The organism is Haloarcula sebkhae, from assembly GCF_014647415.1.
GTDB classification, from domain to species: Archaea; Halobacteriota; Halobacteria; order Halobacteriales; family Haloarculaceae; genus Haloarcula; species Haloarcula sebkhae.
The window spans coordinates 54102-162447 of record NZ_BMPD01000002.1 but is presented as its reverse complement, the minus strand read 5'-3'; the positions used below and the strand labels follow the sequence as shown (position 1 = coordinate 162447).

General features: G+C 62.9%; 121 protein-coding genes and 2 tRNA genes (2 of these 123 only partly in view). 60 read left to right on the top strand and 63 right to left on the bottom strand.

Features of this window, described 5'->3' with window-relative positions:
- The 4 genes in view from IEY38_RS06810 to IEY38_RS06795 are tightly spaced (at most 36 nt apart) and all read left to right on the top strand, a layout consistent with a single transcriptional unit that may run on beyond the window.
- Positions 1 to 11 carry the final stretch of a prephenate dehydrogenase/arogenate dehydrogenase family protein gene (locus IEY38_RS06810; RefSeq protein ID WP_188976442.1) on the top strand. It extends 724 nt beyond the left edge of the window, so 11 of the gene's 735 nt are visible here — the last part of the coding sequence; its start codon lies beyond the left edge, outside the window; the stop codon is at positions 9 to 11.
- Entirely contained in the window at positions 8 to 1516 is a 1509-nt protein-coding gene (locus tag IEY38_RS06805; protein WP_188976440.1) for a small ribosomal subunit Rsm22 family protein, read from the top strand. Before IEY38_RS06810 ends, IEY38_RS06805 begins: the two co-directional genes overlap by 4 nt.
- Positions 1517 to 1552: 36 nt before the next feature.
- The gene (gene surE / locus IEY38_RS06800; RefSeq protein ID WP_188976438.1) at positions 1553 to 2374 is read left to right on the top strand and encodes a 5'/3'-nucleotidase SurE; all 822 of its coding nucleotides are present in this window, start codon (positions 1553 to 1555) and stop codon (positions 2372 to 2374) included.
- Positions 2375 to 2381: 7 nt separating this feature from the next.
- Positions 2382 to 3305 carry a DMT family transporter gene (locus IEY38_RS06795; RefSeq protein WP_188977334.1) on the top strand — a complete coding sequence of 308 codons (924 nt, stop codon included), beginning with the start codon at positions 2382 to 2384 and terminating at the stop codon, positions 3303 to 3305.
- Here the strand turns inward: IEY38_RS06795 and IEY38_RS06790 are convergent, their stop codons facing one another.
- A complete protein-coding gene (locus IEY38_RS06790) occupies positions 3306 to 4565 on the bottom strand; it encodes an alanyl-tRNA editing protein (protein WP_188976436.1) in 1260 nt (419 codons plus the stop codon).
- Between the two features lie 233 nt (positions 4566 to 4798).
- Between IEY38_RS06790 and IEY38_RS21625 the strand changes: the two genes are divergently transcribed.
- A complete protein-coding gene (locus IEY38_RS21625) occupies positions 4799 to 4927 on the top strand; it encodes a hypothetical protein (RefSeq protein WP_268238754.1) in 129 nt (42 codons plus the stop codon).
- A 390-nt stretch (positions 4928 to 5317) separates the two neighbouring features.
- On the opposite strand, the gene IEY38_RS06785 is transcribed toward IEY38_RS21625, so the two are convergent.
- The 4 genes from IEY38_RS06785 to IEY38_RS06770 all read right to left on the bottom strand — a co-directional run bounded on the left by IEY38_RS06785 (position 5318) and on the right by IEY38_RS06770 (position 7389).
- On the bottom strand, positions 5318 to 5716 hold the full coding sequence (locus tag IEY38_RS06785) for a hypothetical protein (RefSeq protein ID WP_188977332.1): 399 nt from the start codon (positions 5714 to 5716) through the stop codon (positions 5318 to 5320).
- Positions 5717 to 5778: 62 nt separating this feature from the next.
- On the bottom strand, positions 5779 to 6591 hold the full coding sequence (locus IEY38_RS06780) for an HD domain-containing protein (protein ID WP_188976434.1): 813 nt from the start codon (positions 6589 to 6591) through the stop codon (positions 5779 to 5781).
- Positions 6592 to 6637: 46 nt separating this feature from the next.
- Positions 6638 to 7105, bottom strand: a complete 468-nt coding sequence (locus tag IEY38_RS06775; protein ID WP_188976432.1) for a peroxiredoxin — start codon at positions 7103 to 7105, stop codon at positions 6638 to 6640.
- A 59-nt stretch (positions 7106 to 7164) separates the two neighbouring features.
- The gene (locus IEY38_RS06770) at positions 7165 to 7389 is read right to left on the bottom strand and encodes a hypothetical protein (protein WP_229775236.1); all 225 of its coding nucleotides are present in this window, start codon (positions 7387 to 7389) and stop codon (positions 7165 to 7167) included.
- A gap of 586 nt (positions 7390 to 7975) precedes the next feature.
- Here IEY38_RS06770 and IEY38_RS06765 point away from each other — a divergent pair.
- From IEY38_RS06765 to IEY38_RS06755, 3 genes are all read left to right on the top strand, one after another.
- The gene (locus tag IEY38_RS06765; RefSeq protein ID WP_170098536.1) at positions 7976 to 8215 is read left to right on the top strand and encodes a twin-arginine translocase TatA/TatE family subunit; all 240 of its coding nucleotides are present in this window, start codon (positions 7976 to 7978) and stop codon (positions 8213 to 8215) included.
- A 77-nt stretch (positions 8216 to 8292) separates the two neighbouring features.
- Positions 8293 to 8366 (top strand) — tRNA-Arg (locus IEY38_RS06760).
- A 375-nt stretch (positions 8367 to 8741) separates the two neighbouring features.
- Positions 8742 to 10373, top strand: coding sequence for a GMC family oxidoreductase (locus IEY38_RS06755; protein WP_188976428.1), 1632 nt, complete (start codon positions 8742 to 8744; stop codon positions 10371 to 10373).
- Here IEY38_RS06755 and IEY38_RS06750 read toward each other — a convergent pair.
- The 3 genes from IEY38_RS06750 to IEY38_RS06740 all read right to left on the bottom strand — a co-directional run bounded on the left by IEY38_RS06750 (position 10370) and on the right by IEY38_RS06740 (position 12233).
- The gene (locus tag IEY38_RS06750) at positions 10370 to 10948 is read right to left on the bottom strand and encodes a metal-dependent hydrolase (RefSeq protein WP_188976426.1); all 579 of its coding nucleotides are present in this window, start codon (positions 10946 to 10948) and stop codon (positions 10370 to 10372) included. The two genes, IEY38_RS06755 and IEY38_RS06750, sit on opposite strands and share 4 nt — an antisense overlap.
- Positions 10949 to 11033: 85 nt before the next feature.
- Positions 11034 to 11486: a hypothetical protein gene (locus tag IEY38_RS06745; protein ID WP_005535107.1), complete on the bottom strand. Its 453-nt coding sequence runs from the start codon at positions 11484 to 11486 to the stop codon at positions 11034 to 11036.
- A gap of 48 nt (positions 11487 to 11534) precedes the next feature.
- Complete coding sequence (locus IEY38_RS06740; protein ID WP_188976424.1) at positions 11535 to 12233, bottom strand: chemotaxis protein CheC; 699 nt, start codon at positions 12231 to 12233, stop codon at positions 11535 to 11537.
- Between the two features lie 258 nt (positions 12234 to 12491).
- Between IEY38_RS06740 and hisC the strand changes: the two genes are divergently transcribed.
- The 4 genes from hisC to IEY38_RS06720 are packed head-to-tail and all read left to right on the top strand — an operon-like array spanning position 12492 to position 15257.
- Positions 12492 to 13574 (top strand): histidinol-phosphate transaminase, encoded by a 1083-nt coding sequence (hisC, locus tag IEY38_RS06735; RefSeq protein ID WP_188976422.1) that lies wholly within the window; start codon positions 12492 to 12494, stop codon positions 13572 to 13574.
- Complete coding sequence (locus tag IEY38_RS06730) at positions 13571 to 14080, top strand: adenylate kinase family protein (protein WP_188976420.1); 510 nt, start codon at positions 13571 to 13573, stop codon at positions 14078 to 14080. Before hisC ends, IEY38_RS06730 begins: the two co-directional genes overlap by 4 nt.
- Entirely contained in the window at positions 14077 to 14685 is a 609-nt protein-coding gene (locus IEY38_RS06725; RefSeq protein ID WP_188976418.1) for a CDP-alcohol phosphatidyltransferase family protein, read from the top strand. The genes IEY38_RS06730 and IEY38_RS06725 overlap by 4 nt, the downstream gene beginning before the upstream one ends.
- A 41-nt stretch (positions 14686 to 14726) precedes the next feature.
- Entirely contained in the window at positions 14727 to 15257 is a 531-nt protein-coding gene (locus tag IEY38_RS06720) for a multiprotein bridging factor aMBF1 (protein WP_170098004.1), read from the top strand.
- On the opposite strand, the gene IEY38_RS06715 is transcribed toward IEY38_RS06720, so the two are convergent.
- Positions 15258 to 15863, bottom strand: a complete 606-nt coding sequence (locus tag IEY38_RS06715; RefSeq protein WP_188976416.1) for a response regulator transcription factor — start codon at positions 15861 to 15863, stop codon at positions 15258 to 15260.
- Positions 15864 to 15961: 98 nt separating this feature from the next.
- Here IEY38_RS06715 and tpiA point away from each other — a divergent pair, with 98 nt between their 5' ends.
- Positions 15962 to 16609: a triose-phosphate isomerase gene (gene tpiA, locus IEY38_RS06710; protein ID WP_005535122.1), complete on the top strand. Its 648-nt coding sequence runs from the start codon at positions 15962 to 15964 to the stop codon at positions 16607 to 16609.
- A 26-nt stretch (positions 16610 to 16635) separates the two neighbouring features.
- Here tpiA and IEY38_RS06705 read toward each other — a convergent pair whose 3' ends face one another.
- Together IEY38_RS06705 and bluB are read right to left on the bottom strand one after the other, a co-directional pair.
- Entirely contained in the window at positions 16636 to 18540 is a 1905-nt protein-coding gene (locus IEY38_RS06705) for a helicase HerA domain-containing protein (RefSeq protein WP_188976414.1), read from the bottom strand.
- 171 nt (positions 18541 to 18711) lie between these two features.
- Positions 18712 to 19383 carry a 5,6-dimethylbenzimidazole synthase gene (bluB, locus tag IEY38_RS06700; RefSeq protein ID WP_188976412.1) on the bottom strand — a complete coding sequence of 224 codons (672 nt, stop codon included), beginning with the start codon at positions 19381 to 19383 and terminating at the stop codon, positions 18712 to 18714.
- 169 nt (positions 19384 to 19552) lie between these two features.
- Here bluB and IEY38_RS06695 point away from each other — a divergent pair, with 169 nt between their 5' ends.
- Positions 19553 to 19900, top strand: coding sequence for a hypothetical protein (locus tag IEY38_RS06695; protein WP_170098537.1), 348 nt, complete (start codon positions 19553 to 19555; stop codon positions 19898 to 19900).
- A 6-nt stretch (positions 19901 to 19906) separates the two neighbouring features.
- On the opposite strand, the gene dinB is transcribed toward IEY38_RS06695, so the two are convergent.
- Positions 19907 to 21268 (bottom strand): DNA polymerase IV, encoded by a 1362-nt coding sequence (gene dinB / locus IEY38_RS06690; RefSeq protein ID WP_188976410.1) that lies wholly within the window; start codon positions 21266 to 21268, stop codon positions 19907 to 19909.
- Between the two features lie 401 nt (positions 21269 to 21669).
- On the opposite strand from dinB, the gene IEY38_RS06685 reads away from it, so the two are divergent.
- Entirely contained in the window at positions 21670 to 21984 is a 315-nt protein-coding gene (locus IEY38_RS06685) for a hypothetical protein (protein ID WP_188976408.1), read from the top strand.
- A gap of 205 nt (positions 21985 to 22189) precedes the next feature.
- On the opposite strand, the gene IEY38_RS06680 is transcribed toward IEY38_RS06685, so the two are convergent.
- From IEY38_RS06680 to IEY38_RS06670, 3 genes are all read right to left on the bottom strand, one after another.
- Positions 22190 to 22260, bottom strand: a tRNA-Gly gene (locus IEY38_RS06680).
- Between the two features lie 139 nt (positions 22261 to 22399).
- Positions 22400 to 23089 (bottom strand): class I SAM-dependent methyltransferase, encoded by a 690-nt coding sequence (locus IEY38_RS06675; RefSeq protein ID WP_188976406.1) that lies wholly within the window; start codon positions 23087 to 23089, stop codon positions 22400 to 22402.
- Positions 23090 to 23101: 12 nt separating this feature from the next.
- The gene (locus IEY38_RS06670; protein WP_188976404.1) at positions 23102 to 24142 is read right to left on the bottom strand and encodes a tyrosine--tRNA ligase; all 1041 of its coding nucleotides are present in this window, start codon (positions 24140 to 24142) and stop codon (positions 23102 to 23104) included.
- 104 nt (positions 24143 to 24246) lie between these two features.
- Here IEY38_RS06670 and IEY38_RS06665 point away from each other — a divergent pair, with 104 nt between their 5' ends.
- The 4 genes from IEY38_RS06665 (at position 24247) to IEY38_RS06650 (ending at position 28547) form a co-directional block, all read left to right on the top strand.
- Positions 24247 to 26475 carry an AAA domain-containing protein gene (locus IEY38_RS06665; RefSeq protein WP_188976402.1) on the top strand — a complete coding sequence of 743 codons (2229 nt, stop codon included), beginning with the start codon at positions 24247 to 24249 and terminating at the stop codon, positions 26473 to 26475.
- Between the two features lie 58 nt (positions 26476 to 26533).
- Positions 26534 to 26968: a hypothetical protein gene (locus tag IEY38_RS06660; RefSeq protein WP_188976400.1), complete on the top strand. Its 435-nt coding sequence runs from the start codon at positions 26534 to 26536 to the stop codon at positions 26966 to 26968.
- 69 nt (positions 26969 to 27037) lie between these two features.
- Complete coding sequence (asd, locus tag IEY38_RS06655) at positions 27038 to 28075, top strand: aspartate-semialdehyde dehydrogenase (RefSeq protein ID WP_188976398.1); 1038 nt, start codon at positions 27038 to 27040, stop codon at positions 28073 to 28075.
- A 91-nt stretch (positions 28076 to 28166) separates the two neighbouring features.
- Positions 28167 to 28547, top strand: a complete 381-nt coding sequence (locus tag IEY38_RS06650; RefSeq protein ID WP_188976396.1) for a hypothetical protein — start codon at positions 28167 to 28169, stop codon at positions 28545 to 28547.
- Here the strand turns inward: IEY38_RS06650 and IEY38_RS06645 are convergent, their stop codons facing one another.
- Positions 28548 to 29501: a D-2-hydroxyacid dehydrogenase gene (locus IEY38_RS06645; RefSeq protein WP_188976394.1), complete on the bottom strand. Its 954-nt coding sequence runs from the start codon at positions 29499 to 29501 to the stop codon at positions 28548 to 28550.
- 215 nt (positions 29502 to 29716) lie between these two features.
- Between IEY38_RS06645 and IEY38_RS06640 the strand changes: the two genes are divergently transcribed.
- The 5 genes from IEY38_RS06640 (at position 29717) to IEY38_RS06620 (ending at position 37031) form a co-directional block, all read left to right on the top strand.
- On the top strand, positions 29717 to 30238 hold the full coding sequence (locus tag IEY38_RS06640; protein WP_188976392.1) for a response regulator transcription factor: 522 nt from the start codon (positions 29717 to 29719) through the stop codon (positions 30236 to 30238).
- Positions 30239 to 30332: 94 nt separating this feature from the next.
- Positions 30333 to 31691 carry an NAD(P)/FAD-dependent oxidoreductase gene (locus IEY38_RS06635; protein WP_188976390.1) on the top strand — a complete coding sequence of 453 codons (1359 nt, stop codon included), beginning with the start codon at positions 30333 to 30335 and terminating at the stop codon, positions 31689 to 31691.
- A 577-nt stretch (positions 31692 to 32268) separates the two neighbouring features.
- Positions 32269 to 33717: an APC family permease gene (locus IEY38_RS06630; protein WP_229775234.1), complete on the top strand. Its 1449-nt coding sequence runs from the start codon at positions 32269 to 32271 to the stop codon at positions 33715 to 33717.
- Positions 33718 to 34163: 446 nt separating this feature from the next.
- Entirely contained in the window at positions 34164 to 35396 is a 1233-nt protein-coding gene (locus IEY38_RS06625) for a permease (protein WP_188976386.1), read from the top strand.
- A 507-nt stretch (positions 35397 to 35903) separates the two neighbouring features.
- Entirely contained in the window at positions 35904 to 37031 is a 1128-nt protein-coding gene (locus tag IEY38_RS06620) for a hypothetical protein (RefSeq protein WP_188976384.1), read from the top strand.
- Positions 37032 to 37289: 258 nt separating this feature from the next.
- Here IEY38_RS06620 and IEY38_RS06615 read toward each other — a convergent pair whose 3' ends face one another.
- The 3 genes from IEY38_RS06615 to IEY38_RS06605 form a co-directional block, all read right to left on the bottom strand.
- Positions 37290 to 38939, bottom strand: coding sequence for a PAS domain S-box protein (locus tag IEY38_RS06615; protein WP_188976382.1), 1650 nt, complete (start codon positions 38937 to 38939; stop codon positions 37290 to 37292).
- Positions 38940 to 39202: 263 nt separating this feature from the next.
- Positions 39203 to 40075, bottom strand: coding sequence for a CPBP family intramembrane glutamic endopeptidase (locus tag IEY38_RS06610; RefSeq protein ID WP_188976380.1), 873 nt, complete (start codon positions 40073 to 40075; stop codon positions 39203 to 39205).
- A gap of 66 nt (positions 40076 to 40141) precedes the next feature.
- Positions 40142 to 40690 (bottom strand): DUF1684 domain-containing protein, encoded by a 549-nt coding sequence (locus IEY38_RS06605; protein WP_188976378.1) that lies wholly within the window; start codon positions 40688 to 40690, stop codon positions 40142 to 40144.
- Positions 40691 to 40817: 127 nt separating this feature from the next.
- On the opposite strand from IEY38_RS06605, the gene IEY38_RS06600 reads away from it, so the two are divergent.
- Complete coding sequence (locus IEY38_RS06600) at positions 40818 to 41477, top strand: J domain-containing protein (protein WP_188976376.1); 660 nt, start codon at positions 40818 to 40820, stop codon at positions 41475 to 41477.
- A gap of 74 nt (positions 41478 to 41551) precedes the next feature.
- Here IEY38_RS06600 and IEY38_RS06595 read toward each other — a convergent pair whose 3' ends face one another.
- Together IEY38_RS06595 and IEY38_RS06590 are read right to left on the bottom strand one after the other, a co-directional pair.
- The gene (locus tag IEY38_RS06595) at positions 41552 to 42406 is read right to left on the bottom strand and encodes a UbiA family prenyltransferase (RefSeq protein WP_188976375.1); all 855 of its coding nucleotides are present in this window, start codon (positions 42404 to 42406) and stop codon (positions 41552 to 41554) included.
- Between the two features lie 52 nt (positions 42407 to 42458).
- A complete protein-coding gene (locus IEY38_RS06590; RefSeq protein WP_188976373.1) occupies positions 42459 to 42830 on the bottom strand; it encodes a hypothetical protein in 372 nt (123 codons plus the stop codon).
- Between the two features lie 106 nt (positions 42831 to 42936).
- On the opposite strand from IEY38_RS06590, the gene IEY38_RS06585 reads away from it, so the two are divergent.
- Positions 42937 to 43332, top strand: coding sequence for an OsmC family protein (locus IEY38_RS06585; protein ID WP_188976371.1), 396 nt, complete (start codon positions 42937 to 42939; stop codon positions 43330 to 43332).
- 55 nt (positions 43333 to 43387) lie between these two features.
- Here the strand turns inward: IEY38_RS06585 and IEY38_RS06580 are convergent, their stop codons facing one another.
- Entirely contained in the window at positions 43388 to 44671 is a 1284-nt protein-coding gene (locus IEY38_RS06580; RefSeq protein ID WP_188976369.1) for an FIST signal transduction protein, read from the bottom strand.
- 176 nt (positions 44672 to 44847) lie between these two features.
- Between IEY38_RS06580 and IEY38_RS06575 the strand changes: the two genes are divergently transcribed.
- Positions 44848 to 45297, top strand: a complete 450-nt coding sequence (locus IEY38_RS06575) for a DUF5799 family protein (RefSeq protein WP_188976367.1) — start codon at positions 44848 to 44850, stop codon at positions 45295 to 45297.
- Here IEY38_RS06575 and IEY38_RS06570 read toward each other — a convergent pair.
- Positions 45294 to 45443 carry a DUF7557 family protein gene (locus IEY38_RS06570; RefSeq protein ID WP_188851454.1) on the bottom strand — a complete coding sequence of 50 codons (150 nt, stop codon included), beginning with the start codon at positions 45441 to 45443 and terminating at the stop codon, positions 45294 to 45296. The two genes, IEY38_RS06575 and IEY38_RS06570, sit on opposite strands and share 4 nt — an antisense overlap.
- Before the next feature lie 119 nt (positions 45444 to 45562).
- Between IEY38_RS06570 and IEY38_RS06565 the strand changes: the two genes are divergently transcribed.
- Positions 45563 to 46345 (top strand): class I fructose-bisphosphate aldolase, encoded by a 783-nt coding sequence (locus IEY38_RS06565; protein ID WP_004962592.1) that lies wholly within the window; start codon positions 45563 to 45565, stop codon positions 46343 to 46345.
- Between the two features lie 3 nt (positions 46346 to 46348).
- A complete protein-coding gene (locus IEY38_RS06560; RefSeq protein ID WP_188976365.1) occupies positions 46349 to 47476 on the top strand; it encodes a hypothetical protein in 1128 nt (375 codons plus the stop codon).
- 36 nt (positions 47477 to 47512) lie between these two features.
- Here IEY38_RS06560 and pfkB read toward each other — a convergent pair whose 3' ends face one another.
- The 5 genes from pfkB to IEY38_RS06535 form a co-directional block, all read right to left on the bottom strand.
- Positions 47513 to 48421 (bottom strand): 1-phosphofructokinase, encoded by a 909-nt coding sequence (gene pfkB / locus IEY38_RS06555; RefSeq protein ID WP_188976363.1) that lies wholly within the window; start codon positions 48419 to 48421, stop codon positions 47513 to 47515.
- Positions 48418 to 49179, bottom strand: a complete 762-nt coding sequence (gene glpR / locus IEY38_RS06550) for an HTH-type transcriptional regulator GlpR (RefSeq protein ID WP_188976361.1) — start codon at positions 49177 to 49179, stop codon at positions 48418 to 48420. The genes pfkB and glpR overlap by 4 nt, the downstream gene beginning before the upstream one ends.
- Before the next feature lie 88 nt (positions 49180 to 49267).
- A complete protein-coding gene (locus IEY38_RS06545) occupies positions 49268 to 50251 on the bottom strand; it encodes an isocitrate/isopropylmalate dehydrogenase family protein (protein WP_188976359.1) in 984 nt (327 codons plus the stop codon).
- Between the two features lie 87 nt (positions 50252 to 50338).
- Positions 50339 to 50563, bottom strand: a complete 225-nt coding sequence (locus tag IEY38_RS06540; RefSeq protein WP_154021044.1) for a hypothetical protein — start codon at positions 50561 to 50563, stop codon at positions 50339 to 50341.
- A 124-nt stretch (positions 50564 to 50687) separates the two neighbouring features.
- A complete protein-coding gene (locus IEY38_RS06535; RefSeq protein ID WP_188976357.1) occupies positions 50688 to 51428 on the bottom strand; it encodes an HFX_2341 family transcriptional regulator domain-containing protein in 741 nt (246 codons plus the stop codon).
- 235 nt (positions 51429 to 51663) lie between these two features.
- On the opposite strand from IEY38_RS06535, the gene IEY38_RS06530 reads away from it, so the two are divergent.
- Positions 51664 to 52584 (top strand): ATP-grasp domain-containing protein, encoded by a 921-nt coding sequence (locus IEY38_RS06530; protein ID WP_188976355.1) that lies wholly within the window; start codon positions 51664 to 51666, stop codon positions 52582 to 52584.
- Between the two features lie 534 nt (positions 52585 to 53118).
- On the opposite strand, the gene leuD is transcribed toward IEY38_RS06530, so the two are convergent.
- The 7 genes from leuD to IEY38_RS06495 all read right to left on the bottom strand — a co-directional run bounded on the left by leuD (position 53119) and on the right by IEY38_RS06495 (position 60416).
- Positions 53119 to 53763, bottom strand: coding sequence for a 3-isopropylmalate dehydratase small subunit (leuD, locus tag IEY38_RS06525; protein WP_188976353.1), 645 nt, complete (start codon positions 53761 to 53763; stop codon positions 53119 to 53121).
- Positions 53760 to 55181, bottom strand: a complete 1422-nt coding sequence (gene leuC / locus IEY38_RS06520; protein ID WP_188976351.1) for a 3-isopropylmalate dehydratase large subunit — start codon at positions 55179 to 55181, stop codon at positions 53760 to 53762. Before leuC ends, leuD begins: the two co-directional genes overlap by 4 nt.
- Positions 55178 to 55450, bottom strand: a complete 273-nt coding sequence (locus tag IEY38_RS06515) for a hypothetical protein (RefSeq protein ID WP_188976349.1) — start codon at positions 55448 to 55450, stop codon at positions 55178 to 55180. Before IEY38_RS06515 ends, leuC begins: the two co-directional genes overlap by 4 nt.
- Positions 55443 to 56474 carry a ketol-acid reductoisomerase gene (gene ilvC, locus IEY38_RS06510; RefSeq protein WP_121577564.1) on the bottom strand — a complete coding sequence of 344 codons (1032 nt, stop codon included), beginning with the start codon at positions 56472 to 56474 and terminating at the stop codon, positions 55443 to 55445. Before ilvC ends, IEY38_RS06515 begins: the two co-directional genes overlap by 8 nt.
- A complete protein-coding gene (ilvN, locus tag IEY38_RS06505; RefSeq protein ID WP_005535182.1) occupies positions 56467 to 57054 on the bottom strand; it encodes an acetolactate synthase small subunit in 588 nt (195 codons plus the stop codon). Before ilvN ends, ilvC begins: the two co-directional genes overlap by 8 nt.
- Before the next feature lie 14 nt (positions 57055 to 57068).
- Positions 57069 to 58826: a biosynthetic-type acetolactate synthase large subunit gene (ilvB, locus tag IEY38_RS06500; protein ID WP_188976347.1), complete on the bottom strand. Its 1758-nt coding sequence runs from the start codon at positions 58824 to 58826 to the stop codon at positions 57069 to 57071.
- A gap of 345 nt (positions 58827 to 59171) precedes the next feature.
- Positions 59172 to 60416: a LeuA family protein gene (locus tag IEY38_RS06495; RefSeq protein ID WP_004593274.1), complete on the bottom strand. Its 1245-nt coding sequence runs from the start codon at positions 60414 to 60416 to the stop codon at positions 59172 to 59174.
- A gap of 134 nt (positions 60417 to 60550) precedes the next feature.
- Between IEY38_RS06495 and IEY38_RS06490 the strand changes: the two genes are divergently transcribed.
- A complete protein-coding gene (locus IEY38_RS06490) occupies positions 60551 to 60853 on the top strand; it encodes a DUF5779 family protein (RefSeq protein WP_188976345.1) in 303 nt (100 codons plus the stop codon).
- A gap of 115 nt (positions 60854 to 60968) precedes the next feature.
- Here IEY38_RS06490 and IEY38_RS06485 read toward each other — a convergent pair whose 3' ends face one another.
- Positions 60969 to 61247, bottom strand: coding sequence for a hypothetical protein (locus IEY38_RS06485; protein ID WP_188976343.1), 279 nt, complete (start codon positions 61245 to 61247; stop codon positions 60969 to 60971).
- 119 nt (positions 61248 to 61366) lie between these two features.
- Positions 61367 to 62053 carry a VOC family protein gene (locus IEY38_RS06480; protein ID WP_188976341.1) on the bottom strand — a complete coding sequence of 229 codons (687 nt, stop codon included), beginning with the start codon at positions 62051 to 62053 and terminating at the stop codon, positions 61367 to 61369.
- Between the two features lie 121 nt (positions 62054 to 62174).
- On the opposite strand from IEY38_RS06480, the gene IEY38_RS06475 reads away from it, so the two are divergent.
- Both IEY38_RS06475 and IEY38_RS06470 read left to right on the top strand, forming a co-directional pair.
- The gene (locus IEY38_RS06475; RefSeq protein WP_390182277.1) at positions 62175 to 62855 is read left to right on the top strand and encodes a hypothetical protein; all 681 of its coding nucleotides are present in this window, start codon (positions 62175 to 62177) and stop codon (positions 62853 to 62855) included.
- Positions 62856 to 62902: 47 nt separating this feature from the next.
- Positions 62903 to 63313: a hypothetical protein gene (locus IEY38_RS06470; protein WP_188976339.1), complete on the top strand. Its 411-nt coding sequence runs from the start codon at positions 62903 to 62905 to the stop codon at positions 63311 to 63313.
- A gap of 8 nt (positions 63314 to 63321) precedes the next feature.
- On the opposite strand, the gene IEY38_RS06465 is transcribed toward IEY38_RS06470, so the two are convergent.
- From IEY38_RS06465 to IEY38_RS06455, 3 genes are all read right to left on the bottom strand, one after another.
- Positions 63322 to 63531, bottom strand: coding sequence for a ribbon-helix-helix domain-containing protein (locus IEY38_RS06465; protein ID WP_004593281.1), 210 nt, complete (start codon positions 63529 to 63531; stop codon positions 63322 to 63324).
- A gap of 44 nt (positions 63532 to 63575) precedes the next feature.
- A complete protein-coding gene (locus tag IEY38_RS06460) occupies positions 63576 to 63746 on the bottom strand; it encodes a hypothetical protein (RefSeq protein WP_188976337.1) in 171 nt (56 codons plus the stop codon).
- 246 nt (positions 63747 to 63992) lie between these two features.
- A complete protein-coding gene (locus IEY38_RS06455) occupies positions 63993 to 65168 on the bottom strand; it encodes a M24 family metallopeptidase (RefSeq protein WP_188976335.1) in 1176 nt (391 codons plus the stop codon).
- Between the two features lie 134 nt (positions 65169 to 65302).
- Here IEY38_RS06455 and crtD point away from each other — a divergent pair, with 134 nt between their 5' ends.
- The 7 genes from crtD (at position 65303) to IEY38_RS06420 (ending at position 71470) form a co-directional block, all read left to right on the top strand.
- A complete protein-coding gene (crtD, locus tag IEY38_RS06450; RefSeq protein WP_188976333.1) occupies positions 65303 to 66790 on the top strand; it encodes a carotenoid 3,4-desaturase in 1488 nt (495 codons plus the stop codon).
- A gap of 3 nt (positions 66791 to 66793) precedes the next feature.
- A complete protein-coding gene (locus IEY38_RS06445) occupies positions 66794 to 67678 on the top strand; it encodes a prenyltransferase (RefSeq protein WP_188976331.1) in 885 nt (294 codons plus the stop codon).
- The gene (gene cruF, locus IEY38_RS06440; RefSeq protein ID WP_188976329.1) at positions 67671 to 68552 is read left to right on the top strand and encodes a bisanhydrobacterioruberin hydratase; all 882 of its coding nucleotides are present in this window, start codon (positions 67671 to 67673) and stop codon (positions 68550 to 68552) included. The genes IEY38_RS06445 and cruF overlap by 8 nt, the downstream gene beginning before the upstream one ends.
- 85 nt (positions 68553 to 68637) lie before the next feature.
- Positions 68638 to 69474: an RAD55 family ATPase gene (locus tag IEY38_RS06435; RefSeq protein WP_188976327.1), complete on the top strand. Its 837-nt coding sequence runs from the start codon at positions 68638 to 68640 to the stop codon at positions 69472 to 69474.
- Positions 69475 to 69607: 133 nt separating this feature from the next.
- Positions 69608 to 70480 carry a hypothetical protein gene (locus tag IEY38_RS06430; RefSeq protein WP_188976325.1) on the top strand — a complete coding sequence of 291 codons (873 nt, stop codon included), beginning with the start codon at positions 69608 to 69610 and terminating at the stop codon, positions 70478 to 70480.
- Positions 70473 to 71114 carry a hypothetical protein gene (locus tag IEY38_RS06425; RefSeq protein ID WP_188976323.1) on the top strand — a complete coding sequence of 214 codons (642 nt, stop codon included), beginning with the start codon at positions 70473 to 70475 and terminating at the stop codon, positions 71112 to 71114. The genes IEY38_RS06430 and IEY38_RS06425 overlap by 8 nt, the downstream gene beginning before the upstream one ends.
- Before the next feature lie 32 nt (positions 71115 to 71146).
- A complete protein-coding gene (locus IEY38_RS06420) occupies positions 71147 to 71470 on the top strand; it encodes a transcription factor S (RefSeq protein WP_004593290.1) in 324 nt (107 codons plus the stop codon).
- Here the strand turns inward: IEY38_RS06420 and IEY38_RS06415 are convergent.
- Positions 71467 to 72246 (bottom strand): winged helix-turn-helix domain-containing protein, encoded by a 780-nt coding sequence (locus tag IEY38_RS06415; protein WP_188977328.1) that lies wholly within the window; start codon positions 72244 to 72246, stop codon positions 71467 to 71469. The two genes, IEY38_RS06420 and IEY38_RS06415, sit on opposite strands and share 4 nt — an antisense overlap.
- Before the next feature lie 304 nt (positions 72247 to 72550).
- On the opposite strand from IEY38_RS06415, the gene IEY38_RS06410 reads away from it, so the two are divergent.
- Complete coding sequence (locus IEY38_RS06410; protein WP_188976321.1) at positions 72551 to 73378, top strand: hypothetical protein; 828 nt, start codon at positions 72551 to 72553, stop codon at positions 73376 to 73378.
- 76 nt (positions 73379 to 73454) lie between these two features.
- Here the strand turns inward: IEY38_RS06410 and IEY38_RS06405 are convergent, their stop codons facing one another.
- Entirely contained in the window at positions 73455 to 73727 is a 273-nt protein-coding gene (locus IEY38_RS06405; protein ID WP_188976319.1) for a DUF7553 family protein, read from the bottom strand.
- A gap of 180 nt (positions 73728 to 73907) precedes the next feature.
- Here IEY38_RS06405 and IEY38_RS06400 point away from each other — a divergent pair, with 180 nt between their 5' ends.
- The 3 genes from IEY38_RS06400 to IEY38_RS06390 all read left to right on the top strand — a co-directional run bounded on the left by IEY38_RS06400 (position 73908) and on the right by IEY38_RS06390 (position 76677).
- Entirely contained in the window at positions 73908 to 75218 is a 1311-nt protein-coding gene (locus tag IEY38_RS06400) for a phosphoribosylamine--glycine ligase (RefSeq protein WP_188976317.1), read from the top strand.
- 90 nt (positions 75219 to 75308) lie between these two features.
- Positions 75309 to 75560, top strand: a complete 252-nt coding sequence (locus IEY38_RS06395; RefSeq protein WP_188976315.1) for a DUF7127 family protein — start codon at positions 75309 to 75311, stop codon at positions 75558 to 75560.
- Positions 75561 to 75666: 106 nt separating this feature from the next.
- On the top strand, positions 75667 to 76677 hold the full coding sequence (locus IEY38_RS06390; RefSeq protein ID WP_188976312.1) for a DUF368 domain-containing protein: 1011 nt from the start codon (positions 75667 to 75669) through the stop codon (positions 76675 to 76677).
- Positions 76678 to 76682: 5 nt separating this feature from the next.
- Here IEY38_RS06390 and IEY38_RS06385 read toward each other — a convergent pair whose 3' ends face one another.
- A complete protein-coding gene (locus IEY38_RS06385; RefSeq protein ID WP_188976311.1) occupies positions 76683 to 77786 on the bottom strand; it encodes an NADH:flavin oxidoreductase/NADH oxidase in 1104 nt (367 codons plus the stop codon).
- A 98-nt stretch (positions 77787 to 77884) separates the two neighbouring features.
- Positions 77885 to 78850: a beta-ribofuranosylaminobenzene 5'-phosphate synthase family protein gene (locus IEY38_RS06380; RefSeq protein WP_188976309.1), complete on the bottom strand. Its 966-nt coding sequence runs from the start codon at positions 78848 to 78850 to the stop codon at positions 77885 to 77887.
- Between the two features lie 121 nt (positions 78851 to 78971).
- On the opposite strand from IEY38_RS06380, the gene ilvD reads away from it, so the two are divergent.
- The gene (ilvD, locus tag IEY38_RS06375; protein ID WP_188976307.1) at positions 78972 to 80699 is read left to right on the top strand and encodes a dihydroxy-acid dehydratase; all 1728 of its coding nucleotides are present in this window, start codon (positions 78972 to 78974) and stop codon (positions 80697 to 80699) included.
- A 102-nt stretch (positions 80700 to 80801) separates the two neighbouring features.
- Here ilvD and IEY38_RS06370 read toward each other — a convergent pair whose 3' ends face one another.
- Complete coding sequence (locus tag IEY38_RS06370) at positions 80802 to 81044, bottom strand: hypothetical protein (RefSeq protein ID WP_005535231.1); 243 nt, start codon at positions 81042 to 81044, stop codon at positions 80802 to 80804.
- A gap of 326 nt (positions 81045 to 81370) precedes the next feature.
- Here IEY38_RS06370 and IEY38_RS06365 point away from each other — a divergent pair, with 326 nt between their 5' ends.
- Positions 81371 to 82723: an ATP-binding protein gene (locus tag IEY38_RS06365; protein WP_188976306.1), complete on the top strand. Its 1353-nt coding sequence runs from the start codon at positions 81371 to 81373 to the stop codon at positions 82721 to 82723.
- On the opposite strand, the gene IEY38_RS06360 is transcribed toward IEY38_RS06365, so the two are convergent.
- From IEY38_RS06360 to IEY38_RS06350, 3 genes are all read right to left on the bottom strand, one after another.
- Positions 82720 to 83439 (bottom strand): metal-dependent hydrolase, encoded by a 720-nt coding sequence (locus IEY38_RS06360; RefSeq protein WP_188976304.1) that lies wholly within the window; start codon positions 83437 to 83439, stop codon positions 82720 to 82722. The genes IEY38_RS06365 and IEY38_RS06360 overlap by 4 nt on opposite strands.
- Before the next feature lie 74 nt (positions 83440 to 83513).
- Positions 83514 to 86102 (bottom strand): heavy metal translocating P-type ATPase, encoded by a 2589-nt coding sequence (locus IEY38_RS06355; protein WP_188976302.1) that lies wholly within the window; start codon positions 86100 to 86102, stop codon positions 83514 to 83516.
- 138 nt (positions 86103 to 86240) lie between these two features.
- On the bottom strand, positions 86241 to 86504 hold the full coding sequence (locus IEY38_RS06350) for a hypothetical protein (protein WP_170098065.1): 264 nt from the start codon (positions 86502 to 86504) through the stop codon (positions 86241 to 86243).
- Between the two features lie 146 nt (positions 86505 to 86650).
- Here IEY38_RS06350 and IEY38_RS06345 point away from each other — a divergent pair, with 146 nt between their 5' ends.
- Positions 86651 to 87736, top strand: a complete 1086-nt coding sequence (locus IEY38_RS06345) for a S1C family serine protease (protein ID WP_188976300.1) — start codon at positions 86651 to 86653, stop codon at positions 87734 to 87736.
- Positions 87737 to 87764: 28 nt separating this feature from the next.
- On the opposite strand, the gene IEY38_RS06340 is transcribed toward IEY38_RS06345, so the two are convergent.
- From IEY38_RS06340 to IEY38_RS06325, 4 genes are all read right to left on the bottom strand, one after another.
- Positions 87765 to 88196 carry a hypothetical protein gene (locus tag IEY38_RS06340; RefSeq protein ID WP_188976298.1) on the bottom strand — a complete coding sequence of 144 codons (432 nt, stop codon included), beginning with the start codon at positions 88194 to 88196 and terminating at the stop codon, positions 87765 to 87767.
- 102 nt (positions 88197 to 88298) lie between these two features.
- On the bottom strand, positions 88299 to 89231 hold the full coding sequence (locus IEY38_RS06335) for a hypothetical protein (RefSeq protein WP_188976296.1): 933 nt from the start codon (positions 89229 to 89231) through the stop codon (positions 88299 to 88301).
- Positions 89228 to 90406 (bottom strand): DNA primase small subunit PriS, encoded by a 1179-nt coding sequence (gene priS, locus IEY38_RS06330; RefSeq protein WP_188976294.1) that lies wholly within the window; start codon positions 90404 to 90406, stop codon positions 89228 to 89230. Before priS ends, IEY38_RS06335 begins: the two co-directional genes overlap by 4 nt.
- Positions 90407 to 90445: 39 nt before the next feature.
- Positions 90446 to 90925: a GNAT family N-acetyltransferase gene (locus IEY38_RS06325; RefSeq protein ID WP_170098070.1), complete on the bottom strand. Its 480-nt coding sequence runs from the start codon at positions 90923 to 90925 to the stop codon at positions 90446 to 90448.
- Positions 90926 to 91045: 120 nt separating this feature from the next.
- On the opposite strand from IEY38_RS06325, the gene IEY38_RS06320 reads away from it, so the two are divergent.
- Positions 91046 to 92140: a DoxX family protein gene (locus IEY38_RS06320; RefSeq protein WP_188976292.1), complete on the top strand. Its 1095-nt coding sequence runs from the start codon at positions 91046 to 91048 to the stop codon at positions 92138 to 92140.
- Positions 92141 to 92153: 13 nt separating this feature from the next.
- On the opposite strand, the gene IEY38_RS06315 is transcribed toward IEY38_RS06320, so the two are convergent.
- The gene (locus IEY38_RS06315; RefSeq protein ID WP_188976291.1) at positions 92154 to 92585 is read right to left on the bottom strand and encodes a type IV pilin; all 432 of its coding nucleotides are present in this window, start codon (positions 92583 to 92585) and stop codon (positions 92154 to 92156) included.
- Between the two features lie 90 nt (positions 92586 to 92675).
- Here IEY38_RS06315 and IEY38_RS06310 point away from each other — a divergent pair, with 90 nt between their 5' ends.
- On the top strand, positions 92676 to 93527 hold the full coding sequence (locus IEY38_RS06310) for a translation initiation factor eIF-2B (protein ID WP_188976288.1): 852 nt from the start codon (positions 92676 to 92678) through the stop codon (positions 93525 to 93527).
- 106 nt (positions 93528 to 93633) lie between these two features.
- A complete protein-coding gene (locus tag IEY38_RS06305) occupies positions 93634 to 93855 on the top strand; it encodes a hypothetical protein (protein WP_188976286.1) in 222 nt (73 codons plus the stop codon).
- A 9-nt stretch (positions 93856 to 93864) separates the two neighbouring features.
- On the opposite strand, the gene IEY38_RS06300 is transcribed toward IEY38_RS06305, so the two are convergent.
- Both IEY38_RS06300 and IEY38_RS06295 read right to left on the bottom strand, forming a co-directional pair.
- The gene (locus IEY38_RS06300) at positions 93865 to 94059 is read right to left on the bottom strand and encodes a hypothetical protein (RefSeq protein ID WP_005535251.1); all 195 of its coding nucleotides are present in this window, start codon (positions 94057 to 94059) and stop codon (positions 93865 to 93867) included.
- 125 nt (positions 94060 to 94184) lie between these two features.
- Entirely contained in the window at positions 94185 to 94919 is a 735-nt protein-coding gene (locus tag IEY38_RS06295; protein ID WP_188976284.1) for a proteasome assembly chaperone family protein, read from the bottom strand.
- Between the two features lie 77 nt (positions 94920 to 94996).
- Here IEY38_RS06295 and IEY38_RS06290 point away from each other — a divergent pair, with 77 nt between their 5' ends.
- Entirely contained in the window at positions 94997 to 96046 is a 1050-nt protein-coding gene (locus IEY38_RS06290) for a mechanosensitive ion channel family protein (RefSeq protein WP_188976282.1), read from the top strand.
- Here the strand turns inward: IEY38_RS06290 and IEY38_RS06285 are convergent.
- Together IEY38_RS06285 and IEY38_RS06280 are read right to left on the bottom strand one after the other, a co-directional pair.
- Entirely contained in the window at positions 96016 to 96462 is a 447-nt protein-coding gene (locus tag IEY38_RS06285) for a universal stress protein (RefSeq protein ID WP_188976280.1), read from the bottom strand. The two genes, IEY38_RS06290 and IEY38_RS06285, sit on opposite strands and share 31 nt — an antisense overlap.
- Positions 96463 to 96494: 32 nt before the next feature.
- Positions 96495 to 97853 carry a bifunctional metallophosphatase/5'-nucleotidase gene (locus IEY38_RS06280; RefSeq protein ID WP_188976278.1) on the bottom strand — a complete coding sequence of 453 codons (1359 nt, stop codon included), beginning with the start codon at positions 97851 to 97853 and terminating at the stop codon, positions 96495 to 96497.
- A 72-nt stretch (positions 97854 to 97925) separates the two neighbouring features.
- On the opposite strand from IEY38_RS06280, the gene IEY38_RS06275 reads away from it, so the two are divergent.
- From IEY38_RS06275 to IEY38_RS06245, 7 genes are all read left to right on the top strand, one after another.
- Positions 97926 to 98165, top strand: a complete 240-nt coding sequence (locus IEY38_RS06275; RefSeq protein WP_188976276.1) for a DUF5816 domain-containing protein — start codon at positions 97926 to 97928, stop codon at positions 98163 to 98165.
- A gap of 114 nt (positions 98166 to 98279) precedes the next feature.
- Positions 98280 to 98612, top strand: a complete 333-nt coding sequence (locus IEY38_RS06270; protein ID WP_005535264.1) for a DUF7116 family protein — start codon at positions 98280 to 98282, stop codon at positions 98610 to 98612.
- 24 nt (positions 98613 to 98636) lie between these two features.
- Positions 98637 to 99170, top strand: a complete 534-nt coding sequence (locus tag IEY38_RS06265) for a mechanosensitive ion channel domain-containing protein (protein WP_188976274.1) — start codon at positions 98637 to 98639, stop codon at positions 99168 to 99170.
- Positions 99171 to 99236: 66 nt separating this feature from the next.
- On the top strand, positions 99237 to 100151 hold the full coding sequence (locus IEY38_RS06260; protein WP_188976272.1) for a metal-dependent hydrolase: 915 nt from the start codon (positions 99237 to 99239) through the stop codon (positions 100149 to 100151).
- 54 nt (positions 100152 to 100205) lie between these two features.
- On the top strand, positions 100206 to 100826 hold the full coding sequence (locus tag IEY38_RS06255; RefSeq protein WP_188976270.1) for a hypothetical protein: 621 nt from the start codon (positions 100206 to 100208) through the stop codon (positions 100824 to 100826).
- Entirely contained in the window at positions 100823 to 101482 is a 660-nt protein-coding gene (locus IEY38_RS06250; RefSeq protein ID WP_188976268.1) for a hypothetical protein, read from the top strand. The genes IEY38_RS06255 and IEY38_RS06250 overlap by 4 nt, the downstream gene beginning before the upstream one ends.
- Positions 101483 to 101529: 47 nt before the next feature.
- Entirely contained in the window at positions 101530 to 101730 is a 201-nt protein-coding gene (locus IEY38_RS06245; protein ID WP_188977326.1) for a dodecin, read from the top strand.
- Here IEY38_RS06245 and IEY38_RS06240 read toward each other — a convergent pair whose 3' ends face one another.
- Both IEY38_RS06240 and hisD read right to left on the bottom strand, forming a co-directional pair.
- Entirely contained in the window at positions 101731 to 102105 is a 375-nt protein-coding gene (locus IEY38_RS06240; RefSeq protein WP_170098084.1) for a HesB/IscA family protein, read from the bottom strand.
- A gap of 99 nt (positions 102106 to 102204) precedes the next feature.
- Positions 102205 to 103476 carry a histidinol dehydrogenase gene (gene hisD / locus IEY38_RS06235; RefSeq protein ID WP_188976266.1) on the bottom strand — a complete coding sequence of 424 codons (1272 nt, stop codon included), beginning with the start codon at positions 103474 to 103476 and terminating at the stop codon, positions 102205 to 102207.
- 211 nt (positions 103477 to 103687) lie between these two features.
- On the opposite strand from hisD, the gene IEY38_RS06230 reads away from it, so the two are divergent.
- The gene (locus IEY38_RS06230) at positions 103688 to 104614 is read left to right on the top strand and encodes a hypothetical protein (protein ID WP_188976264.1); all 927 of its coding nucleotides are present in this window, start codon (positions 103688 to 103690) and stop codon (positions 104612 to 104614) included.
- A 38-nt stretch (positions 104615 to 104652) separates the two neighbouring features.
- Here IEY38_RS06230 and IEY38_RS06225 read toward each other — a convergent pair whose 3' ends face one another.
- The 3 genes from IEY38_RS06225 to IEY38_RS06215 are packed head-to-tail and all read right to left on the bottom strand — an operon-like array spanning position 104653 to position 107137.
- On the bottom strand, positions 104653 to 105834 hold the full coding sequence (locus tag IEY38_RS06225) for a redox-regulated ATPase YchF (RefSeq protein ID WP_188976262.1): 1182 nt from the start codon (positions 105832 to 105834) through the stop codon (positions 104653 to 104655).
- A gap of 47 nt (positions 105835 to 105881) precedes the next feature.
- A complete protein-coding gene (locus IEY38_RS06220) occupies positions 105882 to 106991 on the bottom strand; it encodes a Gfo/Idh/MocA family protein (protein WP_188976261.1) in 1110 nt (369 codons plus the stop codon).
- Positions 106988 to 107137, bottom strand: coding sequence for a hypothetical protein (locus IEY38_RS06215; protein WP_188976259.1), 150 nt, complete (start codon positions 107135 to 107137; stop codon positions 106988 to 106990). Before IEY38_RS06215 ends, IEY38_RS06220 begins: the two co-directional genes overlap by 4 nt.
- A 102-nt stretch (positions 107138 to 107239) precedes the next feature.
- Between IEY38_RS06215 and IEY38_RS06210 the strand changes: the two genes are divergently transcribed.
- Positions 107240 to 107620 carry a CBS domain-containing protein gene (locus tag IEY38_RS06210; RefSeq protein ID WP_170098089.1) on the top strand — a complete coding sequence of 127 codons (381 nt, stop codon included), beginning with the start codon at positions 107240 to 107242 and terminating at the stop codon, positions 107618 to 107620.
- 33 nt (positions 107621 to 107653) lie between these two features.
- On the opposite strand, the gene IEY38_RS06205 is transcribed toward IEY38_RS06210, so the two are convergent.
- Positions 107654 to 108346, bottom strand: the 3' portion of a protein-coding gene (locus IEY38_RS06205) for a TIGR00266 family protein (RefSeq protein WP_188976257.1). 21 nt of this gene lie beyond the right edge of the window; only the last 693 of its 714 coding nucleotides appear in the window; its start codon lies off the right edge, out of view; it ends in the stop codon at positions 107654 to 107656.

Sequence of the window (108346 nt, the reverse complement as noted above, 5' to 3'; positions counted from 1 at the left end):
AACTCTCATGAACCAGAACACACGCCAGCAGATACGCGACAACGCCCAGTACCTCCGGAACGTCCGGCCGCTGGACCCAGAGGAGCTACACGAATACGTCGAGGGCCAGCCCCACCCCGCCGTCGTCAAGCAGGTGCTCCGGGAGGAAGCGTTCGATCTGGGCATCGTCGAACAGGACGACGGGACCTTCGTTCCGGCACCTGAGGGGCGACTGTCGGTGAACTTCGACGGCGTCGAGCGGTTCCCCGACCGCTACGAACAGCAGGTCATCGACCTGTTGACAGAGTGGGGCGGGCTGGAGTGGCACAGCGGCGACAGCGGTGACGAACTCAGGGAGCGCATCCGCGACATCAAGGAGCGGTACCTGCAGGGACAGGCCGTCGAATACGACGAACTGACGGCGCTTGGCTACGCCGTCTACCACTTGCCGGACTACTACGCAGTGGCGAAATACGTCCTCGCGGACCTCGCCGCTGACGGCCTGCTTCCGTCACAGCTTCGAGTGCTGGACGTGGGGGCCGGCGTCGGTGGCCCGGCGCTCGCCCTGCGCGACCTGCTCCCGGACGACGCCCTGCTTGACTACCACGCCGTCGAGCCGAGCGCCGCCGCGGATGTACTGGAGAGCTTACTGGAAGACAGCGGCCAGAACGTCCGCTGGGAGATCCACCGGTCACTCGCCGAGGAGTTCGACCCGTCGTCGCCGCTTGTCGGCGACGACAGCGGGGGTGGGGCCGGCAACGACAGCGGTGGGGCTGGTGGTAGCGACAGCAGTGGCGGTGCCGATGGCAGCGACACCGACGCAGAGGGCTACGACCTCATCATCTTCGGCAACGTCCTCAGCGAACTCGACGACGCGGCGGCGACCCTCTACCGGTACGTCAAGGCGCTTGCCGACGACGGAACGTTGCTGGCGTTGGCTCCGGCTGACCGGAACACAGCCATACAGCTCCGGACTGTTGAGCGCGAGGTGGCCGACGGCGGCCCAGCGACGGTGTACGGGCCGACGGTGCGGCTCTGGCCCCACCAGTCCCCGGACAGCGAGTCGTGGTCCTTCGACCGGAAACCTGACATCGAGGTGCCGACCATGCAACAGCGCCTCGACGACCCCAACGGCGGGACAGGCGAGTTCGTCAACACGGACGTGCAGTTCGCCTACAGCGTTCTTCGAACCGACGGCAAGCGAAAGCACGATGTGACGCCTGACCGGGGCATCCACGCGCCGATGGCCGACGCCGAGAACTACGTCACCGACCGGGTGAACTTCCTCGGGGTCAAGCTCAGCCACGACCTCGCCGAACGGGAGGGTGCAAATCCGCTGTATCTGCTGGGGGACGGGAGCCAGAAAGTCGACCACTTCGCCGTCCTCACCGAGGCGTCGATACTGAACGAGGACCTCCGGAAAGCCGACTATGGCGACCTGCTGTCCTTCGAGAACGCGCTGGTCCTGTGGAACGACGACGAGGAGGCGTACAACGTCGTCGTCGACGGCGAGACGGTCGTCGATCGAGCGCGCTAGCGGTGGGCTTTTCTCAGGGACGGCCCGACAAAGCGTATGGACGAGCCGACGATTCTGCTGACGAACGACGACGGCATCGAGAGCGCCGGCCTCCGGGCGGTGTACGACGGTCTCTCGACAGTCGGCGATGTGACTGCGGTCGCCCCGGCAGAGGACCAGAGCGCGGTCGGTCGGGCTATTTCACACGAAGTGACCGTCCACGAGCACGAACTTGGCTACGCTGTCGAAGGGACTCCTTCGGACTGCGTCGTGGCGGGGCTGGAAGCGCTTGTCACCGACACTGACCTCGTCGTCGCGGGCTGTAACCGCGGGGCGAACCTCGGCGCGTACGTTCTCGGCCGCTCGGGGACCGTCAGCGCCGCCGTCGAAGCCACCTTCTTCGACGTGCCGGCGATGGCCGTCTCGATGTACATCCCGGTCCGCGAGGACGCCGCGTTCTCCGACATCGAGGCCAACGGCGATAGCTACCGCGAGGCAGCGAAGGCGACGACCTACCTCGCCGACCACGCCGTCGACGCCGGCGTGTTCGAACAGTGTGACTACCTGAACATCAACGCCCCTGTCGCCGAATGGGGCGACGCACAGATGACGGTCACACGACCGTCTCACCTCTACGAGATGGACGCCGTACAGGATGGCGACGCCGTGACCCTACACGATCGTATCTGGGAGCACATGGCAGACGGCGACATCCCCGACCCCGAGGGGACGGACCGCCGCGCCGTCGTCGACGGCAAGGTCAGCGTCTCGCCGTTGACCGCACCGCACACGACGGAACACCACGAGGCGCTAGACGCTATCGCGGAGACGTACGAACCGGGCGACGATGAAGCGGCCAACGACGAGGCGGCCGACTGAGCGGACGATGCGGTTCCGCAACGCCATCCTCTTCGTCGCGCTCGCAGTCGCCTGGGGCAGCGCCTTCACCGCGATCAAGGCCGGGCTGGAGTACTTCCCGCCGATCCTGTTTGCAGCCCTCCGGTACGACCTCGCCGGGCTGTTGATGCTTGGCTACGCGGTGTACGCTACCGACCAGTGGGTCCCGAAGGGCCGGACCGACTGGATAGTTGTGGGTATTAGTGGCACACTCATGATCGCTGCGTACCACATCTTCCTGTTCGTCGGCGAGCAGGGAACAACCAGTGCCGCCGCTGCTATCGTCGTGAGCCTCTCGCCGATTCTCACGACCGGATTCGCGCGTGCGTTCCTCCCGGACGAGCGTCTCACGACGCTGGGAATCGTCGGTCTGCTCGTCGGGTTCGTCGGTGTCGGCGTCCTCAGCAACCCCGACCCGGGGAACCTGCTCGACCCCCGAACCGTCTCGCTGGTTCTGGTGTTCCTCGCGGCCACGTCGTTCGCCCTCGGGAGCGTGCTGACCCGTCGGTTCGACGACAACCTAGAGATAGAAACGATGGAGGCGTGGTCGATGCTGCTCGGTGCGGTACTCATGCACGGTATCAGCTTCGGGGCCGCCGAATCGATGGCCGACGTTCAGTGGACTGCTGAAGCCGTGCTGGCTCTGCTGTATCTGGTTGTCGTCGCCAGCGCCCTTGGCTTCCTCATCTACTTCGACCTGCTGGAGCGGCTCGGACCCATCGAGATCAATCTCGTCTCCTACGCCGCGCCGGTCGTCGCCGCCGCCACCGGACTGCTGTTTCTCGGCGAGACGCCGACGGTTTACACGGGTGTCGGATTCACCTGTATTCTCATCGGTTTCGGGCTGTTGAAGCGGGACGCCCTGCGAAACGAGGTTGCACGGTTCAACGGGACGCCGAACCGAGGAGACTGATCAGTCGCCGCTGTCTGCCGTCGCTGGCCCGTCCCGGAGGAATGCGACGATAGCATCCCCATCAGCGCCGAGTCCACCACCCTGTGCGACCGTCGGTCGTCCGCCGCCGCCGCCACCGAACTCTGTGGTCACCTGATCGACCACTTCGCCGGCATCGACGCCGCCAGTCGTCGCGACGCCGAGATACTGCCCATCGGCGTCGACCAGCGCGGCCACGTCGATATCGTCGTCGACGGCGGACTCCGCCCGGTCAGCGAGCGCGTTCGTGTCGAGACCCGTCACGGTACCGACGAGCCACCGCTGCCCGTCCGCTTCGATGGCGTCGTCACGCAGGTCAGCGAGACGGGAATCGACCAGACGCTCTTGGAGGGTCGATACGGTGCCCCGGAGGTCGTCGCGCTCCGACTGGAGTCCGTCGACAGCATCCGGGAGTTCAGTAACGTTCGTATCCAGCGACTGGGCGGCAGCCATCGCCCGCTCGTGCTCGGTCGCGCGCTGGCGGATCGCTCGCGGACCGACGGCGAACTCGACGCGAGTTAGACCCTCGCCGGGGTTGGACCGACCGAGCACGGTCACTGGCCCGATCTCCCGCGTGTTCCCGACGTGTGTCCCACCACAGGCTGCCACGTCCCAGTCCTCGATGGTGACGACACGGACTGTCTCACCCTCGATTCCCTCTTCGGTCTTCGTGTTGAACGCGATATCGTCGCGGTCCAGTGCCTCGTCACGCGGAATTTCTTCCCAGGTCACGTCGTATGATTCCCAGACCGCGCGGTTAGTCAGCCGCTCAAGTTCGGTGAGTGTCTCGTCGTCGATTTCGGTCGTCGTTTCGAAATCTACACGCACCTTCCCGGAGATAGCCGGTCCGAATTCGTCGCCACCGGCATCGTCCGGGATTGTCGCGCTGATGTCGAACCCGCCATAGCCGAGATCCGACAGCAGCCGGCGACCAGCGCCATAGAGGACGTGACTGGCCGTGTGGGCACGCATGCAGTACGTCCGGAACGCCGTGTCAATCTGGCCTTCGACTGTCTCGCCCGGATCGAACGCCGGCGGCTCGGCCAGTTCGTGGACGATATCGCCGTTTCGGTGCTGGACGTCGACGACCTCGACACCTCCGAGAGTGCCCCGGTCTGCCGGCTGACCACCGCCTTCAGCGTAGAAGTACGTCTCCGCTAGCACGACGGCGGTCGAATCGATACGGTCGACGGTCGACGTGAACGTCGTCACAGTGGGCTCGGCCGCGGCTGTTCCCGTCATCGGGCGTGGCTACGTCGGCGTGCACAAAAACGTCTGGGCGGCCCGGAACAGACGAGTGTCGGGACTGCGCGGCCGACAGGAGCGAGGTCTTCGTGCGTCCGAGTCAGTAGGGGCGGTGTAGGGGGTTACCGACGCCGGTGTCACGGTTATCCGAGGTATAATCCACTTGTGTCACTGTATCCGTTCCCGATACAGTGCTACTAATTAAGTACGGATAGTGACGCTTACATTTCATGCTCGGGGGTAGGGTCCAATCGATACTGCTCTGGCTGGTGGTGGTCTGGCTGTTCGCAGTTGGGCTGTTTCTGGCACTTCTGTGCGCGTCCGGGGAGCGGGACCGCGGTGAGCAGGCCCGCGCGTAACTGTCGTGACTGGCGGCCCGGATGGCGTGATAGCGATGTCTGACGCCCGGCTGACGACCCATCGGAATCGGCCCTCTGTCTTGCGGTTTTCACTTTCACCGTGAATTACCCGATTATATACGGCCTGGCTCCCTGTCTGGCAATATGATCGAGCGATTACGCCGTGTCGTGGGGACTCAACAGCGGTCACATCTGGAGTGTCGACGCTGTGGAACCACTATCGAAACGGATAGCTCGACCTGCCCAGTGTGTGGCTCCGGTGACATCGCGCAGTACGAGCTCTGACCGCGGTCTCGGCCGGTCGTTCTGCTGGTTTCCGTTCTCCAAACACCGCCAGAAGGATCTGGAAACCGTTCGTTCAGCGACGAAAGAACAGGCCAGCAGCGGCACTTACTGCTCGACAGATTCCCACACGTCGGACGAAATCTTCGCCTCGGAGTTGTCCGGATGTGTCATAGTGAGTTGGTCTCCAGTTTCGACTGCGATGAGGTCGACAGTGTTGCTCTCCGCGTGATTCCGCGTTGGGTATGTAAATGGTCGTGACCGCGTCGGAAGATCGCTGATCGACGGACACTCCGGCGGCGCAACGACATCGTCAGCGAACCTATCCGTGTGAATCGTCGACTGTGGTTTGTCTCGACCACGTCTATCAAGCCACTCAACACACCTCTCCCCAAACGAAATGGTCTCAATGGCTGAGCGCACGCGGTACCTGACCCGGTCCAGAAGCGAGGGCGACGGCACGTCACCGTCGTCCGTCTTGCCCCGGGCACCCCGTGGCTCATCCATGGGTGTGAGACTCATGGGCATAGCTAGGGAAGCACGGTACAAAACCGTTGTGTCGCTCCTGCTTAGAGTTCGATTCGTTCGACGATCTGGTTACCGTCCTCTCGAGTGTTGAGCGCAACGATACGGACGTGTTCTTCCAGTCCAGAGTGCTTGAGTTTGGCTTTTAGAAGATTATCGACCTGATAGACGCCGGCCGCGTTGTTCATCGCGATTTCGACGAGGACAGGATAGTCGTCGCCTGGGCTCAGCGTCACCGTCTCGATGGCCTGGCTAGAAACGGTGTCGATACCGCGCCCGCCGCGCTTGTACGGAATGCGAGAACGGCCACGCTCCATGTCCAGCGCGTCGGCGACGCGAACGACGCCGGCTTCCAGCGTCAGCGGGTTTTCCTCGGTGTGGTGACAGAGAATCGCGTGTAACACCTCGCCTTTTATTTGAACTGCTTGTCGAACGTCGTAGAACTCGTCGAGCAGGTCGTCAAGGATGTCGGCCGCAAGCGGGATCGAATAGTACGGGTGTGAATCGCGGTGGACGACGTGCCCGATGTCGTGCAACGTCGTCGCGAGTGCGATGATGACAGCCTCGTCAGCCTCGTCGAGGCCGTGGTCGGCCGCACCGTTGAACTCGACGCCCCCCTGTTTGAGGAGATCGTACAGGCACAGCGCTCGGTTCCGAACGATACCGATGTGTTTCGCGCCGTGGTCGTTGTACTGTTTGCGCGCGACGGGGTTGATGTTCTGAGCTTCGAGATACGCCTGGATCTCCTCGTCAGCCGTGATGATGTCGAGAACTGCGTTCAGTCGCTCGTCCGGGAACGCATGGTCCGCCTCGGGGTCGTAGATACGGCCGCTGGTATCGTCGCTATCAACGCTCATACCACAACCCAGACGACCCACCGCGAAAAATCCCCCACCGGCGCGATCAGGTGGCGGCGTCGATAACCTCGTCGTAGTCCGGTTCGACGCCAGGGTCGTCACTGACCCAGGCGTACGTGACTTCTTGATTTTCGTCGACAACGAAGACAGCTCGCTTTGCTACGTTCGGAACGCCGAGTGCCTCGAAGTCCATCGAAATGTCGTAGGCATCGACGATCTCCCGCCCGGAGTCGCTGACGAGGTCGAACTCAAGTCCCAGTTCGTCCCGGAACGCGTTCTGTGAAAACGGTGTGTCGATGCTGACACCGTACAACGTCGCCCCTGCCTCGGTGAGTTCGTCGAGTCGGTCCTGAAACGAGTTCATCTCGTGACTGCAAACGCTGGTGAATGCGCCCGGGAAGAACGCGAGCACGACAGGCCCGTCGTCGAGCGCCTCGGACAGCGTTATTTCGTCAACGTCGCCATTTGCGATCGGTGCCGTGAAATCGGGTGCAGTGTCTCCGACTGATACCATACTGCCGAGTTGACCCAGGCGAGTAAAACCCTTTCCGACCTGACCGAGTCCGGGCGTGCTCAGAACTGTGCAAACTTCGCCGTGACCTCATCGATCCACTCCGGCAGGTCGCGGTCCGCAAGTGTCCCGTCAGCGTCACGGGTCGTGACGATATCAGCGATTTCGCCCTCACGCGTGATATCGAGTCGCCACACCCCGTCAGCCTCGATATCGACTCGAACGACGTCCTCCCCGACGGGCTTGATCGGTCGGATCGTTACCTCTTCTCCGCTCCTGACTTCCATTGTGTGACTATCGGCCGTCATCTGGTATCTTTGAGCGCCCGACAGTAGTTATATCTCCGGGCGGAGAGTGTGCCCGTCCTGCGCGATGGTTGGTGAGCAGTGGCTTAACAAGAATATAACAAATTGACACGAGCGTGTAGCCGGTACTGCGGGTGCGAACCCGCACGCAGGCAGACCATGTATGCCGGACATGGCCACGGAAATCGTGTCACCTGAACAGCCCCAGCTATCGACACAGTCCCGTGGACATGCTGCGGTCTACCCATCGACGTGCCAACCCAAGCCAGCGACACCGTGAAGTCAGAGATCCAGTGCCTCGTGTTGCCGCTTCCGAGCCACACCCATTGCCCACGCCCCCTGTGTCAGGCCTCGCCGTCGGTTCCCGGCGAGGCCGTTTCGACAGACAAAGTGGCCACGGCTCCGTTATGACTACCGTTCGGTCTGCTTCCCACGCCAGCCAGTACTGGAGAGTCGGTCTCGACGGCAGCGACTCGTCTGCCAAGCCGTCCTGAGCAAAAAGGTTATAATAGCAACCACGTAACCTTCGGATACAATGTTAGGGACATCCGGAGTACTGTTCCCGGGGATGCCCGGGACGACGGAGATGATGGTCATCCTCCTCATCGCCGTCCTGCTGTTCGGCGCGAACAAGATTCCAAAACTAGCGCGGTCGACTGGCGAAGCCATGGGCGAGTTCCAGAAGGGGCGCGAAGAAGTCGAACAGGAACTCGAAGAAATGCGTGATGGCGGCGCTGCAGAAGGAGCCGACGCGTCCACCGTGGACTCGTCCGAATCGACCGAGACGGCGACAGAAACCGAGACGTAATCTCGACCACTTCTCCGTTTTCAGCTGGCGATAGTGATAACGAAAGGATTTTTCACCGCTCAATCGACCACCCGGTAGGGCGTGTGGCCTAGTGGACCAGGGCGAGGGGTTCCTAACCCCTAGAACGCGGGTTCGAATCCCGCCACGCCCGTTTTCCGGCGAACGACAGTGAGCCGTGAAAACGCACGGAGATTCGAAGCACGGAACGAGGGAGCGAAGCGAGCGAAGTTCAGGCGGTTCGAATCCCGCCACGCCCGCTTCGTGGTTTCTCGCGTCCGCTCGAAACACACTCGCGGCCGTGGCGTAGTTCGCAAACGCGCCGCGTTTGCTCACTCCCGCCACGCCCGTTCTGCGACGAGCGAACTAGACGGAGTTCAAACCCTACAAGTCGCGCGCAGCGGCGCGAACACGTCTGCCCATACTGTCGTGCCGACACGGCCTATGATGGCTGGGAGGCGACGTAGTCGCCGTACACGGCACCTGAGATGCCAACGTATAAGTTTAGGCTTGCCTAACTCCTGCTGAAATGGATCGGGAGCCGTCCGAGCGGGCGGATGTCTGTGTCGTCGGGGCGGGGCCGGCAGGGGCACTCATCGCGAGCCAACTCGCCAGCGACGGACAGGAGGTGGTCGTGCTGGAGGCCGGGCCACGGTTCGACAGGTCGAAACGAGAGCAGCAGATGGAGGCGGCGATCCGACCCGGCGACCACGGTTCCGTCTGGGAGATGGGCGGCGACCGCGATGCGTTCAGTGCGAGCGGCGAGCGGTACTACCCGTTGAACATCTCACGGGTCAAAGGCGTCGGCGGGTCAACGCTGCACTGGCAGGGGATGGTGATGCGGCTGCACCCCTCGGATTTCGACGGCAGCCACGACACCGACGACCCAGCGTGGCCGATCAACTACGAGGACCTGCGGCCGTACTACGCCGACGCCGAGCGGGCGCTCGGGGTCGCCGGTGACGCGGACAACCCCTTCGCACCACCGCGGGACGGTGCGTATCCGTTGCCCGGATTCCCGCCGTCGTACAGCGACTCGTTGTTCGCCGAGGCCTGTGAGCGACTGGGCATCACGATGCACTCCGTTCCTAACGCTCGCAACTCCGAACCGTACGATGGACGGGGGTCGTGTGTGGGCTATGGGACCTGCCAGCCGGTCTGTCCCTCCGGCGCGAAATACGACGCCAGCGTCCACATCGAGGACGCCGAAGCCGAGGGAGCCAGAGTCATCGACCGCGCACCGGTTCAGCACCTCGTCACTGACGGCGACGGGCGTGTCGAGGCGGCCGTCTACGCGACGCCAGATGGGACCGAACACCGCCAGACGGCCCGCGAGTTCGTCATCGCGGCGGGCGGCGTCGAGACGCCGCGACTCCTGCTCCTGTCAGCGAGCGACGACCATCCGGACGGGCTGGCGAACAGTTCGGGGCTGGTCGGCCACTACTTCATGGACCACCTGTTCGCCGGGACGGGCGGGACGCTCGACCGGGAAACGCGACAGAACCACGTCGGCTTTCTCACGAGCGAGTGTCACCAGTTCTACGACGACCCCGGGCAGGCAGTCGAGCACGTCTCGGACGGCGAGACGGTCGTTGGGGCCACCGACGAGGCGCTGTCGCCGCTGAAACTGGAGTTCCTGAACTACGCCGGTCCGTCGCCGGTCGAACTCGCGCTCTCCGGCGAGGAGTGGGGCGATACGCTGCTGTCGAGCCTCCGCGAGAGCTACGGCACCAGCATCGCGATGGGCGGACTGGTCGGCCAGCCGCCGCGAAAGGAGAACCGTGTGACGCTGGACACGTCAACGACGGACGATCACGGGAACCCGGTGCCGGACATCCAGTGGTCGTGGGGCGACCGACTGGAGCGGTCGCTCTCGCGGGCGAACGAGATACAGCACGCCGTGCTGTCGGAGCTGGGGGTCGACATCTCGTGGACGGTTGGGCCGGCCGACACCGGGCCGGCATACCACCACATGGGTACGACGCGGATGGGAACGGATTCCGAAAAGAGCGTAGTCAACCCACAGTTGCAGACCCACGACGTGGCGAACCTCTCGATTGCGTCCTCGTCGGTGTTCGTCACTGCCGGGTCGATGAACCCGACGTTGACCATCGCTGCGCTCGCACTGAAGTGCGCGGACCACGTCTCCGAGCGGCTTTAGTCCGCAGACTCGGTGAACACTGCTTTGCTCCGACGAGTGACTGCCCGGAAGCCGGGCGCGCCGTGGGCGAGCCACACGGCGACAGCAAGGCCGAACAACCCGAACTGAAACAGGACGTACGGCTCGAACGAGAATGAGGCGAACTGCGCGATGAAGGACGTGTCGTTGGCGTATGGCGGCGGTGGCTGGAGCGGCCAGACGAGAAAGCGCAACCACTGGAGCTGTGTCAGGTCACCGCCGAGTACCCCGGCCACCGCTGTCGGGCTCATGTCAGTCAAGATGTGCACGAATGCACCGACTGTGAACGCTGTCGAGAGGTCCGTTCGGCGATATCGGACGGCGAGTCGATGCAAGACCACGGCGAGGACGAGGAGGGTGAACACCGAATGGGCAAGCGACCGCCCGGACGGCAGAACGCCGAACGTCCAGGCGAACGGTTTGTCGATCAGGTCCGGGAACTGCGACCCCACCGCCAGCGCAGTCAACGTGGCTGCTGTCTGGCGACGGGTCGGGTCAATCCGGGTGAACACAACGAAGACGAGGTAGGCGACGGCGAGATGTCCCCACGGCCACATTGAGTTTCGATATGCCGGATGATGATTTGTATCTGCTGATACAGGTATGGCGTGAGGAGTAAGCGGTAACTGATATCTCGGCCGTTCAGTACAGGCCGAGAATCGCGCCGGCGTCGAGCAAGAGGAGAATTGACACAAGAGACGCCCCCAGCAGGAACGGGCGTGCGTTCCGAGCTGGTTCGCGTACCTTCTGCTGGTCGAAGCCGTCGCTGAGCTTCGACGCGCCGACCTCGACGAGGCCGGCCAGAGTGAACCACAGGACGATCATCGTGATGACGAGGTGGCCGCGACCAGTCCCCGTCAGCGACTCGGCGGTGTAGCGGGTCGCTGCCAGATGCCCACCCGTCAGAAACAGGAGCGTTGCACTCGCCCGTGACACCGTCTTGAGCTTCCCGGTAATCGCTGACAGCGGTCCCGGCGAGGAGTCGCCGTTCATCGCCGTCGGGAGTACGGCGTAGGTCATGAACAACACGGTTCCAGCCCACAGCGCGGCGAATATCAGGTGCACCCCGAAGACAGCCGCGTTTACGACACTCATATGCGGCGGTTGGACGCGACCCCCTTCAACGTCGTGGGTTCGGTACAGTTACTCCGAAGAATCAAAGGCATCGAGGGCGTCCGCATCACCCGACATATCGAGCTCTGTGACCGCGTCGGTGTCGGCAGAGATGTGCGTCTCGCGGTCGGTGTCGTAGTCCAGTTGGTCGATAAGGTGGACGAACGAGCCGGGGTCGGGGATGAGGAAGATGCGGAGCGAGAACGCGACATCGCTCTCCTTGATGTCGACGAGCGAGTCGAGCACGATAGTCAGCGAGTCCCGTCGGACATGCGAGAGCGCCTTGTCGGCGATCTCGGTCGCGTCGTCCTGGACCACCGTCGGCGTCCCCATGTTGATGGTCGCGTTCAGCGTGTTCGCGATGCCGTCGATGAAGCCCGATGTGAGGATGTTACACATCTCCTGCAGTGCGGATTCGTGGAGCTGTGTGAACCCATCGTCAACGCTGGAGCCGGTCATCAGCTCCGCAATCTCCGCGGCCGTCTCCGTCTCGAACGTCATCAGGAAGACGCCGTAGGGCGGCTCTGTCAGCCGGACACGAGCGCTGTAGATATTCCCGCCGCCCATTTCCGTGGCGATATCCTCCGGTTGGACGAACGAGAGACTCTTGATCTCGACGGCGGCGTCGACGCCGGCCAGCGTCGCCAGCGAATCGGCGACCTGCTCGGCCCCGTCCTGAATGAGCCGCGTAATGAGCGTGAGTTTCCGAATATCGATGAGAAGCGGCATTGCAGGCTAACAGGGCCTATGGTGTGTTACCGTTTTCGGTGGCTATGGCTGTCGGCGACTAGACAGTGGTTCACCGTAACGCTCATTACCACTGACTGACAGGGATTCGGTGGGGAGCGTGCCATTCCGTGCCTTACCCGTCATCGACGGGTTTCTCACGGGAAGCCGCCAGCGGATTTCTGTGCGAAACTGGCTGGGGGAGCTACGGCCACGCCCGATGTGAGCACGCTTAAGCCGCCCCGTCCGTTTTGCACAGCCATGGAACCACGGGACCTCTCCGCTCACACTGTCTATCGGGCAGGTCGCGGTATCGAGGAGGTCGCCCGGGAACTCGGTCTCGACCCGGACGACATGGTGAAGCTGGCGTCGAACGAGAACATGTACGGGCCGAGCCCGGACGCCGTCGAGGCGATTCGCGGGTCGGCCGAACGGATGCACTCCTATCCGAAGGCCTCCCACGCCGACCTCGTCGACGAACTGGCGGACATGTGGGACGTAACACCGGAACAGGTGTGGCTGAGCAACGGCGGGGACGGCGCGCTGGACTGCCTCGCCCGGGCGATGCTCGACCCCGGTCAGGAGGTACTCGTCCCGTCGCCGGGCTTCGCGTATTACGCGATGAGTGCCCGCTATCACCACGGCGAGGTCAACGAGTACACGCTCTCGAAGGCTGACGACTTCGCTCAGACCGCCGACACCGTCCTGAAAGATTACGACGGCGAGCGCATCGTCTACCTCACCAGCCCACACAACCCGACCGGGGCGGAGTTCACGACCGATGCAGTCCGGACTATCGCTGAAGAAACCGACGAGCAGACGCTGGTCCTCGTCGACGAGGCTTACGGTGAGTTCACCGAAATGCCGAGCAAGCGGCCGTTGCTGGACGACCGCGACGACGTTGCGCTCCTGCGGACGTTCTCGAAGGCGTACGGGCTCGCGGGGATTCGACTCGGCTACGCTGTCGTTCCCGAGGACTGGGCCGACGCCTACGCCCGCATCAACACGCCGTTCTCGGCCAGCGAACTCGCCTGCCGTGCCGGGCTGGCGGCGCTCGACGACGATGAACACGTCGAGCGCTCCGTCGAAACCGCTTCGTGGGCTCGGGAGTACCTCTCCGAGGAACTCGACGCGCCGACCTGGGACAGCGCGGGGAACTTCATCCTCGCAGAGGTCGGCGATGCGTCAGCCATCGCGGATGCCGCCCAGGAGCGCGGCGTCATCATCCGCGACTGTTCCTCGTTCGGACTCCCCGAATGCATCCGTATCACCTGCGGGACGCGCGAGGACACGGAACGCGCCGTCTCGGTACTGAACGAAGTCATCGAGGTGGTCGAGCCGTGAGAGTCGCCGTGACCGGGACGCCGGGGACGGGCAAGACCACAGCAGTGGAACACCTCGATACAGGCCTCGACACGCTCCACCTCAACGACGTGATCAAGAACGAGGATGGGTTCTCGACGGGCATCGACGAGGACCGCGGGAGCCTCGTTGCCGACCTCGACAGGCTGTCCGAGTGGCTCGACGGCCGTGACGACGTGCTGTTCGAATCCCACCTCGCGCATCACTTCGACGCCGACCGGGTAATTGTGCTGCGAGCCCACCCTGAAACCATCGTTGAGCGGCTTCGGGAGCGCGGCGACGACGATTCGAAGGCCTACGAGAACGCGGAGTCGGAAGCGCTCGATGTCATCCTCGGGGAAGCCGTCGAAGAGCACGGCATGGAGTCAGTGTACGAGATCGAGACGACGGACCGGGATCCCGACGAAGTGGCACGGGAGATTCAAGCCGTCGTGGACGGCGAGCGGGAGCCGAGTGCAGGGAGTGTCTCCTACATCGACTGGCTATGACGCTCGACAAGTTCCGCCCGCTGGCCGACCGCGCGCTCGGGCCGTTCGTCAGCGCCGCCAAGGTAGCCGGCCTCTCACCGAATGGCGTCAGCGTCATCGCGTTCCTGCTGGCCCTCGCTGCGGGCGGGGTGTACGCCGTCGCGGCGCAGGACCCCCTGCTGTATCTCGGCGGTGCCGTCCTCGTCTTTCTGAACGGCTGGCTCGACCTCGTAGACGGGGCGCTCGCGCGGGAGCTGAACGTTGCGTCGTCGGGCGGTGATCTGCTGGACCACGTACTGGACCGCTACGCCGACATCGGCATTATCGTGGGCCTCGCCGCGGGCGTGAGCCAGTGGGAACTGGGCATCGCCGCGGTCACCGGCGTCCTGATGACCTCCTATCTCGGGACGCAAGCACAGGCGGTCGGCCTCGACCGCGTGTACGGCGGCCTGCTCGGCCGCGCCGACCGACTCGCGCTCGTCGGTGTCGTCACGGGCGTCACGGCGTTCGTCCCGAACGCACTGGCCGGACTGACGCTGGTCGGCTGGCTGCTGGTAGTGTTCGCCGTCGTCGGGCACGTTACCGCCGCCCAGCGGTTCTATCACGCGATGGCCGCGCTGGAGTAGCCAGCGCACCATTTATACCGCGCCCCGTCCAAGCCGTCGGTATGGTTCAGTGCGAGATGTGCGGAACGGAGGTTTCGTCTCCGAACCGCGTCAAAATCGAGGGAGCCGAACTCGACGTCTGTGACGAGTGTACCGACTTCGGCACGGAGGTCAAGACGGAGGAGACGTCGTCCACGTCGACGAAGTACTCGACGTCGTCCTCCTCGTCATCGTCGTCGAGTTCGTCGTCCTCGTCGAGTTCCTCGGGTGGTGGCGGGTCCAGTGGCCGCCGTCGGGATATGTTCGACGAGATGGACGAGATCGCACAGGATTACCACGACCGAATCCGCAAGGGTCGGGAATCCCAGGGTCTCAGCCAGGAGGAACTCGCCAAGCAACTCAACGAGAAGGCGAGCCTGATCCGGAAGCTCGAACAGGGCAACTCACTGCCTAGTGACGACGTCCAGAAGAAACTCGAAAGCGCGCTTGAGATCTCCCTGAGCGCTGGCGGCAGCGCCGACGAGACGGAGTGGTCGGGCGGTAGCAGCGACGGCGAGTACACGCTCGGCGACGTCGTGAAGCGAAAGGACTAGCTACAGTTGGAGGTCGCCTTTCTCGACGTCGAGTTCGTCGGCGAGTGACTCGACGTTCGATGAGATGGTTTCGATCTCATCTTGAAGGGCTTGGTAGCGCTCACTGTCCTGCAGTTCCCGGTCGGTCTTTTCCACGCGGAGGACGTTGCGCTTGAGCTTTTTCGATGTGAGTGTTCGGAGCCGATCGTTGTACTCTCGGATCTTGTACAGTCGGTCGACGACCTCCTGAAGGTCGTCGCGAGTGACAGGTTTGACAAGGTAGTCGTCGACGCGCATTTCGATGATGTCAAAGTCCGGGTCGATGGCGGTAACCATCGCGACACGGCATCGAAGGCCTTTCTCCTCGATCTGTGCGAGCACTTCGTTGCCGGAGACGACTGGCATCCGGCGGTCGAGTAGCACCACGTCGATGTCGGGCGACAGCAGTTCCAAGCCTTCCTCGCCGCTGTAGGCCGTCTGGACGTGATACTGGTCGGATAAATAATCGGTGTACAGGTCGGCCAGATGTTGCTCGTCTTCAACTATCAGAACGGTCGGTGTGTCGTCATCCCCTGCTGTCACGGCTTGTCTCGTTTCTTCTCTCGGCTGAAGCGTAATAATTGTCATCCCCGAGCGCCGGACCGAGATGGATCGACGGCACAGTGATAGGGCCGCCAAACGGCGGCTTCGCAACCTATTTCCCCACAGCAGCCGGTGCGTTTCGTATGTTCGTCCTTGTCAATCTGAAGGCGTACCCGTGTGATCCAGTGGAAGTAGCGACCGCCGCTGCTGACGTGAGTGATGATTCCGGCGTTCGTGTCGCTGTCGCGCCACAGGCCGCACAGATCAGCGCTGTGGCGGAGACCGGTGTCGAGACGTGGGCCCAGCACGTCAGCGCCGTCGAACACGGCAGCCATACCGGCAGTACCCTTGCCGAAGCCGCGGCGGACGCCGGTGCCGTCGGCACACTGCTGAACCACTCCGAGAACCGACTCAAGCTCGCGGACATCGACGGCGCGCTCGACGCCGCCGACCGCGCAGACCTCGAAACCATCGTCTGTGCGAACAATCCCGCACAGATCGGTGCGGCCGCCGCGCTCGACCCCGACGGCGTCGCCGTCGAGCCGCCGGAACTCATCGGGACCGGCACGCCCGTCAGCAAAGCCGACCCGGACATCGTGACCGGCGCGGTCGACGCCGCCGCTCGCGTCAACGGCGACGTGGACGTGCTCTGTGGGGCCGGCATCTCGACCGGCGAGGACCTCGTTTCGGCGAGCGATCTCGGCGCGAGCGGCGTCCTGCTGGCCAGCGGCGTTGCGAAGGCTGACGACCCGCGCGCAGCGCTCGAAGACCTCGTCGAACCGCTGCTGTAAAATCGCCGGTATCGCGGTACGAGTTTTTACTCGCTGTCCCCGTCCAGAAATGCCGATTCGAGTCGGGAGACAACTGACTCGACCTCGTCGTCGTCGAGTCGGCGGTTGCTCTCCTCCTGAACCAGCGCCGCCAGCCGCGTGTCGTACTTTCCACGGCCGACGTGTTCGACCAGCCCGCGGAGCCGGAGCTCCCTGTTTCGCGCATAGGCCCCCGTCCGATCGCCGGAGCCACCGGCCGAGAAATGGGCGTTCAGCGGCGTCCCGGGACCCTGTTCGCGGTAGTACGCGAGCATTCGGCGGGTCTTTCGGTCCAGCTCCTCGATGTCGGCTCGAAGGTCGGCGTAGACAGCAGGGTCGTCAGCATCGGACGACGGCTCGTCCTCGGCGGCCCCAGTTGCCTCGTCCGACTGCTCAGCTTCGACGGCCTCGGCGATAGCCGCTCTTAGGGCTTTGTCATCAGCCGCAGCAGTGTCTGTCTCAGCCTGGCCGTTGGCTGGCACGGCTGCCGCACTGTTGTCTGGGCTGGCCCTGTTCGTCGCCACAGCACCGTTCTCAGCGTGACCGTTCGACGCCGGTTCGGCGTCCGCACTGCTGGTATCTGACTCAGGTTCAACGTCCGGGCTGCTGCCGTTCGCGTCTGCGCTGCCACTGGCGCTCCCGCCGTTCATCGCAGCCCCGTCCTCGGCAAAGGCGCTGAACGCGTCACCGAACCCGCCGCCGGACGTGGCGTCAGCGGTCTCGTCCGATTCCGGAGGCTGCTCGTCGGGACCGTCAGTGTCCGCCTCACTGTCGTCATCTGCCTCGCCATCCGACGTGGATTGCTCGGCGAACCGTTCACGCTGGCGGCGCATCTTCTCCTGTTCTGTCCGACCGGGGTTGTAGTCCTCGGTCTGATCCAGCATCGCTTCGGTGAACTGCTCGGCCATCCGCGAGAGGTCCCGGGCGTCCTGCAGTTCCGCCTCCAGTTCCGCGATGCGGGAGTTTTTCTTGTCCAGTTCCTCGCGGAGTTCCTTGATGCGGTCCTCCGTCTCCTGCTGTTCGTCGCTGATGGTCTCCAGTTCAGAGACGAGGTCGTCGCTGACGGACTTGAGCTCCGGACGCTCGAAGTCGTCGAGGCCCGGCGTCGCACCTGCGTCGAAGGTCTGCTTGCGGTGGAACTGGACCCGGCTCACCTGCTCGGCCCAGTCGTTCATCATGAACGCCTCGCCGTCGTCCAGGTCTTCGACGGCGTCGGCGTACTTGTTGTCGAGGATGCGACCGACCACTTTCGTGTCGTTGTTCCAGGTCAGGCGATGCCAGACCAGCCAGTCGCACTGGGTGATGTAGTCTTTCTTCACGTCGGCTGGGCGCTGACTGATGCCGACGATGCCCAGCCCGTGTTTCCGGCCGCGTTTCCCGATCTTGATGAGCATCTTCCCGACCTCGCCCATCGACCCCTTCTCCGGCATCCACTCGTGGCACTCCTCGACGAGCATCAGGAAGGGCTGTTTCTGCTTTTTCGCCTTCGCGAACAGTTGCTTGGCGACCTCGGTCAGTAGCGTCTCTGCTTCCTCCTCGTCGAGGAACGACGAGATATCCAGAATGATAGGGACGTTCTGCTCCAGCGCCAGCGACGCGATCTTGCCGGCGTGGTCGTCCGTGACCTGAATGTCACACTCCTCGTCACCGCCGACGTGGAGGATCTCGTACTCCTCTTTCAGGCCGTAGTACTCGCCATCGATGTCGACGATAAGCAGGCCGAACCCGTTGTCCAGCAGTTTCTCGGCGATAACGCTCGCCGTGTTCGACTTCCCGGACCCGCTCTTGCCAGTGATGAACCCCCGGCCAGTCAGCAGTTCCACCACCGGGAGATTGACAGTTTCTCCCGGTTCCCCGGTCCCACCCGGCCCCGCGCTCGTCGTCGCGACAGTTATCTGTTCGGTCTCTGCCATGCGTTTCTGTCACGAATGAGGCGTGCAGGCCCCATAACTCTCCGTCAGACGCCCATCAGCTGTGGAACAGGTCTGGGCACAGGGCGAACTCGTTCAAAACCGCTTCGAGATCTCGGTCGCTCGGGGTTCAAGTTCTTGTGTGCTATCAGCGGGGCTTCGATTCTGACTCCGTTATGACTGCGGTTCGGGTGTCCGACTGGGGTCCCACTCGTCGTAGTGGACCAGTTCCGTTCTGTCGATGCGACTACGCCAGCCTTCTCGTTGCAGTACCGGTTCAGCAGGGAAGCCGTCTTCCGGGTAGCCGACACAGAGGTAGGCCACAGGCTGAACGTGGTGTGGAATGTTCAACACCTCACGGAGTTCGTGGGGGTACAGGAACGAGACCCAGCCGACACCGATACCCTCGGCACGGGCAGCGAGCCAGAGGTTTTGGACGGCAAGGCACGTCGAATAAACGTCCATCCGCTGCATCGTGTTTCGGCCGAGAACGTGTGGTGCATCACGAGTGGGGTCACAGGTAACACAGATATTCACTGGTGCATCGGTTATTCCCTCCAGTTTCAATTGGCCGAAATCTGATTTGCGCGGCTCCTCGTAGCCTTCGCGTGCGGCGGCTATCGCCCGTTCGGCAATCGCTGCGACCGCTGATTTCGTCTGCTCGTCCGCTATCACGACGAAATCCCACGGTTGCGAGAACCCGACGCTGGGTGCGTTGTGGGCGGCATCTAAGATCCGCCCCAGCACTTCCTCGGGAACTGGGTCGCCGACAAATCGTCTGATATCCCGTCGCGAGTAGATGGACTTGTAGACTGCCTCCCGGTCACGGGGTCCAAACTCAACCATATCTTCCCTGACAAACGACAGTTGTAAACCGGTTGTGCTGACCAACGTGGTCTCAGGTACAGCGAGATGCGAACACGGAACAGATAGCGAGTGTTGCCAGCCAGTCTGAGACGGGGTAACGGCTATTGTAGTGGGGTTCTTTGACATACTTGTTCGGCTGGGGCTGGCCATGGACAGGTACGAGACGTTCGTCGAGGACGGAACGGTGTACGTCGGGAGTGACGACGGCCCGCTCGAAGTGGCCCCGCTGGAGGACATCGTCGCGGCCGCCGGCGGGCCGGCCTGGACAATCACCTACTCCGAGGCTGAGAAGGAACGGTACGCCGGGATGGACACCAGTGACGAGGGGCTGGTGGTTGACGTGGTCGATATGTTGCACGCCATGACCCACAGCCAGCGGTTCGTCGACACGCTGGCCGCGCATCCGACAGAAGTCCCGGCCGACGACACTATTTCGCCACGAGCCGGCCTGTTCGTCGGGAAACTGCTGGAGAATCTGGAACACGGTGTCGCCTGAGCGGCCCTAGAAATCCGCGAGCGTCGTCTGACCGGGCGGGAGTGAAACCTGAGCCTCACTGGCGTCCGTTCCCTCGCCCTCCGTGTCCTCGGCAGCCTCGCTGCCCCCGTCGTTCTCACCGAACGTTCCGAGTCTCACCTGTCCGTCCCCGTCCTGTTCTTTAGCCGTCTCTGAGCTGTTGTCGGCGACGGAGCTATCGCTCTTCTCTTCGGTTCCGGAGTCACTGCCGAACCCGTCCAGATTAGCTTGTTCGCCGGCAGAGAAGTCCAGGTTCGAGACGCGAACCCCGACCTTCCGAACCGGATCATCGGCGAACTCGCCGAGCAGGTCCAGCGCGATGCGTCTGACCAGTTCGGGTTCCTCGACCGGACCGGGGAGCGACCGGGCACGCGTGTTCACGTCGAAGGGCGGCGTCACGACCTTGATGCCGATAGTCTGGTAGCGCGCACCCTTTCGCTGTGCGCGGTCAGCGACAGCGTCGGCGAGGGTGCGAACCTGCCGACACTTGGTCTCCATATCGGTCGTCGCGTCAGTGAACGCGGATTCCCGCGAGAGACTCTTGGGGTCGCCTTTCGGCGTTACCGAGCGCTCGTCCTCGCCGCGGGCGTAGCGGCGTATCTCGCGGCCGCGCTCGCCGAAGCGCTCGGCCAGCAGTTCCGGATCGGCGGCCGCCAGATCGCCCGCAGTCCCGACGTCTAGAGAGTCGAGTTCCCTGGCGGTGACCGGGCCGACGCCGTGGACGTCCTCGACGGGCAGATCGGCGAAGAAGTCCCGGACGGTACCCGGTTCAACGATGACCAGCCCGTCCGGCTTGTCGCGGTCGCTGGCCACCTTCGCGGCGCTCATCGTCGGCGCGACACCGACGCTCGCGACCACGCCGACCGCTGACTCGATTGTGTCTTTCAAATCTCTTGCCCACGACTCGACAGTCTCCCATGAGACCCGCTCAGTTACATCCAGATACGCCTCGTCGATACTCACCTCGCGGACGACGTCCGCTTCTGTATGGAGGATGTCCCGGACATCCGCGGCGACGGACTCGTAGAAGTCCATGTCCACCGGGCGGTAGAAGCCGGCGTCTTCAACATCGAGGTCCGGGTCCTCGACGGCCTCGACCTTCCGTGGGAGCCGTTCCAGTGCTTCGGAGATAGCCATCGCCGACTCGACACCGTACGCCCGGGCCTCGTAGCTCGCTGTCGCGACGGCCCCGTGGGTCGCGCCGTTCTCGTAGCCCATCCCCACGACGAGTGGCTCGCCGCTGAGTGCCGGTTCCCGACGCTGTTCGCAGGCGGCGTAGAAACAGTCCATGTCGACGTGCGCCACTATCTGCTCGGGGCCGCTGGTCCCAGGAAGCCGCCCAGCATCCATACCCGACGCTACGTGTACTGGCAGAAAACCCCACCGGCCCTCGTCGGCCCTATCAGGACAACGTACGGACTGCTGTATCGGAAACACCTCGAAAAACTGGAGCAGGGAAAGTGGTGGGGGTGGGGGTGGGGGTGAGGTGTCAGCTGCTCCGTCTGCCGTTGGTTTCAAAGCGATACGTGACCGGTGGAGTGGCCAGTCTCCACCGGCGATGATCGTCCGCCGATGCCAATCCCGGATGGTACGACGGTCGTTCCCGCCGGGAGCGTAGGAAGCTCCATGTTAACAAAAGTCATGGCAATACTTCAATGTTGGCCGACGTTATGTTTGTCTCACACTTTGAGAGCTCCCTGACCGCATCCCGCTCGAAACGCTTTCAATCCTCTCCCCACGACTGCGACGTAATGACCGAACTGACGGACTCACTGCCCGACAGACCGCTTTCGACGAGCGAGATCTCGGCCCTCGAAGCCCAGCACGACGACTACGGGTTTGCGCCGGTCGGGTTCTTCCCCGACCTCGACGCGGTGGCCGCGTTCGTCGTTATCATCAACGGCGACCGTGGCTACAGTCTCGGCTACGACCGCAACGGCGACGGTTGGGTCGTCGTCGAGTCCTTCGAGGACGGCGAGGACTTCGCCGGCGTCACTGACCGCCTGCAAGAGTGGATGGGTGATGACTGGGAGGAGTTTGAAGCGGCTGCCGTCGAATCGGAGTGAGAGTGTCGACAGCTACGGAATCGGACAGAGGTGCGCCCAGCGAAAGTCAAACACGGGGTGGCGCATCGGCTGATCGTCACTATCTGTCGGAACGGACAGCGACCGGGATTTGAACTCGACTGCAAATCCTCGCTACCGCTCGGATTTCCGTAGTTCAAATCCCTCTGTACAGCATTTGCTGCTCGCGGTTGTGCTCGCAGCGAAATGCGGCGACCGGGATTTGAACCCGGGCCATGAGCTTGGAAGGCTCAGGTCCTACCACTAGACCACCGCCGCTCACTCACTACGTTCGTTCGCGGCGTCGTTCGCAAATCCGTCGGATTTGCTCACCACCGCCGCTTGCTCGTGCGGACACAGGCTCGGCAGACTGTGTTCCGCCCGAGTGCGAACGTATACCCTCATAGATGGAAGGCAATTAAGTGCGTTTCCCTTCTGGCTCGACAACCCCGTAACAGTTGCCGCTTGACAGTTCCATCGAGACGAGCCGGAGGTCGCTGTCGGCGACATCGCGCTCGAATTCGGCCGGCGTATAGATGTGATAGAACCGCGGGACCGTCTCGCCGCCGGGGAGCGTCCAGTCGACGGTCGTGTCGAAGCCCGCGTCCGCGTCGGTGTCAGCGTCGAAGCGGTCGTGGGCCGTACTCCACGCGCTGACGAGCGCCCGAGCGCCCGGCGCGAGCACGCGAGCCAGTTCATTCAGGCTGGCGCGGCGGGCGGACCGCGACGGGAGGTGGTGCAGCGTCGCGACGTACACCGCGAGGTCGACGGACCCGGCTGTGAGCGGGAGGCGGGTCGCGTCGCCCTGCAGCAGCGCGACGCTGTCGCCGACGCGGTCGGTCGCGGCTTGCAGGAGCGCGCGGCTGGCGTCGAGGCCGACCACAGTGTCAGCGACCGCTGCGAGCAGTTCCGCGTGGCGGCCGTTACCACAGCCGACGTCAAGTGCCGTCTCAACGCCGCCAGCGTCGTCGACGAACGATTCGACCTCCGGCCAGGCGTACTCGCGGGTCTTCGAGAAGTGGTCGCCGATGTCTTCGTACGTCCGGCGGACGGCAGCCCGGGAGCGATCCGGTTCGTCACTCTCGGCGCTCTGGTCGGGGGACGGCATCGGTCGACGGCGTTACTCCGCGCCGTACTTCTCGGGGTATGCCTCGGCGAGTAGCTCGTCCTCGTCGCTCAGTCGCTCCCGAACCGGGTCGATCACGTCCGAGATCGCGCTGGCGGCCGAGGGCTTCAGGTCAGCGGGGTGGAGTTCGCCGCTGACGAAGTCCGATTCGACCTCGTCGTAGCTCTCGTAGGTGAGGTCGCCGCCGTACTCCTCCGGGCGCTCGACGACGAACGAATCGCCGCGAACGTCCAGCACCGGGAAGACGAGGTGTTCGAGGTACTCCAGCACGCCGTTCTCCTCGACCTCGCCGGCTGGGCAGTACGCCTGATTGATCTTCTCGTCGACCTCGTCGGGGCTGTCTGTGAGGTTGACCTTCGACGCCTCGTCGGAAGCGCTCATCTTGCCACCCGAGAGGCCCGACAGCAGCGGGGCGAACAGACAGATCGGCGACTCGCCACCGTGGTCCGGCAGAATCTCGCGCGAGAGCATGTAGATGCCGCGCTGGTCGACACCGCCGTAGGCGATGTCAGCATCGAGTGCCTTCACGTCCAGCGTCTGCATCAGCGGGTAGATGAGCCCGCCGAGGTTCGGACTCTCAGATTCGCGGACGACCTCGCTGGCCGCGCGCTGCGTTCGCGAGATGGTCGTCTCGGCGGCCATCCGGTACATTTCCAGCGTGTACTCCTCGTCGAGCTGGAAGTCGGTCCCGCGGACGAAGGTCACATCTTCGGGGTCCGCGCCAGCCGCTTCAATCATGCCCTCGATGGCCGTCTCGTAGTAGGCCGAGCGGGCATCCAGCAGGTCGAAGGGCGACTTGTTGTCGTCGAGGTGGGCGTGCAGGTCCGCGATGAGGACTGTCACGTCGACGCCGGCCCGCAGGAAGTCCGCGAGCTTTCGCATCGTCGTGAAGTGCCCGATGTGCATCTCGCCGGTCGGCGCGTAGCCGATGTACGCCGACGGGTCGCCGTCCTCGAACAGCGTCCGCAGTTCGTCCTCGGTGACGACCTCTGTCGTGTGTCGCGTCACCAGATCGAGTCGCTCGGCGGTATCCATACCGATGTGTGGCCGGTCCGGCGATTAAAACGTTCCTGTCCGGTGTGACGGGCTGTCGGGGTGGGCCGTACTGTTTTACGACAGCAGGGCGCAGTCGGGGGTAGATGTCGCTCCTGTTCGACCACGTCATCGGGTCCTTTGACCTCGACGACGCGTCGCTGTGTGTCCCCGACGACGACGCTCTCGACGATCGCGGCGATGTCGTCCCCGCACGCCCTGTCGCCGAGTTCGCGGCCCATCACGACGAACTCGCCCACCCCGAGGAAGACTGGGTCTGTATCCCGTTGCACGAACCGGACTCGGCGCGAGTTACCGACGAATTCGTCGCCTTTACCGATCACTCGCTCCACGGCGAGATATTCGTTTTTGAACGCGACGGCGAGCGGGACTTCGTCGATGCGGACGGGTTCGGAGCCACGAGGCTGGCCAACCGGATCCGATTCTGGCACTCCGACTACGTCCCGGAGACGTACCCGCCCTCCTACGACTCGCCGATAGACGACAGCGAATCGCCCCGAAACCCGATCCCGTCGGATGAACTGCTCGACGGCTTGCGTTCCCACGTTGAGCAAGAACGTGAGGCGACTCGCCAACAGAACCGGGAGCGCGCCGAGCGGCGCTCACCTGACGAGGTGTACGAGGCCGGTGGCGATGCGGTCCCCGAACTCCACACCCGTGGCCGAGACGACGGTGCCTATCGGTTCCGCGTCGACCCGCCCGCCGATGTCGCCGCCAGACAGGACGGTGACTGGGCGTTTGTCGTCGAATCCGTGTTCGGCATCCACGAGGGGAACGAGGTGCTGATTCACGCCGACAGGGAGAGCGGACGTGAAGACGACCCGTTCCCGGTCCCGGCGACGGTCGAGCGCATCCGCGGACGGTCGGTCTGGCTCGCGGTGGACTGGGCCGATATCGACGGGGCGACGACGCTCGAAAGCGCACTCACTGACGGTGACGCCACCTACGGGCTCATGGCATTGCTAAATCCCGTTCCGTTCGACCGCGAACGAGAGGCGATCGAGTCGCTAACTGACCACCGTTTCCGGGACGTGCTTGCCGGCGACCGGCCCATAACGTTCTCGAACGGGGCAGCTGCCCGGAGCGACCAGTTCGACGCGGAACTGAATCAGGAGCAGCAACTGGCCGTCGAGCACGCACTGCTGGCCGACGACCTGTTCTGTATTCACGGCCCGCCGGGGACCGGGAAGACGCGGACGCTGGTCGAAATCGTCCGCCGGGCTGCACAGGCCGGTGAGGACGTGTTGGTGTGTGCGGACTCGAATCAGGCGGTCGACAATCTCGTGGCAGGGTCGTCGACGAGCGACGTGGCCGACCCGCAGTCACTGCACGCCTACGGCCAGCGCGGCGACGGCGACTACACCCTCGACCGCGTGAACGCGAGCCAGTCAGCAAACGAGGTCGTCCGGCGCGCCTACAGCGACGTACCCGGACGAGCCGACGTTGTCGCGGTGACGAACAACAGCGCCGCCACGCTCGCCCGGGAGTTCGACTTGGTGGTGCTCGACGAAGCGACCCAATCAACCTGCGCGGCGTCGTGTATCCCGCTAGTCCGGGCCGACCGCGCCGTGCTGGCCGGAGACCACCGACAGCTGCCGCCCTACAGCGCCAGCGACGAACCGCCAGAATCGAGCTACGGCCACTCGCTGTTCGAACATCTCTACGCCGACGGCGGCGTCTACGACGGCGTCGGCCTCCAGCTACAGACCCAGTACCGAATGCACCGTGACATCGCGTACTTCCCGAACCGGCGGTTCTACGACCGGACGCTACGGAACGGGCGGGCGGTCGACCCATTAGCCGACCGGCCGGCGATAGAGGGGTACAACGTCGGTGGGCGAGTCGAGACCGTCGGGCACTCCAAGTCCAATCCCACCGAAGCCCGCCTCGTCGCCCATCTCATTCAGGACCTGCTGTCGGACGTGCCCGCTGAGGAGATCGGCGTCATCACTCCGTACAGCGCGCAGGTGTCGAAGATCCGGGAGATTCTCGCCGAGCGTACTGACGCCGCTGACGGCGTCACCGTCGACACTATCGACTCGTTTCAGGGCGGCGAACGGACGGCGATCGTCCTGTCGCTCGTCCGGAGCAACGCCGAGGGGAACGTCGGGTTTCTTGGGCGACCGGTCGACGGCCCTCGTCGGTTGAACGTCGCGCTCACGCGAGCGAAGCGATACTGCGCCGTCATCGCTGACTGGCACACGCTCCGCTACGACGCCGACGGGAAGTGTACGGACCTTTACAGCGATTTTTACCAGTTCGTCTCGAACACCGACCGCCTGAACGACGTGGACCCCGAGTTCATTCCGGTGTAGCCGGCCAGCGACCGTCCGACTGCGATGGGTCCAAATACGTCCGACCCAACTGTCTCACATGTACACGGGGAAGACGGAGAAGGCCTGCTGTCTGTGCGGGAATCCCGACACTGCGACCCGTCTCGATCTACCGCCGCGGGCGGTCCCGCTACTCAAGCACGCAGACCCGATCGCCTGGCAGGACATCGTCGGTGAGGTGTCCATCTACTTCTGTGACTCGGACTGGGAGACGGTTCGAGATCTCGTGTTAGAAACCGGGATGAGTCCTCTATCCAGATGTAACGCCGCCCGTGCCTCCTTCGATCTCCGGGAGGACTTCGAGGCGCTGCTGAACGACATCCGGGACAAGCCGGACCACACGGAGATCGAGGCGGAGATGCGCGCAAAGGCCGAGGAGACGCTGGCGAATCACGACGACCCCTACGTCGAAGAGCGGGACCTCGTGGAGGCCCGTGTCATCGAGTGGGTGTTCGAGGATACCGAGGACGAGTAATCCTACGAGGGCAGCGGTACCGCTTTCGTATCCAAACTGTTTTGACCACCCGTAGCCGTGTGTCAAGCGATGACTGTACGCGTAGGTGTGCTCGGTGCGACTGGCGCAGTCGGGCAGCGACTTATTCAACTGCTCGATCCCCACCCCGAGTTCGAGATCGCAGCACTGACAGCCAGCGACGCGAGCGCTGGCGAGACATACAAGGACGCCGCCAAGTGGCGCGTCAATTCCCCGATTCCCGAAGATGTGGCTGGGTTAGAAGTCCGCGCCACCGACCCGGATTCGGTTCCCGACGACGTCGATCTCATCTTCTCCTCGCTCCCGTCGAGCGTCGGCGCGGAGGTCGAACCGGAGTTCTGTGAGGCCGGCTACACAGTCTCTTCGAACTCCTCGAACGGCCGGATGGACGAGGACGTTCCCCTCATCATTCCCGAGGTCAACGCCGATCACGTCGACCTTCTCGAAGTCCAGCGCGACGAGCGCGGCTGGGACGGCGCACTCCTGAAGAACCCGAACTGTTCGACGATCACGATGGTCCCGCCGCTGGCCGCCCTCGACCGCGAGTTCGACCTGGCCGACGTGCGCGTCTCGACCCTGCAGGCCGTCTCCGGCGCGGGCTACTCCGGCGTCACGTCGATGGAGATCATCGACAACGCCATCCCGCACATCGGCGGTGAAGAGCAGAAGATGGAGACCGAATCGCGCAAGCTGCTGGGCTCGTTCGACGGTGCGGAGGTCCACCTCAACGAGATGGACGTGGCCGCCTCCTGTAACCGCATCCCGACGCTCGACGGCCACCTCGAAAACGTCTGGGCCGACACGGCCGAGGACATCTCCACGGCCGACGCCGAGGCCGCGATGGAGGCAGTTACCGGTATCGACCTGCCGTCTTCGCCAGAGAAGCTCATCACGGTGTTTGAGGAACCCGACCGTCCACAGCCACGACTCGACCGCAACGTCGAGGACGGCATGGGCGTCGCAGTCGGTGGGTTCCGCGAAACGAACGACGGCGTCCAGTTCAACTGTCTGGCGCACAACACGATGCGCGGTGCCGCCGGTGCGAGCGTGCTGAACGGCGAACTGCTGAACAAACGCGGCTATCTGTAACGGTCGGTCTCGCCGAGTGCGGTTTTTGGAAATTGACCGAGGTCAAGTCGCTAAGCAGACATTTTTCACAATCAGTATCGACTGCGTACACATGGTCTCCCGCGATACGAAGCTTCAGATTGGGCTGGTGAGCGTAGTTATAATCGTTTCAGTGCTCCGCCCATTCGTATTTCCGCTCGGACGGCTTGGGTCGGTCGCGTTTTTTGCAGGTGCGAACTTTGTCATATTGGGTGGCGCACATCTGTACCTAGCTCTTGTGGGAGATAGTGAGACAATTTCAGTTGCGGCCCGCTGGCGGTACATCGGAGTTGCAGCGATGGTAGCTGTGGCCTCCTTCCTGCGAGTAGTCGCCGGACGGACTAGCGTCGGGAGCGTTACGCTCAATCAACTACTCGGCAGCGTGCTCGCTGTGACAGTGGTATCCTATCTGGTGTACGAAGCCCGCGCTGGCTATCTCGCCAGCCGACAGTGACTAGAGCTCGATCTGGTTCCTGAGCCCGTCCCACTCGCCGGTTCGCTCGGCCCGCCGGACGTTTTCCGCCACGATGTCGGCCAGCCGTTCGTAGTAGCTGGGTGTGTGGCCGGCGTTATGTGGCGTAATGAGGACGTTCTCGAAGTCCCATAGCGGGTGGTCGCCGGGCAGCGGTTCGGGGTCGGTCACATCCAGGGCCGCACCGCCGATATGATTGCGCTGGAGCGCACTGACCAGCGCGTCGGTATCGACAACTGGGCCACGGGCGACGTTGGTAAGTACCGCCTCGGGGTGCATCGTCCGGAACACTTCCTCGTCAATAAGGTGGCGCGTCTCGTCGGTGAGCGGGCAGGCGAGTCCGATGTACTCTGTGTCGGCGACCGCCTCGTGAATCTCGTCGAAGCCGTACACCTCGTCGGTCGGCCCGCCCTTCTCCGGCGAGTGGCGGACGCCGACGGTCTCCACGTCGAATCCCTGAACGCGGTCGACGATGGCCTCGCCGATCTCGCCCAAGCCGACGATGCAGACACGGCTACCGGCGAAGTCGTCAGTGTGGAACGACTGCCAGACGCGATCGCGCTGGTGGCGGCGAGCGGTGAAGAAGCCCCGAGCGAAGGCGAGCCACGAGCCGACGACGTTCTCGGCGACGTTCGGGCCGTGGACGCCGGAGGCCGTCGTGAGCGCGATGTCGCGGTCCGCAAGGTCCGAGAGCGGGAGATGGTCGTATCCAGCGTATGTCCCTGCAAACAACTGCAGCGAATCGGCAGCATCGACCAACTCCGGTGAGAGGTCATTGCCGGTCAGGACTGTCGCGTCCTCGATCAAGTCCCGCTCGGCCCCAGGCGTTTCAGCGACGGCGATGTCCCACTCCGGTAGTCGGTCCCGGAGCGCTGCCGCGTACTGGTCGACCGGCATTCCGTGAACGGCGTATCGGGTCACGACGATATCGGCCATTGAACCCCTCCTGTGGCGTGCGGAGCCATACCGGCTGTTCCACGCGGGGGCCTCAAAACGGTGCCGGCAGTCCGTCGATCGCACGCCGAAATAGTATTCGTTTAGCAATCATTAGAGAACGGGCGAAATACCAGCATGAATTAGTAAAATTTGTAGTAATAGTTCGGCGATATCTTAGAATATTTGTAGGATGACCGGCGTAGGATTTCGAAGGAATGGGGAGACCGACTAGCGTTGCGGTGATCGATGACGATAAGAACTATAGACAACTCTACAGACTTTGGCTTCCGGAAGAGTACGATGTTATAGAGGCCGGTGACGGCCGTACGGGGTTACAGCGGATTGATGACTCGGTCGATGCGGTACTGCTGGATCGCCAGATGCCGGAACTGAGCGGCGAAACGGTCGCCGAAAGGCTCCAGCAGCGGTCAGTTACTCCTGCGGTCGTTATGATCAGTAGCGTCAAGCCGGACGTGGATATTCTGGATATTCCGGTCGATTCGTATCTCAGAAAGCCCGCTGACCGGGATACCCTGTTGTCGGTGCTCTCGACAGTTCGTGCCCGATGCGAGTACGAGACGCAACGTCGGGAACTCCTGGGACTTGCCGACCGCCGAGCAACGGTTGCCGACGCTGTACGAGCCACAGTGCTTGCGGAGAGCGACGCGTACCAGCGAGCCGTCGAACAGCTAGAACAACACGACGTGTCACTCACCGACGCGGTGTCCGAACCGTAGCGCGCAGCGCGTTCCAGTTCAGACACAAGGGCGTCAGAGCGCGAATCCGATGCAAGACAATAGGTTTTAGCGGGCGCGGGACGCCGTAGCGGGTATGGAACACGTAGACGTCGCCATTGTGGGTGGTGGCCCGGCCGGGTCGTCGGCGGCCGAGGCTGCAGCCGACCACGGGGCCGACGCCGTCCTCCTGGAAAAAGGGGTCCCCAGAGCCGACCGCGAGGGGACGGGGCCGGACTCGACGGACGCCGCTGGGCTGCTCGATTACTGGTTCGACATTATGGGTATTCCGCGGTCGGAGTTCCCCGAGGACGTGGTGCTGAGCGAACTCGACGGGGCGAAGTTCTACGGCCCCTCGACGGAGATGACGCTCACGGAGACCGGTATCAGTTCCAGCACTGACGACTTCGGTATCACGTTCCACCGGGCGCGGTTCGACGACTGGCTTCGCGAACGAGCGACGGACGCGGGCGCGGACTACTGCGTCGGCGTCAGCGTCACCGGCGTCGACACCGATCTCCGGAGTTCACCGCGACACACCGTTCGGCTGGCCAACGGCGAGGACATCGCCGCCGAGTACGTGATCCTTGCCGACGGCCCACAGCGGACTATCACCGGCGGCACGCTCGACCAGTTCCTCCCGGCCGGGCAGACGATGGCCGACATCATGCCCTCGAACGAGGTCAACCACATCGCCTATCAGGAGCACCGGCGGATGCCCGAGGAACTGTTCACACCGGAGTTCATCGAGTTCTGGTGGGGTATCATGCCCGGCCACACGGCGTACCCGTGGATTTTCCCGAACGACAATTCCGTCGCGCGCATCGGCCTCACGATGCCCATCGGGCTGGACATCGACGCGTACGACCGCAGCGAGTGGGACCTCCTCAGAGCGAACGACGACAGCATCCCGCAGGGCCGGCAGTACATCGAGCGGTTGCTCGAACGGGAGTTTCAGGCGTACGATCTCGACGACTTCCCGCTCGTCGAGGAGCGCGGGAAATCGAAAGGGACGGAGACGTATCCCATCTCCTCGACCCAGCCAATAGAGTCGCCGGTGGGTGCCGGCATCGCTGTGGCCGGTGGCGCAATGGGGACCACCTCGGCGTTCCACGAGGGCGGCGACCACGTCGCCGTTCGCACCGGGAAAATCGCCGGCCGCCTCGCCGCGAACGACCGCCTCGAACGGTACAACGACGCCTGGCACGACGCCATCGGCGACGAAATCCTCCGTAACGTCACCTTCGCAGATATGGTTCGGGACTGGCGGCCCACCGACTGGGACCGGGCCTTTAGAACTGCCAACGACTTGATGGACGCCCGTGGAATCAAAGCCGATGCGGCGCTCCGTGGCGGCTACAACGGCATCAAGATGGTTCTGGCTTACAAATGGGGGAAGTTCTCCTCTCGCAACGGCAAGTACGTCCAGCTGCGCGAGGACGACTACGCTGTCTGAACGTCACCCTTAGGTGTGCCACCGGCGAAGTACGGATGCGTGCCTTTAATCCCCGGCTGAGACCCGTCACCGGGACGATGACGATCCGGAGAACCCGGGCACGCGACATGACCGCGGTTCACACCGCATCTGGTCGTCTTCCGACGACCCGCCAGACGGTTGCACCGTCTGGGCGATCGGTGATTACGCTGTAATCACCCGCGCTCGCGGCTGACGCCGCTCGCGCATTTGGTCGCTATTCAACGACCCGCCCGGCACGAGGGTTTGCCGGCTGACGTGGCACACCGCCGAGGATGATGCCGGACGTTAGTGTTCCGGGCGTACATTTCGAGTATGCTACTGAAGCCATTTGTAAATAAGATATGTAGCTATATTGCCATATTCTGTCGAGGCAGGTATACCCCACTGAGCCCCATCCCCGTCGTTTTCTCGGGAGAACAGTCGATGATGGCGAGGCTGGAAGAGTGATACTACTCTGTCATCAGTTGGCGACCCTCCCGAGGCGATTCCCAACGCCATGCAATACCCTACAGGCTTTTATTCCGATGCCAATAACTGTCAATCAGGAAGGGGTACCGTGACTCAATCTGAGGAAACACGGCGGTCGGGGGGTGCCGTTGAAGAGCGACTGGAAAGGAATATCGGCCTCCTCGGGGCTACCTCGATCGGGGTTGGGACAATGATCGCGGGCGGGATCTTCGTGCTCTCGGGGCTGGCTGTCGCCACCGTCGGTGCAGCCGCCGCAGTCTCATTCGGGTTAGCGGCGCTTGTGGCATCGTTCACGGCACTCTCCTACGCCGAGTTTGCGACCATCTATACTGTCGACGGTGGCGGCTACGCCTACGTCGCCGAGGTGTTCGACTCTGACTTGTCGTATCTGGTGGGGTGGCTGATGATCCTCGGTTACCCCGCAAGTGCGGCCTTCTACCTCGCGAGTTTCACCGACTGGTTCGCGCGGTTCATCTGGCCCGCACTGGCACTCCCGGCTGCCTTACCCTTCTGGATTCCAGGTGTGGTCGTCCTCAGCGTGCTCGTAGCTATCAACCTCGCCGGTGCCAAGGAGAGTGGCAAGTTCCAGATCGTCGTCACTGGCCTCAAGGTGGCGCTGATCGCTCTGTTCCTGTTTGGCGGCATTCGAGCGTTCCAGGCCGACGTAGTTGCCACCTCGCTCTCGACTCACGCCACGCAGTTCGGGGATGTCGCGCTTACATCAGCGCTCGTGTTCATCACCTTCTTCGGCTTTGAGGCGATCGCCACCAACGAAGGCGAGATCGAGTCGCCTGAGCGAACCGTTCCACGGGCTATTTTCCTGAGTATCGGGCTCGTAACCCTACTGTACGTGCTGGTGGTGCTGGTCGTTGTCGTGGCGATCAACGACGGAGCGTTTCTCGCGTTTCTCGTCGAGCGCACGGGGCTAGCCTCTCAGGAGGCCGCCACATCGTTCATAGCCGAACACGGTGAAGTGGCGATGGCAAGGGCCGCACAGTTTTACCTCGGTCCGGCCGGGTTCTACATCTTCGTCGGCGGTGCACTGCTGTCGATGCTCTCTGCGGCCAACGCGACGGTGCTGGCGGGGTCTCGAGTGAAGCTGGCGATGGCCGAGCGCGACCACCTCCCCGAGTCGATCGAGCAAATCGATGAACGAACGGGAAGTCCGACCGTCGCGGTAGCCGTAACCGGCGGACTGGGTCTCCTGTTTTTCCTCGTGTTCGGCGTCATCTTCGCGGCACCACCCGGTGAAACTGCTCCGGAGAGTAGCCTCGTTCTCGGGCTGGAGTCACTGGCGCATTTCGCGGATTTCATGCTTCTCGGGGGGCTGGCGTTCGTCAACGTCGCGCTAATCCAGTCGCGCCGAAAGTATCCCGACCGCAAGCGGCGCTTCCGCGTTCCCGGTGTTCCTTGGGTGCCGCTTCTAGGGGCCGCGTCGACGCTCGTACTCTTAGCGAGTCTAGAACACGTGAGCATCGTACTTGGGGTCGGTGCCGTTGTCGTCGGAGTCGTCTTCTGGTTCGCCGTCCTTGATTAGCCGCGAAAGCGCTACCATACTTTCTCAGTGACTTCAGGTTCCCCGCCGACGGGGATCTATCAACCCAGTTACCTCCGTCAGAGAAATTTACCCATCAGCTATCAGACTCAACCCACTGCTGCAGACATTTGCTATATTCAGTATGTCATTTCTGTCATTCGCTGCAGGTATCCAGAAATGAAGGTTCCCGGGAGCAGTGACATTTGTCAGCTCTGAATGCTCGTGCTGGGTACAGAGCTCATACCCCCTAATGGCCGCATCATTGGTTTGAATATCTTGGTAGATACCGGAACACCACTAACATACAAAATTTGAATCCGACTCTATACTGGATTTCTTAAGCACAAGAGCATTGAACGTGGTGACTGTATTATATATTAGAATGATTGGTGAGAACGGAGAGTGCGATTGGTGGTCGCCAACTCCTACTCAGAGGTGGTCACGAAATGGTGACAGAGACCTTCGTTGAGGGCTTGCGCCTCGCTGGGGAGATGTTCTGGGAAACGTGGTGGGCGCTCGTCCTGGGATTTACCATCGCCGGTGCCGTCGAAACGTTCGTCAGTGAGGAGAAGATGTCTGCTGTCCTCGGGGGGAACGGCTGGCGTGAACTCGGTCTCGGGACGGTCTTCGGGGCGGCGTCCTCGTCGTGTTCGTTTGGCGCGGTTGCGACGACCAAATCGCTGTTCAAGAAAGGCGCATCACCTGTTGCTAGTCTGGCTGCCTTTCAGTTCGCCTCGACGAACCTCGTGATCGAATTGGGCCTTGTCATGTGGATTCTGCTGGGTTGGCAGTTCGTACTGGCCGACTATGTGGCCGGCCTGCTCCTCATCGGACTTCTCGCGGTGACGGTCAAGTATGTTGTCCCAGAAGCGTGGTTCACGGCTGCGCGCGAGCATCTTCGATCCTCGGAGGGCGTGCGTGATCCGTCGTGTGGCATGGAAGTCGACCCGACGAGTGACGACATCGTCACACTGGAGACCGGTGGCGGGACCGAATACTTCTGCTCGGAATCGTGCAAACAGGCCTACCAAGAGCAGCAACGTCAGGAAGACGCGACGTGGCGTGATCGGCTGCTGACTCGTGATGGTTGGCGGCTCGCCTCGAAGAACGCGCTCGGTGAGTGGGGGATGCTCTGGAAAGATATCGTCGCGGGCTTTCTCATCGCCGGACTGATCGGCGCGTTCGTTCCCCGTGAGTGGTGGACGACCCTGTTCGGCCTCGGTGCAGAGGGGACGCTGGGTTGGGTTCTTGCCAGTGCAATAATCGGGGTCGTCATCGGCGTGGTAACGTTCGTCTGCTCGGTCGGGAACGTTCCGTTCGCGGTCATTCTCTGGAATAACGGCATCGCCTTCGGCGGTGTGATGAGCTTCATCTTCGCGGACCTCATCGTCCCGACCATCGACGACGCCTACCGCCGCTACTACGGTCTACGGATGGCTGCTGTCCTGTTCGTCTCGATTTTCATCACTGCCGTTATCTCAGGCGTCGTCATTCACTATCTCTGGGGCGGGCTGGGTCTCATCCCACCGCAGGGCGAAGCCGGCGGGACCGCACCTGCTGGCTATACACTGTACCTCAACACTGTGTTCACACTGCTGTTCCTCGGGCAGGTCTACGTCGGTCACTGGACGACAGGGGGTGACGAGAAACCCGGTGAACACGAGATGCAAGCGGGATAACGAGATAGCGACACAAGGGGAGATGCTAGTGCCCTGCTGAATAGAACCCCTGTGTTCAGCAAGCTGTTCTTGACAGAACGTGAATATACTGACACGCACGACGATACCTGTCTGCTCGTACTGACTAATCCGATACCACAACTGTGACGCTACCCACCAACCCGTCACGTTCACTCTCGACTATCGGTTACCCGCGTAGCGTGACGATGTTGGTCTACACGCTGGATGATGGCTTTGAGCGGGGGGAACTGTTTGGAACGGCGCAGAAACGACCGGTCAGTCTACGTGCGAGCAGTTCACGCGTGACTGGTCGGAGCGTGGAACGGACATTCGATACTCCACCAGGGTGACACCCTGAATCTCAGCCGATGTGATGCCTGCAAGACCGAACTACCTGTACTCGTGCCAACTTTTCCTTGACTTCCAAGGGCAATTACCCGGTTGGGTCGCTAAATATCCAATTTGACCGTCCCGGAGAGACTTACTTCTCCATGCAGAGGACTTCGTATGGACCGACGTACGTACCTCGCCACCGCTGTTGGACTCGGGTCTGGTAGTCTCACCGGGTGTAGCAGCTACTTTGAGGGGGAAAATGAGACTGCAACTAACGACTCGCTGAGAGACACACCGACGGCCGATTCGTCGGGTACAGAAACGCCGGTCCCGCGGAACAGGCTTTCGGCTGGCTCGCATACGGTTACGCTTACCAATCCAAGAGTCCGTGCGTCGATACGGGACGCAGGAGTTCACGTTGATGTCTTCGCCGAGCGAGGCAGTCAGTTCCTCGTGCTTGATGTCGAGACAGATGTTACCAGAGTGAAACAGTTCCCAGTAAGAGTCGTCGCGGACGGCGAGCCGATAACCGACCGACTGTCTCTTGTCGGGCGTCCGGATACGAAGACCACAGGGGCCATCGGATTTCCCCTTCCAGTTTCAGAATACGAGGGTGTCGCGGTTGTGCTCGAAGCAGACGGCGAATCCGCTCGCTGGCGGGTTCCGGATGCCGTTGTCGAACTACTCGCGCGCGCTCCAGAGTTCGTCGTTGGCGATATCGAGGCACCCAGCAGCGTCCGATCCGGAGAGTCGTTCACTGCTTCTTTTGCTGTCACCAACGACGGGAGTCGCGACGCACGGTTCCTCGCAGAGTTCGGACACACGCTCCTGTCCGATACCGGTGAGGTCGAGGTCGCAGTTCCGGTGGGCGAGCGCCGGACACACACCAGCACCATCGAACCCTACTACGAGACTAATGTTGCGGAAATCCCGATGATACTCGATTGGGGCATCGACACTCACCGCACGACTGTAGCCGTCGAACGCGAAACATCGACGGCCGACCTCCCACCCCTTTCGGATGCCCTGCATATCGAATCAAGTCACCCGATTGATGGAACGATGGTCAACCTCGGTGTTGGTGGGATGGCCCGAAACACCAGTACTGCACTGCTCACAAACTGTATCATCGTAGCTTCCGGAGATGTCGGTGACCGACGGTACAGCGGTATCACACGCCGTGACCGACTCGGCCCGGACCAGATCTGGGAGTGGGAGGTAGCCTTCGGCGACGAGGCCGACGCACAGCGTGCGCCTGTCAGAAATATCGAGATCGAAGCCCGAGCGGAATCATCCAGTTGATAATCACTCGGGATGTATCGACTGAGCCACCCGTTGATGAATCGCCACGGAACCTAGGAAATCTTACACGGAGTCCGGAAGTAGGAATATTATGGGTCTGAGGCCCTTAGAAGCGAATAACATAGTCACCGAGCCTACTAGTAGTTTCTCGCCCGGTCGTGTTCCGGGCGACATTCTACTGTTATATCGGAAACGCAGGTGCGACGCCGGGAATGTCGGAAACGGCCCTGCGAGCCGGATACACAGAACTCAACGGTATTAGGATTGTAACGGCCACTGGATCTGTCCATCACGTCGGCTCAGTTCGTATTTGAGCCAGCGGGTGAGTAGTTCGACGAAGGCCTGTTCGTCCTGTCTAAACTGGCCCGACCGGGGGTCACGGGCAACGAAACAGACCGTCCCGAACAGCTCACCGTCGAGTTCGATTTTCGCACCGAGGTAACAGCCGATACCGTACCGCTGGTATGCGGGGTCGTCATCCAGCCCCTGCTGCTCGGCATTATAGATTGAGAGCATGCCGTCGGATTCGATAGTTCGTCGACAGTAGGTCTCGGAGAGCGATGTGATGTCGCCGGGGGCAGTGAGAGACGGGTCGCCACTGGTAGCGATTATTTCATGTGTTCCTGCCTTGGGATCGATTGCGACGAGATGGCCCTGATCGACGCCGAGATACTCGACACCGAGCGCCAGTACGTCGACTAACCGCTGTTCGAACCGGCGCTTCGTATCGTTCGTGACCTCGTAGAGTTTCTCGCGGTAGCGTTCGGCCGTCGCCTGTCGTCGCTCCCGTTCGATCTGCTCTGTGATGTCCTTGATCACGTTCGCAAAGCCGCGGATGTCGCCGTTTTCTCGAAGCACTGTGACGGTCACATCTGCCCAGAACGTGCTCCCGTCCTTCCGAACACGGAGCCCGCGGTCGGTGGCTTTGCCGCACTCCCCGGCTTCTCGCAGCAGTTCCTCGGGAATGCCGTCGGCCACCTGTTTCCCTGTGTGAAACGTCGAGAAATGCTCGCCGAGGATATCAGATTCCTCGTACTGCGTGATCTGTTTCGCACCGGCGTTCCACGACTGGATGCGGCCGTCGGGGTCGAGCAGGAACATCGCGTAATTCTCGACTGCATCGACAAGTAGCCGGAACCGCTCGCGCTCGTGTCGCAGTTGCTTGTCGAGTTCTTCGCGGTCAGTCCGGTCACGAACCACGCAGACGGAGCCGTCATTTTCGATACTCGCGACGGTGTGTTCGCCGATGAACTGTGTCCCGTCGGCGCGTTCGAGCAGTGTCTCGCCCGTCCATGTCCCGTTTTCGTTCACAGCCGGGAGGATTTCATCATCGACCGTTTTGAGGCTCTCTGCCGAGTGGATTTTCTGCCAGTGTTCGCCCAGAAGCTCGTCGCGCTCATAGCCGAACGTGGCCGCGTAGGCATCGTTCAAATAGGTGAACCGACCCTCGTTGTCCAGTGTGCTGATGCCGTCCCAGGCCGCGTTCATTGCGCGGTGCCCACGCATAGCCTCGAGTTCGTCTCTACGGGCTTCGACCGCGTTTTGCACCCTGTTCGCTAGCACCGCATACTGGGACGTTCCCGGTTCCTTCTGGATGTAGTCCGTGACACCTGCGGAGATTGCTTCGGCCGCGATCTCTTCGCTACCCTTCCCGGTGTAGAGGATGAACGGAAACTTCGGTGCGTCCTCGCGAATCCGTTCGAGGAACTCCAGCCCGTTCATTCCAGGCATATCGTAGTCGCTGATAATACAGTCGTACGTGTCCTGCGGGCGGTCCGCAATGACCTCATCGGCCCGCTTCGCAGTATCGACGCTGAATGAATCTATGGTCCGCTCGAGATATGCCGCAGTTAGATCGGCAAAGTCCGGTTCGTCATCGACATGTAAGACGCGCACTGAACCAACCATCTGTTTAGATATTGTGCAAAAACCGTAATAAGACGTTTGTCATTTCAAAGTATTAGCATCAAGGTATCGCCTGTCACTGGGTAAAAATTCGGGTGATTGATCGAGTGCTAGTTCGGAGAGAAAGGATATCTAGGGTAGGAAAATCGCCTTTTAGAGGTGCAAATAGAATATAACTATTACCTTCCCCTGGGTGTACAGGCCGAGGAACAAATAACATTATTTACAAACCTTCTACACTACGAGCCTGCTTGGGCAGGGCCTGGTCAGAACCAGTTGCTACTGAGGACGCCCGTGGCGGACGAGAGTTCACCACTGAATTTTACGGTGACGTACAGGCCAGTAAACAGCGTGGCGTTGTACGCGCCGTGGATGAGTGACGGGACGACGATGTTGTCCGTGTACTCGTAGGTTGCGCCGAGGATGAGCGATGGAATGAGGAGGGCGCACACCCCGACAAGTTTCCCCGTGACCGACCCACCGCTGAGGGCGGGGTAGTGAATGCCAGCGAAGATGACACTCGCGATGGTGACGCCCGAAATCGGGCCGAAGTAGTCCCGAATGCGGCCCTGAACGACGCCGCGGAACAGCAGTTCCTCACCCGGGCCGATGAGGAGGAAAGAAGCAGGAATCAACAGGAGGAGGACTTCGGGGTTTTCCATTCCGATCTCAGCCGCCTGATTAGTTGCCGTTTCTATTCCGAACCGCGAGACAAGCCTCCTGATGATGGAAGCTACCACCACGAGCCCGCCCATCGCGCTGGCGTAGCCCAGCACGACGATGCCGACCTCACGGAGACTTGGCACAGAAATGCCGATAGTGAACGTTCCGGTGTCTGGCGGATAAGAGATGAATTTTCGGAGCTTCGATCTGATCACCGGCCTGAGTTTGATGTACGTGTATGCGATGATCGGTAAGCCGATTCCCTGAACCGTTATCAGACCAAGTACCAGTCTCTGTACTACCGTTATTTGTACTCCTACGCCGAGTGACAGAAAAAAAGCGGTGACGAGGAAGAGGACCGTTCCGAATCCGAGTCCTATCACGCCCAGCAAGAGCGCCGAGAAAAGCGTAAACACGTACTGGAAGGCCTGTAGAGCCATGTGAAGGACTGGGTATTCGCGGGAACCAGTTGCCATACAGTGCGTTAGTCGTGGCGATGTGTAAACAATTCGTTCGGTACCGTGACTGCCGGCAACTGCGTCTCAATCGGTTCGTTCGCCGGTCGTCACCGAAGTTTCGAGCCAGTTCGACTCCGGCGGGAGCGGACAGGAGAAGGTATCGCTGTAGGCACAGAACGGCGAGTACGCGAGGTTGAAATCCAGCGTAATCTCGTCGCCGTCACTCAGATCGCGGTCAGGTTCCAGCTCCATGTATCGGCCGCCATCGTAGCTCTGTTGGCCGGTCGTCTTGTCACGGAACGGAACAAACAGCGTCCGCGACTCGTCGGCGGCCTGTCGGAACGCGTGGAGTTCGCGGGACTCGCCGTCGAGGTCGAACGACAGCGTCGCGACGTGGAGATAGCGCACCGTTCGGTCATCGCTCGTCTCTAGATCGACCGACTCCGGTGTCTCGTGGATCGTAACTGTCGCTTCGACCCGATAGTCGGGGTCCGGATCGAAGTAGCTGAGTCCGTCGAAATCATCGCGTTCCTCGGGCGGAATCGGGGATTGGCGGTGTTCCGCGAAGAAGCGGTCTTTCTCGTCCCGGTTGGCCTCCAACTGCGCTGCCCAGTCTTCGGTGTCGTCGTCCATACAGAAACGGTGGTGACCACGCAGTTTCAGTCCGGCGACTCGGCGACAGACGAGCGATATCGTGACGTGAGAGAGTGGATACCTTATTATACACCTAGTCCAACTGAATAAATACACAGGGGTGTGTATGGAAACGACGTTCTACGGTATTCTGGGGGTGGACCCAGATGCCACCGAAGAGACGATAGTCCGCGCCTACCGGGAGCAGACAAAAGCGCATCACCCGGACGTGAGTGACGACCCTTCCGCAGAAGAACGGTTCAAGCGCCTCACACAGGCGAAGAACGTGCTCACGGACGAGGCCGAGCGAGCGCGATACGACCGGCTCGGCCACGACGCATACGTCAACAGGCACGTCGACGGAGGCGCGGACGGAGGCACAGCCACGGGCGGTGTCAGTGACATCGCACAGCAGTACGTCGACCAGCGGGCCGATGCAGAGACGACTGGCGAGGCAACGGCGAACGCGACACAGCGGCCCACCCAGACCCGCGGGGGAAGCACGGGCTACGGGACTGCCGCGGAGTACTACCAGCCCGGCCAACGAGTCCGGCCGACGCAGTCGTCGGGAGTCGAGACGCTGTTCGGTTCACTGCGACGTGTCGGCCCGTGGCTGTTCGTCCATCTGGCATTACTGGTCTGTACGATCATCGCCGCCGTACTGCTCGCAGTCGGTGGCCTCTCGGGGAACCTCTCGCCCGTCGTTGCCGGTGTCATGGCAGTCTCGATGCTGACAATCTCACTGGTCGTCTCAGCGACCCACGTCCTCACACACATTTCAGGCTGACCGACGAGGGGTGGTTCGAGCGATGGGAGTTTCGAGCAGCCGGCGGACGACCAACTGGCAGCACAGCCCCAGCCTCACGCTAGTGGCCGAAACCAGACAGCGGTAACGAGGACGGCCAGCAGGAGATACGACCCACGAATCAGCAGCATCGTCGCGGTTTCGGGGTCGCCTCGCTGGGCGATAGCCGCGACCGCCCCGAAGACGACAGCAGCCGCCGCAGCACTCGGCGGGATGCCGGGCAATGCCACGGACAGCCCGACGATTCCGAGAAGACCCGCTCCGAACAGGCCAAGGGCGAGTCGCCGAGCGCGCTGGTGGCCCAGTACGACGGCGACGGTGCGTTTCTGTATCGACCGGTCGTAGTCGTAGTCCTGTTCGTCGTCGATGATCTTGATGCCGGTCAGCAACAGGAGGAACACGGCCGCGAGACCGACAGCACGCGGCGTCAGCGTCGTAACCTGAGCGTAGTAGCCACCCAGCAGCGCCAGCGCGATACCCGCCGGGTAGCCCATCGTCGCGCCGACGGGGTTCATATCCAGTTGTGGCGCGTGGGTATAGCCGATGACCCAGGTCGGCAGCGTCAGCAGCGCCGCGTCGGGACCGACCAGCAGCCAGATGGCTGCCGTACAGAGCGCGAAGCCGACGCCAGCACCGACCAGTGCGATACGACAGCCGGAGTCAGTGAGGGGATGATCGTCGTCCTCGCCGCGGACGTGGAAATCGACGTAGCCGTCCTTGACGTGGGCCGTGTAGACGGCGAAGAACATCGCGCCCGCGTGGAGCGCTGCCAACGGTGGCCAGAACCCGCCGGAGAGCAACCCCCCGAACAGCGAGGTCGCAAGCGGTGGCAGCATGAACACCGGATGAACCTGCGAGGCCAGGGCACTCACGGTCGCGAACGGACCGGTCTCGTGTCGGGCGACTGCCATACGAACCCAAGGCACGGCTACGGCAAAAATCCCCATCCGCGTTGTTTCGGTACTACCGCCAGTTCGACCGGTCCAGCACGAACCCCGAGATGTGCGAGGCTAATTCTCTGGCAGCCTGTTCGGTACCCGCGTGGAGTTCGCCGGACACCGGGCCGGCCTCGCCGCCGACGCCCTCCGTCTCCGAGATCGGGTCCGTCGTCGTCGGATACGGTCGGCGGGACCGAACGCGGTCCCGGAGCGCCTGAACGGTGGCGTCAGAGAGTTCGTAGGACAGATGCTGGAGGTCGTACCGAACGATGAACCCCCGCGTCGCGTCTCTGACAGCGAGGACCGGGTGACCCCGATCCCGACAGCGCTCCCAGATCTCACGCTGGTGGTCCCGCGTGGCGTACACCGGCACGTTCGACGGTGCGAGGTGTTCCATTGCCTGTTCATACGGGTTGGAGGTGTATTACCTTTCGGCAGTGCCCCGCTGACAGAAACGCCACGCAGGAAACGTTTAGGGGGAGGGCTGTGTCCACAGGAGTGCTATGGCAGATATCGAAGTCGAGAGCACATGCGAGGAAGGATACACAGTAGAGAGCATCATCAACGGCGAATGGGAGCTCATCGTCGACGCGCTGAGCGAGAACGGCCCGTCGCCGAATGAGGTGCTGGCCGCCGACTACGCCTCCTGTTACATTCCGGCGCTACGCGTCGCCGCAGACAAGTACGGCCACGAGGACATCGGCAGCGTCGACGTCGAAGTCGCCGCGGATCTCGATGAGGACGACGACCTAGAGCACATCGATTTCCACGTCGAGGTCGAGGAATCGCTTGCGGACGAAGAGCAGGACATCGTCGAACTCGCCGAGGACATCTGTCACGTCCACTCGGCGCTGCAGGACGAGCTACACGCTCAAATCTCCATCGAGTCCGGCGTCTGAGTGGGCAGGAACGGGGGGTGACGTTTATTTTTCGCTGGTAGCAGGCCTGTAGTCGTCACTCCGGAAACAGCAGAATGACTGAGGACGTGTTGTGATAGCCCGTGTAATCCTCGTCAGCCGAGCAGACTTCGCCGTAGGTTTCGAAGCCGGCGAAGGGCGCATCGATAGCGCTGTGAATCGTGTCGACAGCGTCGTCGAAGTCGTCGCCGAGAATCATTGCACGGCAGGCGCAGTCGTAGACGAACCCGCCCGCGACGCTTCCGCCGCGGAGTTCATTGACAGCGTTGTTGGCGGCGTTCCGGACCGCATACACCTGGTCGGATTTATTGCTATGTGTCACCACCACTTCCGTTCCTTCGGAGACGGCGACGGCGAAATCCAGCGGTCCTTCGGTGTCGGTCGTGTGGCCCGGCCATCGGATGTTGTATCCCGTCGTCGAGATGAGTTTGCTCTCGATGAAGGTCTTGATTCGGGAGGCGAGTCCGTCGGCATCGGCTTCCGGTTCCGACTCGATACCGAGTTCGTAACGGCCGAGCAACATGACGAGATCTTCCGATCCCGCCTCCAGTTCGTCGACGTCGATATCGTATGTCTCCATCGCGTCCTCCCGAATCGCGTCCCGCCAGGCCTCGAACGCGGGTCTGCCGTCGAGTTCGTACACGGTACTTCCCTCTGCCCGGGTTACTGTCATCGCCTCGGAGATCGGTTCGTGGCCGTGGTTGACTGTCACCGGGAGCGGGTCCTCTGCAGCGATGAGCGCGAGGACGACAGCGTCCGTCTCGACGCGGTCGTTCCGGAAGACGTGAGTCTGCTCCAACTGGAGATCGTCACCCGCGGACCCGCCGACGACCGGCGTCTCCTCGTCGTCCAGATACTGCTCGGTGAGTCGAGTGACCTTGTTTCCGATTCCAGCCATACCGTCGTGAAGGTTGATGATCGTCCGATGCGGATACCCGTCGACAGCGGGGTCCCCGCTTGCGGGGAGGTCGTGAACGGCTTCGAACAGACAGCGCTCGGGATCAGCGCTGAGTTCGGTCGAGAGGCTGGAGAAGAACCGCATCGAGTCCGACGAAACGACGCCGACTGTGACAGTTCCGTTCCCCGAACCGGATTCGGTGAACTCTCCGGAGGACGAACAGCCCACGATTTCGGTATCTGACCCAACAACACTCCGAGCACCCCACAGTACCGCATCGTAATCGTACGTTGGAGAGCAGAAAATCTGACAGAAGTCTGGTTCGCTTGCCGAGATATCGGCCATGGCTTCCCGTATGGCGTCCATCGCTGCGGCATCTCCCGAGTCCCCCGTCGCCTGCCCTGTCCCAAACTCAGTAGTCATCGAGATGCAAGTATATCGTGAGCTAACTTAACATATTGGAACCGTTTTGGAGACACTAAAACGTAGCGGTCGCGGCAGCCGGTGGCGTGACAGTCAGCCCAGAAACGGTACGTTTTACTGTAGAACACCGCACGGAGCGGGAAACGCTCATACCGCCGGCCCGCAAATACCAGTCCATGAGCGATTCAGACTGGACCGACCGCATCGCCGGCGAACGGATGGCGGTCGACCAGCGGTTCAACGAACAGGTCAAGGCATCATCGTTCTCCAGCCAGCAGTGGGGGCTGGTAATGACTGCCGTCGAGTTCGAGATCGAGAACCCGGGTGACCCGGACGCCGCTCGGATCGTCGCCGATACGTCGAAGCTCTCTAGCGTCATGCCAGAGATGGAACGGGTCGCCAATCAGGGGCCGATGGGCGGTCCCGGGGGCGAACAGTCCGGAAGCTCGGGCGGCGGCCTCCTCTCGGGCGTCAAGGACGCGCTTGGGCTCGGTGGGTCCGGTGGCGGGAACAAACAACAGGAGGAAGAGGCGGCACGGCTCGCACAGGAGTACGCTGAGCAACTCCAGGAGAAACTGGTATCGAACGGGCGCTGGAAGTCCGTCTGCGAGCAGGCACAGGGTTAGTACTCGTCGCCGCTGTGGAACAGTGTCAGCTCCTCGGCCTCGTAGATGTTGATGAGTTCCGTCACGACGTCGTCGTACGACTCGTCCTCGACGCGGAGGTCGTCGAGGCGTTCTACTGTCTCAGCATCCAGTTCCACAGATGGCATGTCTGAACCTTTCATTGGAACACACTTAATTCCCGCCCTCGATCAAAAACGAACGCGAACAGTAGTAACAAATCAGAACCGAAAACTGTTAATGGTCGTTCTCGGTAGAAACACGACACATGCGACCACTGGGAGACTCACCGCTCGTACGGAACGACAAGACGCTGGTGCTAGCACACGACCACGGGCTGGAACACGGTCCCAAGCAGTTCAGCGGCGTCGAGGAGCGCCTCGACCCGCGTGAGGTGTTCGAGATGGCGACCCACGACGCCGTGACGGCGCTGGCTGTCGGGAAAGGGCTCGCCGAAACGTACTATCCGAGCTACGAAGACGACGTGAACCTGCTGGCGAAGCTCAACGGCGGTTCGGACCTCTGGATGGGCGATCCGTACTCGCCCCAGAACTGGTCGGTCGACTACGCCGCCGAACTCGGTGCCGACGCCATCGGCTACACCGTCTACCCGGGCGTCAACCGCGAGACCGACATGTTCGAGGACTTCCGCCCGGTGCAGGAGAACGCCCGCGACCACGACCTGCCGATTGCAATGTGGTCGTACCCACGCGGACAGGCCATCAAGGAGCACCGCAGTCCGTCGACGATTGCCTACGCGGCCCGCATCGGGCTGGAACTCGGGGCTGACTTCACGAAGGTGAAGTACCCGCGCGACAAGGAAGCGATGGCACACGCCGTCCGCTCGGCCGCTGACAACCGCGTCCTGCTCTCCGGCGGGTCGAAGACGTCCGACCGTGACTTCCTCGAACTCGTCGAAGACTGCATGGACGTCGGTGTCGCCGGCCTCGCCGTCGGCCGCAACGTCTGGCAGCGCGACGACCCCTACGACATCCTCGACAAGCTCGAAGGCGTCATCTTCGAGGACGCCACGGCAGACGACGTCCTGTAGGCCATGGACGACGAGACGCGCCGAGCCGTCGCTGCAGCGGACGAGGCGTTGCCCGCCAGCGACGCGCTTCCCGACGCTATCGACACCGGCTCGGTCGTGTTCGGCTTCGACGGCTACCTCGACCGCGTCCGGGAAGTCGTCGCTGACCGCATCGACCCCGAGAGCCACGAGCGCCTCGCCACGCTGGAAGGGTTTGGCGACCGTATCGACCGCTCCGTCGCCGCCGACAGCTCCCTCTCCTTCGAGTGGCTCCAGCAGGGCAGCCGAACCGGGGGTCACACCAGCCACCTCGCACGGGCCTTCGGCGGCTGGTCGTTCGACCCCGTGATGGTCGGGATGTACGGCGACCCGGTCCACGACGCCTTCGAGACGGAGTTTGGCGACTACGAACTCCACTCGCTGGGCGAACCCGGTGTCACCGACGCCGTCGAGTTTGACGACGGGAAGCTCATGCTCACGGAAATCGGCGACACGATGGCGCTCGACTGGGCCGAACTCGACGCGACTTTCGGCCACGACCGACTGGCCGAAAAGCTCGACGGCGCACGCCTGTTAGGAACCGGTTACTGGTCAGAGACGCCGGATCTGCCGACCATATTCGACGGCCTCCGTGACCTGTGGGGCGACATCGCCGACCCGCCCGAGACCGTGCTGGTCGACCCCGGCGACGTGCGAAAGCTCGACGCCGACCGCCTGCGCGCCGGTCGGAAGGCTATCGGCCGCCTGGACGAGGTGACGGATGTAGTGGTCACCGCGAACCGCGCCGAGACGGGCGTTCTCGCGGACGCTTACGCCGGCGACGGCGAGCGCTCGTTTGCCGAGGACGCCGAGGCGGTGTTCGCGGCGCTGGAACCGACCTGGTTCGTCGGTCACGGCGTCGAGCGTTCGGTCATCGTCACTGCGGACGGCACCGACAGCGTGGCTGTCCCCGCAGTCTCGGACCCGGAACTGACGACCAGTTCCGGCGACCACTTCAACGCCGGACTGGGGCTGGCTCGCATCGCCGGCCTCCCTCCCGCCGCCGCCGTGGTCGTCGGCAACGCCGTTGCCGGCTACTTCGTTCGGACTGCGGACCAGCCGTCGCTGGCCGACGTGCGCGCGTTTGTCGACGACTACCTGGAAAAGTTCTGAGTTGCTGTCTCCGCTTTCTACGACGCTTTTTGCCCGCTACAGCCGCCGCACCGTCACGCCATCACGGAGCGAGTCGATGTCATCTAGGTCTGGAACGGCCGTGCCGGCCCGCTGGACGACCTGTGCGGAGACGGCCACGCCGGTCCGGAGCGCCGTCTCGTCGTCCGCGCCGGCCTCCCAGGCGCTCAGGACGCCCGAGAGGAGCGCGTCGCCGGCCCCGACGGTGTCGACGACATCGATGTCGAGCGCTTCGGCGTACAGTCGGCCCGCGTCGCCGACGAGGACCGCGCCATCCGCGCCGAGGGAGGCCAGTACGCGGTCGAAACCACGATCCCGGAACACGTCGGCCGCGTCCGCACACCCCTCGACAGTTGACACATCGGCCCCGGTCGCGTCACCGAGTTCGGCGCGGTTCGGCTTACAGAGGCCGTACTGGGCATCGAGTTCCCGAAGGACGTCCCCGCCGGTGTCGACGATCGTCTCCCAGTCGCCACCGGTCGCGATGCGGTCGATGGCATCAGGGGTCAGCCCCGGCGGTAGGCTCCCACCGACGAGTACGCGGTCGGGGGACTGCGCTCGTACCTGTTCGAGCAGTGAGTCGACGACCGACTCGTCGACGGCTGGTCCGGCTTGGTTCAGCTTGTATTCCTCCGCGGCTGCGATGGCGGTGGTGTTGAGCCGGGTCGTTCCGTCCACATCGACGAAGGCCGTCTCAACGCCGTCGTCCTGCAGCGTCTCTCTGATGAACGAGCCGGTGAACCCACCCAGCAGCCCCGTCGCGACGCAGGGCCGGTCCATCGCGGTGAGCAACTGGGCGGCGTTGATGCCTTTCCCGCCGGCGTCGAACTGTGCCTCGTCGGCCCGCATCACACGATCGGGAGCCATCCGCTCGTCGAACTGGATCGTCTGGTCGACCGCGGGGTTGTAGGTGACGGTGACGGTCATGTGCTGACCTCCTCGACGGTCACGTCGGCGTCCGCGAGTGCCGTAGCGAGCGCCCCTGACGGGCTGGCGTCAGTGACCAGCAGGTCGACCTGCTCCAGATCGGCAAAGCTGACGAAACTCCGGTCGCCGAACTTCGACGCGTCGGCGACCAGCACGACTCGGCGGGCGCGCTCGACCATCATTTCCTTGACGGCCGCCTCGTCTTCATTTGGCGTCGACAGCCCGGCGGCACTGTCGAGAGCGTTCGTCCCCAGAAACAGCAGATCGAAGTTCATTCGTCCGATGGCTCGCTCGGCCATCGGGCCGACAAGCGCCCGGGTCCGCGGTCGGAGACTCCCGCCGGTGAGCTTCGCATCGACGTCTCGCTCGGCCACTTCAGTGGCGAGTTCCGGCATATTCGTTGCCGCGACGTAGTCAGTGTCCGGAATCGCGCGAGCGACTTCCATCGTTGTCGAGCCCGCATCGAAGCAGACCACATGGCCCTCACGGACTTCCTGTGCAGCCCGCTCGCCGATGGCCTGTTTCTCCGTGTAGTGGTCAACCTCGCGCTGGCCGTACGGTCGTTCTGTCCCGGCGGAGGACGCCGGTACTGCACCGCCGTGGGACCGCTTGATGCGGCCTTGCGACTCCAAGTCTCGGAGGTCACGGCGTATCGTCGCCTTCGAGAACTCGAGTTCCGCGGCCAGCTCCGACACTGAACAGCCGTCTCGCTCTGTCACCAACTGGACGATAGTGCGCTTTCGCTCGGCCGGGAGCATTCTCTCGGCTGTGATTGTTTCGCTTCGGTTTTACCTCTTTCTATTGGGCCGTGCTTGTTTCTGCCCAGATAGAACGCGAGAAAACTGTCTACAGTTCCTCGATAACCGCGGCGGTCACGTCCTCAGTGGATGCGTCGCCGCCCAGATCCGGCGTTCGAGGCCCGGAGTCGAGTACGGACTCGACAGCTGTTCGAACTGCATCGCCCTGTTCGTCGTAGCCGAGGTGGTCGAGCAACATCGCTGCGGAGAGTATCATCGCCGAGGGGTTGGCGATGCCCTCGCCGGCGATGTCCGGGGCGGAGCCGTGGACCGGCTCGAACAGCGCGTTCTCCTCGCCAATGTTGGCCGACGGCAGCAGACCGAGGCCGCCGACGAGGCCCGCGGCGAGATCCGACAGCATATCGCCGGCGAGGTTCGGACAGATAACGACGCCGTAGTCCTGTGGGTTCATGACCAGATGCATCGCAAGCGCGTCCATGAGCGCCGTGTCGTAGGACGCGTCGCGGTCCTCGCCGACCGCCGACGCCGCATCGAGGAACAGTCCGTCGGTGGTACGCATGACGTTAGCCTTGTGAGCGATGGTCACGTCGTCGTAGCCGTTCTGCTTCGCGTAGCTGAACCCGTATTCGGCGATCTTCTCAGATGCGTCTTCGGTGATGACCCGCGTGCAGGTGGTGACACCGTCGGAAATCTCGCTCTCGATGCCCTTGTAGACGCCCTCGGTGTTCTCCCGGATGAACACGATGTCCGTGTCGGGCTGGACGGCGTCGAGTCCCGGATACGAGCGGGCCGGGCGGACGTTGGCGAAGGAACCGACAACTTGCCGGAGTGGCAAGATGACATCGGCCGCCGTCTCACCGGCTGCGCCGAACAGCGTCGCATCGGCATCAGCCGCCAGTTCGCGTGTCTCCTCCGGGAGCGCTTCGCCGGTTTCCGCCTTCACCGCGTCGCCGGCCTCACCCTCGACGAAATCGAAGTCGACGGCGTCGATGGCCTCAAGTACCTCGACCGCGGCGGGTGTGACCTCCTGTCCGATTCCATCGCCGGGAATAACGGCTATCTCGTGTGTCATAGCGGGAGGCACGTAGCCGGCTGGTGAAAGTGGTTCGGTTCGCTGGTTCCATGGGCTACTCGGGAGGTATCGGGGTCCGGCAAGCGGTTATTGCTGGAGCCGACTCGGGTCCAAGGCAGCGCCATGCTCGTACAGTGCGTCAGCGGTGGACCGTCCCGACCCGGCGAGCCGGAGGACGGCTCCGGGTCGAGACAGGGATGGCAGTGCGGTGGCACGGCTCCCCAGCGAGCGCATCGAACTGGTGGAGGGCCGAAGCGACGGGAACAGCGCGTCGCCGGGGACCGTGCGCACCCGAGTATTGTGGTGGTTCATATGTATTTACTACCTCAACACTATCAATACTATAGGCACTACAGATGGTAATTTTACTATCTATACTATCTGTCTATCGAGTATTGCCGCCGCCGAAGTAGTGACAGCGAGACTGAGACCCGTTTCAGAGTTTGTGTCGGAAGGCGTGGAGGACGTTCTCGCCGGTTTCAGTCAGTTCGATCTGTTTCGTCCGACCGACATCCTTGACATCGATGTAGCCGTCTTCGACCAGCGGGTCGACGATGTTGGCGTTCAACAGCGCGAACTTCGCCTTCTCGTTTGCCGGGTCTGCGTCGTCGATGAACGAAAGACCAGCGTCCTCGGCGAACCCGATGAGGTCCGACTTCTTCGCGGTGTAGGTATCCGTGTTCGTCCGCTTGAGATAGTCCAACACCGCGACTTGGTCGCGGGATATCGCCTCGATGGGGTAGGAAGGGAGGACCTCCGCACGCTCCATCCCGCGGGTGAGTGGCTCCACAGAGACAGATGGGACGTGTTCCTCGGGATGGACGTAGTATGCCGTCGCCGCCGTCGCCATACAGGCGATAGCGCTCCCGATAGCCGCCACCTTCGGCCCGCTGGAGACATTGACGCGCACGATGTCTTCCGGGTGATCGGCGGTCAGCGTCGTGACCTCGGCCAGCACGTCGTAGAGGTCGTGTAAATCCGATCGATGTAGCTCGACGCTGACGCCGTTAGCGTCCAGTTCCTCGACGAGTGCCTGCTGGTACGGCGTCAACCGTGACGGCTCCAGCGTCGCTGTGAGGAGGTACACGTCGTCGGCGTTGTGCTGGTGAATCGGTTCGGCAATCCGGTCACGCTCGTGCCCCAGCGGCGCGATGTGTATCTCGCGGATCTGGTCCATGCAGGAAGAACGCAACCGGCTCTCGTATTGCTTTTTACATCCCTAATAGGATTGATCTGTTGAATAGCGACCCCTGAGCTACCGTGGAACGCCCCCAGTCTTGAGACCACCAGCGCCAGCTACTAACAAGCCGATTCAAATTCCAACCATCTCGACCAACGCCGCTATTCAACAGAGCAGTGTCAACAACCTCCCACCGAAGAGCGTTAGTATTTTTATTGTATATTATGTTTCGATGACATACTTGTCATCGGCCAGGATCGGTATTGTCACCGGTGAGACAGCTCCCGACTTGACCGAGGATGGGCAAGCGTTACAAACGGAGTTACGCAATCGCGGCCTCTTGACGGAGCCAGTTCTCTGGACGGGTTCGACGGTAGAGTGGGACAGCTTCGATGCAGTGCTCGTCCGATCCTGCTGGGAGTACCACACCCAACTGGATGCCTTCCAGAACTGGCTGGATCGTATCGAGAACGCGGATGTCGTACTGTTGAATTCAGCCGACACAATCAGATGGAACCACCACAAGTTCTATCTCCGCGATCTCGAACAGAGAGGTGTCTCGATTCTCCCGACGGCGTGGATTGAACGGTCCACCGAAATCGATCTCAGGACGGTGCTAGAAGACAACGGCTGGCAAGAGGTTGCGGTAAAACCCGCTGTCGGCACCAGCTCGGCCGGTATCTGGAGGACCTCTCTCGACGAAGCTCGAAACCACCAGCAGCGATTCGAGGACCTAGTTTCAAGTAGCGACGTTCTCGTTCAGCAGTTCGCCCCCGAAATCGACAACGGCGAACGGTCGCTGGTCTTCTTCGAAGGTAGTTTCAGCCATGCCACTAGACAGCTTCCAGCTGCAGACGATTTCCGCGCTCACCCCAATTACGGCGGAAGCTCAGAACCGTACGAGCCACCGCGTGAGATAGTGGAGCAGGCCGCAGCCGTCCTTGAAGCTGCAGGAAAGGAACTAGGAATTAGCCCAATTAATTTCCCGTACGCCCGGGTGGATGGTATCGAACGAGGGAGCGAATTCCTGCTGATGGAACTCGAACTCATCGAGCCGTACCTGAGTCTTGATGCCGGCAACAATGCCGTCACTGCGTTTGCAGATGCCATTGAAGCAAATCTATCTCGGCATGCGACCGCGCGCCAAGACTAATCGTAGCTCTCCACGAACCGACGACTGATTACTCGCTCTCAATATTGGACGCCACCCACTTGAATAAACATATCCGGTACAGAAGTAAATATACGGAGACGTATTAAGAAGGAGCAAGCTATTGGACGTCGATCTGCTGATACTTGTAGTATACTATATACGTAACCTGAGATGAGAAGATAGCGATTAACAGCCAACTAGTATTACCTGATGGTGGCTCAAGAACTTCTACGATGAGTGCCGAGAGGATAATTACCCCTGCAATTGTCCAACAGTCGACAATGTTACCGACAACGCCAGTATTAGACACATTACGCGATAGTGTGGAATAAGTGTTATTTTTTGCTAGTCCAGAGACAAACCAGAATCGCTAACGAGCGGTTCGGTGGAACGGTCTAACGTGTGGATGCTTCGATAGCTTTCAGGACTGAACTACGTAGATTCATGACTGCTGTTAAACTGCAACAACAAGCGGTCCGCTCGCGCTCACGGCTCTGCCGTTCGCGCAAATCGAGGTCACGAAGTGACCTCGCGTCAATCGTCCGCTTCGATATCCGACCGCGTCTGATCGAGGTACGGCAACTGCGAGGCCGTCTCCTCGATAGCATTCTTGTTTGCCTTCATCAGCGCTGTCGTGTCCCAGTTGCCCTCGACGAGGGCCTCGCGCTGGGCGCAGTCGACGCTGACGTTGATCTCGTTGTCGCCGTAGGTGACTGTTTCCGCCCGCACGTCGACTTCGATCTCGCCGTCGGGGTTGTCGTCCACCCACTGCTGGAGCGCGTTGATCGTCTCGTGGTCGGCAGTGACCGTCGGGATGCCGAGCGCCAGACAGTTCCCAGCGAAAATCTCGGCGAAGCCCTCGCCGATGATAGCGTCGATGCCCCAGCGCATCAGGGCCTGTGGTGCGTGTTCGCGGGAGGAGCCACAGCCGAAGTTGTTGTTGACGACCATCACGTTCGAGTCCTGGAACTGCTCTTCGTTGAATGGATGGTCCTTCTCGTTGTCCTCGTCGTCGAACCGCAGGTCGAAGAAGGCGAACTCGCCCAGCCCGTCGAAGGTGACGACCTTCATGAACCGCGCGGGGATGATCTGGTCCGTGTCGATGTCGTTCCCGCGGATCGGGATACCAGACCCTTCGACGTAGTCGACTTCGGGGATGTCCTCCGTGGCGTCGCTCATGCCAGGGTCACCTCCTTCAGGTCGCGCACGTCGGAGACTTCGCCGGTGATCGCCGCGGCGGCCACCATCCGGGGGTTCATCAGGACGGTCCGGCCGTCCTTGCTGCCCTGTCGGCCGACGAAGTTCCGGTTGGAGGAGGAGGCACAGGCCTCATCGCCTTCCAGTTGGTCCTCGTTCATACCCAGACACATCGAACAGCCGGCGTTGCGCCATTCGAAGCCGGCCTCCTCGAAGATGTCTTTCAGGCCTTCCTCCTCGGCGGCACGCTGGACGCGCTGGCTGCCGGGGACGACGAACGCCCGCACGTCGTCGTCGACCTGGCGACCCTTGACGATACGGGCCGCGCGGCGGAGGTCGGGCAGTCGAGCGTTGGTACAGGAGCCAAGGAAGGCCACGTCGATGTCGTATCCTTCCATGGTATCGCCGGGCTCGACGCGCATGTGCTTCTGGGCGCGCCGGGCGGTGTCGACCTTGTCGTCGGCCAGATCCTCGGGCTCCGGAATCGGGTCGTCGATGCCGATGCCCTGGCCGGGTGTGGTCCCCCACGTGACGACGGGGTCCAGCTCGCTGGCGTCGATTTCGACGACGTCGTCGTACTCGGCGTCCTCGTCCGAACGGATCGACTCCCAGTACGGCTTGAGTTCCTCGAATTTCTCGGGGTTCTCCTGAAAGTAGTCCGTCTGTTCGAGCCACTCGTAGGTGGTCTCGTCGGGGTTGACATACCCTGCGCGAGCGCCGCCCTCGATAGACATGTTACAGATGGACATCCGGCCTTCCATGTCGAGGTTCTCGATGGTCTCGCCGGCGTACTCGTAGACGTAGCCGACGCCGCCCTCGGTCCCGAGCCGGCGAATGATTTCGAGGATGATGTCCTTGGCCTCGACGCCCTCGTCGAGTTCGCCGGTGACCTCGATCTTGCGGACCTTCTGTTTCTCCATCGCGATGGTCTGGGTCGCCAGTACGTCGCGGATCTGGCTCGTTCCGATACCGAACGCGAGCGCGCCGAACGCGCCGTGGGTCGAAGTGTGGCTGTCGCCACAGACGATGGTCTTGCCGGGCTGGGTGATGCCCTGCTCCGGGCCGATGACGTGGACGATACCCTGATCGCCCGTCGTCGGGTCCGAGAACTGAATGCCGGCATCGCGAACGTTCTCTTCGAGTTCCGCCATCATCGTCTCGGCCGCGTCGTCGCTGTAGGGCCGGTCCTGATTGGCGGTCGGCACGATGTGGTCGACCGTCGCGTGAGTCAGATCAGGGCGTGCGACTTCGAGGCCGCGCTCTTTGAGCATCCCGAACGCCTGCGGACTGGTAACCTCGTGGATGAGGTGCAGTCCGACGAACAGCTGGTCCTGGCCGTTCGGCAGCGTCGTGACTTTGTGCTGGTCCCATACCTTGTCGTACAGCGTTCCCTTGCTCATACTGTCTCGTCCCGTCCTTCAGTTCCGCGCTCGTATGCGCGAGTGACACCCTCGTCGGGTGCTTCGTGGTCGATGTCTTCCATCTTCTCGTCAGTCTCCTCCTCGTCCTCCGCATCGCGTTCACCGCCGTCAGCGGCTACAACTGGGCCGCGGCGAAACACCGCGCCGAAGGTCCCGTTCGTCTCGGGGTGGGTGTGCTGGATGCTCCCCATCGTTGTGCGTGAGTCGCTCTGTTCGCCGTCCGTTGGATTCGTGCGTTCGTTAGTCATCTGCTGGAGCTTCTGTCTTCTCTGCGTCGGCGTCCTCACCCCACGCGAACAGTTCGCGCAGGTTCTCGCCGACGGCTTCGATCTGGTGGTTCTGTTCGGCGTCGCGGTACTGCTTGTAGGCGGGCCGGTTGGCCTGGTTCTCGTTGATCCACTCGCGAGCGAACTCGCCGTTCTGGACCTCTTCGAGGATCTTCTCCATGCCCTCGCGGTCGATGACCTCTTCGCCGCGGGTCAGGCCACCGTACTCGGCGGTGTCGGAGACGGAGTTCCACATCCCCATGTGGCCGCCCTCGTACATCAGGTCGACAATCAGCTTGAGTTCGTTCAGACACTCGAAGTAGGCCATCTCCGGCGCGTAGCCGGCGTCAACCAGCGTCTCGAAGCCGGCCTTGACCATCTCAGTGACGCCGCCACAGAGGACGGCCTGCTCGCCGAAGAGGTCCGTCTCGACCTCTTCCTGGAAGGAGGTCTCGATGACGCCGGCGCGGGTGCAGCCGATGCCCTTCGCGTAGGCCAGCGACTCTTCTTTGGCGTTGCCGGTTGCGTCCTGATACACCGCGATGAGGCCAGGTGTCCCCTCGCCGCGCTCGTAGGTCCGGCGCACGAGGTGGCCGGGCGACTTCGGCGCGACCATCGTCACGTCGACATCTTCCGGCGGCTCGATCTGGCCGTAGTGAATGTTGAAGCCGTGGGCGAACTGGAGCGTGTCGCCGGCGTCCAGTTCGTCCTCGATGGCTTCGTAGACGGCCGGCTGAATCGTGTCGGGGACGAGCATCACGACGCGGTCCGCCTCGCCGGCGGCCACGTCTGGCGTCTCGACACGGAGACCCGCGTCCTCGGCGTCGGCCCACGACGAGGAGTCCTCGCGGAGGCCGACGATTACGTCGACACCGGACTCGTGAAGGTTCAGCGCGTGGGCGTGGCCCTGCGACCCGTAGCCCAGTACGGCTACGGTCTCGTCGTCAATAGTCGATACGTCAGCGTCCTCGTCGTAATAGACTGTTGTGGTAAGTTCGTCAGACATCTTTCTCTAGTGTTTTCGGGCCGCGTTCCAGTGCGGCGGCCCCGGTTCGCACGATTTCCTGCACATCGAACTGCTTGAACGCCTCGATGGCGGCGTCGATCTTCTGCTTGCTACCCGTGATTTCGACGGTGACTGAATCGGTCGATGCGTCGACGGCCTGCCCGTCGTACATATCAGCGACAGCGTTGACGTCGTCGGGCTTCTCGCCGCTGACTTTTACCAGCGCGAGCTCCCGACGGACGGCCTCGCCTTCGAGTTCCCTGACCGAGACGACGGGCACGAGCTTCCGAAGTTGCTTTTTCGCCTGGTCGATCCCCGGTTCCGGCTCCTCGATGAGGATCGTCATCCGGGCTGTGTCGTCGTCGACTGTCGGCCCGACGGTCAGACTTTCGATGTTGAACTGGCGTCGGCTGAACAGCGCCGACACCTCCGAAAGCACGCCCGGCCGGTGTTTGACCAGGGCAGACAGCACTGCCTGTCGCGGTTCGTGGGTCACTTCGGCCTCGGGGTCGACGCGGATTCCCTGCGTGTTGCGTCGGCCCTTCGGGCGCATCCGTTCGTCCGGCGCGGGGCCTGGCATTCCTCCAGTCATTGTTAGATCATGTCCAGATGGTCTTCGTTGAGCGCGAACAGGCCGTTGTCACCGCCGCTGGGGACCATCGGGAAGACGTTCTCCCCGGGGTCGATGTGGGCATCGATGACGCTCAGGCCGTCGTACTCGCGTGCTTCCTGTATCGTCTCCTCGACGTTGTCGTAGGATTCGAGCGTGAACCCGCGTGCGCCGAAGGCCTCGGCGAGTTTGTCGAACTGCGGGATCCACGGGTACTCGGAGGCCATCCGGCGGCCTTCGTAGAAGCCATCCTGCCACTGGCGGACCATCCCGACCGCCTCGTTGTTCAGGACGACGTAGGTGATGTCCAGTTGCTCGCGCACCGCAACGGAGAGGCCCTGGACGGTCATCAGGAACGAGCCGTCGCCGTCGAAGCAGACGACTTCCTGGTCCGGCGCGGCGAGTTTCGCGCCGATGGCGGCGGGCACGCCGTAGCCCATCGTCCCGAGACCGTGGGACGACACCCACGTCCGGGGCTCGGTGTACTCCCAGAACTGGGAGGCCCACATCTGGTGCTGGCCGACGCCGGTACAGACGATGGTGTCGTCCGGCGTCATCTCCGAGAACTGCTCGACGACGTACTGCGGCTTCAGCGGCTCGTCGTCGGGCGTGTCGTAGTCCATCGGGTACTCGTCTTTCCAGGTCTGGCACTGGTCGCGCCACTCGTCGGCGTCCGGCGAACGCGGCATCGCGTCGAACAGCTGCCGGAGCACCTCCCGGGCGTCCCCGATGAGCGGGTAGTCAGCGTAGACGTTCTTGCTGATTTCGGCCGGGTCGATGTCGATGTGGATGACCTCCGCATCGGGTGCGAAGGAGTCGACGCCGCCGGTCAGGCGGTCGTCGAAGCGCGTCCCGATAGCCAGCATGCAGTCGGTGTTGCTAATCGCCATGTTGGCGTAGCCGGTGCCGTGCATCCCGGCCCACTCAAGCGAGAGTTCGTGGTCCTCGGGGAAGCTCCCAATGCCGGGCATCGTCGTGATGACCGGAATCTCGTACTCCTTCGCGAATTCCCGGAGCGCGTTTGAGGCGTCTGCCTTGATGACGCCGCCGCCCGAGAGGATGACCGGGCGGTCGGCTTCGGCTAGGGCCTCTGCGGCTTCCTGAACGTTTTCGTCGTCTGCTTCCTCAGGCACCTCGTAGGTCTCCGGCGTCTCGGGAGCGCCGGGTTCGACCTCGGTGTCGCCCTGCGTCACGTCCTTCGGCAGGTCGACCAGCGTCGGTCCCTGCCGGCCGGCGTCAGCGAGCGCGAACGCTTCGCTGACGTCGTCGCCGACGGTGTCTGAGTCGGCGGCGAAGTAGCTCTCCTTCGTGATCGGCTGGGTGATACCGACCGTGTCGGTCTCCTGGAACGCGTCGTTGCCGACGAACTCCGTCGGGACCTGGCCGGTCAGCGCGATGACTGGGTCGGAGTCCATGTTGGCGTCGGCGATGCCGGTCACGAGGTTCGTCGCGCCGGGGCCGGACGTAGCAAAACAGACGCCGGGGTCGCCGGTGACGACGCCGTACGCGTCCGCCGCGTGTGAGGCCCCCTGTTCGTGGGCCATCGTGACGTGGTTGATATCGGAGTCGTACAGCGCGTCGTAGACGGGCATGATCGCGCCGCCCTGAACGCCGAAGACGTAGTCGGTCCCGGCGTTTTCAAGCGCTCGGATGACCGACTGCGCGCCCGTCGTAACGGGCTCCTGTTCGGCTTCTGGCTCTGTTTCGTCCTCTTCTTTGGGGACGGATGCGCGTTCGCTCATCGTGTCTTCCCTCCATCTGTTCGTGTTCGGGGTCGATACCGCGGTGATGTGTGTGCTGCGTGCATGACTGATGACTCTGTGGTGGTATGACGAATCGATTCGGCCGGTGGTGAAAAGGTAAAGAGAGGGGCTATAGTGCCCCTACAATACGCACGCCGAGAATAGCGGTCGCGGTGCTGGCGGGTGGTCGAACCTGATGTCCAGCAGCCGCGGTCATCACACCCGAATGCAGTTCGTCCCGAATAATAAACGTTCTGTGATAGTTGTTGGCGGGCAGCAGCTCGACACCGGGTACTCACCGGTGGCTGCTCACTCGTAGTGACGGCCGGAAGCGAGGTCATCGGCCTACGCCCGGACCTCCTCGCTCTCCTCGGTCACGCCGATCTCCTCGGCGAACCGTTCAAGCACCGACATGGTGACTTGCTCCTCCGCGCCGTACTCCTTGACGCGGCGAGTCACTTCGCGGACCTCCGCCTCGCTCGGGTCGTATCCGGCGTCGACGAGCCGTTCCCGGACTGAGTGAGCCCCGGTGTGCTTGCCGAGCACGAGTTCGCGCGTGGCGCCGACCATCTCGGGGGTCATGACGCCCGGCTCAAACGTGTCGGAGTTCTCGATGACACCGGCGGCGTGGATGCCGCTCTCGTGGGAGAAGGCGTTGCGCCCGACGACGGGCTTGTTCGCCGGTACCCCGATGTCGGACTTCTCCTCGACGATCCGTGACAGCTCCGTGATGCGGGTGGTGTCGATTCCGGTGTCGACGTCGTAGAGCGACTCCAGCGCCATCACGACCTCTTCGTAGGCCGCGTTCCCGGCGCGTTCGCCGATGCCGTTGACCGACACCTGCGCCTGGCTGGCTCCAGCCTCGAAGCCGGAGATAGCGTTGGCCGACGCCAGCCCGAAGTCGTCGTGCGTGTGCACGTCGATGTAGGCGTCGGTGCAGTCGTCGACGATCTCGATGAGGTCGTAGAACCGCCGCGGCGTGGCGACCCCACACGTGTCCGGAATGTTGATCCAGTCCGCCCCCGCCGCGGACGTAGCCTCGATGACTTCGACGAGGAAGTCCTCGTCAGTCCTCGTGGCGTCCATCGGCGAGAACATGCATTCGACGCCCGCATCTTTGATCATCTCGACACAGTCGACGGCAGTGTCGAGTGCCTCTTGACGGGTCGCGTGCATGGAGTCCTGCAACTGTACGTCCGACGTCGAGACGAAGGTGTGGACCATGTCCACACCTGAATCCAAGGCCGCCTCGATGTCTTTCTCGACCACACGCGCCAGTCCGCAGGTCGTCACTCGCGTGGACTCGGCGATGTCGCGCACTGCCTCGAACTCCGCATCGGAGTTGACGGGGAACCCGGCCTCGATGACGTGGGTGCCCATCTCGTCGAGCAGCGCGGCTATCTCGCGTTTGTCCTCGTAGTTGAACGACGTACGTGGTGACTGCTCACCATCGCGCAGCGTGGTGTCGAAAATCCGTGCGTCTGTAATCTCAGACGTGGAATCCAGTGTGCCCTGGAAGAACTCGATCCGCCGGAGATTCCGACGTGCCCTCGTTGTTGGACATAAGCACCCGTAACTGGATGCTTCCACTATTTATACTTGTTCATAAGGCGGTGGTACGTGCACATGGCACACGGCCATGAGCCCAGTATTGCGGGCAGCGCGACTGCCGCGCGTCAGACAGGTGGGGAGGATTTTTGCTTCATCCGCGCGTGTGTGTGTCCATGAGTGATTTCGAGGGCCTTGACCTGCAGGCCGTGGAGGACCAGATGGACGAGGACCGTGACGGGGCCGGCAGCAACCGCGTCGTGCTTGGTGTCCTCGACGGGTCGGAGCCACCCGAACAGTGGATCACCACTATCGAGAACGGGTCAGTACTGGTTCTCAACGTCGAGGGCGACCTGAACGAACTCGCCGCCGGATTCGCTCGACCGGTCCGGGAGGCCGGCGGCGAACTGATGCACTTCCGTGGGTTCCTGATTGTAACGCCGCCGGGTGTCAGCATCGACTCTGAGCGGCTGGATTGAGCGGCAAAACAGGCTGCATCCACTGAGCGGTCATCTCAGGGCCATACATTTCTGTGGGATCTCCGCCGAAACCGCGGGCGTAGCGATTTCAGCCGGCGACATATAGCAAGACTGCTCACGGCGAGAGCAGTCGCTGCAACAGTCCGTGCCACACGCGAATGCCGTGGTTCCACGCCTGCCAGTAGGTGTCGAAGAACTGGGGTGAACCACTGTCAGTGTGGCGCGGTCGAGTCGTGATCTGGGTATGGCACTCCGGGCACCGGTAGTGCGTGCTACCGCGCCGTTGGACCACGAGCCAGTCACCGTCGTACCTGCCTTGGTGCCCACAGTCCGGACAGAACAGCGTCGCCTTCGCAGGGACACCGTTCTCAGTCCGGGAGTCAGTCGGGGACATCCTCGACTCGAACGTGGCTCTCGATACGAAAAGAACCTACCTATGAAGGGCCTATACGGCTACTAGTACAGGGGGAGGTCATTATATCCTCTCCGGGTGGCACGGAGAACGGTGGCCGCTTACGCAGAAACCAGCGTCAGGTAGTGGCCGTCCGGATCCCGGATTCGCACGCCCTCGTCGACGGAGGTGACCGAGAGGGCGTCGTCAGCGACCTCCCTGGCCGTCGATTTCGGGTCGTCGGCGACGACGCCGAAGTCCACGTGGACGCCGCCGCGGGCGTCGGCAATGCCGAGCCGTGGTGACCACAGTTCCAGATCGAGGTCGCCGGTCGACAGCCTGACCCGGCCTTCGTCGCGGCCGTCGTCAACTAGTTCGAACCCAAGGGTAGTGTAGAACTCCACTGCCGAGGAGAGGTCCTCGACTTCGAGGACGAGTTCGAACAGGCTCGTGACGCCAGTGCCGTCGACCGCCCGCTCACCGAGTTCCACACAGTTACCCTGCGGATCGTAAAAATACAGCGAGCGCACATCCCCGAAAGAGTGTTCGACCAAGTCGAAGCGCTCGTCCAGTCGGTCGTACCAGTCGTCGTACTCCCGCTCGGGAATCGTGAGCGCATAGTGTGTGTGGAGGCCACCGCGCGGAACCGTCCCCGGCGCGCGGAGTCTGATCTCTGTGTCGCCGGCCGCGAGCACAGCCTCGTCTGGCCCCTCTGAAAGTACGTCGAGTTCCAGAAAGGCCTCGTAGAACGCCGTCGCACGGTCGGGATACTTCACCTCTAGCGTGAGCCACGCGGGCGATGAGAGCATATCGGCGCTTCGACCGCCACCGACAAAGCCGCTGTGGACGCCGTTTCGAGGGCGAAACAACCCCAGCACGCGTGTTTCCCGTTCTCGACCATTTATTCCCGTCAGGCTCGTACGGAAGCGTATGCCAATGAAAGGTCAGGACGAAGCGACGGAGTGGCTGGAGACGAATCGCTGGGAGCGCGGCGTGAGCTACATTCCGTACCCCGACGAAATGATGGTCCGGGCGAGCCACGTCCTCAAGACGGAGGCCGGCGTGTTCGTCGTCGACCCGATAGACGTCGACGGTATCGACGACCTGTTTGCCGAGTTCGGCGAGGTCGCCGGTGTCATCATCCTGCTGGATCGGCACAAACGCGACAGCGCCGCCGTTGCGAACCGACACGACGCGTCGGTGTATATCCCCGACTGGATGTCAGGTGTGGAAGAAGATATCGATGCACCGGTCGAACGCATACACCAGCAACTGCCGGGCACGGACTACGGCGTTCACAAGATTATCAACAACGGATTCTGGCAAGAAGCCGCGCTGTATGGCGACGAAGATGACACGCTAGTTGTCCCCGAGGCGGTCGGGGCGGCGGACTACTTCCTCGCGGGCGACGAACGCCTCGGCGTCCATCCGATGTTGCGTCTGTTCCCGCCCAAGAAGCTCAGCCGCCTCAATCCCGAGCGAGTCTTAGTCGGACACGGCGAGGGCGTGATGGAAGACGCCGCCGAGGCCATTGCCTACGCGCTTCGCGGGTCTCGTGGTCGGACGCCGGGGCTGTACGCGAAGAACCTCAAGTCGCTCGTGCTCGGCTAAATCGGGTCAAACGACGCCGTTTTACCCGGGCCGTGCGAATGTATGGCGTGGTCTACGTCACACGCGGACTCGTCGAAACGCTGTTACGGCTCGCCAGCGAGGCCGAACCTGATGACGTGACGATTTCGCTGGCCGTCACGCCTGCAGAGGAGCTTCCTGATGCGGATCTACCGGACGAGACGCCGGTATTCACTGATTTTTATCTCCCGTCAGCGGGGGCCTCAGTGAATGCAGTGTTTGGCGTCGATCTGGGGACGCCGGCCGGCCAGACGCAGGGCCGGTTCGTCTCCCATCCCGACGGATACATGGGAGTCAGCAAGACTGATGACCTGCACGAGGTGGTCTTCGTCGGCATTCCGCCGTGGGATATCGACGCCTTCGGGGCCTTCGATAGAGCCGGACAGGTTCAGGAGGTCACGGTTCTCGATATCGAGCCGCCCGAGAAGTATCCGCAGTAGCGACCCAACTACTCCAGATAGCCCAGGTCCCGCAACTGGTCAGTGATATCCTGAAACTGCGCTTCGGTTAGTTCTCCTTCCCGCTGGTGTTCGACGACGATACTCCGGAGCAGGAACCGAACGAGGTCGGACGTACTGGAGAAACTTGTTCCTTCGATTGTCTCTTCGACGCGCTCCGCGAGGTCCTTCGGGATCGATACTGTGGTATAATCAGCCATATCGGGACGGAAGCGTGCCGTCGGGATATGCGTTATGTCCCAGTTCAGCGCGGGTCCGTGGCCTCGGTGTCGAACTGGCCCATCGTGGCGTGATTGGTCGGCGAGAACATCTTCGGCGCGCGGCGGGACCGGGACTGGTCGTCCGCGTCGTCGAATGGTAGCGTGGTTGTCGGGTACGAGTCGTCGTTTCGGGGGGTCGTGATTCGTGTTGTCATCCTGGGGGTCGTGTCGGCCGTCGTCTGTGGTTTGTGGGCGGTTCGGTATCGGGTCGGCGTGCGGGGCGTACGTCGGATACAAGCATTGGGTATCACCACCTTTCGACCCATCCATAATAAATGTTCATGATGAAGGTGCGGAAAATACTGGTGCATGGTAACAAGTGTATTGATAAGAGATAGCACATCTGGAACCGATGGCCAAAATGAGACTTCTGCTACGACTTTCGGGCCTCTTCGGCTAGCTTAGACGACGAACTGGATCTCGTACTCGGTCAGGTTTTCGTAGCCGTCGGCGGTCACAACGGCGATGTCCTCAATTCTGACACCGCCGACGTCAGGGTCGTAGAGGCCGGGCTCGATAGTGACAATGTGCCCCGGTTCGAGTTCGCCGCCAATCGGTGACAGCTGTGGGAGTTCGTGGACATCCAGCCCGACGCCGTGACCAGTGCTGTGGATGAATCCTGTCTCAGTTCGTTCGTCATCACGCAGCGTCGGCTCGCCGGCCTCCTCGTACACATCGCACACGGCGTCGTGGACGTCTTCACCAGTCGCGCCGGGTTCCAATGCATCAAACGCGGCTTCCATCGCGCGCTCAGTGAGGTCGTACCACTCACGTACCGTCTCGCTTGGTTCACCTTTCACGAACGTCCGCGTCATGTCGGCGTGGTACTTCGTCGTCTTGTCCTGCGGGAAGATGTCGATGATAACCGGCTCGTGAGCGACGAGCGGCCCGCTCCCGGGGTCGTGGGGGTCCGCAGCGTCCGCCCCGCAGGCGACGATAGTCTCGTCCAGTGAACAGCCGTGCCGGAGCAGCGTCACCTCAATCTCCTCTTTCACTCGCTCGCTCGTTAGCGTCTCGCCGTCGACTTCGAGCGTGTCGTCGGCAGCAATCGTCGACGCTTCGAGCAGCGATTCGGCCGCCGCCATCGCCGCTTCGTTGGCCCGCTGTGCCGTCCGGATGTGGTCGACTTCTGTCTCGGTTTTCGTCGCCCGGATTTCCGTGACGATGCCGTCGGTGTCCGCCGTCACGTCAACGCCGCGTGCCCGCAGACCGTCCGCGGTCCGGAGCGGGAACCGCGGCGGCACGGCCACGCTGTCTACGTCATAGGCCGCGAGGAAGTCCGCGAGAACGTGCGAGACCGCCTCGTCCGGGCCGTACTCCTCGACTTTCCGCTGATGGTCGAAGTCGACGTATCGTTCGACAGTCTCGGCCCGCGACTCGCGCTTTGCGCGACCGAACTCAAGACTCCGTGGGAAGAGGAGATGCGTGTCACCATCGTATAGCGTGATGAACGGGTCCGGCGCGTCGAAACCCGAGAGATAGTACTGGTCTGACACCTCGGAATCCGCGTCAAGGAGGTAGCCATCGACGCCGGCGTCATCGAGATATGCGTCCAGTGCTGCAAGGTCAGGTTCCATACGTGTCAGTCTGTTCCCCATGCCCATATACGTCTCCCACTGAGCCGCTCGGTGTCCCGACATATGGCCACGAGTGCCATACCGATGCAGTTTGGCCGCTCATTTATTGACGTTCCAGCCCCTCAATACTAGTAATGAGTGACTTGTCCGGTGAAGACGTGACCGTTGTCGGTGGCGGTATCGGTGGGCTCTCCGCTGCGTGCTACCTTGCGGATGCAGGTGCGAACGTCTCGCTACTGGAGAAAAACGAGCAGCTCGGGGGCCGTGCGTCCCGGCTGGAGGTCGACGGGTTCCGGTTCGACATGGGTCCGTCGTGGTACCTGATGCCCGACGTGTTCGAGCGCTTCTTCGCGTACTTCGGCAAGGAGCCCCGCGACTACTACGACCTCCAGCGGCTCGACCCGCACTACCGCATCTTCTTCAAGGACGGCGACCAGATCGACGTGACCGGCGACAACGACGAGATGCAAGAGAAGTTCGAGGAGTACGAGCCCGGCGCGGGCGAGGCGTTCGAGGAGTATCTGTCGACCAGCGAACGTCACTACGAGACGGCGATGAACAAGTTCGTCTACGAGGACCGCTCGAAGCTTCGCGACTGGGTCGATCTCGACGTGATGACCGCCGCGCCGGTCGGCCTCCAGCTCATCGGCACGATGCAGAGCCACGTCGAGGACTACTTCGAGCACCCGAAGCTCCAGCAGATCATGCAGTACACGCTCGTCTTCCTCGGCGGCTCGCCCCGGACGACGCCAGCGCTGTACAACATGATGAGCCACGTCGACTTCAACCTCGGTGTCTACTACCCCGACGGCGGCGTCGGTGCAGTCGTCGACGGCCTCGTCGAACTCGGCGAAGAACTCGGTGTCACCTACGAGACCGACGCCGAAGTCGACGAGATTTCCCGGCGGAAGGATGGATTCCTCGTGGAGACAGTCTACGGCGACACGACCCACCCCGACGAAGTGGTCGTCAACGCCGACTACGGCCACGCCGAACGGGAACTCCTTCCTGACCATGAGCGCCAGTACGACGACGACTACTGGGAGAACAAGACGTATGCACCGTCGGCCTTCCTCATGTACATGGGCGTCGAGGGCGACGTGGAGCCCCTGAAACACCACACGCTCATCCTGCCGACGGACTGGGACCCCCACTTCGACGACATCTTCGAGGAGCCGGCGTGGCCCGACGACCCGGCGTACTACCTCTGTGTGCCCTCGAAGACTGACGACAGCGTCGCCCCTGACGGGCACTCGAACCTGTTCGTGCTGGTCCCTATCGCGCCGGGCCTGCACGACGGCGACGAGATCCGCGAAGAGTACCGCGAGAAGGTACTCGCCGACATCGCCGACAACACCGGCGTCGACCTGCGCGACCGTATCGTCTACGAGAAACAGTTCGCCGTCTCCGACTTCGGCGAGCGGTACAACGCCACGGAGGGCACGGCCCTCGGTCTGGCGCACACACTCCGCCAAACGGCCCTGCTGCGGCCCAACAACCGCTCGTCGGCCGTCGACGGGCTCTACTTCACAGGGTCGTTCACGACACCCGGCATCGGCGTGCCGATGTGTCTCATCAGCGGCGAACACACCGCAGAGGCGCTCATCGAAGACACCGCCTGAGTAATGCCAGAACTCCCGACCGACCGTCTCACCGCCGTTATCCCGCCGGAGGAGACGCTCGTGGGCTACCTGTTGCGGCTCTCCCGGCCGCGGTTCTGGCTCTACCTCGGTGGCCCGGTCATCGTCGGCGTCAGCTACGCGGCCGACGGCCCGGGAGAGCTGTTCTCGCCGCTGGCTATCGCGCTGTTTCTGTACTTCACCATCCCCGGAAACGTGTTCCTCTACGGCGTCAACGACATCTTCGACGCCGACATCGACGAACACAATCCCAAGAAAGACGAGGGCCGTGAGGTCAGCTACCGCGGGGACAGCGCCGTCACAACCATCGTCGTCGCCAGCGGTGCGCTCGCGTTACTGTTCATCCTCGGATTGCCGACGCTCGGGGTTGTGGCCCTGCTCGCCTGGATTGGGCTCTCCGTTGAGTACTCGGCTCCGCCGCTGCGGTTCAAGACGACACCGTTCCTCGACTCCATTTCGAACGGCCTGTACATCCTGCCCGGTGTCATCGGCTACGCCGCTATCGAAGGGGTGGCCCCGCCAGCAACGGCGGTGGTTGGCGCGTGGCTCTGGGCGATGGGGATGCACACCTTCTCGGCAATTCCCGACATCGAACCCGACCGCGAGGCCGGCATTCAGACAACCGCGACGTTCCTAGGCGAGTCGAACACCTACTACTACTGCGTGATGTGCTGGCTCATGGCCGCGTTCGCGTTCAACTTCACGCACTGGGTGTTCGGCCTGCTACTGCTCGTCTACCCCGGCCTCGTCTTTGGAATTCTCGGCGTCGGCGTCGATATCGACGAGGCGTACTGGTGGTATCCGGCGATCAACACCATCGTCGGCATGGTGTTCACGCTCATCGCGCTGTGGGTGATGCTGTATGGGTAGCGGCGAAGACCGGACACTGGCGGGAGTTCAGCTGCCGGAAACAAGGACCGACGCGACCGCGCAGTTCGACCAGTTCGTCACCGAGAACCGGTTTACCATCGCTGTCGTCTTCCCGCTCGTCGGCGCGGTGACTCTGCTCGCGAGTGCCGAGGGACTCCTGCCCGATCCGCTCGCGTTCAACCCCTACTTCGTCCTGTTCGGGACGTTCGTGATGCGGCTTCCGCTGGCGGCCGGCGTCTTCCCGCTCGTGGACCGCCGTGCCGGACTTGCGCTGGTCGCGCTGACGCTCTACTCGTACGGCATCGAACTCGTCGGCGTCAGGACTGGGTTGCCCTACGGCGAATTTAGCTACGGTGTCGATCTCGGCCCGATGTTGCTCGGTGAGGTGCCGTTCGGGCTCCCGGTCTTCTTCTTCCCACTGGTCCTGAACGCCTACCTGCTCGTCCTGCTATTGCTCGGCAACAGGGCGGCGTCAACCGCGGTTCGGCTGCTGGCGACGCTGGCGACGGTCATGCTCGTCGATCTCGTGCTCGATCCGGGTGCTGTGGCCATCGGCTTCTGGATCTACGAGATGCCGCAGTTCTACGGCGTCCCGTGGCAGAACTACGCCGGCTGGCTCCTGTCGGGCTCGGTCGCCGTCCTGCTGTTCGACTTCGGGTTCGACCGTGCAGGGCTCCGCCAGCGACTCCGGGACTGTCCGTTCATGCTCGATGATCTAGTGAGCTTCGTCCTGCTGTGGGGCGGTATCAACCTCTTTTACGCGAACTGGATGCCTGTCGGCCTGGCCGCGCTGCTGGGGGCCGGCCTCCTCTGGACGGACCGCTTCGACTTCGACCTCTCGGAAACCCGTCTCGGCCGTGCCGTCTGGCGGTGACGCCCTGGCGACTCGCTGTCGCTCCGCTGAGCACGACCGCCGAGACAGGCCAAGCGTTTAAGCAACCGCGTAGGTAGGTGGACGTATGGATCGAATCCCGTTCGGAATCCGCCAGCTCGACTCCATCATCAACGGTGGAGCGCCCGCCGGGAGCGTCGTCCTGCTCTCCGGCGAGGCCGGCGCTGGCTCCCGGGAGTTCATGCATACGAGCGCACTCATCAACGGGCTCGGGAAGGTAGACGGCGAGCTGCACGACCTCTACTACGGCGACCTCTCGGCCGACGCCGTCGCCCCAGAAGAAGTTCATTACATCTCATTTACCGCGAACGAGTCGCAACTGGTCAGCGAGATGCGGCTGGCGATGGACGACGACGTGGTCGACAAAGGGAGCGGGGCGGTCGAGTTTCACGACCTCTCGGAGCGGTACTTCCACATCAGTCCGGTGCCACGGGACTGGTACGCCAGCGAAACCGCGTCGATTACCGACCTCCGGGCGCGTCACGAGCGAGAAGACCTGCTCGGGACGCTGGGCATGGTTCTGAACGAGGTGTCGGCAGGCAACCTTGTCGTCATCGACTCGCTGTCGGACCTCGTCAGCGCGACGGACGAGGAAGTCAGCTGGTCGGACATCAGCTCGCTCGTTCAGGGGATCCAGAAGGCGGCCCACCAGTGGGGTGGCCTCATCCTCTTACACGTCAATCCAGAGACGCTGTCGTCGGTACAACACGGACAGCTCGTCGATGCCTCCCACGGCACAATGGAGTTCGCGTGGGAATCCGGCGGTTCCACCCGGGCCCGGACCCTCGTGGTCCAGCAGTTCCGCGGCGTCCTCTCACAGATCGAGGACGAGGACATCGTCCAGTTCGAGACGGAACTTGGCGAGGCCGGCTTCGATATCAGCGACGTGCGCAAGATTCGATAGCGATAGTCGGCGGGACAACTGGCAGTAGCTGTCGACAGAGAACAACGAGAGCGGTGCTGAGTGGTCGCTTCCACTCTCGGTATCTGAAATCGGCGGTAAACCCTTATCAGTCTTGTTCGTCAAGGGTGTCGTAATGTCCTCCGAGTCGACTGATGACGGGGGAGTGTACGTCGAGCTATCTGCAGATCTAGACGAGTGGCTGACCGAGCAGGCCGAGACGCTCGGCGTGCCTCGCGACGCCGTCATGGAGCAACTGTTGGCCGCATATATGACGGCAGCTGACTCGGACGACGAGATAGATGACCTGCTCCAGCCGTCAGCGGACGAACTAGATGCCGTCGTCGCTGCGACCGTGGACGAGAAGCTGAACGGCTCAGTCGAAGCGGCGACCGAGAGCGCTGTCAGTTCCCATCTCCCTGATATTGTCGACACGGTGGAACGCCAGCTTGCCGATCGGTTCGACGCGCTCGAAGCGGACTTTCAGACGAAGATCGACGACGTCCGCGAACGCGTCGTGCAGGTCAAACGGGAGGCCGACGCGAAAGCGCCAGCCGACCACAGCCACGAGGAGTTCGACCGTATCGATGCACTCTCACAAGAGATTGAAAAGATAGAGACGGAACTCGCTGCGCTTCGAGGTGACGTGACCGACTCGCTCGAAACACAGGACGAGCGAGCCGACGACATCGACGACCGCCTCGACGATGTCGAAGACAAACTCACTCGCGTCGCCTGGGTCGTCAGCGACCTCCGCGAGGATCAGGGCGGCCGGGACCAGAACCAGAAAGCGGTCGACCGGCTGAAACGCGCCGCGGCACAGGAGAACATCTCGACGGCACGGTGTTCAAACTGTGACGAGCAGGTCGATATCGGGCTCCTGACCGAACCCCAGTGTCCGCACTGCAATACGACAGTGTCAGACGTGCGACCCGAGGGCGGCATTATCCGCTCAAAGGCGCGGCTGGTGGCCGCAGCACAGCTTGAACCGGGCGAGACCAATGAGTGACGACGAACGAGACCCCTTCGAAGAACTCGATTCCGGCGACGACCGCGAGGGCGACCCATTTGAGCGCCTCGATGCGGGGCCTGACGACGCGGACAACTCGACAGACGCACGCCAGCCGCCCGACGATGGCTGGACCGACATCGAATCGAGCGACGAATCGACAGACGAGGCGTCCGAGACGGGTCCCGGTGCAACCGATGATGATGATGACGACCTGCTCTCGGCCGTCGACACGGAAGAGTTCCGTTCGGATTCGGCGACTGAATCGGACAGTCCCCTTTCCGGATCGTCACCCGACCCGGACGACCCGTTCTCGGGGATGGACGACCGCGGCGAGGACCCCTTCGGGAGCGGCGAGAGCGCGTTCGAGCGGGTCGACGTCGACCACATCGACGCCGACAAAGTGTGGGCAGAAATCGCTGAGGACGACGAACGTGAAACCGCGCCCGAGAGCCGTTACGCAGAGGTATCGAAACACCGCTACTGCGAGCAGTGTGAACACTTCTCTGCACCGCCGAACGCACACTGCACGAACGAGGGAACTGAGATCATGGAGTTTCTGGACATGGAGACGGTCCGACTGCTGGACTGTCCGGTCGTCGCCGAGCAACACGAAATCGAGGACGAGCAGTAACGGCTTTTTGTTTCGGTGTTCGACGAGCGTGTATGCAGTTCTGCGACGACTGTGGTTCGATGATGCACGCCGATGGTGACGAGATGGTCTGTCAGTCCTGTGGCGCGCGGGTCGCGAAAGACGAGGACCGCGCGGCGGCGTTCGTCAGCACGGACGAACAGAGCGACGACGAACTGATAGAGACCGAAGAAGGCTCGAACTTCGAGGGGAAGCCCACGGCCGACGACGTGACCTGTGAGGAATGCGGACACGGAAAAGCGTGGTACACGATCAAACAGACCGGGTCAGCCGACGAACCGCCGACGCGGTTTTTCAAATGCCAGGAGTGTGGCCACCGCTGGCGAGAGTACAACTAGAGCAGCGAATCCAGAATCCGGAGTTCTTCCTCTTCAGATATTTTGTCGGAGTCCATACACGCGTGGACGACCTTGTGGACAAGCTCCGGGTCCTGAAACGGCTGTGGAGAGCCGCCGCCGTCAGCAACGGTTTCGACCTGACCTTCGAGTTCGGCCAACTGTGCGGAGAGGTCTTCGACAGTCGACTGGAACGTAGTCAGCGTGGTATTCACTTCGCCGGCCGCTGTCTCGACCGCCGTTGGCGAGCGATCGCCGTCGGCGGGCGCAGTATCAGGGCCTGACGCTTCACTGTCGGCTCCGTCGGGGTTGTCTGTTGACTCCGGCGATTGGGTATCGGATGCCTGGGTTTCTGCCTCGTCCAAGATCGTCGCAAATTCGTCTTCTCCGTCGCTGAAAACGGCGTTTGCGAACGCTTCTCGGTTCGCCCAGTCGAACCCGTCGATCCCGTTGACGCGGTTGCTCACCGTCGAGGCAGTGACGCCGAGCTTCTCCGCGAGGTCTCGTTGGGACGCGGTGGGGTGTTTCTGGATTGCGCGGATCGTCTCACGTTCTGTCGACGAGAGGTCCGCAGGGGCTGGATACGACTGTGACTCCGTCGACGGGTCACTCTGTGACTGGTCGGCTGTTTCGGTCTCATCGGCCTCAGCCGGATCGCCGTGTTCTTCAAGAACTCGCTCGACCAACTCTGCTGTCGCGCTCGGTACTTCGGCCGCAAGCTCTGCGATGGACGCCTCTGGGTTCTCGGCCGCTACGTCGAGTATTTGCTTGTGACGCATCGATTTGGGGGCCGTTCGGCCGTTCGTTGATTTACTCATTGATATCACCACGTAGGGAAGGTACCGCCACCCAATCCCCCAACCTGATATACGTTTGACTGAAACCAACGGAATTGTCAAAAGCTTTTGGTTAGTCACAAACATTAATTAAGATGTTATTTAATCTGACACCACCTGCCTTCGCAGCGACACAGACTTCCCAGTCAAGGAGACAGGTCTATTCCGGGCCGAACTGGAAACAGTCGGTCAAAACTGAACCCGAGCGTTCTGAAAGCATTTATCCGGGGCAGGGTAACGCAGAGCCATGTACCGCCGCCGCGTTCTGGCGCTCTGCGGACTGGCTATCACCGGTGCAGGCTGTCAGGGAGAGACCGAGGATACCGGGACAGTGACGCCAGTGCCGTCACCAGGCGTCAGCGAAGCCGACACTGGGTCGCCATCGGCGGTGACAGTCATGGACGCCGCAGTGACGCCCGGCGCCGTGGTCCCCGGCACCGACTCGATCACTGTTCAGTCAGCCGATGGCCAGTTCCTCGTGCTGACAGCGGCTGTCGAAGGTTCGGGAACAGACCGCACCGCGTTCTCACTCAGATTCGACGGGTCGACGTACAGCCCACAGACGTTGAGGAACGGGTTGTATCGCGACGGCGAATGGGGCAAGCAGTTCACCGAGACCGGTGGACCGCTGGTCTTCGATCTCCCGGCAACCGGCTCAGCCAGCGACGCCAGACTGTCCTGGCCGGGCGGGGAGTGGACGCCGCCGGAGGAAGTTCAGAACAGGCTCAAAGCGCCGTTACCGTCATTCGACGTGACTCTCGACGGACCGGAGCGTGTTACTGAGCCCGCCATGCCGACGCTTGAGATAGCGGTCACGAACACGGGCGACACCGCGGGTCGGTACGTCCTCGCACTCAACCGAACCGGCCCGCGTGTCGCCTACGCGCCCGTCGGTCGGTTTGATGGGGAACTGAAGCCGGGAGAAACAGATACTATCACGCGCGAAGGTAAGACACCGTACGTCGACGAGACGGAGCCGCGTGAAGTCACGTACCATCTGCGAGCCCCGGAAGATCACAACGACGCGACACACCGAATCAAGCCGGTTGACGAGGAAACCGTGACTGAGTCATAGGGACCTGTCGTGTTCGAGGCCCGTCTGTACGTATCGAGAAGTCACCAGAAAGCTATGCTGGCGCAGGAGCGCCGCCTCAGACCCCTTCGAGGTCGGACCGGTACTCGTTGATCGCGTCGTCGGCGTCCGCGATGGCGCCAGCCACGTCTTCTGCGTCACCGCTACTCAGGTCATTGAGCGCCGACTGGATGCGGGCGAGCCGGCCGTGGTCCGGGCCGCGTTCGGCGGTCGCAAGGGTATCGAGTTGGTCGGCGAGTTCGGCGAGGCGTTCGCTCGCCTCACCGCTGTCGGTGTCTTCGGCTGCCGATTCGAGCAGTTCACTCGCGGACGCGAGTTCGTCGCGTGTCATATGTGGGGATTTACAGATGGGGACTAAAACGGTTCGGCTTACGGAAGTGGGTTTATTTAAATATATCAGTGGGTATCGAGCAGCCGGGCATGACTGGCCGGTTCGCTGCCATCGCGATAGCAATGACTTGCGGCCGCCAGGACAGACAACTTTTACCCCGTGCCCACTCGCAGACGTGCCATGGCAAACTTCCTCTTCTGTTCGCTGGACGCAGCGCTCATCGGCGACATTGCGTGGCAGGTCACCGAGGAGGGACACGACGTTCGCTATTACATCGAGGCCGACAGCGATCAGGAGATCGCCGACGGGTTCGTCCCCAAAACCGACGACTGGCGGAGTGACCTCGACTGGGCCGATGTCGTCATCTTCGACGACATCTGGGTCGGCAGCGACATCGGCACCGGCGAGATTGCACAGGAACTCCGGGCCGAAGGCCACGCCGTCGTTGGCGGGACACCCAACACGGACACACTCGAAGAGGACCGCGGCTACGCGATGGAGGTCCTCGAAGACCACGGCGTCAACACTATCGAGCATCACGTCTTCGAGGACTTCGACGCCGGCATCCAGCACGTCAAAGAAAATCCCGCTCCGTACGTAATCAAACCGCTGGGGGAAGTCCAGAACGTCAAACGACTGCTCTACGTCGGCAACGAGGACGACGGCAGCGACATCGTCGACGTGCTGAAGGCATACAAGAAGGCGTGGGGCCACCGGATGAAAGGCTTCCAGCTGCAGCGAAAGGTCGAGGGCGTCGAAATCGCCGTTTGTGGCTTCTTCAACGGCGAGTCGTTCGTCGAACCGATCAACTTCAACTTCGAGCACAAGAAGCTGTTCCCGGGCAACATCGGTCCCTCGACCGGCGAGATGGGGACTTCGATGTTCTGGGCCGGCCGGAACGAGCTGTTCGCGGAGACGCTCGGCAAGGTGGAAGGCTGGCTCGCCGACGAGGGCTACGTCGGCAGCATCGACATCAACTGCATCGTCAACGAGGATGGCATCTATCCGCTGGAATTTACGCCGCGGTTCGGGTACCCCACAATCACGCTACAAGAGGAGTCGTTCGAGTCAGAGACGGGCCAGTTCTTCCTCGACCTGGCAAATGGGCGCGACCCCGAACTGGCGGTCCATCGTGGGTATCAGGTCGCGGTTCGGGTCGTCCTCCCGCCGTTCCCGTTCGACGACGAGGAGACTTACGACGAGAACTCCCGCAACGCCGCGGTTGTCTTCGAATCCGATAGCCGCGATGGCATCCACATCGAGGACGCAAAGCGGGTCGACGGGCAGTGGCGGGTCGCCGGCGAAAGCGGGATGCCGCTGGTCGTCACGGGGAAGGGCGAGACGATGCAGGGGGCGCGGGAGCAGGCGTACGAGCGCATTGATGACATCCTCATCCCGAACCGCTACTACCGTGACGACATCGGCGAACGGTGGATCGACGGCGACGGGGACAGACTGCAGGCGTGGGGCTATCTCGGCCCGGCGTTATAAGCACAGAGTGCCTGATTGCCTCACACCGCTATCTTTGGCACGCGCCGAACGTGGAGCTTTATGTATGTAACACATACGCATGGGTGACGAATGGACGCACAAACTGAGCGGTCGCCGCTACACGTCTCGCACACCGACCACGACGACGGCTGGACGGTCGCCGTCGACCTCGAGTCGCTACAGGTGAGCGACGACCACGTGACAGTCGACGTAATCGGAACGGAAGCGATCGTTGCCGTCGACGCCCCGCACCTCCAGACGGAGTTCGACATCGACCTGCCGGCTGCTGACGCAGCCAAGACACTCAGGAACGGCGTGCTCACGCTATCCCATCGGAGCTAACACTGTCGCGGGCTGCCTGTCCAGCCCCGACTCCGCCGTTGTGATGCTTCCATGACAGGACGGGACTCCACAAGGGATTTCAGCGTGATACTGGAATCGTTCAGTGATGACCACCCATCCTGACCGAGACCCGAGCGACCTGCCGACGATTCGGGGCTCGGTGCCACCGCTTCGTGCGTGGATTCGAACGTTTCTCATCGGCCTCTGTATGGGCAGTGCGGACGGCGTCCCCGGTGTTTCCGGGGGCACGATCGCGCTTATCGCTGGCGTCTACGAGCGACTTATCGCCGCGATTACCGCCGTCACCCCGGGCCGGATAGTTCGGTTCTTTCGCGCGCTCGCTCCCGTTGACGGCGGTGTCGATGTCCGTGGCGCGTTTTCCGAACTCCTCGAAATAGATATCTGGTTCCTCCTCGCGCTGGTCGCCGGCGTCGCAACCGCCGTCGTCATCGTAACGCGCATCGTCCACATCGCCAGCCAGGAAACGCCGGCACTCCTCTTTGGGTTCTTCTTCGGACTCATCGCCGCCTCAGCGATAGTGCTACTGCGAAGTCTCACAGTCGACTCCTCGTTCCAGATCGGGGCCGGTGTCGTCGGCTTTCTGATCGCGTTCTTCGTGTCCGGTGTGTCGACATCCGCCGCAGACGGTGGCGGTCTCGCACTGGTCTTTTTCGCCGGCATGGTCGGCGTCAGCGCGATGATCCTGCCCGGCATCTCGGGGTCGCTGTTGCTCATCATTCTCGGCCAGTACACCCGGATGTCGACGGCCCTCAGCGAGTTCGTCGATGCGCTCATCGCGCTCGTTACTGGCGGCCCAACCGAAGACGTGACCACGACCGCCGTGCCGGTCGTGACGTTCATTGTCGGCGGGCTTGTCGGCTTGTTCACCATCGCGCGCGTCGTCCGTCGATCACTCGATTACAACCGCCGGGCGACGCTCGCGTTTCTCGTCGCGCTCGTTGTCGGCGCGTTGCGCGCCCCCGTCGTGGAAGTTCAAGAGAAAGTGGGGTTTTCGACGGACGTGCTCATCGCGTTCGTCGCCGCTGGTGCCGTCGGCGCGGTGTTCTTGCTCGTGCTCGACTGGTACGCCGTCGACCTCGACCTCGATAAGGTGTAGGGCAGTCAGAAGCCCCAGGCCCGGCGGTACTGTGGCGGCCCCTCGATTTCGTCGGTGGCGTCGAGTTCGTTCGCAGCAGTCATCGTGAAGTACGGGTCACGGAGGTGTTCGCGGCCGACGATAGCCATATCGGCCCGGTCGTTGGCGATGACGGCCTCGGCCTGTTCGGGTGTCGTGATGCCGCCGACAGCGCCGACGGCGATATCCGACTCGGTTTCCTCTCGAATCCGCTCTGCGTACTGCAGCTGGTAGTTCGGGCCGGCGTAATCGGGGCGGGATTTGGGGTGGATGCCGCCGCCGCTCACGTCGATGAAGTCCGCACCGATATCGGCGAGTCGGTCCGACAGGCGCACGGAGTCCTCGACAGTCCATGCGTCGCGGTCGGGGAGCCAGTCAGTCGCCGAGATACGGACGAACACCGGCTTGTCGTCGGGCCAGACATCGCGGACGGCAGCGGTGACCTCCCGTGTTAGCCGCGTACGGCCCTCGAAGTCGCCGCCGTAGTCGTCCTCGCGGTGGTTCGTCACCGGTGAGAGGAACTGATGTAGGAGGTAGCCATGAGCGGTGTGGACCTCTGCGACTTCGAAGCCGGCGTCGAGTGCGCGCTCGGCGGCGGCACGGAACGAATCGATGACAGCCTCGATACCGTCCTGATCGAGCGCTGTCGTCGGTGGGGCCTCGCCGTCTTCGTACGGCCACGGGTCGTCACTCGGGCCGACGACTTCCCAGCCCCCGTCGTCGGGCTGGAGCGGGTCGTGCCCATCCCACGGTCGTTCAATGGAGGCTTTCCGGCCAGCGTGGGCCAGCTGAATGCCCGGGACGCTGCCCTGTTCGCTGATGAACTCCGTAATCGGTTCCAGTGCCGCCGCGTGCTCGTCGCTCCAGATACCCAGGTCCTCCGGCGAGATACGGCCGCGAGCTTCGACGGCGGTCGCTTCGGTCATGACCAGCCCCGCACCGCCGACGGCACGGGAGCCGAGGTGGGTGCGGTGCCAGTCGGTGGCGAGGCCGTCGCGGGCGTCACAGGAGTACTGGCACATCGGTGAAACCATGACGCGATTCGGGACTGTCGTCTCGCGGAGTTCTAACGGTGAGAACAGTGCAGTCATCGACGGAGGTTTGCTGGCGAGACGGATAACCGCACTGGCGGCTGCAAGAGTCGTCGTTAGTTCCGGCGACTGGTACTGAACGGCCCGCCGCTTGGCTCCTATTCAGTCAGCGACGCACCGGTATTCCGGGGCGCGACGACGCGGACCGTTCCGTCAACATCGGCCGCATCGAGTGCCAGCACGCCCGCTTCGCGAGCCTCCGATTCGTAGTCCGCTGTCGTCAGTCCCCAGACGGTTGGCCCCCAAGAACTCTGGCCGGCCCCTGAAATAACGGGGGCGTTCGCCAGCGAGTCGACGAGTGCGCCGGCGGGCGGGCGATAGACGCCGCCCTGTTCGTCGGCGTACCACGCACCGTTGAGTCGGCCCAGCCGCGCCGCGGCCTGTCCGAAGTCGTCGTGGTCTCTGGTCGCAATCGCAGGAAGAACCCGGCGAGTCAGTAACGTCGAAATCTCGTCGGCGATGCCGGGGTCGGCGCGCTCGACGGCCTGCCGCATACTCTGGTCTTCCGCGGTCCCGCTCTGGCCGGGGTCGGTGTCCGGAACGACGATGACAAAGCGCCAGTGTGCGGGTACGTCGTGATGGGCCAGCACCGGCGGCACGTCCCAGTCGCCCTCGGCCGGTGGCTCGGCTGTGAACCGCTCGGTCGGGTGGCCGCCGTCGACGATGAACCCGCCCGACTCGAACGCGGCCACGCCGATACCGCTCCGGCCGCCCCGTCCCAGTTGCGGCGCGTACGTGCGTGCGTCAGCGGTCCGGTCGTGGGCCCGGACGACGGCGATGAGCGTCGCCAGCGAGAGCTGTGTGCCGCTCCCGAGGCCGACGTGTCGGGGGAACCGCTCTTCGACGGAGACGGAAGCGCCGGGCACGTCAAGCGCGTCGACGACTCGCTGAACGTACGGTTCGGTTGCCGGGTCGTCGCACTGCACCGTGTCGGCCCGTGTCGCCTCGACGGTCAGCCGCGGCTCGTCGAGGGCAAGCCCGACGCCCCCGTAAAGGCGCTCGTGGGCGAGCGAGAGGTTCTGAAACCCGAAGTGGAGTCGCGCGGCGGTCGTGACCGTCGGCATATCGCGGCCGAAGTCCCCGACAGAAAAGAACCTGCTGTCACCGGTGGGTTTCGCCGCGCTTCTATGTGGGACGGTACCGCGAGTACAAGTTATTTAAGGTTGCCCATGGCTTCGGTCAAATATGAGCAAGCAGGAGCGGCAAGAACGTCCGGAGAAAGACCCGGACTTGCGGAGTTCCGAGGTGACGGAAGGCTACGAGAAGGCTCCCCACCGCGCGATGTTCCGTGCGATGGGCTACGACGACGAGGACCTCTCCTCGCCGATGATCGGCATCGCGAACCCCGCCGCCGATATCACGCCGTGTAACGTCCACCTCGACGACGTGGCCGACGCCGCCTACGACGGCATCGACGATACCGAAGGGATGCCGATAGAGTTCGGGACGATCACCATCTCAGACGCCATCTCGATGGGGACTGAGGGGATGAAGGCGTCGCTCATTTCCCGCGAGATAATCGCCGACTCGGTCGAACTCGTCACCTTCGGCGAGCGTATGGACGGCATCGTCACCATCGGCGGCTGTGACAAGAACATGCCCGGGATGATGATGGCCGCCATCCGGACGGACCTGCCGAGCGTCTTCCTCTACGGCGGCTCCATCATGCCCGGCGAGCACGACGGGCGTGAGGTCACTATCCAGAACGTCTTCGAGGGCGTCGGCGCGGTCGCCGACGGCGAGATGAGCGAGGGCGAACTCGACGAGATGGAACGGCACGCCTGCCCCGGTGCGGGCTCCTGTGGCGGGATGTTCACCGCCAACACGATGGCCTCTATTTCCGAGGCACTCGGCTTCGCGCCGCTTGGGTCGGCCTCCCCGCCGGCTGAACACGAATCACGCTACGAGGAAGCCCGCCGGGCCGGCGAACTCGCCGTCGAAGTGGTGCAGGAACGTCGTAGCCCCTCGGACTTCCTCACCCGCGAGTCCTTCGAGAACGCCATCGCCCTGCAGGTCGCGGTCGGCGGTTCGACCAACGCCGTCCTCCACCTGCTCGCGCTCGCGGCGGAGGCCGGCATCGACCTCGACATTGAGACGTTCAACGAGATCAGCGCCCGGACGCCCAAAATCGCCGACCTCCAGCCCGGCGGCGAGCGGGTCATGAACGACCTCCACGAGGTCGGCGGTGTCCCGGTCGTGTTGCGGGCCCTGAACGACGCCGGCCTGCTCCACGGTGACGCGCTCACCGTCACGGGCAACACGATTGCGGAAGAACTCGAACAGATCGATCCGCCAACGGTCGAGGATCTCGATGTGGACTATCTCAACACTGTCGACGACCCGATCCACGAGCGCGGCGCGATCCGCATCCTCTCGGGCAACCTCGCGCCCGACGGCGCGGTCATCAAGATCACCGGCGAAGACCACCTCCACCACGAGGGACCGGTCCGCGTGTTCGAGCAGGAAGAAGGGGCGATGGAGTACGTGCAGGAAGGCCACGTCGAGTCCGGCGACGTGATCTGCATCCGCAACGAGGGGCCACAGGGCGGCCCCGGGATGCGCGAGATGCTTGGCGTGACCTCGGCCGTCGCTGGCCAGGGTCACGCCGAGGACGTGGCACTGTTCACCGACGGCCGCTTCTCCGGCGCGACCCGCGGCTTCTCTATCGGCCACGTCGCCCCCGAGGCGTTCGTCGGCGGCCCCATCGCCGCGCTGGAGGACGGCGACACCATCACCATCGACATCGACGACCACGAACTGTCGGTCGACCTCACCGATGACGAAATCGAGCAGCGCCTCGAAGACTACGACCCAGAACCGACGTACGACAGCGGCGTGCTGGCGAAGTACCACAGCGACTTCGGCTCCGCGGCGAACGGGGCAGTGACGAACCCCGGTGCGAAGTGGGACTGAGACGCTGATATCGCCTTACAGGCGTCATTACCGTAATTCACACGCCGCCAAAATCAGGTCGCCGTCAGCGCGGAACGGAGCCGTCAGCGCGGCGGTACGGACTCACGTCCGTGTGACCGTGATGAGTCCCTCTTTCAGCGCCGCTTCGAACCGCTCGTCCAGTGTCATCTGGTCCCAGCCGTCCGGCCGGTTCTCAGCGGCGATTGCAGAGAGCGACTCGACCAGCGACCTGTGGAGGAACCGTCCGTTCTCGCCGCACTCGCTGCAGGTTCTGATGATCGACCGAACCTCGAAGTCCCGCTCGACGGCCTCCTGGCATCGGGCACACACGTACGTTTCGGACACACCTGACCATAGGCCGTCCGGATACTCGGATGTTGTGAATCCTTTCATCTGAGGATCATGATTGGCTATTGACTGTCCTGCTGACGGCCCTTTCTGTCGATGATCACCGAACAGTTCCCTAATCTGGGGACAGCCATCGTGATACGAGCGTGCTCTATAGCGACCAGTCAGCCCAGTTAGCGGGCCGCCACAGAAAACGATCGGCCACTACGGACGGCGCTGGCCAGTATTGGTCGTAGGGACTCGTCCCGCTGTTGTATCCTGTTCTATCTTTATCATGACTGCTAAACCTATTTACAATCACAGTACAAACCGTGGGCGTGTTGATGTCCCCGCCGACCGTCCTCCTCATCGCTGTCGATACTGCTGCCGGAGAGCAGTTACAGGCAGCACTTGAACAGGCAGCAATCGACGCAACAGTCGAGACAACCAAGCCCGAATGCGTCGATACGACGCTGCTACGTACCGCGGTTGACTGCCTCGTCGTCCCGGTGACGTGTGGAGGCATGGCGGGCGGGCATATCGCAGAGGCGGCCACCGGCCTCTATCCGAACCTCCCCGTTATAATGTACGGCAGTGAGGCGGACCGCGGAGAGCATATTCGGACGGTTGCTGACGACAATCTCGGGTCGCCGGAACTGGCAGCCGCAGTCGGTGCGGCACTCGAAAACCGTGAGACGATGGCCGCACGACCGGCATCCCGGCCGGAGACGATTCTCGCCACGATGTTCGAACGGTACTCCGAACACCTGTACGTGAAAGACGATGACAGGCACTATTTGTTGCTCAACGATTCGTCGTATGCACCTCCGGAACTGCTCGGCCGTCGGGACGAAGACGGGCTTCCTGCCGGGGCGACGTATCTGGATGCAGCACGCGGTGACGACCTACAGGTCATCAACGACGGGACCGACATCCTCGACGTCCACGAGTTCTCGCCGTCGATGGGGAAACACCTCCGAACGTCGAAGATCCCCTGGTACGACGAGACAGACGAGCTAGTCGGCCTCATCGGTATGACACAGGACATCACCGACCAGAAGGAGCGCGAACGGCTCCTCAGACAACAGAACGAACGCCTCCGGAAGGTGGCGCTGCTGGCCGCACACGAACTCCGAAACGAACTCCAGGTGTCGACCGGCCATCTCTCGCAGATCGAAGCCGACGACGAGCATATTGGCGCTGTGGAGCAGTCCATCGAGCGGCTCTCCAGTATCGTCGATAAAGTCGTCTCGCTGGCGTCGAGCGATTCCCCAGCGTTCGAGCCCGAACAACAGTGGCTCTCGACGGTCGTTTGGGACGTGTGGAGTTCGCTATCGCTCGAAGCGGCATCGCTCGAAGTGACATCCGACAGGCGACTGCTGGCGGACGCAGAGTCGATGCGCCTGTTTCTCGAGATCCTGCTCTCGAACGCCGTTGAGCACGGCGGGCCCGACGTTGCGATTCGCGTCGGTGCCACCTCGTCGGGCTTTTTCGTCGCGGACGATGGCCCTGGCGTCGATATTTCGCCACCGGAGCGGGTGTTCGAAGCGGGGTACGCGTCGGAGAAACAAAACAGCGGGTTCGGACTCTACATCGCTAACCGGATCGCAAAAGAACACGGCTGGTCGCTGTCCGTCGATGACAGCGAGGACGGCGGCGCGCGGTTTACCGTGACCGACGTGGAACGACCCGATTAGAGCTCGAAGGTCTCGTCGCCGTCGAGGACGTGGACCTCGGCGTCGCTTCCGGTGCCTTTGACCTCGTTCACGAAGTCCTGCGTGTCGATTTCGATGGGCGGGAACGTGTCGTAGTGCATCGGGAACGCGTGGTCGACGTCCAGCCAGTCGACGGCGACGGCGGCCTGCATCGGTCCCATCGTGAAGTGGTCACCGACCGGGACGGCTGCGGCGTCCGGTTCCAGGAACGGGCCGATGACGTCGCGCATCTCCGTCATGAGGCCGGTGTCGCCGGCGTGGTAGAACGTCGTCGACTCCGCGTCGCTGACCTGCGTCGGCTTCGTATCGGAGATGATGAATCCGCCCGGCATCCCGCCACTGGTGCCGTAGCCGGTATCCATGCCGTTCGTGTGGTCGGCGCGGTGCATCGTGACGAAGGCGTCGCCGATTTCGACGGTGCCGCCGAGGTTCATCCCCATGCCGCCGACGGCGTCGAACTCGCCAAAGTTGTCCTCGCAGTACTCCACGACCTCCGGTGTGGCCACGAGCCCACTGCCCTCGTAGCGGTCCACGTCGCCGATGTGGTCGGCGTGGCCGTGGGTCAACAACACGTAGTCCGGGTCCAGTTCCTCGGGGTCGGTGTCTGTGTGTGGGTTATCGAAAAACGGGTCGATGAGCAACTCGGTGTCGTCGACTGTCACGTGCCACGTCGAATGGCCGTACCATGTGAGTTCCATACCGGATACACGCTACTCGCGGCGTCTACTTAATATTACAGTGGGCAGACGCCAAATGACGAGGCCGAGCAGACTTACGACTCGTCGCTACTGTTCTCTGACCGGACCCGCGAGAGCCGCATCGCGTTCCCGGTCACGGCCGTCGTCATGCCGGCGTCGCCGGCCAGCACCGCAGCCCAGATGGGAACGACGCCGAACGGAACAGCGAGCGCGAGGCCCGCCTTGACCGCCAGGCTGGCCCAGATGTTCTGCCGGATGACGCCGTTGGCGTCGTTCGCCAGTTCGTACAGGTACGGGAGCTTCGAGAGGTCGTCACTCATCAGAGCGATGTCAGCCGTCTCCAGCGCTGTGTCCGTGCCAGCGGCTCCCATCGCGACGCCCACGGTCGCGCTCGCCAGCGCTGGCGCGTCGTTGATACCGTCACCAACCATAGCAACGCCGTCGTACTCTTCGACGAGATCGTCGATAGCGGCGACTTTCTCGTCGGGCAGAAGTTCGGCCTGGTAGTCGTCGACACCGACCTCTCGGGCGATAGCCCCCGCAGTGCGTTCGTTGTCGCCAGTGAGCATCACCGTCCGCTCGACGCCGAGGCTCCGGAGCCGGGAGATGGCGGCTTTCGCCTCCGGTCGCACCTCGTCGGCGACGGCGACGATGCCCTCTATCTCGTCTTCTGTCCCGACGATGACGACCGTCTTCCCTTCGGCCTGGAGCTCGGGAACAGCGTCCTCAAGCAGGTCCAGACAGTTGTTGCGCTCACAGAGTTGCTGGGCTGTTTTCGTGACGACGCCGCCGTCGGTGGTGGCGTGGACGTGCGAGAGGTCGAAGCCGAGGTCCTCGAACAGCCCCGGCTTTCCCGCGTAGTGTGGCGTCCCGTCGAGGTCCGCCCGGACGCCCTTCCCGGTGATGCTCTCGAAGTCGTCGATTTCGGCGCTTTCGACGCCGGCAGTTCCCGCCCTAGCGACGATGGCCTCACCGATGGGGTGTTCGCTCCGCTGTTCGAGCCCACGGGCGCACTGCAGGACTTCCTGTTCAGTGTTCCCGTTCAGTGGAATTACGTCGGTGACAGTCAGTTCGCCTTTCGTCAGCGTCCCCGTCTTGTCGAAGGCGACCACGTCGACCGCGCCCATCGCTTCGAGGTGGTTCCCGCCCTTGATCAGCACGCCGTTCTTGGCGGCGCTGGTGATTCCTGAGACGACCGAAACGGGCGTCGAGATGACGAACGCACAGGGGCAAGCCAGTACAAGCAGTGTCAGCCCGTGTACGACGGCGGTCGACCACGCCACCCCGAATACGGCGGGGGACGAAAGCGTCACGAGGACGGCGAAGGCGACGACGACCGGCGTGTAGTACGCCGAGAAGCGCTCGACGAACTGCTCGCGCTCGGTCTTGTTCGACTGGGCGTCCTCGACCATCTGGACGATGCGCGAGAGCGTGTTGTCGCTGGCCGCCGCCGTGACCTGCACTTCCAGATACCCCTCCTCGTTGATGGTCCCGGCGTACACCTCGTCGCCCTCGGTCTTGTCGACCGGGACGCTCTCACCTGTGATAGGGGCTTGATTGACGGCGCTGGTCCCGTCGAGGACCTCGCCGTCCATCGGAATCTTTTCGCCGGGCCTGATGACGACGACATCGCCGACCTGCACCTCGTCGACGGGCAGTACCTGCTCGCCCCCGTCGCGCTTGACTGTCGCTTCATCGGGCGAGAGGTCCATGAGTTCCGCAAGCGAGTTCCGTGCACGGTCCATCGAGTAGCGTTCCAGCAGTTCTGCGATGCTGAACAGGAACGCCAGCGTGGCGGCCTCGAAATACAGTGCCTCGCCGAAGGCTAGGCTGGCAACGAGTGCGCCCAGGATGGCGATAGACATCAGCAGGTCGATGTCGAGGTTCCGGTTTTTCAGGGAGTAGTAGCCGCCACGCAGGATCTCTTGGCCGCCCGTCGCTACCGCGATGAGAAACAGAACGTCGTCGACGTACAGCGGTGTCCCCAGAACGCTTCCGACCTGCGCGTTCGCACCGGGCAGCAAGAGCTCCAGAAAGAAAACGAGGCCCAAGGCGACGAATACGCCGCTGATCCACGTCTTCAGCGCCCGCGAACTGGTCCAGATCGAGTCGTTTTCGTCCGACTGTCCGGCTCCCGTGTCGTCCTCGCCCGTCGTCTCCGTGACCTCGTACCCGGCGCTCTCGATAGCCGACGCGATGTCCTGCTCCGCCGTCGCGTTCCGGTCGTATGTGACAACGACTGTTCCGGTAGTCGGGCGTGTTTCGGCGCTTCTGATGCCATCGACTCCACCGAGCGCGCTCTCGACCTTCCCGGCACAAGATGCACAGTCCATTTCCGGGACGCTGAACCGCAGTGTCTCACCGCCGTCGTCTGCGACGGTGTAGCCCGCCGCGTCGACGCGCGCAGCTATCGCGTCCACGTCCGTCTCGGCTTCGTCGTATTCGACGGTGAGTCGGCCCGTCGCTACCTGCGGGTCGACGGCCTTGATGCCAGACAGTTCACGGACACTCGACTCGACCTTGCCCGCACAGGAGGGACAGTCCATCTCTGGGACGGAGAGTTGTGCGACGTGGGCCCCATCGTGCGAGTGCGTTGTTGGAGGGGGGCCGTCACTCGCGCTGCCACACCCATCATCGTTCGAACAGCTGTCAGACTCAGTCATTATCGGTGCTAGGCTACCTGGTCTTATTAATTCGGCTGCTAAAGTAACGGCTCATAGTGGGATTGATTAATAAATAAATCTGGATTTGTTATTAAATCGGCCGATATTGACCGGTGTCTGACTGAGCCAGCCGCACCCTCAATCAAACGGCGTCGTCCGCGTCGGTTTCCCCTGTGCGTACCGGATCCAGCGCCGCATATGCCGGCCGACTGCCCAGAACAGTACCACTGTCATCGCCAGTAGCGCGGACAGGAAGACGATGCCCAGCCGTATCGGTTCCTCGGTCGGGAGGCCGATGAGCAACACGATTGTCCCGACGAGTGCCATCTCGACACCGCATCGCAGTCCGGGCAACACGAACCCCGGTGACGGCGTGTTCGTTCCCGATGAATCCTCTGCCATGCGCCCCCGTATGCTATCGGGACGATTGTAGTTTGTGCCCGCCTTCGAGGGCGAATCGAAAACCACAGCCCACGGCGATCAAACGACCCGGTTACGGCACCGAGTCCTGACCGTGCCTTTTTCGCAGCCCAGACCCACGCTCCAGTATGAAACAGTCTCTCACTCGCCGGGCGATGTTAGGGGCCCTCGGGACAGCCGTCGCGGCCACGGCTGGCTGTCAGAGTCCCGGGACCGGCAGCGACTCCGGTGGTGAAACCGGGGCTCAGTCAGGGTCGACCGGCGCAGCCGCACAGTCCGACAGTGTCTACACCGGCGTGTACCGGGAGGTTGCTGATGCCGTCGTCTCGATCAGAGTGTACGCCGAAGACTCCCGTGGCGGGCAAGGGAGCGGCTTCCTCATCGACGACGAGCATATCGTCACGAACGAACACGTCGTCGCGGGCGGGGACGAATACTACGTCCGCTTTGCGGACACTGGCTGGCGCTCCGCTTCCGTGGTCGGTGCAGACGTGTACAGCGATCTGGCGGTCCTTCGCATCGGCGCGACGCCAGACGTGACGCCCCTTTCGTTTGCCGAGGCCGAGCCCACGGTCGGGACTGAGGTCGTCGCTATCGGGAATCCCTTCGGACTGTCCGGTTCGGTGTCCGCGGGCATCGTCAGCGGCGTCGACCGCACGCTCCAGAGCGCCAACAACTTCTCTATCGCAGACGCGGTCCAGACCGACGCGCCGGTCAATCCGGGCAACAGCGGCGGACCACTGGTGACGCTGGACGGCGAGGTAGTCGGCGTTATCAACTCCGGCGGCGGCGACAACGTCGCATTCGCCATCTCGGCCCCGCTCGCACAGCGCGTCGTGCCGTCGCTCATCCAGACCGGTGACTACGACCACCCCTATATGGGTGTTGGACTCCAGAGTGTGTCGCCGCGGATCGCCGAAGCGAACAACCTGGACCCCGGGTCAGGGGTGTACATAACCCGTGTTGTCAGTGACGGTCCAGCAGCGGGTGTTCTGCAGGGGAGTGACGGGGAGACGGTGATTTCGGGAACAGCAATCCCTACTGGCGGTGACGTGGTCAGACAGATGGACGACACCCCGACGCCGACGCGGCAGGCACTCGGAAGCTTCCTCGCGCTGGAGACCAGCCCCGGCCAGACGGTCGACGTGCTGGTCGAGCGCGACGGGGCACAGGAGACAGTCGAACTCACGCTCGGGACCAGGCCGGAGCCGTAGGCCAGTCCTGCGGTTGTGACAGCGCGTGTTACTGCGTTCGGAGCCCATCCTGTTCGCGACGCCTGCGACCGGCGGCGAGATACCCGACGACGGCGGCCAGCGGCAGCGTCACCGGGAGCCCCGCGACCAGCAGTCCAATGCCCATGCTTCCGTCGGCAAGCGTGTAGAGGGCAACGCCGGCCGCGGTGACGACGAAGAAATCCGCGACGGCCGCCAGCGCGGCCAGCTGAAGGCGAGCAGCGCGCCCGGAAACCGTACCGGCGGCCGCCTGATCGCGGTGCCACAGCAGGACGTAACTGGCAAACAGCGCAGTCAGACTGCCCGACACGCCCACGGGAAGTCCGATGAGCAGCGAGAACTCTATCCCCGGTTCGAAGCCGGCGGTCACCACGACGGTCGTGACGGCGAACGTCACCACGCCGAAGACCAGGGCGACGACGATACGAACGTGCGTGTCCATACGTATCAACTGAATAACTGCAAATAAATAGAATGTCGCTGCTGCGGAAAGAAATATCCAGCGGCTTTTTCGACAGCGGCCCGTCGACCCTGTCGCGTCGGCTTATTCTAACGGCTCGGCGGCGTCCTGTTCGACCAACGGGTCGGCGTTGTCGGCCGGCAGGGTCACTACGTCGTCCATCGAGAGGTCGTACTCACGCTGGTCGACGCCGAATATCTCGCCAACGTCGTCGGTGATGCGGACCGTCCGCCGGTCCACGTCGGCCCCAGCCGTGTCAGAACTAGGCGGTGACTGCTGGCCGCTGTCCCTCGGGTCCGCCGGTTCGGGGTGGGAGTCGGTACCCCCTTCAGACGGGGGTGCCGGGACGCTATCGTCCGCCGGCACGCCCACCGGGTCGGACTGGTCGCCGGCAGCGGGGGTGCTGTCCGTGTCCAGTTCCGGCGGCGGCGTCGGCGCGTCGGACTCCGCCGTTGGCGGGGACTGGTCCTCGCCGCTGCCCATCATATCAGCCGCATCGACACCCGAGTCCGGCGTCGATGCCGGCTCGGGTTCACCGGCCGTCGCCTCGTTTGCCGTCTGGTGTGGGTCCGGATCGGGGGCCTGTCGCTCGCTCGCGTTCGGTTCGTCGCCGACCGCGCCGGTCGGGGCCTCTCCCGCAATCACGTCGAGGACGTGGCCCCGATTGGATTCGATGGCCTCGACCATCGTCTCGAACAGGTCCCGTTCCTCCTGTGTGAGACCGTCGTCCTCGGTCGGCATGTCCGCCGCGGCCAGCGACGCCATTTTGACGATTTTGCCGACGCGCCGTTCGTAGATGGCCTCGACGGTCTGTTCGGCGGTCTTGATGTCGTCCGTCAGGCGGTTGACCTCGGGCGAGTCGAACGGGTCCTCGGCGCGCTCGGCCGCGCGGTCGCGCTCCTCCCGGAGCTGTCGAATGAACTGCCCGGCGTCCTCGTAGAACGTCTCGCGCAGCTGCTGGAGCTGGTCGGTCTGGCGTTCCCGCGATTGGACGGACTGGAGCTCGTCTACGTTCATTCCTTCCCCTTCTCGGCACGCCCGCGGGCCATGAGAAACACGCCCACGTGCTCTGGTACAGTCTGATTACCCGCCTCCAGTGTAAAGCTATCGCCATCTAGCTCGACGAGGCCGCCGTCGGTCACCTCGACGGTGATGTCGTGGCCCCGGAACGTCTCCGGAACGGGGTCGACCAGCGGGTCGAACGCGTCGATATCGTCGCGGTCGATACGCTGGACTTCAAGCCCGCTGCCGCCGTGGAGCGAGCCCGGAAGGCGAATAAGCCGGTTCGTGTCCGTCGTCACTGGTTCGTCTATCGGTGCGTTGTCCGTCGCGACGACCTCGTGGAGCAGAATCCTCGCCAGCTGGTAGAACGCCGGATGCACGTCAATGTTGCCAGCTTCCAGTTGCTCGTAGTTCGATCGGGCGGCGTTCAGCGCCGCCGTCGCCTTCCCCTCGCCGATGCCGTCGTACTCCTGCAGTCGGTCGAGCGCGTCGGCCTCCTCCATCGCGAGCAGGTCATCGACGACAGCGAGCATGTGTCGGTGGGCGCGGGCGCTCCAGCCGCCTTCCGTCGAGAGCGTCCGCTTCTGTGCCGGACTGGACCGGCCGGCCGTGCCGGCGACGGACTCCTCGTCGACGAGTTCGTCGAACTCCAGCCCGATGCCGCGGACGTAGTCAACGATCTCCCGGCGCGCGTCCCGCTCCAGATGGCGGATGCGCTCGTCGCGGACGTGGACGTGGTAGCCGCGACCGCCGGAGAAGACGACCGTCAGGTCATCAAAGCCGAAATCGTCCTCCAGAAAGTCGAGCAGCCGCAACAGCGCGTCCTTGCATTTGGCGAGCATCTCGGCGTAGCTGTCCTCACCGAGCACAACGGAGGGCAGGTGGTCGGCGTCGAGGTCGAACACGAGGTCAGAGGAGCGCCAGCCCTTGTCCGACATCGTGGAGGCGCTCGGTTCGTCGTAGCGGCCCGCGGAGAAGTAGACGTGGCGGGGCTTCCGGCGACCGAGGAAATCCTCGATTTCCCCGAGGTCCAGCAGCGAGCGATGCCGGACCATCGTCTCGCCGGGGCCTTCGGTCCACGGGATGAACCCCCATTCACGTTCGTTCGCGGCCGGTGGCGGCGTTACGGACGCCTGTCGGTAGTGGTCGCCGAACCGGCCACGGAGGTACGCGCGGGTCCGCTCTTCCATCGGCTACCTCGTTGGGGAGGTCCCTTGAAAAGCGTTCGCTTAGCCGCGCAGGAACTTCGACAGTTTGTCCGTAATCGAGTCCTCGCCGAGCTTGAGGTAGTAGGCGTCGCCGCCGTCCTCGTAGTAGTTGTCGATGCGACGCGTAATCTCGAAGCCGATGTGTTTGTAGAAGCCGATGGCCTCCCGATTCGTCGCCCGGGCGTGGCAGGTCACACTGCCGTAGTCCTCGGCGACGCGGGCGACGAGCCGCTTGCCGAAGCCGTGGCCCCTATACTCGTCGTCGACTGCGAGAAAGAGAATGTAGCCGTCGCGTCGAACCGCGGCGAAGCCAATGAGGCGGTCCTTGGAGCGGTCGATGTAGAGATAGGTGGTCGACCGTCGGTAGGCGTCGCGAAAGAACCCCCGTCGCTGTCGAAGGACGCCGTCGGATTCTCGGATGTCCTCCTTGAGCCGCCACGCCGCGTCGACGTGTTCGTCGTCCCCGCGTTCGACGATCTGTGTCTCGATGTTGACGCTCACTGCCGTATAAGTAGTGGCGGCGTGGATATAATTCCACCGCCTACAGAGAGGGGTATCTAAACGTCCAACTCCATGGACTGGACGAACAGGGTTAGGTGGATAGCGCACGAATTCTCAGGTATGAATACACGCGTACCGACTGTTGTCGGCACCGCCGTCCTCGCGCTCACTCTCCTCTCGCGACCCGCGGCGGCACACGTCGACTACGTGACTGATGGGCCAGGCGAGGCCCTTGACGCGGTGGCGTTTGCGATATCTGTGCTATCGAACCCAGGGAACGCGGCCGTTTTCGGCATCTCAGGATTGGCCGTGACTGGCGGCCTCGCCGCGTACCTCTGGGTTCGGCCGACGATTGCGGACATCGTCATCCTTCGGGACGTACTCGTCGGCTACTCGGACCTCGTCCCGTGGATGCTCAGGCTCAGCGTGGGACTACCACTCGTCGGTGCCGGATTTCAGGGATACCTGTTCGCCCCGACAGTGACGTTTGACCCGACCACGAACCCGCTCGTCCGTGCCCTGTTTATCGGGCTGGGGTTCACGCTCCTGTTCGGACTTGCGACCCGTATCGTCACGACGATTGGGCTGGTGACCTACGGCTGGGCACTGACCATCGATCCAAGCGTCGTTCTCGCCATGGAGTACGTGCCGGCGTTTCTGGCGCTGCTGATACTGGGCGGTGGCCGCCCGAGCGCGGACCATATGCTTCAGCAGGTCGCCAGCACCGACGGGACCTACTACGGCCGTATCGACCCGGTGCATCATCTCAAGCGCTTTCTGGACGCAACGACGGCATCGTACCGTGAGTACGTTCCAGTTATCGTCCGTGTCGGCATGGGCGTGACGTTCATCTATCTCGGACTGTTCCAGAAACTCGCCGAACCCGGCCAGGCGCTGCTGGTCGTCGAAAAGTACGACCTCACCGCCGTCGTCCCTGTCGACGCCGGGATGTGGGTGCTCGGGGCCGGCCTGACCGAGATGCTGGTCGGGCTGGTGTTGATCTTCGGCTTCATGACTCGCGGGGCTGCAGCCGTCTCCTTTGTCCTGTTTACCACGACGCTGTTCGGACTCCCGGACGACCCGGTGCTCGCGCACATCACGCTGTTCGGAATGGCCTCGGCGGTGTTCACAATGGGTGCCGGACCGCTCTCGTTCGACGACTGGTTCGGTCGACCGGCACAGAGCGACCGTGAGACGGTCGCTTCGGCGGACTGAGCAGTCTTACAGGTCAGTTCGCGCCGTCCCACTGGTCCAGCTGGGTTCGGTTCCCACTCGCGTTGTGGTATATCGTGATTGTATCCCGGGCGCCTACGCGCCGTTGGTAGGCGTTACCGCTGCTCAACTGTGCGATATCGCCAGGGCCAATCATCGCGTCGGGCTCGCGGTTCGCCACCTGCGCCCAGGTGACTGTCTTTCCCGGCCCTTCGAATTCGATGTTCCTGGCTTCGAACTCGTCGCCGCGCTCGTGTGTGACGATGAGTAGTTCGTTGCCCTCGACGTAGTCGTAGCTGAAATTCGCCTGCGGGCCACCACCGTCGTCGTCCTCGATGACGAGGACGTTCAGCCCGACGATAGCCGTCACGAGTAGCGTTAGACCGACGAGTACGGCGACGCCGATGCCCTCTGTCATCCCGACCGTCTCAGTCCTGAACTGTCCCATAGCCGTCTATCAGCCCTAATGTGAGACGGCGTTAAATGCTGTTCGACGGCGAGGGGAAGACACATATCGGTTCAACTCACAGCCACCGGTATGATAGACGAGACTGTCGAGCAGATCTCGGAGATGCAGACCCACAGTTCCTCCGTGGTCGCAGTCAAAGCCGCTCAGGCGCTCCGGGACCTGACAGACAGAGAGTACCCGACGGTCGAGGATTACCTCCGTTCGCTCGACCGGAATAGCAGCGCCCTCCGACGAGCGAACCCCTCACACGCTTCCCTCCATACGACTCAGCACCGGATCGTGAACACCGTCTCGGACGCGGAGCCCGGCGACGTGGCGGCCGCCAAAGAACTGACCAATGAGGCTATCGACGACGTTATCGACTCGGTGGAGTCATCGAAGGACTGCGCCGCTGCCCGTGCCGTGTCGGAGATCGCTGATGACGACGTGCTGTTGACGCATGACTTTTCCTCGACGGTCCTTGCGGCCATCGACGACGCCATCGAAGCCGGCCACAGCTTCGAGGTGTACGTTACGGAGTCTCGCCCACGCTTCCTCGGCCGAAAGATGACGCGCCATCTCTCCGACAGGGACGGGGTCGACGTGACGCTCATCGTCGACAGCGCCGCCGGCCACTTCATGCCAGAGGTCGACCGCGTGCTCGTCGGTATGGACTGCATCGTCGACGACACGCTGTACAACCGCATCGGCACGTATCCGATCGCGACGGCGGCGGCGGACAACGACGTTCCGGTGACAGTGGTCGGGGCCGCCGCAAAGTACGTCGACGGGGCTTTCGCCTTCGAAAACGAGATTCGCTCACCGTCGGAGGTCCTCCGGGAGCCGGCAGACGGATTCGAAGTCGCGAACCCGGCCTACGACGCTACGCCGACGCACCTGCTGGATACGGTTGTCACTGACGACGGAGTCCACGAGTACTGAGACGGACTGCTGTACGTTCGTTCCGGCATCACTGGCCAGCAGGATGGGTCCCGGTAACGGAACGCGGGCTCGAAGATTCTTATTTCTGGCCGTGAAGAAGTCAGGTATGGACGACACCGCCCTCCTTCGTCAAACCATCCGCCGGTGTACCGCCGTACTCGTTGCAACCTTTGCCACTGTCGGTGTGAGTCTGCAGAGTCCTTCAGAAGCGAGTTTCTTGCTCATACTGGCCACCGCCTCAGTGGTGTATCTCGCCGTGGGGTTCATCAAAGTGAAGCCGCCTGCTGAAAACCCTGAAAGTTCCGCGTCTACAGAGGACGAGAGGTAAGTACGTAGTTTACCGCTGTTGGACGACGGTGTCACAGTTGGGACACCGGAGCTGTAAACTGTTCTCGGTTGCTTCAGTGGTCCAGTCGCCCGTGACTGCACTCTCGTGACCGCAGTCGGGGCAGAACAGCGATGTCTTGGACCGCGTCTGTGGTGGTGGGTCTGAGTCGACCGCGCTGGTCGAGTAGATTTCGGTGGAGGTCATCAAAGAAATGAACGCACTGTAGGATCAAAAATGTGTCGGCAGAATGTTTGATTGTTCACGCACAATGTGGAATTGATATAGTTTTAATCCCTGGAAATGTGGATGAGTGTCCCAATTGTTGGAGATTACATGTACATTCGGTCATCCGGAAGTGAGTCGGTATCGGCAGCGTCCATCCGTTCTGCGAGCGCCTGATAGTGGGCCTCGATGTTTGCGGCGAAGGCCTCCAGCGGGCCGGTGTCGATCTGGATCGCATGGGTCGCTTTCAGCGCGGTGAGCAGTCTGATCGCGGCTGCGGCGTCGGGCGCTTGCGGATGTGTCGGTGTCGTGAACACGCCTGTCGGAAGTGACTCATCGATACCCCGAGTGACAAGCTCCGCACTCAGTCCTTCGAGGAACCCGTTCCCCATCGGCCTGATGTCGGTGTCGTCAAGATACGCTTCCTGATACGCTGGCGTTGCGATGTAGAACGGGGCGTGGTCGTCCGGGCCGTGCGCGATGGGGACGCCGGTGAGCATCGTAATGTTCGAAACGTCCAGTTCTCTCCCGGCGGTCGCGATTGCCTCGGCGACGGCCCCTGCCTGAGCCGGCGGCACGAAGCGCTCGCCAACCAAGACGGCAAAGGACGCCGGTTCGTCGACGTATAGCCGCGTGTGATGTCTCGGGGTTCCATTCTCGAAGGGAGTAATAAACGGCGGCCCCGGCGTCCGCAGATGGCCGATTTCGCGCATCGACTCCTGGTCGGCCAGATAGTCGACGGCCGTGAGGCCGGCCAGGCCGTACTCAGAGACGCCGACCGCCAGCGTATCGACCGGTGGCCGGTCGTCCGAGAGGATCACCGAAATGTCATCGGAGGACATATTCTCTCAGACGGAGTGAGAGGGCTAAGTAGTTCGGGAGGGGAATCCTTTTCTCGTGGCAGGGTCGATTCCATGTCATGCGTTTTGGCCCTGTCTGGCCGTTGCAGACACCCACTCCGACACCGACCGAAACTGCGACCGAAGTGGCTACCGACATCGGCGGGCTGTTGCCCTTCGATATCCCGATGTGGGTGGTGAACATCGGGGAATCTCTGATTGTCGTTGCGCTGGCAATCATCCTCTCCCGGATTCTCGTCCGCCTTCTCGGCCGACGCGTCGCTCGGCAGTTCCGACGACCGAGCCTCACTCGAACGGCGCTGCGCGGCATCCGTGCCGGTGTGTACATCTTTGCGTTGCTGACTATCCTGAATATTTACGGCCTGCAACTGGGCGACATCGCGCTTTCCGTTACTGTGTTCACAGCCGTGGTTGGTGTCGTACTGGCCCCGATTCTCGGGGGCCTGATCTCCGGCGTCTTCTTGCTGGCTGACCAGCCCTTCGAGATCGGAGATATGATTGAACTCGTCGACACCGGCCAGCGGGGGTTCGTCGAGGACATCACGCTCAGACACACAAAGATATTCACCCTCGACAATACGTTTCTCGTCATCCCCAACGGGGAGATTCGCCAGCGAGATGTCGTCAACTACTCGGCGGAAGACTCACGGACACGGCTGTCGCTCGACGTGATGGTCACGTACGAGAGTGACATCGCCGCCGCGCGGACCCTCATCGAAGCGGCGGCCCGGGAAGTGGACAACGTCATCTCCGGCGGGCCGGACATCCGCGTCGGCGCAGCCCGGTATCCCGCTTCGCCGACGGTGTATATCAACGAGTTCGCCGACCACGGCGTGTTGCTGACACTCCGGTACTGGGTGACCGAACCGTACAAACTGCTCGCTGCCCGCTCGAGAGTCCAGACGAACGTCTGGCGACGGCTCGAGGACGCAGACGTCGAGATCGCGTACCCCCACTCACACCTGTACTTTGACGACACCAGCGGGGAGATGAACGTCTCACTCAATGACGGACTGAGCGGACTGAACGGCGTTGGCCGGACCCACGCGGCCTCCGGTGACTCACCCGTCCCGCCACGTCAGGATCCCGATGACCTCGCCGACGAGTGACGGTTAGACTGCGCATCCGGTTCGACGGTGACGATTTCGCAGTCGAGTTCCTCGCGGAGGAACTGTTCGACATCGGGGTCGTCGACCAGCCGCCGAATCATCTGTCGCCAGCGACTCGCCTGTTTGCTCCCGATGACGACGATGTCAGCGTCCTGTGCGGCGACCTCGTCGAGAATCGTCTCTTCGACGAGCATCCCCGACCGGACGACGTACCGCGTCCGCGGGACGTGGCCGAACGACTGCTCGACGGCACGTTTGAGCTCTGTCCGGTCGACACGATGGCTGTTCTGGTATAGGTTTACGTGGAGGACGGTGAGGTCCGCGTTTTCCTCGTCGGCGATCTGAATGGCCTCAGCGAGCGTGGCTCGGGAGTTTTCCGAAAGCGGGTATCTGACCGGGACGACGACCTGTGGCATCGGCGAGATGTACCGTGCCGAGGTTTAAATCGCTAGCGACGGGTGAGTCGCCCGTCCACGCTCGGGGCGATATCGGTCTCGCGGACGTAGTCGGCCAACGCCTCGTACTGTACGTCGGCGACGCTGACCCGGTGAGACTCGGTGAGGACCGGAAACTCCAGTTCGGTGTAGTAGAGGTAGTTGCTCGTCGCGAGCGTGTACGTCTCGGTGTCGCGTACCGGTCGCCCATCGACCCGTAGCCGCTCGATGGTCTGTGTATCGTTGTTCCAGACCAGTTCGACGCCGCTGAAGTGGGCGTGCCACCAGTCCGGGTCGCCGAACGCGACCTGCTGCCCGCTTCCCTGTCGGCACACCGTCCGGAGTTCCGCACCCGTCAGTTCGGCGACGGTCAGTGGCTCCTCGAACGGAACGACAGAAATCATATCGGCGACCGTCAGCTCCCCATCGAGCGGTACCGTGTCGTTCCGGAGACCGCCGCTGTTCTGCAGGGCCACATCTGCGCCCGTCGCCCACCGGTACGCGTCAGCGACGAGGTTGCCGAGCCGGCATTCGCCGCCATAGGTCGTCGCCTGCCGCCGGTCGAGAGGGTCGTCGACACGACCGACGACTTCGTCCAGTCCCTCCGCGGAGAGTCGGTCCTCGATGGCCGCCCTGACCCGGTCGTCGACAGGGCCGTCGGCCGTCTCACGGAACTCCGCAGTCGGTTCCGGCCCGGCGAGGTCGACCTCGACGACGGCCCGGCCGTTGGCTCCGGGTCTGGTGAGCAGCGTCCCGGCGACGCGGTCGATACGGCGCTCGTGGACGTGCCCGCCGAGGATCACGTCCACGTCACAAGCCCGGGCGAGTTTTTCATCAGTCCGCCCCAGATGCGAGAGCACGACGACGACATCCGTCCCGGCGTCCCGAAGCGCTGTGGCCGCCTCGCTGACGGTCTCGACAGGGTCGGTGAACGTCAGCGTCGTCGCCTGTGGATTAGCCGAGGCCGTATCCGGGCTAGTGACGCCGACGAAGCCGACCTGGGTCCCGTCGACGGTCCGACTCGCCCACGGTCGGGTCTGCCGTCGGGCGAACCGCTCGCCGTCCTGTTCGACGTTCGCGGTCAGCCACGTCTGTGGGGACCTGGCGATGATGTCCCGCGTCGCGTCGAGTCCGTGGTCGAAATCGTGGTTGCCCAGCGTCTCGAACGCGGGCGTCACCGCAGTGAAGAGGTCCAGCGACTGCTCGCCGTCGGTGACCAGCGACAGCACCCCCGGCCCGGTGTTGTCCCCGGTGCCGACCACCAGTGCATCCGGGCCGTCAGCGGCGGCCACTGTCCCCGCAAACCGCCCGATTCGCTCGGGTGTATCGTACGCTTTCTCCACGTCGGAGTACTGGATTAGCCGCGGACTCACACCAACAGTGGAGGGGGACCAGCGACTAATGGTTTCCGCAGTGATTTAGCCACTGGCCCGTCATGACTACGTATGGACGCACTTGAGGGACCTGACGGCGAGACGCTGTACGTCGACCGGAGCGACGGTGACACCGGTACGAAAGGCGCGTTTTACGTCGTCTACCGCGACGCCGACCGCGAGCGTCGCTGGGGCTACTTCTGTGGCAACTGCGAGACGTTCAACAACGCGATGGACTCGATGGGGCGCATCCGCTGTAACGACTGCTCGAACCTCCGCAAGGCCGAGGAGTGGGACGCCGCTCACGAGTAACGCTCTGTTTAGACGGCCAAGCGGTGTCGTTCTCATCCGTTCGTCCACGCGAGAACTATCAGCTAAGTAGTTAGTGGGAACGTTTATCAGAGAGCCGGTGGTACTGACTCTCAGATGGGGGCCGTTACCACATCACTCGACGAGCAGGCCCGGTCGATATTCGACGACCTCGGATACACCGTGTCGCGCACTGGCACCGAACTGCGAGCGGAACGCGACTGGCGCGTCGTCACTGTCTCAGTGCTCGACTCGCAGGACCCGATACCCGAGGGCGGCGATTTGCGTTGTTTCGTCACACGCACCGACGATGCGACGCATCTCAGCCGCCGCCTCAATCGGCAGGACGTATCCTATGACTGGGCTGTCATCGGGATTACTGAGGACGGCGAGTACGAAGTGGTCCGTCACCCCGGCGATACAGCCGTGTCGGCTGACGCCAACACTTAGGGGCCTTTCCGTTCACCATCCGGCGTGCAGGTCGGTGTCATCAACCGAGCGCTCGAACAGCTAGTTACGAACGTCGTCGACGCACTCCCGCGCCTCATAACCGCGTTCGTCTTTCTTGCTATCGCTGCAGTAGGCATCAAGGCGATCATGATCGTCGTCCGGGCCGTCCTGAAGCGATCGCTGCCCGGCGAATCGCCCGTGTACCGGCAGTTTCTGTCGATGATCGTACTCGGGTTCCTGTGGTTCGGCGTGGCGCTGTCGTTCCTCTCTATCGTCGGCCTGACCGCCATCGCCGCGTCGCTGGGCACGGCGACTGGATTCCTCGCGCTCGGCGTCTCCTACGCGCTCTCGGAGATGATCAAGGACGCCGTTGCCGGTGTCTACCTCCTCCGTGACCCCGACTTCAATCCCGGCGATACTGTCAAAGCCGGCGACACCACCGGTGAGGTAGTCGCAATCGAACTCCGGAAGACGCGGTTCCGTGTCGACGATGACACCGTCGTCAGGGCCAACGCGGCCATCGAAGAACGCTGGACGAAGGTCGGATCCGAGTCTTGAGCGGGCCAAGCGCCGCGCTACCCGTTCACACGTGGTGTTTAAGCCTATCGGCATCATATTCGAGGTATGTTCGTCGGGCACGCGCTGCTCGCGTTCGCCCTCGGAGCCCTCGCCGCGTGGTGGTTCGGGCTCTCCCGCGAGCGAGCGGTTCAGCTAGGTGTCGTGGCCGGCTTGTTCGCCGCAGTTCCTGACGTTGACATCGTCTATGCCCCCTTCGGGCTACTCGTCGGGGCTGCCGGGAGCCTGACCGCAGATGGATTCTGGGAAGTTGCGGACGTCGTTCACCGCGGACCGACGCACTCACTCCTGCTGGGGGCCGCACTCGCCATCGCGGCCGGCCTCTGGGCACGTAACTCAGGGGCTGCCCGGGCCGGCGCGCTGTCCATCGGCATCGCACTGACCGTGCTTACGGGCGCAATCAGCGGTCCTATCGCGGGACTCGTGACGCTCGTGTTCGTCCTAGCCGTGCTCGGTGTCGCCACATTCGCGCAGTCCCGCGATATCAGCCCCCGGACGGTGACCGGGCTGGCGCTACTGGGACTGCTTAGCCACCCATTTGGCGACCTCTTCACCGGTGGCCCGCCCCCGTTCTTCTACCCCTTCGACGTGACCCTCGTCGCTGAGCGGGTGATACTCCACCCCGACCCCACGACACACCTTCTGGCGGCGTTCGCTATCGAACTTGCGACGGTGTGGCTCGCCGTATGGACGTACGTCCACCTTCGTGGGTACACGCTAACGGGACTCGTCCGCCCCCGAGCAGCGCTGGGACTGGGGTATGCAGCAGCCGTTCTGTTCATGCCTGCGCCGACGCTCGAACAGTCGGCGCACTTCGTGTTCAGCGTCCTCGCACTGGGCGTCGTCGGCGCGCCGACCCGGCCGTTCAGTGACGGCGTCGACTGGCTGGAGACAGTCGTGACGGGGCTGGCGGCAGTGACCATCGCTGCGCTCGCGTACGCCATGGCGTATGGGGCTATCTGAACAGTCCATCCCATCGGTCGATAGGGTTTTTCGAGTCGCGATTCACCAGACAGTATGAGCCGAGACGTAGCGCGGTTGCTGCGGGACAGGCGCGTCAACGCGCTTGCTGCGTGGTGCATCGTCGCCATGCTCGCGGCCGTTTCAGTGACGAGTGCTGTTCAGGCCAACCTGCTGTGGGCCGGGTTCGCTGCTGCCGTCGCAGCACTGGCGCTGTTTCCGCCGGTCCTGCTGCGCAACCGGGATGCCATGCTCCCCTGGGAAATCCTCTTGCTGGCGGCGTTGCCTGTCGTGGGCCGCCTGTTTGCGACGCTCTCGATGACCGGAAACCTCGCGACCTACCTTTCTGTCGCCGCTATCGCGCTCATTCTCGCCGTCGAACTGCAGCTCTTTACTCCCGTCCGGATGACGCCCCGGTTCGCCGTCGTCTTCGTCACCATTACTACGATGGCCACTGCCGGCGTCTGGGCGGTCGTTCGCTGGGCGGCTGACCAGTTGCTCGGCACCACCTTCATTCTCGATCCGACGGTGTCAGAACACGTCATCGAGGAGGCGCTGATGTGGGAGTTCGTCGCGTCGACCATCGCTGGTATCGGTGCCGGCGTGGTGTTCGCGTACTACGTCCGCCGGCAGGCCGGGACCAGCCGTGTTCCCGAGGAGGTCCAGCCGGACGTATGAGGGTCCGTGACCGCTTCAGTATCAGCACGGCGACCCAGCAACTGCTTTCGCGGGTCCTGTCACTCGCACTCATCGGCTTATTCGCGGTCGGTATCGAGCGGGGCAACGTCGGTATCATCGTCAATTCGGGCGTCGCCATCCTCGTCACACAACTCCCGGCGCTGCTGGAGCGGGACTACGGCATCGCACTCGACCCCGCGCTGACGCTGTGGATCACATCGGCGGCGTTCTTCCACGCACTCGGAACTGTTGGGTTGCCTGGGTCCGAAGAGAACTTCTACGTCACCATCTGGTGGTGGGACCACTTCACCCACGCCCTCTCGTCGTCGGTCGTCGCCGCGGTCGGGTACACGACGGTTCGCGCGCTCGACGAGCACACCGACGAGATATCGATCCCCTCGCGGTTCATGTTCGTGTTCCTTCTCCTGTTCGTGATGGCCTTCGGCGTGTTCTGGGAGGTCATCGAGTTCTCGATCACGCTCACCGCGTCGGCAACCGGAAACGACACGATTCTGACACAGTTCGGTCTCAGCGACACGATGCTCGATCTCGTGTTCGACGCTATTGGTGCGATTATCGTGGCGATCTGGGGGACTGCACACCTCACCGGCGTGGTCGGTCACGTCGAGTCGTTGCTCAACCGACAGTCTCAGTGACCTGTCCGTACTTTTATGACAGTTCCGTGTGAACAAATCGCATGCAAATGGTTTTCAAGAAAATCACACTCATCGGGACCAGTCCGGAAAGCTTCGACAAAGCCGCTGACGACGCCATCGAACGCGCGGAGGCGACACTTGACAATCTCAAGTGGGTCGAAGTGGAGGAACTCGGCGTCGAGATCGCCGGCGTCGAGGGCCGCGAGTACCAGACCGAAGTCGTCGTGGCGTTCGAACTCGAAGAGTAGCTACGTCCGGAAGGACTCGCCACAGCCGCATTCGCTGACCACGTTCGGGTTCTGGACGTGGAACCCGGCCCCCTGCAGGCCGCCCTCGTAGTCCAGTACCGACCCCTCGATGTAGTCGATGCTGGCGTCGTCGACGAACACGCGCAAGCCGTTGCGCTCGAACACCTCGTCGTCTTCTTCCGGTTCGTGTTCGAACCGCATCCCGTATGAGAGTCCGGCACAGCCGCCCTGCTGGACGTACAGACGGAGCCCAGATTCTTCGACGTCCATTCCCTCGCTTTCGAGGAGGTCCAGTGCCTCTCCCGCTGCCTGCTCGGTGACGGCTACGTCCTCGCCCCCGAGGTTCGGATCGCCGTCGTCCGCTGTGCTGCTCATACACTTACGTGGACGCCCGAACGTGTTAACAGTGACGCCGGTGGGACAGTTCGGAAAAATACGTCTGCGTTGCTCGGCAGGAAAGCCCCGGAGACCGCATTACTCCTCGAATCGCTTACGGACACTCTCGGCGTGAGCCTCCAGCCCTTCGGCTTCAGCGAGGGTCGTGATCGTGTCCGAAATATCGTCTAGCGAGTCCTCGGAGAGGCGCTGGACCGTCGTCGACCGGACGAACGTATCCACGGAGAGACCGCCGGAGACCCGCGCGCTGCCGCCGGTCGGCAGGACGTGGTTCGTCCCGGTCGCGTAGTCGCCGGCCGCAACGGGGCTGTACGGGCCAAGGAACACGGACCCAGCGGAGGGAATCCGTTCGAGGAGCGACTCGTCGTCAGCGGCCTGAATGGAGAGGTGTTCCGCGGCGTACTCCTCGGCGAAGAGGACGGCCTCGCTCATAGATCGGGCAAGCAACACGCCGGACGCGTCGTTGTCCAGTGCGGCACGGATGACTGCCTCGCGCTCCCGGCCGTCAGCCTGCTCGTCAACGGCGTCGACGACCTGCTCGGCGAGGTCCGCGTCGTCGGTGACGGCGACAACAGAGGCGTTCTCGTCGTGCTCGGCCTGTGCGACGAGGTCAGCCGCGACCAGTTCCGGGTCCGCGTCGCCGTCGGCGACGACCATGACCTCGGAAGGACCGGCTAAGAAGTCGATAGCCGCGTCGCCACGGACCTCGGCTTTCGCCGCCGTGACCCAGCGGTTGCCGGGGCCGACGACGATGTCCGTCGAGCTAACAGTCTCTGTCCCGTAGGCCAGTGCCGCGATAGCCTGTGCACCACCGACCTGGTAGACGGCGTCGGCCCCGGCGACGTGGATGGCAGCCAGCGTGACGGGATTGACTTCCTCGGCTGGTGGGGTGGCGACAGCGACGTGCTCGACGCCGGCGACCTTCGCCGGGATGACGCCCATCAGCGCGCTGGAGGGGTAGGCTGCTGTGCCACCGGGAGCGTACACCCCAGCGCTATCGAGCGGGCGGAACCGGCGACCCAGTTCGCGCCCGTCGAAGTCGTCACGCCAGTCCTCAGGGACCTGTCGTTTGTGGAACGCGCGGATGTTCGCCGCGGCGTCCTCAATGGCCTCGCGCACGTCGTCGTCGATTTCCTCGTAGGCCCGCTCGGCGGCGTCGGTGATGTCGATGTTTCCCACCGAGACATCATCGAACTCCTCAGCGAAGCGCCGCAGCGCCACGTCGCCCTCCTCGTGAACCTGCGAGACAATATCGCGCACATCGTCCCTGACGGCGTCGACACCGGCGTCGCGGTCGAAGAAAGCGGCCCGTTCGTCGGGACCAAGATCGGCTATCGTCCGTACGTTCATACGCCTGATTCGGGACGGGGCAAAAAACGGGTTTCCCTTCGCCGGTCAGAAACGACAGTGAACTGGAGGACGTGAGAGACGTACCGATTCGTCGGCCGGCAGTGGCTTCGGAGTCGGGAACTGCCGGGACGCACACGCCAGTCGCGAATGCTCGACTCACTGTCAGTCACTCCCTCGTTACCGTTTTCCGGCACTCGGGCCTACAGGTGGTATGGCTTCAGTCGACGACCATCGTCGCCGAACAACCGACCTCCCCCCGGCGACGACCGAATATTTCGCCCCCGAACTAGCGACTATTGATAGCTATCTCGAAACGGTCCCGCCGACCATCGACACGGCGGCCGGCGACGCCGCAGTCGGCCCGATACACACGCTCCCGTGGTTCTACGTGGCCGACCTGACCGGCTGGCGCGGCAGCACGCTCGCCCGACTGCTGGCCGCAGAACGAGACGCGGCCTGCTACGAACTTTCGGCCGGCGCTGCGGACGCGATCCCGGCCCTATGGTCGCTCATCGACGAAAGCAGCGATAGGCCCGTCGTGCTCCATCTGGACCTGCAGGGCGAAGGCGGGCGGATTCAGCGAACGCTTCGGGAAGCGCTCCGGCGTGGCTACACGCATACCCCTGACGGCTGGGACGAGCCGGTTCGCGGCGAGCCGGCGAACTTCCACGTCGTCTTCACCGACACGAACCCCTCGAAGCGCCTGGCTGTACCACTGCCCGCTGCAACCACGCCCAGCACTGGTGCTGTCCTCTCGTATGCGCCGCGCCGGAGTATGCTCCCGGAACGGCCCGACGGGACGACCGTGCTCCCGGACCCGCCGGCGCTCCACGATCGCGAGGCCGAACTGGAGCAGTTCCTGCTGGCGGCGCTGGCTGGCTACGGTGACGACGACGCCAGACAGCAGTACGTCGACAACGCTGTCGAAGTCCTGTCGATAACCCACTCGCTCATCGGAAAGCGCGACCTGCTGTTCGACGTGTCGCCGCGATTGGCGCTGAAATACGGTGCGCTCTTGGACAGGCTTGCAGTCGGCGCGGCGACGGAGCGACTCGGCCGGGACGTGCTCGGGCAGGTCCCACAGAGTCCCGGGAGCGAGGATATACGGGCAACACTACAGGATTTGCTGCCGAAATAGGTAGCTGAGAAGGCGGTTGAAACGCCGTCCGCGTGTACTCAGTTCGCGTCGCTGACGATTTTGATGACCGCTCCCTCTTCGAGTTCCGTCTCGTCGCTGATACGCCGGTTCTCACGGGCATCGACGGCGTGGATGTAGCCGTCGCCGATGTCCGAGTGGACGGCATAGGCGAGGTCCTTGGGCGTCGCACCCTGCCGTAGCAAGAACGCGTCGGGGAGGACGTTCTCCTGCCCGTCGGTCCAGTGTGTTTCGTTCTGGACGGGGTAAGCCGTCAGATGGTCGAGCAGGTCGTAGACAGCAGTGTCAAGGGAGCCCTGAACGCCGGTGCCGCCCCACTCGTCCATCACGTCACGGATGCGGTTCAGCCCCTCCCGTTGCTGGTCGCTCACGTCGCCGACGATGTCGAAGTCCGGGTCGCCCGGGTCGTAGTCGATGACCCCGGCCTGCGCGGCGTTGCGCAGCGCGAGTTCACCGTCGGCTGTCGCGGGCACGACCACGTCTGCGGCTTCCTGCAGGGCTTCGATGTTCCCCTCCGGGGCGATGTCGGCCTTGTTCGCGACGACGACGAGGGGCTTCGTCCGCTGGCGGATCTCCGTCGCCAGCGCCTCGCGGTGCTCGTCGGTCCAGGCGATGGGGTCCTCGGGATACTCCAGGTCCCGCAGTGTCCGCGCCACGTCGAGTTCGGAGGCCCCGACGCCGGCCAGCATATCCACGAGCGATTCGTCGAGCTTGAAGTCCGGCGACCGGGACTGGCGTTCGATTGACTCCCAGTTGCGCTCGACGATGCTGGCGAGCCACAGGTCCATCTCCTCCTCGATAAAGTGGACATCCTCGACAGGGTCGTGTTCGCCGACCTCAACGGGTTCGCCCTCGGCGTCAGTCCCGCCAGAGGCGTCGACGACGTTGAGAATCACGTCGGCGGTCGACAGCTCGTCGAGGAACTGGTTCCCGAGGCCTCGTCCTTCGTGTGCGCCGGGAACAAGGCCGGCCACGTCGATGAGTTCCACGGGGACGTAGCGCTTGCCGTCTCGGCAGTTGTCGTCGCCACAGCGCTCCTCCCGGTCGAGACAGGGGCAGTCCGTTCGGACGTGGCTGACCCCGCGGTTGGCGTCGATGGTCGTGAATGGGTAGTTCCCCACGTCCACGTCGGCCATCGTCGCCGCCTTGTAGAAAGTAGACTTGCCGGCGTTCGGTTTCCCGGCCAGCGCGATAGAGAGCATGCCAGCCCCTACCAGTGGCCGCCGAAAGGGGGTTTCGGTTCGCGACCCTACAGGCTGACCCACTCGCCGCGGGCGTCGCTTCGCTCGATAGCGTCGAGGACCCGCTGTGCGGCGAGGCCGTCAGCGAAGGACGGCCCCTGTTCGCCGCCGTCTGCCACGGCCGAGAGGAACTCGTAGTTCTCGTGGACGAACGTATGTTCCCAGCCGATGACGTGGCCGGGGGGCCACCAGTGGTCGACGTAGGGGTCGTCCGCGTCCGTGACGAGCACCTGCTGGAAGCCGCGGTCACCCTCGGTGAGCACCTGCAGTTCGTTCAGCCGTTCGAGGTCGAACTTGAGCGCGCCCTTCGACCCCTCGATTTCGATGGTGTGGGCGTTCTTGTGGCCATTTGCGACCCGTGACGCTTCGAGCGTTCCCATCGCGCCGCTGTCGAACGCTACCTGAGCGCTGTAGGCATCGTCGACGGTCACCGGACGTGTCTCGTCGCTCCCTTCTACAGGTCGCTCCTCCGTGAACGTCCGGAGGTGGCCGCTCACGTCGGTTATCTCGCCGGCGGCGTCGCCGAGCAGGAACCGAGCCAGGTCGACCGTGTGCGACCCGAGGTCGCCGAGCGCTCCACTACCAGCCATCTCCTCGTCATTGCGCCATGACCACGGGGCGTCGGGGTCGACCAGCCAGTCTTGGAGGTACTGGCCGCGGAAGTGATGAATCTCTCCGAGGACGCCGTCGTCAATGAGCCCCTTCGCGTACTGGATGGCCGGGACGAACCGATAGTTGAACGCCGCACCTGCAGGCACGTCAGCATCAGCAGCGGCCTCGGCCATTTCCTCAGCCGTATCGAGCGTGGGCGCAAGCGGTTTCTCACAGAACGTCGGCGTGCCGGCCTCCAGGGCCGCGATGGACGGCTCGGCATGGACGTGGTTCGGGCCGAGGTTGTAGAACACGTCCACCTCGTCGACGATAGCCCGCCAGTCCGTCGCTGTCCGGTCGAAGCCGAACTGGTCGGCTGCGTCTGCCAGCGCGTCCTCGTCGCGGCCGACGAGCACGTCCTTGTTGACCGCGGGCGCTTCGGGGAAGAACATGGGCAAGCGGTCCAGCGCGTTCGCGTGGGCCTTGCCCATGAAGCGGTAGCCGAGCATGCCGATATCGAGAGTCATGCTATTACCTCACTATCGCGAACGAACGCAGTGAGTGAGCGACCTTTTTCGCCCACGTTTTTATCGTGAGTGGTGGCCGAAGGCCATCCGAACGATAAAAAGGTGGCCGTGAAGCGGTAGCCGAGCATGCCGATATCGAGGGTCATACCCGGCTGTTCACTCGGGGCCGAGATAATGCTCATGGTGACGGCAGGAGAGCGGGCCGCCGCGAGGGAAAAGACGAAACCGGATGCGCGCGTTGCTCCTGCATGGCCACTGAAACGACCGTTCGTATCGAGGATATCATGTCGACGCCGTTAGAGACGATTTCTGCTGACGAAACCGTCAAAGCGGCCGCGACGCAGATGCAAGCGCAGAACATCAACGGCATCTTCGTGCCGGGGGCAGAGGCGGGCATCATCACTACCACCGACATTGTCGATGCCGTCGCGACCGGGAAGGACCTCTCGTCGGCGACCGTTGGCGACGTGATGACGGCTCCAGTTGAGCGGGTGACGACCTCACTGGAACTGGGCGAGGCCGCCGCGATGATGACGACCTACGACATCAAGCACCTCCCGGTCATCGACGAACACCAGGATTACGTCGGCATGGTGTCGTCGACGGACATCACGCAAGCGCTTTCCTGAACGCGGCTGTTTTCCGGCGGATTCCCGACAGGTTCAGATGAAGTCGTCCAGACCGGACGAATTACCGCCGTTGTCACCTGTTCCGGGCAGCGCGTCCGCGATGGCCGAGGTGAAGGAGGCGAGGCCGCGCGTCTGGTACCAGACCGTTCCGGGGCCGGTGAAGTCCATCACGAGACCCTCCCCACTGAGCAGCGTCGACTTCAGTCCGCCGACGCGGCGGGCGTCAAAGTTGACTGAGTCCTCCCAGGCGACGACGTGGTCGTTGTCGATTGTATAGGACTCGCCGGCGTCGAGTTCGACGGTCTCCAACCCGCCGAAAGCCTCAATGAGGACGTTCCCAGTCCCTTTCAGCGCCAGCGGCGTGATGCTCGCGCCAGCCAGCATCGACTTGATACCGCCGAACTCGGAGTCGATGTCGATGCCGGGGTCGGACGCGAGGAACGCCCCGTCGACGGCGTACAGCGTCTCGCCGGTGAGTTCGTGATGATGGACGTCGCCGGGTGTCGGTGGCGCGAGGGTTACCGTTCCGGAGCCGCCCTTGGCAGTGAACTCGTTTGCGAGCAGTGACTCACCGCCCAGCATCGACTTCGCGGAACTGAGGAGGCCGTCCCGGCTCGTCGTCGTTTCGATTTCGATAGTCGACGAGTGGCTGACCATCGCGCCGGGTTCGGCGAGTATCGATTCGCCGCTGTCGAGGGCAGCGCGGACGTGCGTGTACGAGGGCTG

Excerpts from the sequence above, each read along its gene's own strand:
- IEY38_RS06805 (WP_188976440.1), top strand. The coding sequence starts at position 8 with ATGAACCAGAACACACGCCAGCAGATACGCGACAACGCCCAGTACCTC.
- surE (WP_188976438.1), top strand. The coding sequence starts at position 1,553 with ATGGACGAGCCGACGATTCTGCTGACGAACGACGACGGCATCGAGAGC.
- IEY38_RS06795 (WP_188977334.1), top strand. The coding sequence starts at position 2,382 with ATGCGGTTCCGCAACGCCATCCTCTTCGTCGCGCTCGCAGTCGCCTGG.
- IEY38_RS06790 (WP_188976436.1), bottom strand. The coding sequence starts at position 4,565 with ATGACGGGAACAGCCGCGGCCGAGCCCACTGTGACGACGTTCACGTCG.
- IEY38_RS21625 (WP_268238754.1), top strand. The coding sequence starts at position 4,799 with ATGCTCGGGGGTAGGGTCCAATCGATACTGCTCTGGCTGGTGGTGGTC.
- IEY38_RS06785 (WP_188977332.1), bottom strand. The coding sequence starts at position 5,716 with ATGGATGAGCCACGGGGTGCCCGGGGCAAGACGGACGACGGTGACGTG.
- IEY38_RS06780 (WP_188976434.1), bottom strand. The coding sequence starts at position 6,591 with ATGAGCGTTGATAGCGACGATACCAGCGGCCGTATCTACGACCCCGAG.
- IEY38_RS06775 (WP_188976432.1), bottom strand. The coding sequence starts at position 7,105 with ATGGTATCAGTCGGAGACACTGCACCCGATTTCACGGCACCGATCGCA.
- IEY38_RS06770 (WP_229775236.1), bottom strand. The coding sequence starts at position 7,389 with ATGGAAGTCAGGAGCGGAGAAGAGGTAACGATCCGACCGATCAAGCCC.
- IEY38_RS06765 (WP_170098536.1), top strand. The coding sequence starts at position 7,976 with ATGCCCGGGACGACGGAGATGATGGTCATCCTCCTCATCGCCGTCCTG.
- IEY38_RS06755 (WP_188976428.1), top strand. The coding sequence starts at position 8,742 with ATGGATCGGGAGCCGTCCGAGCGGGCGGATGTCTGTGTCGTCGGGGCG.
- IEY38_RS06750 (WP_188976426.1), bottom strand. The coding sequence starts at position 10,948 with ATGTGGCCGTGGGGACATCTCGCCGTCGCCTACCTCGTCTTCGTTGTG.
- IEY38_RS06745 (WP_005535107.1), bottom strand. The coding sequence starts at position 11,486 with ATGAGTGTCGTAAACGCGGCTGTCTTCGGGGTGCACCTGATATTCGCC.
- IEY38_RS06740 (WP_188976424.1), bottom strand. The coding sequence starts at position 12,233 with ATGCCGCTTCTCATCGATATTCGGAAACTCACGCTCATTACGCGGCTC.
- hisC (WP_188976422.1), top strand. The coding sequence starts at position 12,492 with ATGGAACCACGGGACCTCTCCGCTCACACTGTCTATCGGGCAGGTCGC.
- IEY38_RS06725 (WP_188976418.1), top strand. The coding sequence starts at position 14,077 with ATGACGCTCGACAAGTTCCGCCCGCTGGCCGACCGCGCGCTCGGGCCG.
- IEY38_RS06720 (WP_170098004.1), top strand. The coding sequence starts at position 14,727 with ATGGTTCAGTGCGAGATGTGCGGAACGGAGGTTTCGTCTCCGAACCGC.
- IEY38_RS06715 (WP_188976416.1), bottom strand. The coding sequence starts at position 15,863 with ATGACAATTATTACGCTTCAGCCGAGAGAAGAAACGAGACAAGCCGTG.
- tpiA (WP_005535122.1), top strand. The coding sequence starts at position 15,962 with ATGTTCGTCCTTGTCAATCTGAAGGCGTACCCGTGTGATCCAGTGGAA.
- IEY38_RS06705 (WP_188976414.1), bottom strand. The coding sequence starts at position 18,540 with ATGGCAGAGACCGAACAGATAACTGTCGCGACGACGAGCGCGGGGCCG.
- bluB (WP_188976412.1), bottom strand. The coding sequence starts at position 19,383 with ATGGTTGAGTTTGGACCCCGTGACCGGGAGGCAGTCTACAAGTCCATC.
- IEY38_RS06695 (WP_170098537.1), top strand. The coding sequence starts at position 19,553 with ATGGACAGGTACGAGACGTTCGTCGAGGACGGAACGGTGTACGTCGGG.
- dinB (WP_188976410.1), bottom strand. The coding sequence starts at position 21,268 with ATGGATGCTGGGCGGCTTCCTGGGACCAGCGGCCCCGAGCAGATAGTG.
- IEY38_RS06685 (WP_188976408.1), top strand. The coding sequence starts at position 21,670 with ATGACCGAACTGACGGACTCACTGCCCGACAGACCGCTTTCGACGAGC.
- IEY38_RS06675 (WP_188976406.1), bottom strand. The coding sequence starts at position 23,089 with ATGCCGTCCCCCGACCAGAGCGCCGAGAGTGACGAACCGGATCGCTCC.
- IEY38_RS06670 (WP_188976404.1), bottom strand. The coding sequence starts at position 24,142 with ATGGATACCGCCGAGCGACTCGATCTGGTGACGCGACACACGACAGAG.
- IEY38_RS06665 (WP_188976402.1), top strand. The coding sequence starts at position 24,247 with ATGTCGCTCCTGTTCGACCACGTCATCGGGTCCTTTGACCTCGACGAC.
- IEY38_RS06660 (WP_188976400.1), top strand. The coding sequence starts at position 26,534 with ATGTACACGGGGAAGACGGAGAAGGCCTGCTGTCTGTGCGGGAATCCC.
- asd (WP_188976398.1), top strand. The coding sequence starts at position 27,038 with ATGACTGTACGCGTAGGTGTGCTCGGTGCGACTGGCGCAGTCGGGCAG.
- IEY38_RS06650 (WP_188976396.1), top strand. The coding sequence starts at position 28,167 with ATGGTCTCCCGCGATACGAAGCTTCAGATTGGGCTGGTGAGCGTAGTT.
- IEY38_RS06645 (WP_188976394.1), bottom strand. The coding sequence starts at position 29,501 with ATGGCCGATATCGTCGTGACCCGATACGCCGTTCACGGAATGCCGGTC.
- IEY38_RS06640 (WP_188976392.1), top strand. The coding sequence starts at position 29,717 with ATGGGGAGACCGACTAGCGTTGCGGTGATCGATGACGATAAGAACTAT.
- IEY38_RS06635 (WP_188976390.1), top strand. The coding sequence starts at position 30,333 with ATGGAACACGTAGACGTCGCCATTGTGGGTGGTGGCCCGGCCGGGTCG.
- IEY38_RS06625 (WP_188976386.1), top strand. The coding sequence starts at position 34,164 with ATGGTGACAGAGACCTTCGTTGAGGGCTTGCGCCTCGCTGGGGAGATG.
- IEY38_RS06620 (WP_188976384.1), top strand. The coding sequence starts at position 35,904 with ATGGACCGACGTACGTACCTCGCCACCGCTGTTGGACTCGGGTCTGGT.
- IEY38_RS06615 (WP_188976382.1), bottom strand. The coding sequence starts at position 38,939 with ATGGTTGGTTCAGTGCGCGTCTTACATGTCGATGACGAACCGGACTTT.
- IEY38_RS06610 (WP_188976380.1), bottom strand. The coding sequence starts at position 40,075 with ATGGCAACTGGTTCCCGCGAATACCCAGTCCTTCACATGGCTCTACAG.
- IEY38_RS06605 (WP_188976378.1), bottom strand. The coding sequence starts at position 40,690 with ATGGACGACGACACCGAAGACTGGGCAGCGCAGTTGGAGGCCAACCGG.
- IEY38_RS06600 (WP_188976376.1), top strand. The coding sequence starts at position 40,818 with ATGGAAACGACGTTCTACGGTATTCTGGGGGTGGACCCAGATGCCACC.
- IEY38_RS06595 (WP_188976375.1), bottom strand. The coding sequence starts at position 42,406 with ATGGCAGTCGCCCGACACGAGACCGGTCCGTTCGCGACCGTGAGTGCC.
- IEY38_RS06590 (WP_188976373.1), bottom strand. The coding sequence starts at position 42,830 with ATGGAACACCTCGCACCGTCGAACGTGCCGGTGTACGCCACGCGGGAC.
- IEY38_RS06585 (WP_188976371.1), top strand. The coding sequence starts at position 42,937 with ATGGCAGATATCGAAGTCGAGAGCACATGCGAGGAAGGATACACAGTA.
- IEY38_RS06580 (WP_188976369.1), bottom strand. The coding sequence starts at position 44,671 with ATGACTACTGAGTTTGGGACAGGGCAGGCGACGGGGGACTCGGGAGAT.
- IEY38_RS06575 (WP_188976367.1), top strand. The coding sequence starts at position 44,848 with ATGAGCGATTCAGACTGGACCGACCGCATCGCCGGCGAACGGATGGCG.
- IEY38_RS06570 (WP_188851454.1), bottom strand. The coding sequence starts at position 45,443 with ATGCCATCTGTGGAACTGGATGCTGAGACAGTAGAACGCCTCGACGAC.
- IEY38_RS06565 (WP_004962592.1), top strand. The coding sequence starts at position 45,563 with ATGCGACCACTGGGAGACTCACCGCTCGTACGGAACGACAAGACGCTG.
- IEY38_RS06560 (WP_188976365.1), top strand. The coding sequence starts at position 46,349 with ATGGACGACGAGACGCGCCGAGCCGTCGCTGCAGCGGACGAGGCGTTG.
- pfkB (WP_188976363.1), bottom strand. The coding sequence starts at position 48,421 with ATGACCGTCACCGTCACCTACAACCCCGCGGTCGACCAGACGATCCAG.
- glpR (WP_188976361.1), bottom strand. The coding sequence starts at position 49,179 with ATGCTCCCGGCCGAGCGAAAGCGCACTATCGTCCAGTTGGTGACAGAG.
- IEY38_RS06545 (WP_188976359.1), bottom strand. The coding sequence starts at position 50,251 with ATGACACACGAGATAGCCGTTATTCCCGGCGATGGAATCGGACAGGAG.
- IEY38_RS06540 (WP_154021044.1), bottom strand. The coding sequence starts at position 50,563 with ATGAACCACCACAATACTCGGGTGCGCACGGTCCCCGGCGACGCGCTG.
- IEY38_RS06535 (WP_188976357.1), bottom strand. The coding sequence starts at position 51,428 with ATGGACCAGATCCGCGAGATACACATCGCGCCGCTGGGGCACGAGCGT.
- IEY38_RS06530 (WP_188976355.1), top strand. The coding sequence starts at position 51,664 with ATGACATACTTGTCATCGGCCAGGATCGGTATTGTCACCGGTGAGACA.
- leuD (WP_188976353.1), bottom strand. The coding sequence starts at position 53,763 with ATGAGCGACGCCACGGAGGACATCCCCGAAGTCGACTACGTCGAAGGG.
- leuC (WP_188976351.1), bottom strand. The coding sequence starts at position 55,181 with ATGAGCAAGGGAACGCTGTACGACAAGGTATGGGACCAGCACAAAGTC.
- IEY38_RS06515 (WP_188976349.1), bottom strand. The coding sequence starts at position 55,450 with ATGACTAACGAACGCACGAATCCAACGGACGGCGAACAGAGCGACTCA.
- ilvC (WP_121577564.1), bottom strand. The coding sequence starts at position 56,474 with ATGTCTGACGAACTTACCACAACAGTCTATTACGACGAGGACGCTGAC.
- ilvN (WP_005535182.1), bottom strand. The coding sequence starts at position 57,054 with ATGCCAGGCCCCGCGCCGGACGAACGGATGCGCCCGAAGGGCCGACGC.
- ilvB (WP_188976347.1), bottom strand. The coding sequence starts at position 58,826 with ATGAGCGAACGCGCATCCGTCCCCAAAGAAGAGGACGAAACAGAGCCA.
- IEY38_RS06490 (WP_188976345.1), top strand. The coding sequence starts at position 60,551 with ATGAGTGATTTCGAGGGCCTTGACCTGCAGGCCGTGGAGGACCAGATG.
- IEY38_RS06485 (WP_188976343.1), bottom strand. The coding sequence starts at position 61,247 with ATGTCCCCGACTGACTCCCGGACTGAGAACGGTGTCCCTGCGAAGGCG.
- IEY38_RS06480 (WP_188976341.1), bottom strand. The coding sequence starts at position 62,053 with ATGCTCTCATCGCCCGCGTGGCTCACGCTAGAGGTGAAGTATCCCGAC.
- IEY38_RS06475 (WP_390182277.1), top strand. The coding sequence starts at position 62,175 with ATGCCAATGAAAGGTCAGGACGAAGCGACGGAGTGGCTGGAGACGAAT.
- IEY38_RS06465 (WP_004593281.1), bottom strand. The coding sequence starts at position 63,531 with ATGGCTGATTATACCACAGTATCGATCCCGAAGGACCTCGCGGAGCGC.
- IEY38_RS06460 (WP_188976337.1), bottom strand. The coding sequence starts at position 63,746 with ATGACAACACGAATCACGACCCCCCGAAACGACGACTCGTACCCGACA.
- IEY38_RS06455 (WP_188976335.1), bottom strand. The coding sequence starts at position 65,168 with ATGGAACCTGACCTTGCAGCACTGGACGCATATCTCGATGACGCCGGC.
- crtD (WP_188976333.1), top strand. The coding sequence starts at position 65,303 with ATGAGTGACTTGTCCGGTGAAGACGTGACCGTTGTCGGTGGCGGTATC.
- IEY38_RS06445 (WP_188976331.1), top strand. The coding sequence starts at position 66,794 with ATGCCAGAACTCCCGACCGACCGTCTCACCGCCGTTATCCCGCCGGAG.
- cruF (WP_188976329.1), top strand. The coding sequence starts at position 67,671 with ATGGGTAGCGGCGAAGACCGGACACTGGCGGGAGTTCAGCTGCCGGAA.
- IEY38_RS06435 (WP_188976327.1), top strand. The coding sequence starts at position 68,638 with ATGGATCGAATCCCGTTCGGAATCCGCCAGCTCGACTCCATCATCAAC.
- IEY38_RS06430 (WP_188976325.1), top strand. The coding sequence starts at position 69,608 with ATGTCCTCCGAGTCGACTGATGACGGGGGAGTGTACGTCGAGCTATCT.
- IEY38_RS06425 (WP_188976323.1), top strand. The coding sequence starts at position 70,473 with ATGAGTGACGACGAACGAGACCCCTTCGAAGAACTCGATTCCGGCGAC.
- IEY38_RS06420 (WP_004593290.1), top strand. The coding sequence starts at position 71,147 with ATGCAGTTCTGCGACGACTGTGGTTCGATGATGCACGCCGATGGTGAC.
- IEY38_RS06415 (WP_188977328.1), bottom strand. The coding sequence starts at position 72,246 with ATGCGTCACAAGCAAATACTCGACGTAGCGGCCGAGAACCCAGAGGCG.
- IEY38_RS06410 (WP_188976321.1), top strand. The coding sequence starts at position 72,551 with ATGTACCGCCGCCGCGTTCTGGCGCTCTGCGGACTGGCTATCACCGGT.
- IEY38_RS06405 (WP_188976319.1), bottom strand. The coding sequence starts at position 73,727 with ATGACACGCGACGAACTCGCGTCCGCGAGTGAACTGCTCGAATCGGCA.
- IEY38_RS06400 (WP_188976317.1), top strand. The coding sequence starts at position 73,908 with ATGGCAAACTTCCTCTTCTGTTCGCTGGACGCAGCGCTCATCGGCGAC.
- IEY38_RS06395 (WP_188976315.1), top strand. The coding sequence starts at position 75,309 with ATGGACGCACAAACTGAGCGGTCGCCGCTACACGTCTCGCACACCGAC.
- IEY38_RS06390 (WP_188976312.1), top strand. The coding sequence starts at position 75,667 with ATGACCACCCATCCTGACCGAGACCCGAGCGACCTGCCGACGATTCGG.
- IEY38_RS06385 (WP_188976311.1), bottom strand. The coding sequence starts at position 77,786 with ATGACTGCACTGTTCTCACCGTTAGAACTCCGCGAGACGACAGTCCCG.
- IEY38_RS06380 (WP_188976309.1), bottom strand. The coding sequence starts at position 78,850 with ATGCCGACGGTCACGACCGCCGCGCGACTCCACTTCGGGTTTCAGAAC.
- ilvD (WP_188976307.1), top strand. The coding sequence starts at position 78,972 with ATGAGCAAGCAGGAGCGGCAAGAACGTCCGGAGAAAGACCCGGACTTG.
- IEY38_RS06365 (WP_188976306.1), top strand. The coding sequence starts at position 81,371 with ATGTCCCCGCCGACCGTCCTCCTCATCGCTGTCGATACTGCTGCCGGA.
- IEY38_RS06360 (WP_188976304.1), bottom strand. The coding sequence starts at position 83,439 with ATGGAACTCACATGGTACGGCCATTCGACGTGGCACGTGACAGTCGAC.
- IEY38_RS06355 (WP_188976302.1), bottom strand. The coding sequence starts at position 86,102 with ATGACTGAGTCTGACAGCTGTTCGAACGATGATGGGTGTGGCAGCGCG.
- IEY38_RS06350 (WP_170098065.1), bottom strand. The coding sequence starts at position 86,504 with ATGGCAGAGGATTCATCGGGAACGAACACGCCGTCACCGGGGTTCGTG.
- IEY38_RS06345 (WP_188976300.1), top strand. The coding sequence starts at position 86,651 with ATGAAACAGTCTCTCACTCGCCGGGCGATGTTAGGGGCCCTCGGGACA.
- IEY38_RS06340 (WP_188976298.1), bottom strand. The coding sequence starts at position 88,196 with ATGGACACGCACGTTCGTATCGTCGTCGCCCTGGTCTTCGGCGTGGTG.
- IEY38_RS06335 (WP_188976296.1), bottom strand. The coding sequence starts at position 89,231 with ATGAACGTAGACGAGCTCCAGTCCGTCCAATCGCGGGAACGCCAGACC.
- priS (WP_188976294.1), bottom strand. The coding sequence starts at position 90,406 with ATGGAAGAGCGGACCCGCGCGTACCTCCGTGGCCGGTTCGGCGACCAC.
- IEY38_RS06320 (WP_188976292.1), top strand. The coding sequence starts at position 91,046 with ATGAATACACGCGTACCGACTGTTGTCGGCACCGCCGTCCTCGCGCTC.
- IEY38_RS06315 (WP_188976291.1), bottom strand. The coding sequence starts at position 92,585 with ATGGGACAGTTCAGGACTGAGACGGTCGGGATGACAGAGGGCATCGGC.
- IEY38_RS06310 (WP_188976288.1), top strand. The coding sequence starts at position 92,676 with ATGATAGACGAGACTGTCGAGCAGATCTCGGAGATGCAGACCCACAGT.
- IEY38_RS06305 (WP_188976286.1), top strand. The coding sequence starts at position 93,634 with ATGGACGACACCGCCCTCCTTCGTCAAACCATCCGCCGGTGTACCGCC.
- IEY38_RS06300 (WP_005535251.1), bottom strand. The coding sequence starts at position 94,059 with ATGACCTCCACCGAAATCTACTCGACCAGCGCGGTCGACTCAGACCCA.
- IEY38_RS06295 (WP_188976284.1), bottom strand. The coding sequence starts at position 94,919 with ATGTCCTCCGATGACATTTCGGTGATCCTCTCGGACGACCGGCCACCG.
- IEY38_RS06290 (WP_188976282.1), top strand. The coding sequence starts at position 94,997 with ATGCGTTTTGGCCCTGTCTGGCCGTTGCAGACACCCACTCCGACACCG.
- IEY38_RS06285 (WP_188976280.1), bottom strand. The coding sequence starts at position 96,462 with ATGCCACAGGTCGTCGTCCCGGTCAGATACCCGCTTTCGGAAAACTCC.
- IEY38_RS06275 (WP_188976276.1), top strand. The coding sequence starts at position 97,926 with ATGGACGCACTTGAGGGACCTGACGGCGAGACGCTGTACGTCGACCGG.
- IEY38_RS06270 (WP_005535264.1), top strand. The coding sequence starts at position 98,280 with ATGGGGGCCGTTACCACATCACTCGACGAGCAGGCCCGGTCGATATTC.
- IEY38_RS06260 (WP_188976272.1), top strand. The coding sequence starts at position 99,237 with ATGTTCGTCGGGCACGCGCTGCTCGCGTTCGCCCTCGGAGCCCTCGCC.
- IEY38_RS06255 (WP_188976270.1), top strand. The coding sequence starts at position 100,206 with ATGAGCCGAGACGTAGCGCGGTTGCTGCGGGACAGGCGCGTCAACGCG.
- IEY38_RS06250 (WP_188976268.1), top strand. The coding sequence starts at position 100,823 with ATGAGGGTCCGTGACCGCTTCAGTATCAGCACGGCGACCCAGCAACTG.
- IEY38_RS06245 (WP_188977326.1), top strand. The coding sequence starts at position 101,530 with ATGGTTTTCAAGAAAATCACACTCATCGGGACCAGTCCGGAAAGCTTC.
- IEY38_RS06240 (WP_170098084.1), bottom strand. The coding sequence starts at position 102,105 with ATGAGCAGCACAGCGGACGACGGCGATCCGAACCTCGGGGGCGAGGAC.
- hisD (WP_188976266.1), bottom strand. The coding sequence starts at position 103,476 with ATGAACGTACGGACGATAGCCGATCTTGGTCCCGACGAACGGGCCGCT.
- IEY38_RS06230 (WP_188976264.1), top strand. The coding sequence starts at position 103,688 with ATGGCTTCAGTCGACGACCATCGTCGCCGAACAACCGACCTCCCCCCG.
- IEY38_RS06225 (WP_188976262.1), bottom strand. The coding sequence starts at position 105,834 with ATGCTCTCTATCGCGCTGGCCGGGAAACCGAACGCCGGCAAGTCTACT.
- IEY38_RS06220 (WP_188976261.1), bottom strand. The coding sequence starts at position 106,991 with ATGACTCTCGATATCGGCATGCTCGGCTACCGCTTCATGGGCAAGGCC.
- IEY38_RS06215 (WP_188976259.1), bottom strand. The coding sequence starts at position 107,137 with ATGACCCTCGATATCGGCATGCTCGGCTACCGCTTCACGGCCACCTTT.
- IEY38_RS06210 (WP_170098089.1), top strand. The coding sequence starts at position 107,240 with ATGGCCACTGAAACGACCGTTCGTATCGAGGATATCATGTCGACGCCG.